Annotated in this window: 94 protein-coding genes and 1 pseudogene (1 of these 95 cut by a window edge); 53 read left to right on the top strand and 42 right to left on the bottom strand. The window is 64.6% G+C overall.

What is annotated here, in order from left to right; all coding sequences use genetic code 11:
• Window positions 1-198: 198 nt before the first annotated feature.
• The 7 genes and pseudogenes from IVB26_RS02025 (at window position 199) to IVB26_RS02000 (ending at window position 6480) form a co-directional block, all read left to right on the top strand.
• Window positions 199-1074 (top strand): branched-chain amino acid ABC transporter permease, encoded by an 876-nt coding sequence (locus tag IVB26_RS02025; RefSeq protein ID WP_246921345.1) that lies wholly within the window; start codon window positions 199-201, stop codon window positions 1072-1074.
• A complete protein-coding gene (locus IVB26_RS02020; protein WP_247970390.1) occupies window positions 1071-2069 on the top strand; it encodes a branched-chain amino acid ABC transporter permease in 999 nt (332 codons plus the stop codon). Before IVB26_RS02025 ends, IVB26_RS02020 begins: the two co-directional genes overlap by 4 nt.
• A complete protein-coding gene (locus IVB26_RS02015; protein ID WP_247970389.1) occupies window positions 2066-2809 on the top strand; it encodes an ABC transporter ATP-binding protein in 744 nt (247 codons plus the stop codon). Before IVB26_RS02020 ends, IVB26_RS02015 begins: the two co-directional genes overlap by 4 nt.
• Before the next feature lie 11 nt (window positions 2810-2820).
• Window positions 2821-3558 (top strand): ABC transporter ATP-binding protein, encoded by a 738-nt coding sequence (locus tag IVB26_RS02010; protein WP_247970388.1) that lies wholly within the window; start codon window positions 2821-2823, stop codon window positions 3556-3558.
• Window positions 3555-3859 (top strand): annotated as a pseudogene (locus IVB26_RS43110) (Gfo/Idh/MocA family protein); the annotation flags it as partial. The gene IVB26_RS02010 and the pseudogene IVB26_RS43110, both read left to right, overlap by 4 nt.
• A gap of 45 nt (window positions 3860-3904) precedes the next feature.
• Window positions 3905-4612: a Gfo/Idh/MocA family protein gene (locus IVB26_RS02005; protein ID WP_458309383.1), complete on the top strand. Its 708-nt coding sequence runs from the start codon at window positions 3905-3907 to the stop codon at window positions 4610-4612.
• Window positions 4609-6480: a bifunctional sugar phosphate isomerase/epimerase/4-hydroxyphenylpyruvate dioxygenase family protein gene (locus IVB26_RS02000; RefSeq protein ID WP_247970387.1), complete on the top strand. Its 1872-nt coding sequence runs from the start codon at window positions 4609-4611 to the stop codon at window positions 6478-6480. Before IVB26_RS02005 ends, IVB26_RS02000 begins: the two co-directional genes overlap by 4 nt.
• Before the next feature lie 329 nt (window positions 6481-6809).
• Here the strand turns inward: IVB26_RS02000 and IVB26_RS01995 are convergent, their stop codons facing one another.
• Entirely contained in the window at window positions 6810-7982 is a 1173-nt protein-coding gene (locus IVB26_RS01995) for an ABC transporter substrate-binding protein (RefSeq protein ID WP_247970386.1), read from the bottom strand.
• 298 nt (window positions 7983-8280) lie between these two features.
• On the opposite strand from IVB26_RS01995, the gene IVB26_RS01990 reads away from it, so the two are divergent.
• On the top strand, window positions 8281-9543 hold the full coding sequence (locus IVB26_RS01990; RefSeq protein WP_247970385.1) for an NAD(P)/FAD-dependent oxidoreductase: 1263 nt from the start codon (window positions 8281-8283) through the stop codon (window positions 9541-9543).
• A gap of 163 nt (window positions 9544-9706) precedes the next feature.
• Here IVB26_RS01990 and IVB26_RS01985 read toward each other — a convergent pair whose 3' ends face one another.
• Window positions 9707-10918, bottom strand: coding sequence for an ABC transporter substrate-binding protein (locus IVB26_RS01985; protein ID WP_247970384.1), 1212 nt, complete (start codon window positions 10916-10918; stop codon window positions 9707-9709).
• Between the two features lie 38 nt (window positions 10919-10956).
• On the bottom strand, window positions 10957-12177 hold the full coding sequence (locus IVB26_RS01980) for a cytochrome P450 (protein ID WP_247970383.1): 1221 nt from the start codon (window positions 12175-12177) through the stop codon (window positions 10957-10959).
• A gap of 83 nt (window positions 12178-12260) precedes the next feature.
• Here IVB26_RS01980 and IVB26_RS01975 point away from each other — a divergent pair, with 83 nt between their 5' ends.
• Window positions 12261-12767: a MarR family winged helix-turn-helix transcriptional regulator gene (locus IVB26_RS01975; RefSeq protein ID WP_247970382.1), complete on the top strand. Its 507-nt coding sequence runs from the start codon at window positions 12261-12263 to the stop codon at window positions 12765-12767.
• A gap of 351 nt (window positions 12768-13118) precedes the next feature.
• Here the strand turns inward: IVB26_RS01975 and IVB26_RS01970 are convergent, their stop codons facing one another.
• The gene (locus tag IVB26_RS01970) at window positions 13119-14972 is read right to left on the bottom strand and encodes a feruloyl-CoA synthase (RefSeq protein WP_247970381.1); all 1854 of its coding nucleotides are present in this window, start codon (window positions 14970-14972) and stop codon (window positions 13119-13121) included.
• Between the two features lie 151 nt (window positions 14973-15123).
• Between IVB26_RS01970 and IVB26_RS01965 the strand changes: the two genes are divergently transcribed.
• On the top strand, window positions 15124-15630 hold the full coding sequence (locus tag IVB26_RS01965) for a MarR family winged helix-turn-helix transcriptional regulator (protein ID WP_247970380.1): 507 nt from the start codon (window positions 15124-15126) through the stop codon (window positions 15628-15630).
• Window positions 15631-15824: 194 nt separating this feature from the next.
• Complete coding sequence (atzF, locus tag IVB26_RS01960; RefSeq protein WP_247970379.1) at window positions 15825-17633, top strand: allophanate hydrolase; 1809 nt, start codon at window positions 15825-15827, stop codon at window positions 17631-17633.
• Window positions 17634-17744: 111 nt separating this feature from the next.
• Here the strand turns inward: atzF and IVB26_RS01955 are convergent, their stop codons facing one another.
• The 10 genes from IVB26_RS01955 to ugpB all read right to left on the bottom strand — a co-directional run bounded on the left by IVB26_RS01955 (window position 17745) and on the right by ugpB (window position 29268).
• Window positions 17745-18467: a GntR family transcriptional regulator gene (locus IVB26_RS01955; RefSeq protein ID WP_247970378.1), complete on the bottom strand. Its 723-nt coding sequence runs from the start codon at window positions 18465-18467 to the stop codon at window positions 17745-17747.
• The gene (gene hpxZ / locus IVB26_RS01950; RefSeq protein ID WP_247970377.1) at window positions 18464-18859 is read right to left on the bottom strand and encodes an oxalurate catabolism protein HpxZ; all 396 of its coding nucleotides are present in this window, start codon (window positions 18857-18859) and stop codon (window positions 18464-18466) included. The genes IVB26_RS01955 and hpxZ overlap by 4 nt, the downstream gene beginning before the upstream one ends.
• A 12-nt stretch (window positions 18860-18871) precedes the next feature.
• Window positions 18872-20263: an AtzE family amidohydrolase gene (locus tag IVB26_RS01945; RefSeq protein ID WP_247970376.1), complete on the bottom strand. Its 1392-nt coding sequence runs from the start codon at window positions 20261-20263 to the stop codon at window positions 18872-18874.
• Between the two features lie 7 nt (window positions 20264-20270).
• Complete coding sequence (locus IVB26_RS01940) at window positions 20271-20450, bottom strand: DUF4089 domain-containing protein (protein WP_246925989.1); 180 nt, start codon at window positions 20448-20450, stop codon at window positions 20271-20273.
• An 18-nt stretch (window positions 20451-20468) separates the two neighbouring features.
• Window positions 20469-22196, bottom strand: coding sequence for a dipeptide ABC transporter ATP-binding protein (locus IVB26_RS01935; RefSeq protein WP_247970375.1), 1728 nt, complete (start codon window positions 22194-22196; stop codon window positions 20469-20471).
• 322 nt (window positions 22197-22518) lie between these two features.
• Window positions 22519-23418 (bottom strand): ABC transporter permease, encoded by a 900-nt coding sequence (locus IVB26_RS01930; RefSeq protein WP_247970374.1) that lies wholly within the window; start codon window positions 23416-23418, stop codon window positions 22519-22521.
• A 212-nt stretch (window positions 23419-23630) separates the two neighbouring features.
• Window positions 23631-24644 (bottom strand): ABC transporter permease, encoded by a 1014-nt coding sequence (locus IVB26_RS01925; RefSeq protein WP_247970373.1) that lies wholly within the window; start codon window positions 24642-24644, stop codon window positions 23631-23633.
• Window positions 24645-24790: 146 nt separating this feature from the next.
• Window positions 24791-26413, bottom strand: coding sequence for an ABC transporter substrate-binding protein (locus tag IVB26_RS01920; RefSeq protein ID WP_247970372.1), 1623 nt, complete (start codon window positions 26411-26413; stop codon window positions 24791-24793).
• A 368-nt stretch (window positions 26414-26781) separates the two neighbouring features.
• Window positions 26782-27741: an aminoglycoside phosphotransferase family protein gene (locus tag IVB26_RS01915; RefSeq protein ID WP_247970371.1), complete on the bottom strand. Its 960-nt coding sequence runs from the start codon at window positions 27739-27741 to the stop codon at window positions 26782-26784.
• Between the two features lie 222 nt (window positions 27742-27963).
• Window positions 27964-29268, bottom strand: a complete 1305-nt coding sequence (gene ugpB, locus IVB26_RS01910) for a sn-glycerol-3-phosphate ABC transporter substrate-binding protein UgpB (protein ID WP_247973390.1) — start codon at window positions 29266-29268, stop codon at window positions 27964-27966.
• A gap of 222 nt (window positions 29269-29490) precedes the next feature.
• Here ugpB and IVB26_RS01905 point away from each other — a divergent pair, with 222 nt between their 5' ends.
• From IVB26_RS01905 to IVB26_RS01860, 10 genes are all read left to right on the top strand, one after another.
• Window positions 29491-30501 carry a TRAP transporter substrate-binding protein gene (locus IVB26_RS01905; protein ID WP_247970370.1) on the top strand — a complete coding sequence of 337 codons (1011 nt, stop codon included), beginning with the start codon at window positions 29491-29493 and terminating at the stop codon, window positions 30499-30501.
• Between the two features lie 6 nt (window positions 30502-30507).
• The gene (locus tag IVB26_RS01900; RefSeq protein WP_247970369.1) at window positions 30508-32586 is read left to right on the top strand and encodes a sensor histidine kinase; all 2079 of its coding nucleotides are present in this window, start codon (window positions 30508-30510) and stop codon (window positions 32584-32586) included.
• Window positions 32556-34301, top strand: a complete 1746-nt coding sequence (locus tag IVB26_RS01895; RefSeq protein ID WP_247970368.1) for an ATP-binding response regulator — start codon at window positions 32556-32558, stop codon at window positions 34299-34301. The genes IVB26_RS01900 and IVB26_RS01895 overlap by 31 nt, the downstream gene beginning before the upstream one ends.
• 10 nt (window positions 34302-34311) lie before the next feature.
• A complete protein-coding gene (locus tag IVB26_RS01890; RefSeq protein WP_247970367.1) occupies window positions 34312-35049 on the top strand; it encodes a response regulator in 738 nt (245 codons plus the stop codon).
• A 406-nt stretch (window positions 35050-35455) separates the two neighbouring features.
• Entirely contained in the window at window positions 35456-36067 is a 612-nt protein-coding gene (locus IVB26_RS01885) for a sigma-70 family RNA polymerase sigma factor (protein ID WP_246925770.1), read from the top strand.
• 483 nt (window positions 36068-36550) lie between these two features.
• A complete protein-coding gene (locus IVB26_RS01880; protein WP_247970366.1) occupies window positions 36551-37249 on the top strand; it encodes a cytochrome c biogenesis CcdA family protein in 699 nt (232 codons plus the stop codon).
• Window positions 37250-37279: 30 nt separating this feature from the next.
• On the top strand, window positions 37280-37843 hold the full coding sequence (locus IVB26_RS01875; RefSeq protein WP_247970365.1) for a thioredoxin family protein: 564 nt from the start codon (window positions 37280-37282) through the stop codon (window positions 37841-37843).
• A gap of 102 nt (window positions 37844-37945) precedes the next feature.
• Complete coding sequence (locus IVB26_RS01870; protein WP_247970364.1) at window positions 37946-38920, top strand: hypothetical protein; 975 nt, start codon at window positions 37946-37948, stop codon at window positions 38918-38920.
• 365 nt (window positions 38921-39285) lie between these two features.
• Window positions 39286-39879, top strand: a complete 594-nt coding sequence (locus IVB26_RS01865) for a L,D-transpeptidase (protein WP_247970363.1) — start codon at window positions 39286-39288, stop codon at window positions 39877-39879.
• Window positions 39880-39934: 55 nt separating this feature from the next.
• On the top strand, window positions 39935-40972 hold the full coding sequence (locus tag IVB26_RS01860) for an amino acid ABC transporter substrate-binding protein (protein WP_246925781.1): 1038 nt from the start codon (window positions 39935-39937) through the stop codon (window positions 40970-40972).
• A 289-nt stretch (window positions 40973-41261) separates the two neighbouring features.
• Here the strand turns inward: IVB26_RS01860 and IVB26_RS01855 are convergent, their stop codons facing one another.
• Window positions 41262-42401: an acyl-CoA dehydrogenase family protein gene (locus IVB26_RS01855; protein ID WP_247970362.1), complete on the bottom strand. Its 1140-nt coding sequence runs from the start codon at window positions 42399-42401 to the stop codon at window positions 41262-41264.
• A gap of 154 nt (window positions 42402-42555) precedes the next feature.
• A complete protein-coding gene (locus tag IVB26_RS01850) occupies window positions 42556-43770 on the bottom strand; it encodes an acyl-CoA dehydrogenase family protein (RefSeq protein ID WP_247970361.1) in 1215 nt (404 codons plus the stop codon).
• A 138-nt stretch (window positions 43771-43908) separates the two neighbouring features.
• Between IVB26_RS01850 and IVB26_RS01845 the strand changes: the two genes are divergently transcribed.
• Together IVB26_RS01845 and IVB26_RS01840 are read left to right on the top strand one after the other, a co-directional pair.
• Entirely contained in the window at window positions 43909-44454 is a 546-nt protein-coding gene (locus IVB26_RS01845) for a carboxymuconolactone decarboxylase family protein (RefSeq protein ID WP_247970360.1), read from the top strand.
• Between the two features lie 89 nt (window positions 44455-44543).
• Complete coding sequence (locus IVB26_RS01840) at window positions 44544-45038, top strand: VOC family protein (RefSeq protein WP_247970359.1); 495 nt, start codon at window positions 44544-44546, stop codon at window positions 45036-45038.
• A gap of 230 nt (window positions 45039-45268) precedes the next feature.
• Here IVB26_RS01840 and IVB26_RS01835 read toward each other — a convergent pair whose 3' ends face one another.
• On the bottom strand, window positions 45269-46498 hold the full coding sequence (locus IVB26_RS01835) for an MFS transporter (protein WP_247970358.1): 1230 nt from the start codon (window positions 46496-46498) through the stop codon (window positions 45269-45271).
• A 138-nt stretch (window positions 46499-46636) separates the two neighbouring features.
• Entirely contained in the window at window positions 46637-47884 is a 1248-nt protein-coding gene (locus IVB26_RS01830) for an MFS transporter (protein WP_247970357.1), read from the bottom strand.
• Between the two features lie 210 nt (window positions 47885-48094).
• On the opposite strand from IVB26_RS01830, the gene IVB26_RS01825 reads away from it, so the two are divergent.
• Complete coding sequence (locus IVB26_RS01825; RefSeq protein ID WP_247970356.1) at window positions 48095-50164, top strand: prolyl oligopeptidase family serine peptidase; 2070 nt, start codon at window positions 48095-48097, stop codon at window positions 50162-50164.
• Between the two features lie 179 nt (window positions 50165-50343).
• Here the strand turns inward: IVB26_RS01825 and IVB26_RS01820 are convergent, their stop codons facing one another.
• Window positions 50344-51015: a DUF938 domain-containing protein gene (locus IVB26_RS01820; RefSeq protein ID WP_247970355.1), complete on the bottom strand. Its 672-nt coding sequence runs from the start codon at window positions 51013-51015 to the stop codon at window positions 50344-50346.
• Between the two features lie 258 nt (window positions 51016-51273).
• Between IVB26_RS01820 and soxX the strand changes: the two genes are divergently transcribed.
• From soxX to IVB26_RS01765, 11 genes are all read left to right on the top strand, one after another.
• Complete coding sequence (gene soxX, locus IVB26_RS01815; protein ID WP_247973389.1) at window positions 51274-51618, top strand: sulfur oxidation c-type cytochrome SoxX; 345 nt, start codon at window positions 51274-51276, stop codon at window positions 51616-51618.
• Between the two features lie 25 nt (window positions 51619-51643).
• Window positions 51644-52135, top strand: a complete 492-nt coding sequence (gene soxY, locus IVB26_RS01810; protein WP_246929213.1) for a thiosulfate oxidation carrier protein SoxY — start codon at window positions 51644-51646, stop codon at window positions 52133-52135.
• A 17-nt stretch (window positions 52136-52152) separates the two neighbouring features.
• Complete coding sequence (gene soxZ, locus IVB26_RS01805) at window positions 52153-52464, top strand: thiosulfate oxidation carrier complex protein SoxZ (protein WP_247970354.1); 312 nt, start codon at window positions 52153-52155, stop codon at window positions 52462-52464.
• Window positions 52464-53327: a sulfur oxidation c-type cytochrome SoxA gene (gene soxA, locus IVB26_RS01800; RefSeq protein ID WP_247970353.1), complete on the top strand. Its 864-nt coding sequence runs from the start codon at window positions 52464-52466 to the stop codon at window positions 53325-53327. Before soxZ ends, soxA begins: the two co-directional genes overlap by 1 nt.
• On the top strand, window positions 53324-53629 hold the full coding sequence (locus IVB26_RS01795) for a hypothetical protein (RefSeq protein ID WP_246929216.1): 306 nt from the start codon (window positions 53324-53326) through the stop codon (window positions 53627-53629). Before soxA ends, IVB26_RS01795 begins: the two co-directional genes overlap by 4 nt.
• A gap of 54 nt (window positions 53630-53683) precedes the next feature.
• Window positions 53684-55435: a thiosulfohydrolase SoxB gene (soxB, locus tag IVB26_RS01790; protein ID WP_247970352.1), complete on the top strand. Its 1752-nt coding sequence runs from the start codon at window positions 53684-53686 to the stop codon at window positions 55433-55435.
• The gene (locus IVB26_RS01785) at window positions 55432-55887 is read left to right on the top strand and encodes a DsrE family protein (RefSeq protein WP_247970351.1); all 456 of its coding nucleotides are present in this window, start codon (window positions 55432-55434) and stop codon (window positions 55885-55887) included. The genes soxB and IVB26_RS01785 overlap by 4 nt, the downstream gene beginning before the upstream one ends.
• A 325-nt stretch (window positions 55888-56212) precedes the next feature.
• Complete coding sequence (locus IVB26_RS01780) at window positions 56213-57250, top strand: MBL fold metallo-hydrolase (protein ID WP_247970350.1); 1038 nt, start codon at window positions 56213-56215, stop codon at window positions 57248-57250.
• Window positions 57251-57349: 99 nt separating this feature from the next.
• Entirely contained in the window at window positions 57350-57517 is a 168-nt protein-coding gene (locus IVB26_RS01775) for a hypothetical protein (protein WP_247970349.1), read from the top strand.
• Window positions 57518-57838: 321 nt separating this feature from the next.
• Entirely contained in the window at window positions 57839-59053 is a 1215-nt protein-coding gene (locus IVB26_RS01770) for an MFS transporter (RefSeq protein ID WP_247970348.1), read from the top strand.
• Window positions 59054-59295: 242 nt separating this feature from the next.
• Window positions 59296-61011 carry an N-acyl-D-amino-acid deacylase family protein gene (locus tag IVB26_RS01765; protein WP_247970347.1) on the top strand — a complete coding sequence of 572 codons (1716 nt, stop codon included), beginning with the start codon at window positions 59296-59298 and terminating at the stop codon, window positions 61009-61011.
• 133 nt (window positions 61012-61144) lie between these two features.
• Here IVB26_RS01765 and IVB26_RS01760 read toward each other — a convergent pair whose 3' ends face one another.
• Window positions 61145-62482: an MFS transporter gene (locus IVB26_RS01760; protein ID WP_247970346.1), complete on the bottom strand. Its 1338-nt coding sequence runs from the start codon at window positions 62480-62482 to the stop codon at window positions 61145-61147.
• Between the two features lie 152 nt (window positions 62483-62634).
• Here IVB26_RS01760 and IVB26_RS01755 point away from each other — a divergent pair, with 152 nt between their 5' ends.
• From IVB26_RS01755 to IVB26_RS01740, 4 genes are all read left to right on the top strand, one after another.
• Window positions 62635-63288, top strand: coding sequence for an ABC transporter ATP-binding protein (locus IVB26_RS01755; RefSeq protein WP_247970345.1), 654 nt, complete (start codon window positions 62635-62637; stop codon window positions 63286-63288).
• Window positions 63285-65747, top strand: a complete 2463-nt coding sequence (locus IVB26_RS01750) for an ABC transporter permease (RefSeq protein WP_247970344.1) — start codon at window positions 63285-63287, stop codon at window positions 65745-65747. Before IVB26_RS01755 ends, IVB26_RS01750 begins: the two co-directional genes overlap by 4 nt.
• Window positions 65737-66819 (top strand): lipocalin-like domain-containing protein, encoded by a 1083-nt coding sequence (locus IVB26_RS01745; protein WP_247970343.1) that lies wholly within the window; start codon window positions 65737-65739, stop codon window positions 66817-66819. The genes IVB26_RS01750 and IVB26_RS01745 overlap by 11 nt, the downstream gene beginning before the upstream one ends.
• Window positions 66820-66906: 87 nt before the next feature.
• On the top strand, window positions 66907-67293 hold the full coding sequence (locus IVB26_RS01740) for an MAPEG family protein (protein ID WP_247970342.1): 387 nt from the start codon (window positions 66907-66909) through the stop codon (window positions 67291-67293).
• 223 nt (window positions 67294-67516) lie between these two features.
• Here IVB26_RS01740 and IVB26_RS01735 read toward each other — a convergent pair whose 3' ends face one another.
• From IVB26_RS01735 to IVB26_RS01725, 3 genes are all read right to left on the bottom strand, one after another.
• A complete protein-coding gene (locus IVB26_RS01735) occupies window positions 67517-68710 on the bottom strand; it encodes an ABC transporter substrate-binding protein (RefSeq protein ID WP_247970341.1) in 1194 nt (397 codons plus the stop codon).
• Between the two features lie 290 nt (window positions 68711-69000).
• A complete protein-coding gene (locus IVB26_RS01730; RefSeq protein WP_247970340.1) occupies window positions 69001-72168 on the bottom strand; it encodes an efflux RND transporter permease subunit in 3168 nt (1055 codons plus the stop codon).
• Window positions 72165-73370, bottom strand: a complete 1206-nt coding sequence (locus IVB26_RS01725; RefSeq protein WP_247970339.1) for an efflux RND transporter periplasmic adaptor subunit — start codon at window positions 73368-73370, stop codon at window positions 72165-72167. The genes IVB26_RS01730 and IVB26_RS01725 overlap by 4 nt, the downstream gene beginning before the upstream one ends.
• A 434-nt stretch (window positions 73371-73804) precedes the next feature.
• Between IVB26_RS01725 and IVB26_RS01720 the strand changes: the two genes are divergently transcribed.
• From IVB26_RS01720 to IVB26_RS01690, 7 genes are all read left to right on the top strand, one after another.
• Window positions 73805-74959 (top strand): iron-containing alcohol dehydrogenase, encoded by a 1155-nt coding sequence (locus IVB26_RS01720; RefSeq protein ID WP_247970338.1) that lies wholly within the window; start codon window positions 73805-73807, stop codon window positions 74957-74959.
• 18 nt (window positions 74960-74977) lie between these two features.
• Complete coding sequence (locus tag IVB26_RS01715; protein ID WP_247970337.1) at window positions 74978-76528, top strand: AMP-binding protein; 1551 nt, start codon at window positions 74978-74980, stop codon at window positions 76526-76528.
• A gap of 400 nt (window positions 76529-76928) precedes the next feature.
• Entirely contained in the window at window positions 76929-78527 is a 1599-nt protein-coding gene (locus IVB26_RS01710) for an ABC transporter substrate-binding protein (RefSeq protein WP_247970336.1), read from the top strand.
• A gap of 40 nt (window positions 78528-78567) precedes the next feature.
• A complete protein-coding gene (locus IVB26_RS01705) occupies window positions 78568-79515 on the top strand; it encodes an ABC transporter permease (RefSeq protein WP_247324463.1) in 948 nt (315 codons plus the stop codon).
• Window positions 79516-79524: 9 nt separating this feature from the next.
• The gene (locus tag IVB26_RS01700; protein WP_247970335.1) at window positions 79525-80418 is read left to right on the top strand and encodes an ABC transporter permease; all 894 of its coding nucleotides are present in this window, start codon (window positions 79525-79527) and stop codon (window positions 80416-80418) included.
• Window positions 80418-81425 carry an ABC transporter ATP-binding protein gene (locus IVB26_RS01695; RefSeq protein WP_247973388.1) on the top strand — a complete coding sequence of 336 codons (1008 nt, stop codon included), beginning with the start codon at window positions 80418-80420 and terminating at the stop codon, window positions 81423-81425. The genes IVB26_RS01700 and IVB26_RS01695 overlap by 1 nt, the downstream gene beginning before the upstream one ends.
• Window positions 81422-82417: an ABC transporter ATP-binding protein gene (locus tag IVB26_RS01690; protein WP_247970334.1), complete on the top strand. Its 996-nt coding sequence runs from the start codon at window positions 81422-81424 to the stop codon at window positions 82415-82417. Before IVB26_RS01695 ends, IVB26_RS01690 begins: the two co-directional genes overlap by 4 nt.
• Before the next feature lie 94 nt (window positions 82418-82511).
• On the opposite strand, the gene IVB26_RS01685 is transcribed toward IVB26_RS01690, so the two are convergent.
• The 8 genes from IVB26_RS01685 to IVB26_RS01650 all read right to left on the bottom strand — a co-directional run bounded on the left by IVB26_RS01685 (window position 82512) and on the right by IVB26_RS01650 (window position 92448).
• Entirely contained in the window at window positions 82512-83306 is a 795-nt protein-coding gene (locus IVB26_RS01685) for a hypothetical protein (RefSeq protein WP_247970333.1), read from the bottom strand.
• 228 nt (window positions 83307-83534) lie between these two features.
• Window positions 83535-85535 (bottom strand): acetyl-CoA carboxylase biotin carboxylase subunit, encoded by a 2001-nt coding sequence (locus IVB26_RS01680; RefSeq protein WP_247970332.1) that lies wholly within the window; start codon window positions 85533-85535, stop codon window positions 83535-83537.
• Window positions 85532-87148: an acyl-CoA carboxylase subunit beta gene (locus IVB26_RS01675; protein ID WP_247970331.1), complete on the bottom strand. Its 1617-nt coding sequence runs from the start codon at window positions 87146-87148 to the stop codon at window positions 85532-85534. The genes IVB26_RS01680 and IVB26_RS01675 overlap by 4 nt, the downstream gene beginning before the upstream one ends.
• A 141-nt stretch (window positions 87149-87289) precedes the next feature.
• The gene (locus IVB26_RS01670) at window positions 87290-88156 is read right to left on the bottom strand and encodes a beta-keto acid cleavage family enzyme (protein WP_247970330.1); all 867 of its coding nucleotides are present in this window, start codon (window positions 88154-88156) and stop codon (window positions 87290-87292) included.
• Window positions 88157-88349: 193 nt separating this feature from the next.
• On the bottom strand, window positions 88350-89150 hold the full coding sequence (locus tag IVB26_RS01665) for an AraC family transcriptional regulator (protein ID WP_247970329.1): 801 nt from the start codon (window positions 89148-89150) through the stop codon (window positions 88350-88352).
• A gap of 214 nt (window positions 89151-89364) precedes the next feature.
• Complete coding sequence (locus IVB26_RS01660; RefSeq protein WP_247970328.1) at window positions 89365-90018, bottom strand: glutathione S-transferase family protein; 654 nt, start codon at window positions 90016-90018, stop codon at window positions 89365-89367.
• Window positions 90015-91181, bottom strand: a complete 1167-nt coding sequence (locus tag IVB26_RS01655; RefSeq protein ID WP_247970327.1) for an acyl-CoA dehydrogenase family protein — start codon at window positions 91179-91181, stop codon at window positions 90015-90017. Before IVB26_RS01655 ends, IVB26_RS01660 begins: the two co-directional genes overlap by 4 nt.
• A gap of 130 nt (window positions 91182-91311) precedes the next feature.
• Window positions 91312-92448, bottom strand: coding sequence for an acyl-CoA dehydrogenase family protein (locus IVB26_RS01650; RefSeq protein WP_247970326.1), 1137 nt, complete (start codon window positions 92446-92448; stop codon window positions 91312-91314).
• A 234-nt stretch (window positions 92449-92682) separates the two neighbouring features.
• Here IVB26_RS01650 and IVB26_RS01645 point away from each other — a divergent pair, with 234 nt between their 5' ends.
• The gene (locus IVB26_RS01645; RefSeq protein WP_247970325.1) at window positions 92683-94233 is read left to right on the top strand and encodes an acyl-CoA synthetase; all 1551 of its coding nucleotides are present in this window, start codon (window positions 92683-92685) and stop codon (window positions 94231-94233) included.
• 75 nt (window positions 94234-94308) lie between these two features.
• Window positions 94309-95532: an ABC transporter substrate-binding protein gene (locus IVB26_RS01640; RefSeq protein ID WP_247970324.1), complete on the top strand. Its 1224-nt coding sequence runs from the start codon at window positions 94309-94311 to the stop codon at window positions 95530-95532.
• A 69-nt stretch (window positions 95533-95601) separates the two neighbouring features.
• On the opposite strand, the gene IVB26_RS01635 is transcribed toward IVB26_RS01640, so the two are convergent.
• Together IVB26_RS01635 and IVB26_RS01630 are read right to left on the bottom strand one after the other, a co-directional pair.
• Window positions 95602-97113: a glycosyltransferase family 2 protein gene (locus IVB26_RS01635; protein WP_247970323.1), complete on the bottom strand. Its 1512-nt coding sequence runs from the start codon at window positions 97111-97113 to the stop codon at window positions 95602-95604.
• 52 nt (window positions 97114-97165) lie between these two features.
• Window positions 97166-97936: a helix-turn-helix transcriptional regulator gene (locus IVB26_RS01630; protein ID WP_247970322.1), complete on the bottom strand. Its 771-nt coding sequence runs from the start codon at window positions 97934-97936 to the stop codon at window positions 97166-97168.
• A gap of 186 nt (window positions 97937-98122) precedes the next feature.
• On the opposite strand from IVB26_RS01630, the gene IVB26_RS01625 reads away from it, so the two are divergent.
• The 3 genes from IVB26_RS01625 to IVB26_RS01615 all read left to right on the top strand — a co-directional run bounded on the left by IVB26_RS01625 (window position 98123) and on the right by IVB26_RS01615 (window position 102277).
• Window positions 98123-100414 carry a marine proteobacterial sortase target protein gene (locus IVB26_RS01625; protein WP_247970321.1) on the top strand — a complete coding sequence of 764 codons (2292 nt, stop codon included), beginning with the start codon at window positions 98123-98125 and terminating at the stop codon, window positions 100412-100414.
• A gap of 138 nt (window positions 100415-100552) precedes the next feature.
• Complete coding sequence (locus tag IVB26_RS01620) at window positions 100553-101122, top strand: class GN sortase (protein ID WP_247970320.1); 570 nt, start codon at window positions 100553-100555, stop codon at window positions 101120-101122.
• Window positions 101123-101284: 162 nt separating this feature from the next.
• Entirely contained in the window at window positions 101285-102277 is a 993-nt protein-coding gene (locus IVB26_RS01615; RefSeq protein ID WP_247970319.1) for a glycosyltransferase family 2 protein, read from the top strand.
• An 11-nt stretch (window positions 102278-102288) separates the two neighbouring features.
• Here the strand turns inward: IVB26_RS01615 and IVB26_RS01610 are convergent, their stop codons facing one another.
• Together IVB26_RS01610 and IVB26_RS01605 are read right to left on the bottom strand one after the other, a co-directional pair.
• Window positions 102289-103389 (bottom strand): DUF7024 domain-containing protein, encoded by a 1101-nt coding sequence (locus tag IVB26_RS01610; protein WP_247970318.1) that lies wholly within the window; start codon window positions 103387-103389, stop codon window positions 102289-102291.
• A complete protein-coding gene (locus tag IVB26_RS01605; protein WP_247970317.1) occupies window positions 103314-103934 on the bottom strand; it encodes a glycosyltransferase family 2 protein in 621 nt (206 codons plus the stop codon). Before IVB26_RS01605 ends, IVB26_RS01610 begins: the two co-directional genes overlap by 76 nt.
• 210 nt (window positions 103935-104144) lie before the next feature.
• Here IVB26_RS01605 and IVB26_RS01600 point away from each other — a divergent pair, with 210 nt between their 5' ends.
• Both IVB26_RS01600 and IVB26_RS01595 read left to right on the top strand, forming a co-directional pair.
• Window positions 104145-106364, top strand: coding sequence for an acetate--CoA ligase family protein (locus IVB26_RS01600; protein WP_247970316.1), 2220 nt, complete (start codon window positions 104145-104147; stop codon window positions 106362-106364).
• Window positions 106365-106511: 147 nt separating this feature from the next.
• Window positions 106512-107345 carry an MlaD family protein gene (locus tag IVB26_RS01595; protein WP_247970315.1) on the top strand — a complete coding sequence of 278 codons (834 nt, stop codon included), beginning with the start codon at window positions 106512-106514 and terminating at the stop codon, window positions 107343-107345.
• A gap of 37 nt (window positions 107346-107382) precedes the next feature.
• Here the strand turns inward: IVB26_RS01595 and IVB26_RS01590 are convergent, their stop codons facing one another.
• The 7 genes from IVB26_RS01590 to urtC form a co-directional block, all read right to left on the bottom strand.
• Window positions 107383-110472, bottom strand: a complete 3090-nt coding sequence (locus tag IVB26_RS01590; RefSeq protein ID WP_247970314.1) for an autotransporter outer membrane beta-barrel domain-containing protein — start codon at window positions 110470-110472, stop codon at window positions 107383-107385.
• 228 nt (window positions 110473-110700) lie between these two features.
• On the bottom strand, window positions 110701-111741 hold the full coding sequence (locus IVB26_RS01585) for an aliphatic amidase (protein WP_247970313.1): 1041 nt from the start codon (window positions 111739-111741) through the stop codon (window positions 110701-110703).
• A 44-nt stretch (window positions 111742-111785) separates the two neighbouring features.
• Window positions 111786-112163 (bottom strand): FmdB family zinc ribbon protein, encoded by a 378-nt coding sequence (locus IVB26_RS01580; protein ID WP_247970312.1) that lies wholly within the window; start codon window positions 112161-112163, stop codon window positions 111786-111788.
• Between the two features lie 92 nt (window positions 112164-112255).
• Window positions 112256-113485, bottom strand: a complete 1230-nt coding sequence (fmdA, locus tag IVB26_RS01575; protein ID WP_028155258.1) for a formamidase — start codon at window positions 113483-113485, stop codon at window positions 112256-112258.
• Between the two features lie 27 nt (window positions 113486-113512).
• Window positions 113513-114202 (bottom strand): urea ABC transporter ATP-binding subunit UrtE, encoded by a 690-nt coding sequence (urtE, locus tag IVB26_RS01570; RefSeq protein ID WP_247970311.1) that lies wholly within the window; start codon window positions 114200-114202, stop codon window positions 113513-113515.
• Between the two features lie 224 nt (window positions 114203-114426).
• Entirely contained in the window at window positions 114427-115182 is a 756-nt protein-coding gene (gene urtD / locus IVB26_RS01565) for an urea ABC transporter ATP-binding protein UrtD (RefSeq protein ID WP_247970310.1), read from the bottom strand.
• A gap of 10 nt (window positions 115183-115192) precedes the next feature.
• Window positions 115193-115343: the end of an urea ABC transporter permease subunit UrtC gene (gene urtC, locus IVB26_RS01560; RefSeq protein ID WP_247970309.1), read on the bottom strand. It continues 986 nt past the right edge of the window; the window shows 151 of its 1137 coding nt (coding positions 987-1137); the start codon falls outside the window, past its right edge — the gene reads right to left on this strand; its stop codon occupies window positions 115193-115195.

Below are 115343 nucleotides of genomic sequence, written 5' to 3'. Positions count from 1 at the left end.
CCTTCGAGACGCCCGCCGTTGGCGGGCCCTCAGGATGAGGATCGGGTGCTCGGCACTAGCTAGCGACGATGGTGCTTAGCCTCATCCTGAGGAGACCGCGAAGCGGTCGTCTCGAAGGACGAGGCGCGCGCTCAGGTCGCGCGAAGTGCCATATGCGTTGCCCCGCCGCGTGCGGGGCCAGGGAAGATAGAGGGGAAAATGTCCAACCTGTTCGATCTTCTGGTTGCGGGACTTGCCACCGGCGCGATCTATGCGCTGGTCGCGGTCGGCTTCACGCTGCTGTGGCAGACTTCGCAGACCATCAATTTTGCGCAAGGCGAGTTCGTGATGCTGCCGGCGTTCCTGATGCTGGCGGCGATGCATGCCGGCGCGCCGTTCTGGCTCGCGATCATCCTCGGCATCCTCTTGTCGATGATCCTGCTCGGCCTCGCCTTCAAGCTGCTGTTGGTCGATCCGATGATGCGCCACGGCGTGCTGCCGCTCGCGATTGCGACCATGGCGCTGGCGATCGGCCTCAAGGAAGCGGTCAAGCAGTTCTTCAGCGCCGAGGCCTCGCCATTCCCGTCGGTCCTGCCGACCGGTGACATCTCCATCCTCGGCCACGCGGTGTCGCTGCAAAGCATCGGCGTTCTGGTCGTCGCCATCCTCGCCGTGCTCGGTCTGACCACGCTGCTCAACCGCACCTCGCTCGGCCACCAGATGCAGGCGGCGGCGCAGAACCCGACGGTGGCGCGCATCATCGGCGTGCCCGTCGAGCGCATGATCCTGCTGACGTTCCTGATCAACGCCTTCCTTGTCGCGCTGGCTTCGCTTCTGATCACGCCGATCTACCTTGCAAAGTTCTCGTCCGGCGAGGTGCTGGGCCAGGCGGCCTTCATCGCCGCGATCGTCGGCGGCTTCAACCAGGTGCGCGGCGCGATCGCGGGCGGCCTGTTGATCGGCGTGCTCGACAATCTCGCGGCCGCCTATGTCTCGACGCAGTACCGCGCCGCCGTGCCGATGATCTTCCTGATCGCCGTCATCCTGTTCCGGCCGCAGGGCTTGCTCGGCCGCGCCGAGGAGCGCACGGTATGAGCGGCTTCGCCAAACCCCTGAAGATCGCGCTCGGCCTCGCCGTCATTGCCGCGCTGATCATCGTCCCCATGAACTTCAACCGCTATGGTCTGTTCATCCTGAGCCAATGGGCAGTGATGAGCATCGCCGCGATGGGGCTCAACCTCACGCTTGGCTATGCCGGCCAGGTCTCGCTGGCCCAAGGCGCGTTCGTCGGCATCGGCGCCTATGCGTCCGCCATCATGACCACGCATGGCTGGCCGTTGCCGGCGGCGATCGTGGTCGCGATCGCCTTGAGCTTCGCGGTCGGCTGGGTGCTCGGCTATCCCGCGCTGCGCGTGCAGCACCATTATCTCGCCTTCGTCACGCTGGCCTTCTCCACCCTCGCCTTCCTCGTGTTCCGCAACGAGAGCTGGCTGACCGGCGGCATCTACGGCATCTCCAACATCCCACGCCCGCACATCTTCGGCCTCGCGACCAACAAGCCCCTGCCATTCTATTATGTCTGCCTCGGCTCGCTCGCGATCGTGTCGCTGGCGGTGTGGTGGCTGATCCGTTCGCCCTGGGGCCGCGCCTTCATGGCGCTGCGCGAGAACCCGCTGCGCGCGCAATCGCTCGGCATCGACACCCGCCGCTACACGCTGATGGCGTTCGCGATCGGCTCGGCGCTCGGCGGCGTCGCCGGCGCGCTCTATGCGCCGCTGACGCAATATATCGATCCGGTGCCGTTCAACCTGTCGCTCTCGCTCGACCTCCTGATGATGGTGATCGTCGGCGGCGCCGGCTTCTATTTCGGTCCGTTCCTGGGGGCAATGATCGCGGTGCTGCTGCCGGAATGGCTGCGCTTCACCGAGGGCTATTATCTGATGCTCTATGCTGTGGCGGTGATGCTGCTGCTGATCTGGTCGCCGACCGGCATTCTGGGAATCCTCGACCGTTATCTTGCCGAACGCCGCACCAAGGCAGCGTCCGCGCTGCGCGCCGTCGCAAAATCCCGCCTGGAGACGGCGCAATGAGTGCGGTTCTCGAAGTCACCGGCATCAAGAAGAACTTTGGCGGCATCAGCGCCGTCGACGGCGTTTCCTTAGACGTGCGCGAGGGCGAGATCCTCGGCCTGATCGGGCCGAACGGCTGCGGCAAGTCGACCCTGTTCAACTGCATCCTCGGCCAGCTCACGCCGACGGGCGGTGAGGTCAAGCTCGACGGCAAGCTTGTCACCGGCCTGCGTCCCGCCGAGCTCAACAAGCTCGGGGTCAGCCGCACGTTCCAGCTCCTTCAGGTCTTCCCAAAACTCTCGGTGCGAGAGAATTTGATCCTCGCCGGACAGGAGCATCAGGGCAACATGGCCTCGCGTCTGGTCGGCCGCTCCGATGCCGGACTGACGGAGGCCGCCAACCAGATGATCGGCTTCTTCAAGCTCGACCATCTCGCCGACGAGCCGGCGGGCGGGCTCTCCTACGGCCAGCAGAAGCTGCTCGACGCCGCCATGGCCTTCATGGGCGGACCGCGGCTGGTGCTGCTCGACGAGCCCGCGGGCGGCGTCAACCCGTCGATGCTGGCGGATCTGAAGGAGCGCCTGGTCGCGATCAACCGCGAGAAGAACGCCACCTTCGTCGTGATCGAGCACAACATGGAGTTCGTGATGTCGCTGTGCTCACGCGTGATGGTGATGGCGGAAGGCAAGGTGCTGGCGATGGGACGGCCGGACGAGGTGCGCAAGAACCCCGCCGTGATCGAAGCCTATCTCGGACATTAGGAGAGCGAACCATGAGCGACCCGATCCTCTCGGTTCATAATCTCGTCGGCGGCTACGGCAAGATGACCATCCTGAACGGCACGAATTTCTCGGTGCCGCAGGCGACCATCACCACCATCATCGGCCCGAACGGCGCCGGCAAGTCCACCGTGTTCAAGGCGATCTTCGGCCTGTTGAAGCTGCGCGAGGGCAAGATCAGCTTTGCCGGCCAGGACGTCACCAATTTGAGCCAGCGCGCCTTGCTCAATGCCGGCATCTGCTACGTGCCGCAGGGCCGCAACATCTTTCCCGAACTGTCCGTGCGCCACAATATCGAGCTCGGCGGCGTCGCCGCCGGGAAGGGTCTCGACCTGCCCACACGGATCGAAGCCGCGCTCGACCTTTTCCCGGCTCTGCGGCGGAAGTCGATGCAGCAGGCTTCCACGCTCTCGGGCGGCGAGCAGAAGCAGCTCGAGATCGCCCGCTCGCTGCTGCTCGAGCCAAAGCTGGTGCTGATCGACGAACCTTCGATCGGCCTGTCGCCGCTGATGGTGCAGCAGACCTTCGACATCCTCAAAAGCTTGCGCGACCGCGGCGTCACCATCCTGATGATCGAGCAGAACGCGCGGTCGGCGCTGGAGATCTCCGATATCGGCATCGTGCTCGAGCTCGGCCAGACCCGCATGGTCGACGACGCCAAGCGCATCCTGAACGATCCGCGCATCGGGCAATTGTTCCTGGGCGGCGCCATGGAGGAGAGCGCGGCATGAGCGCGAAAATGCGCATCGCCGTTGCCGGCGCCGGCCTGATCGGCCGCCGCCACATTGAATTGATCGAGTCCTCCAAGGATTGCGTGCTCGCCGGCATCGCCGATCCCTCGCCAGCCGCGAAGGATTATGCACAGGCGCGTGGCGTGCATTGCTATGCAGACCACCGCGCCTTGCTGGCGCAGGAGAAGCCTGACGGCCTGATCATCGCCTGCCCAACACGCTGCACCTGCCGATGGCGCTCGATTGCACTGAGGCCGGCGTGCCGGCCCTGATCGAGAAGCCGGTGACCGAGACGGTTGCCACGGCGCAGCGCCTGTGCGCGGCCGTGAAACGTACCGGCGTGCCGATGCTGGTCGGCCACCACCGGCGACACAATCCCATCATCAAGGCCGCACGCGAGACCGTGGCGGGCGGCAAGCTCGGCCAGCTCACCGCCGTGGTGGGACTCTGGTTGCTGAAGAAGCCCGACGACTATTTCGAAGTCGCATGGCGGCGCGAGCAAGGCGGCGGGCCGCTGCTGATCAATCTCATCCACGACATCGACAATCTTCGCTTCGTTTGCGGCGAGATCGTCGAAGTTCAAGCGCTGACCTCGAACAAGATGCGCGGCTTCGCGGTTGAGGACACGGCCGCCCTCCTTCTTCGTTTTGCCAATGGCGCACTCGGAACCGTGACGGTGTCGGATGCGACGCCGGCGCCGTGGAGCTGGGAGCTGACCGCCGGCGAGAACGCGGTCTATCCCAGGCAGGACCAGCCTTGCTACGTCTTCGCCGGAACGGGCGGCTCTCTCTCGGTCCCGACCATGGAGCTGTGGTCCTATCGACAACATCCCGGCTGGCATGCGCCACTGGTTCGCGAGCCCGTCGCACTCTCGGCTTACGATCCGCTCGTCGAACAGCTCCGGCATTTTCTCGCCGTGATCGCGGGCCGCGAGCAGCCGCTGATCTCCGTCGAGGACGCGATGGCCACGCTCGCTGTGGTCGAGGCCGTCAGCGAGGCTGCGCGCACGGGCCAAAAAGTATCGCCGGGCCGGATCATGGAGCAAGCTGCATGAACAACCGTTCAATCGCCACCGTCTCCCTCTCAGGCGCGCTCGACGAAAAGCTCCGCGCCATCGCGGCCGCGGGCTTCGACGCGGTCGAGATCTTCGAAAACGATCTGCTGTCGTTTGGCGCTGGCCCACGCGAGGTGGCGCAGCTGTGCAAGGACCTCAATCTCGAGATCTGCGCGTTCCAGCCGTTCCGCGATTTCGAGGGCATGCCCGAACCGCAGCGCTCGCGCAATTTCTCCCGCGCGGAGCGGAAGTTCGATCTGATGCAGGAGCTCGGCACCGACCTCCTGCTGATCTGTTCCAACGTCTCGCCCGCCTCGCTCGGCGGCATCGACCGCGCCGCCGACGATTTTCGCGAGCTGGGCGAACGCGCGGCCAAGCGCTCCTTGCGCGTCGGCTACGAGGCGCTGGCCTGGGGACGCCATGTCAACGACTATCGCGATGCCTGGGAGATCGTGAGGCGCGCCGATCATCCCGCAATCGGAATCATCCTCGACAGCTTTCACGCGCTGGCACCGGGCTTTCCGACCCGCGCGATGGCCTCGATCCCCGGCGACAAGATCTTTCTGGTACAGCTCGCGGACGCGCCGAAGCTCGAGCTCGACATCCTGTCCTGGAGCCGGCACTTCCGTTCGTTTCCCGGCCAGGGCGATCTGCCGGTCGGCGAGTTCATGGCGGCGATCGCGGCGACCGGCTATGCCGGGCCGCTGTCGCTGGAGATCTTTAACGACCAGTTCCGCGCCGGCTCGGCCGCGCAGACGGCCATCGACGGCCTGCGCTCGCTGATCCTGCTGGAGGACCAGCTCGCACCGGACTGGCCGAGGCTCGTCCGCGAGCCGCTGGCACCGAAGGCGAAGAGCCGCGGCACCGGGTTCATCGAGTTTGCCGTCAACGAGACCAAGGCCGGCGAGCTCGCCCACCTGTTCTCGCAGCTCGGCTTCCGCAAGACCGGCGCGCATCGCAGCAAGGCGGTGGAGCGCTGGTCGCAGGGCAAGGTCGAGCTCGTCGTCAATAGCGAGACCGACGGCTTCGCCCATTCCCACTATGTCACGCACGGCCCCGGTGTCTGCGCGATTGCGCTCGATGTCGACAATGCCGGCCTTGCCATGCAGCGTGCCGAGACGCTGAAGGCGCGCACCTTCTACCAGCCGGTCGGGCCCGGCGAGCTCGAAATCCCGGCGATCCACGGCGTCGGCGGCAGCCTGCTCTATTTCCTCGATCAGGCCGGCAAGAACTGGGACACGGATTTCGAGCCTGTCGCGAGCGATGCGGGCGCGGACGCGCTGCTCGCCGTCGATCACATCGCGCAGTCGATGCCCTATGACGAGATGCTGTCCTGGCTGCTGTTCTACACGGGCATCCTCGACCTGACGCGGCTGCCGCAGATGGAGATCGCCGACCCCAGAGGTCTGGTGCAGAGCCAGGCCATCATCAACGCCGACCAGAGCCTGCGCTTCGTGCTCAACGGCTCCTCCGCCAACCGCACCCTGCCGGCGCGCTTCATCTCGGAGTTTTTTGGCTCAGGCGTGCAGCACGTCGCATTCTCGTGCCGCGATATCTTTGCGACGGTCGCAGACATGCGCCAGCGCGGCGCGGATTTCCTGGACATCCCTGATAATTATTACGACGACATCGAAGCCAAATACGACCTCGCGCCCGAGCTGATGGCGCAGTTGCGCGCCAATCACATCCTCTACGACCGCGAGGGCGACGGCGAGTTCTTCCAGGTCTACACCCACATCTTCGACGAGCGGTTCTTTTTCGAGATCGTCGAGCGGAGGGACTATCGGGGCTTTGGTGCCGCTAATGCCGGGATCAGGCTGGCGGCGCAGGCTCGAGAGGTGCGGCCTGCGAGCATGCCAAGGGTGTAGGACACTTACCCTCTCCTCTTGTGGAAAGGGCCTCTCCGCGAGTCCGGAATCGTCGGGTGGGCAAAGGCGCTCTTGCGCCGTGCCCACCATTCCTCCGTGACGGATACATCGTGGGCACGCTTCGCTTTGCCCACCCTACGATACTCTCTCAACACGTCATTGCGAGGAGCCCTTGCGACGAAGCAATCCAGAATCCCTCAACGGAAAGACTCTGGATTGCTTCGCTGCGCTCGCAATGACGGTGTGGGAAGATTGGGGACTCCAACCCTCACCGTCCCTGCGAAGAGTCTCCCTCTTCCCGCAAGCGGGGAGAGGGAGAAGCAAGATCCTCACTTCATCTTGCACTTGTCGTGGAAGCGATCCTGGTCGTTCTCGACGATGGTCGCGACCGTCTTGAGCGCGAGCTGGCCTTCGGCGTCCTTGACGACGTCCTGCAGATAGAAGCTCTGCACCGGGATGTGGTTGTTGCCGTATTTGAACGCGCCGCGCAGCGACTTGAAGTTGGCCTTCTCCATCTCGGCCTTCATCGCGTCCTTCTTGCTGGTGTCGCCCTTCACCGCGACCACCGCGCTGTTGATGAGCTGGGCCGCGTCGTAAGATTGTGCGCCGTAATAGGTCGGACGCAGACCGGTGTACTTCTTGCGGTAGTCGGCGACGAAGCGCTTGTTCTGCTCGTTGGGGAGGTCGTTGACCCATTCCTGCGCGCCGGGAACCCCGAGCGCGTTCTCCTTCTGCAGCGGCAGCGACAGCTCGTCGACGGTGAACGCGGTGTAGAGCGGCATCGTGCTCTTCAGGCCGGCCTGCGCATATTGGTTGAGGAATTGCACGCCGGCGGCGCCGGGATAGAACACGAAGATCGACTCGGCGCCCGAGGCGCGCGCCTTGGAGAGTTCGGCCGAGAAATCGAGCTGGCTCGGCCAGACCGTGTATTCCTCACCCTTGACCTCACCCTTGAAGGTGTTCTTCACGCCCGCGAGCATGTCCTTGCCGGCGGCGTAGTTCGGGCCGATCAGGAAGACGCTCTTGACGCCCTTCTGGTTCATGTAGAGGCCCATCGCCTGCGGCGTCTGGTCGTTCTGCCAGGAGGTCGAGAATACGTAAGGCGAGCAGAGCTCGCCGGCGAGCTGCGAGGGACCGGCATTGGCCGAGATCAGGAAGGTCTGCGAGTCGACAGCCGTCTTCAGCGAGGCCAGCAGCACGTTCGACCAGATGTAGCCGACGATGAAATCGACCTTGTCCGACTGCACCAGCTTCTCGGTCTTCTGCTTGCCGACATCGGGCTTCTGCCCGTCATCCTCGTAGATGACCTCGACCGGCTTGCCGTCCATCTTGCGGCCCATGTGGTCCAGCGCGAGCTCGAAGGAGTTGCGCATGTCGTTGCCGATCACGGCGGTCGGGCCGCTGAAGGTCGAGACGAAGCCGATCTTGATGGTGTCGCCGGCGGATGCCTGATTTGCCAGCACCAGCGCCGCTGCGCCCGCCAGCCAGAATGCCGTCCTCATAACCACTCCCCTCCTTATTATTGAGCCCGCAAGCGGGGTGATCGCCGCCCCGGGTCGTTTCTATTGAACGCAAAATCCATCGAGCCGCCAATGGCTCAGCGCCTGCCCTGCACCATATTTCGCCCCAATCGGGGATGGCAAGAAATATAATTCTACTTAGTTCGACCAAGGCTGCGGCGCTTTTTCGCGCCGGATCGATACATCGGGCCTATCTGGCGATTGATGACGGCTATTGGACCGCCGCACCCAATCCGCACTTAAATGAGCAGGGAAGAGCAGCGAGATTCGAGGGTACATCATGACCACGACACCGCATCGCGTCGTCATCGTCGGGGCCGGCTTCGGCGGGCTGGAGGCGACCTACCGGTTGGCAGGCATCCCGGTCGAGATCACGCTGATCGACCGCCGCAACCATCATCTGTTTCAGCCGCTGCTGTATCAGGTCGCGACCGCCTCGCTCGCGACCAGCGAGATCGCCTGGCCGATCCGCCATCTCATGCGCGACAGGCCGGAGGTGACGACGCTGTTCGCGACTGTCAGCGGGGTCGATGCGGCAAGGCGCTGCGTGCTGATCGACGACGGCAGCGAGGTGCCTTACGACACGCTGGTGCTGGCGACCGGCGCGCGTCACGCCTATTTCGGCCACGACGAATGGGAGCAATGGGCGCCCGGCCTGAAGACGCTGGAGGACGGCACCACCTTGCGCCGGCACATCCTGGTGGCATTCGAGCGCGCCGAGCGCGAGACCGATCCGGGAAAGCGCGCGGCACGGCTGACCTTCGTCATCGTCGGTGCCGGCCCCACCGGCGTCGAGCTCGCCGGCACCATCGCGGAGATGGCGCACCACACCCTGCCCGGCGATTTCCGCAACATCGACACGACCAAGGCGCGCGTCGTGCTGATCGAGGCGGGGCCGCGCGTGCTCGCGGGCTTTGCCGATGATCTCTCGGCCTATGCGCAGGCCTCGCTGGAGAAGATCGGCGTCGAGGTCGTGCTCGGGCAGGCCGTGACCGAGATCAACCGCGAGGGTGTGGTGTTCGGCGGCAGACTGCTCGAGGCAAAAACACGGATCTGGGCCGCCGGCGTGCGCGCCTCGCCAGCCGCCGAGTGGCTGGGCGCACCTAGCGATCGCGCCGGCCGCGTGCAGGTCGAGGCCGACCTGACCATTCCGGGCCATCCCGAGATCTTCGCGATCGGCGATACCGTGAGCATCAACGCCTGGGACGGCAAGCCGGTGCCGGGCATCGCGCCGGCCGCCAAGCAGCAGGGCCGCCATGTCGCCGAGACCATCAAGGCCCGCCTGCGCGGTGCTGCGAGCGGCCCATTCCGCTACAAGCATGCCGGCAGCCTCGCCCAGATCGGCAAGCGGCTCGCCGTCATCGACTTTGGCCGCTTCAAGCTGCGCGGAACGATCGCGTGGTGGATCTGGGGCATCGCCCATATCTACTTCCTGATCGGCCTCCGCCACCGCCTCAGCGTTGCGCTCAGCTGGCTCTGGATCTACGCCCGGGATCAGCGGGCGGCACGGCTGATCACGCAGGGGTCAAGCAAGGTGGTGTAGTTTTTTTCCCTTCTCCCCTAGTGGGAGAAGGTGGCGCGAAGCGCCGGATGAGGGGTTCTCTCGGCTCGCAAGATTGTCCGTGAGGAGAGAACCCCTCACCCGGCTTCGCTTTGCGAAGCCACCCTCTCCCACAAGGGGAGAGGGTTCAGCGGCGCTCGCTGCCCTACTTCACCAGCTCGCAGCCGCCTTCCGCCAGCGGGCGGAAGGCCTGCTCCGCGGGAATGGTCGAGACCAGCTTGTAATAATCGTACGGGTATTTCGACTCTTCCGGCTTCTTCACCTCGAACAGGTACATCGGATGCACGACGCGGCCGTCCTGGCGGATGGTGGTGTCGCCGAACAGTTTGTCCTTGCCTCTGAACTTCTTCATCTCGGGCACGGCGTCCTTGGCATTGTCGCTGCCGGTGGCGGCAACCGCGTTGAGATAAGCGAGCGTCGAGGCATAGACACCGGCCTGGTTGCCGCTCGGCATCTTGCCGTTCATGCCCGGACGAGCGGCGAACCGCTTGGCAAAGGCGCGGGTGTCGTCGTTCATGTCCCAGTAGAAGGCCTCCATGAGCTGGAGGCCCTGCGCGACCTTGATGCCCATGCCGTGGATGTCGTTGATGAAGAGCAGGAAGGCGACGAGCCTCTGCCCGCTCTGCTGGATGCCGAACTCGGCGGCCTGCTTCACGGCGTTGATGGTGTCTCCGCCGGCATTGGCAAGGCCGATCACCTGCGCTTTCGAACCCTGCGCCTGCAACAGGAAAGAGGCGAAGTCGGAGGTGCCGAGTGGATGCTTGGAGGAGCCCAGCACCTTGCCGCCGTGTCCTTCGATGTATTTCTGCGCCTCCGCCTCGATGCCCTTGCCGAGCGCATAGTCGACCGTGAGGAAATACCAGTCCTTGCCGCCGCGCGACATCATCGCGGCTGCCGTGGTGTTGCCGGTCGCCCAGGCGTCGTTGACCCACTGGATGGTGTTGGGCGAGCAGGCCTTGCCGGTGAGATCGGAGCTCGCGGTCGAGGAGGCCAGAAAGGTCATGCGGCTGTCGCGCAGCAGCGAGTTGATGGACAGACCGACCGCCGAATTCGGCACGTCGACGATGGCATCGACGCCCTCGACATCAAGCCATTTGCGCGCGATGGCATTGCCGACATCGGCCTTGTTCTGATGGTCGGCATAGACGATCTCGACCTTGATGTTCTTGCCGCCGCCGTTGAAGTCCTCCGCCGCCATGCGCGCGGCTTCCACCGAGCCCATGCCGTTGGTGTCCTGGAAGATGCCGGAGATGTCGTTGAGCACGCCGACGCGCACGACATTGTCCGAGATCTCCGCGCTTGCCGCGCCGGACACCAGGCTTGCGGCCAGCGCAAGCGTCCACCTCAAGTTCCTCATCGTTCCCTCCCTGTCTATTGTTTTTGCTTCCGGTCGCGTCAGGCCGGCGTGATCGTGACCGGCAGACTGTCGAGCCCACGCAGCGTGTTGTTGAAGCGGCGCTTCGGCTCGCCGGTGAGCTCGATCGTCGCAATGCGGCGCGCCAGCGCCGACAGCACCGTCTCACCCTCGAGCCGCGCCATGAGCTGCCCGACGCACATGTGAATGCCGGAGCCGTAGCCGACATGACCGGAGGTGCGGCGAGTGATGTCGTAACGATCAGGCTCGTCCCACCGGCGCGGATCGCGATTGGCGGCGGCGAGGAACATCAGCACCTTCTCGCCCTCGCCGATGGTCGCGCCGGAGAGCTCGACATCACGTGTCGTGGTGCGGAAGAACGTCTGAACCGGGCTCTCGAATCGCACCGCCTCCTCGAAAGCGTTGCGCGCCAATGTGAGATCAGCACGCAGGCGCTGCCATTGCTCCGGGAAGCGCGCGAGGCAATAAACTGCGGCGCCAATACCATTGACGGTGGTGTCGAGGCCGGCCGAGAGCAGCGAGCGAACCAGCAGCGGAGCTTCAGTTGCCGTAATCGCGCCCTCGTCGACGTGGGCGTGAATGCAGGCGCCGATGCCGCCGGGCGCGAGATTCTCCCGCTGACACTGTGCGGTGACGTAAGCCTGGTGCGGCGTCGAACGCGCGATCGCCTCCTGGCGCAACTCGTTCGGCGGGCCGAAGGCGTTGAACACAACGCTGGCATAGGGAATGAGATGTTCGCGGCCCTCCGGCCTCAGGCCGAGCGCATCCGGAAAGATCGAAAGCGGATAGGCCTCCGCCAGATCCGTGATCGCGTCAAAGCTGCCCTTCTCCAGCAATTCGTCGACCCGCTGCTCGGCCGCTGCGGCAAAGCGCTCGCGCAGCCCCTTCATCACGGTGGGCGACAGCACCTTTGACAACACGGCGCGGGTGCGGGTGTGCGCCGGGGGATCGGCTTCGAGGATCAGGCTCGGCGGCCGCCACGGCGTCTCCTTCTTGAAGTCGGAGAGGCCGACGCCGCGGCTGGAGCAGAAGGTCGCGGGATCGTTCAGCACCGCATGGACCTCGGCATAGCGCGCCACGCCATAGACGTTCCACTTGTCGAGATAGACGACCGGACCGGCCTCCCGCAGCCGCTGATGCGTGGGATAAGGGTCGGCAAAAAACTTCATGTCGAAGGGATCGACGTCGAGATGAGGAACGGCCGCGGAGCCCGTCGCTGCCGGGGAGCCGGATGCGGTCATGGAAGACCTCCCTCATTTTGATCTTGTGAAAGGGCGGCGCATGCCCTTAGGTCTTTCGGCCCGCCGAGAGATAGAATCCCGATATGCCTGCGCCCTCGACCAGAGCCCGCCAAAAACCTGCGCTTAACGAGGCGGGACCGACGCTCGACCTCGACCGTTACGTCCCGGCGTTCGTCACCTTCATCGCCAACAAGCTCTCGAACAGCGCGACCGCGTTCTATCAGCGGCAGTTCGGCGTCAACGTCACGGAATGGCGCATCATGTCGCTGCTGGCGATCGAGCCCGGCATTCCGGCCTCGCGCATCTGCCACGTCATCGGCTTCGACAAGGGGCCGGTGAGCCGGATGCTGGCAGGCCTCGAGAAGCGCGGGCTGATCTCGATCCGCACCGACCCCAACGATGGCCGCACCCATTCGATCTCGCTGACGGCGAAGGGCCGCGCCACCCATGACAAGGTGATCGTTGCAGCACTCGAGCGCGAGCGGCGGCTGTTGTCCTGCCTCAGCAAGGACGAGCGCGAGGTACTGATCGACCTGCTGCGCCGGCTGCATGAAAATCTCGGCGCGGTCACCGGCGGCACCGAGGCCTGACGGGTCGCGCCTCAGGCGCCGCCTTCCGTCACATCCGGGCACGCGCCGGCATTTGCCGACGGCACCAGTTCTGCCCCGCATTTGTTTCCTCCAGAAAAGACGCAGCGGTTTGCCCGCCGTCATCCTTGTCTGGAACGGTTCGCACAAATTAGTTGCTTAAGCAACAAAAGAATCGACAAGATAATGCGGCAGGGTTGCTGGCGTAATGGGCGAGCTACTCGCCCCATCCTCCGTCATTGCGAGGAGCGCAGCGACGAAGCAATCCAGAGTCCTTCCGCGGAGACAGCCTGGATTGCTTCGTCGCAAGAGCTCCTCGCAATGACGACGTGGAAAGAGCGCGCCTAAACCGACTTATACCCAGCCAATCCACTCACCCGACGCATCGTCGTTCAACCGTGCCACAGCATCGGCGCGCCGCGTCAGCACGGCGCGCTGGTTGATGTAGCCCTTGTCGGTGATCTCGCCGCCATCGACCGACGGCGGCTCGGCGAGAAGCAGCGCGCGGGTGGCGTGGCCGGAGGAGTTGGGGCCTTGCTGCCTGAGTTTCGCCAGGCCCTGCGCGATTGCGGTCCTGACCTTGTCATGCGCGAGCACCTCGTTCACGCCTGCCGTCTCGGGCAGGCCGGCGTGGACGCGGCAGGCGACAATATTGGGAAACACTAGAAAGCGCGTCTCGTCGCCGCCCTGACCTGACACGACGATGTCCTGCGCCAGCGGCGAGAGCGCCGCAATGCCGGCGACGCGCAGCGTGCCGACGCTGACCCAGGTGCCGGAATTGAGCTTGAAGTCTTCCGCGACACGGCCGTCGAAGAACAGGCCGCGCTCGGGCCTGCCGGTATCGGCAAGCTTGACGGCATCGCCGATCAGATAAAAGCCCTCTTCATCAAAAGCCTGCTTCGTCAGCTCCGGCGCCTTCCAATAGCCGGGCGTGACGTTGGGGCCGCGCACCCGCACCTCCAGCTTGTCGCCGGAGGTGACGAGTTTCAGCTCGGTGCCGGGAATGGGCACACCGATATTGCCGGAGCGTTCGGCGAGGAAATGGCAGTCGGTCGCGAGCGGCGAGGTTTCGGTCGAGCCCCAGGCCGAGACCATCGGCAGCGCGTGACCGACGGTTTTGATCGAGAGCTCCTCGAGCGCATCCCATAGATTTTGCGGCAGCGCCGCGCCGGCATAGAAGGCGAATTTCACCTCGTTGAAGAAGCGGCGGCACAGTTCCTCGTCGCCGCGCAGCGCCGCAATCAGCATGTCGAAGCCGCGCGGCACGTTGAAATACACCGTCGGCATCACGCTTTTCAGATTGGCCAGCGAGGTCGCAAAGAGACCGGGCGCAGGCTTGCCGCCGTCGATATAGAGCGAGCCGCCGTTGCGCAGCACGAGATTGAAATTGTGATTGGCACCGAAGGTGTGGCTCCAGGGTAACCAGTCGAGGATGATGAGATCCTCGCGCTTCTGCTCGAGAAAGATCCAGGTCTGCGCCTTGGCCTGCTGGCTCGAGGTCAGCATGCGCTGGGTGTTGATGACGGCCTTGGGCGTGCCGGTCGAGCCTGACGTGAACAGGAATTTCGCGATTGTGTCCGGCGTCACCGCGGCGAACGCCGTCGCAACGTCGGGGCTCTCCGGTGTTGCCGCAACAGTGCGGAAGGCGAGCGCACCGGCGTCATCAACATGGCCGCTGATGATCCGCGCCCGGTGCAGCGGCGCGATGGCCTCCAGCGCCGCCGCGAAGGGTTTTATCGCAGAGACGTAGATCGCGCCCGGCTCCAGCAGCGTGACCATGCTCTTGAGCTTCTCGAAATCCCTGGACATCAGCGAATAGGCCGGCGAAATCGCGGCCGAGGGCACGCCGACATGCTGGGCAGCAAGCGCCAGCAGCGCGTGATCGACGCTGTTGTCCGAGAGGATCGCGAGCGGGCGCTCTGCGCTGAGGCCTTGCGCCAAAATCCAGGACGCCGCCGCCCGCACCTGGCGAAGAGCCTGGGCATAGGTGACGGTGGTCCAGGGCGCATCGACATTGCCGCGCTCGGCAAGGAAGATCGCATCCGGCGTTTGCCGCGCCCATTGCTCCAGCCAGTCGCCGACGCAACGCGCGCCATCGCGCAACGGATCGGGCGAGCGCAGCACGATGCTGCCGTCGGCGCGATGCTCTGCGACGGTCCGCGGGCTTGCGAACAGGCCTGCAAGGTCACCGCGTGGGGCGACTGTCATGTGTTTCCTCCTCCGCCCGGATACGGGGATCGGCCGCAGCCTCATTCCGGGTTGCTTTGGCCATAATGTTGGGCATGACAATTGTTGTCGTCAACAACAATCTTTCGCTTGGCTTGCCGAGGCGCTAAGGTTGCGCGGCAGGAGACCTGACGTGACAGCCAGTGCAGCCCGGGCCGACACCCGCCCCTCCCCACGCAAGCGCGCCGGCAATGGCGCGGCGCCTCGCGATATCGCCGACGATGTCGGCCTCGACGCCCTGGTCGGGCACGCCGGCTATGCGGTGCGGCGCTTCCAGATCTGGATCTTCCAGGACTTCATCAGAACGCTCGGCGATGTCGACATCCGGCCGACGCAATATTCGGTGCTGACGGTGATCGGGGGCAATCCGGGCCTGTCGCAGATGGCCGTGGCCAAGCGCCTCGGCATCGAGCGCGCCCGGCTGGTGCATCTGCTCGACAGCCTTGAACAGCGCAAGCTGGTCAAGCGGGTCAAGTCGAAGGCGGACCGGCGCTCGCATGCGCTGCATCTCACCGCGCAGGGCGAGACGGCGCTGGCGAAGTTCAAGCGGCTCGCGGCCGAGCACGAGCGGAACGTCGAGGCGAAGATCGGCAAGGAAAACCGGGCCCACCTGCTTCGGATCCTCGCCGGCTTCACCTGATCCCGACTGCCCATGATTTGGGCAGATGCCCGTCACAGGGCGCTGCTGCGACCGTCCGACCGCCTGTCGAAACATCCCCCAAGCCACTGATCACACGATAATATCCGGAGCAATCGGGCTGCCCGGATATTGTACACAATGGCACATCGCTTGCTTCGCTCCGGCCGAGGACGAATAGCCGGAGTTTTGTCGCCATGGGGGCTGAGCAGCCTGAAACGATCGCCGCGATTGTGGCCGCGCATCGCGCGGGCACGCTGACGCCGGCAGAGACGGCCGCGCGGACCTATCAGCGCATCCGCGACCACAACGATCCCGCCATCTTCATCAGCCTGCGCGACGAGAAGGACGCCATCGCGGAGGCCGAGAAGCTTGCTGCTCGGAAGGACGCAGCCAACCTGTCGCTTTTTGGCGTGCCGGTCGCGGTGAAGGACAATATCGACGCGCTGGGATTTCCGACCACCGCGGCCTGCCCGGCCTTTTCCACCACGCCGGCACACGATTCGACCGCGGTGGCGCGCCTGCGTGCCGCCGGCGCCATCATCATCGGCAAGACCAATCTCGACCAGTTCGCAACCGGCCTCGTCGGCGTGCGCTCGCCCTACGGCATTCCCAAGAATTCGATCCGCGACGATCTCATTCCCGGCGGATCGAGCTCGGGCTCGGCAGTCGCCGTCGGCGCCGGCCTCGTGCCGCTGTCGCTGGGCACCGACACCGCCGGCTCGGGCCGCGTGCCGGCGATGCTCAACAACATCGTCGGGCTGAAGCCGAGCCTCGGCATGATCTCGAATGCCGGGCTCGTGCCGGCCTGCCGCACGCTCGATTGCATCTCGGTGTTCGCACTGACGGTGGACGATGCCGCGCTCGCTCTGTCCGTGATGGCGGGGCCGGACCCAGCCGATCCGTTCTCGCGCGACCGGCCGCTGGGTGCGCTCACGCCGTTTCCGGCAGGCCTGCGCCTCGGCGTGCCCCGCAACGGACAGCTGATCTTCTTCGGCGACAAAGCATCCGATGCTGCCTACGGCGATGCGCTGAAGCGCTGGACCGCGCGTGGCGCCACACTGGTCGAGTTCGACCTCGAGCCGTTCTACGAGACGGCGCGGCTGCTCTACGAGGGCCCGTGGGTCGCCGAGCGCTATCTCGTGATCAAGGATCTGCTGGCGTCCGCGCCTGATGCGATCCACCCCGTGACGCGCGAGATCACCGCGGCGGGCGCGCGGCTGACGGCGGGCGAGACCTTTTCGGCGCTCTACCGCCTGCAGGGCCTGCGCAAGATCGCCGAGCGCACCTTTGCCAATATCGACGCGCTGGTGCTGCCGACGGCGCCGACGGCCTATACGACCGCGCAGGTGCTCGCCAATCCGATCGAGCTCAACAGCCGCCTCGGCACCTACACCAACTTCGTCAATCTGCTCGACCTCTGCGGCCTCGCCGTCCCGGCGTCGATGCGTGCCGACGGCATTCCGTTCGGCATCACGCTGCTCGCGCCTGCCGGACGCGATGCGATGCTGGCCAGCATCGGCCGTGTCTTCCATGCCGATACGAACTTGAGCCTCGGCGCAAAGAGCGGGGCGCAAGCTCCGCTCGCACCGCTGCCGGCAAGCAGCGGCGACGAGATCCCGATCGCCGTGGTCGGCGCGCATCTGTCCGGCATGGTGCTGAACGGCGAGTTGACGGCGCTGAACGGCCATCTGGTCGAGGCAACCAGGACGGCGCCGGACTACAAGCTCTACGCGCTCAAGACCACGCCGCCAAAGCCCGGCATGCTGCGCGTGGAAGCCGGCAAGGGCGCGTCGATCGAGCTGGAGATCTGGTCGCTGTCGTCGTCCGCCTTCGGCAGGTTCGTCAACGCGATTCCCGCGCCGATGGCGATCGGCACGGTGCGGCTTGCGGATGGCCGCAGCGTGAAGGGGTTTCTGGTCGAGCCGGAAGTGCTGGGTGATGCGCGGGATATTACCGCGTATGGGGGATGGCGCGCTTATATGAAGGAAGCCGCCACAGCGTAGCTGCCGTAGGGTGGACAAAGCGAAGCGTGCCCACGACCTCGTCCTTCATGAGAAGATCGTGGGCACGGCGCTTTGCGCCTTTGCCCACCCTACGGCACCGCGGGTGCCGCCCTACACCGACACCGCGTAAATCTCGTACTCTCCGCGCACCAGCTCGATATGCGCGCGCATCGCCGCAGCGGCGCCCTGCTTGTCGCCGCGCATGATGGCGACGACGACGCGGTCGTGCTCGGCTTGCGATTTGGCGAGACGTCCGAGGTTGCGGAACTGGGCGCGGCGGAACGGCTGCACGCGCACGCGCGTCGCCAGCGTGATCTCGGCGATGTAGCCGTTCTGCGAGCCGGCATAGATCGCGTTGTGGAAGCGCTCGTTGACCTCGTGAAAGCGATCGGGATTGCCGGTGTAGCTCAAGACCCGCAACTCCTCGTGGATGGCCTCCAAACCGTGGCGCTCGGCCGCGGACATGCGCTCGGCGGCAAGGCCGGCGCACAGTGCCTCGAGCTCGGCCATCGCCTCGAACATGCTCTTGAGACGCTCGATCGAGGGCTGCGCCACCACCGCGCCGCGATGGGCGCGCGCTTCGACGAGGCCGCTCGCCACGAGTTGACGCAGCGCCTCGCGCACCGGCGTCCGCGAAACGCTGAAACGGCGCGCGATGTCGGTCTCGTCAAGCGGCGCGCCGGGGGCCAGGGCGCCGCGCACGATCTCGTCCGCGAGCTGGAGGCGCAGCTCTTCGGCGCGCGTGACCTTCTGTACTGATGCCGAAGGACGATCGACGCGCGGCACCACCGGCTCGGCCGGCGGTGTCCCTTGCGGAAACTCGTCGAGCGTCATGCGGTCTCTTTCGGCTCGTCGATGATGCTGACATGGGCAGCGACGACGCGCCAGCCTTCGGGGAAGCGAATCCAGGTCTGCATCTGCCGGCCGACCTTGCCGGGCGCCGTGTCGCGATGGAACAGGGTGGAGGCAACGGCCGTGTCGCGGCCATAGCTGGTGATAACCGTCTTTGCGGTGCGGCGGTTCAGGCCGACCGGCGAGCGGCCGGCGCGAAAGCCGCTTATCGCCTCGTAGCCATAGAGGTTCTCGCCGATGCCGTAGCGCAGCGTGCGGGGATCGTTGCGGAAGAGCTCACCGAGCACGGCGACGTCATTGCTGACGAGGGCCTGCTCGTAACGATCGAACGCGGCTTTGACTTCCGCGATGACGTCGGGGAGATCGATCTCCATTTCAGAATCCTCTCAAAGTCCCCTTGGAGCAGGCGCGGCGGCGACGCCCATCTTTTCCAAGGCGTAGGCGACACGAAGCGCGATGTCCTCGCGCCAAGGCGCGGCGATGATCTGCACGCCGATCGGCAGCGGCTCGAGCGGCACCGGCACCGCGACCACCGGCAGGCCGATGAAGGAGATCGGCTGGGTGTGGACGCCGATATTGGCGCGCACCGGCAGCTCGACGCCGTCGAGATTGAAGTTCACCTGTCCGAGCTTTGGCGCGGTGCAGGGCGTTGCCGGCGCCAGCAGCACGTCGACCGATCTAAAGATCTCGGCAAGCTGCGCGCGGTACCAGCGGCGGAATTTTTGCGCGCGGTCGACCATGGGCGCGGGTACCATCGCGCCTGCGATCAGCCGGTCGCGCACCGCCGGATCGAAATCGTTCGGACGCTTGCGCAGGCGATCGAGGTGGAGCGAAGCGCCTTCGGTGGTGGTGATGACATAGGCCGCCGCGCGGGCTCGCGCGGCTTCTGGGATGTCCACGACTTGCGTCGCACCAAGCGCCTTGGCAACGCGGCCGACGGCCTCGACCGCTTCCGGGAACACGTTCTTCTGGAAATACCCGCCGGCGATGGCGATGCGCAGGTCCGAGACCGGATTGGCGATCAGCGGCAGCGTCGGCTCCAGTCCGCGCGCCGTGCAGGCGCTGTCCTCCGCGTCAGGACCCTGCATCACGTCATAGGCGAGCGCGAGATCGGTGACGGACCGTGCGAACGGGCCGAGATGATCGAGGCTCGCGACGAACGGGAACGAGCGCGCCCGCGAGAGCCGGCCATAGGTCGGCTTCAGGCCAAAGATGCCGCAGAAGGAGGACGGCACGCGGATCGAGCCGTTGGTGTCCGAGCCCAGCGCGATCGGCACCAGCGCGCCTCCGACGGCGCTGCCCGAACCACCGGACGAGCCGCCGGTCATGCGCGTCGTATCGTGCGGATTGCGCGAGGGACCGTCATGGACGTTCTCGCCGGTGAAGTCATAGGCGTATTCGCCCATGTTGAGCGCACCGACCAGCACGGCGCCGGCGGCTTCCATCCGCTCGATCAGCATGGCGTCACGTTTGGCCGGTGCGAGGTCGCGGTTGATCTTCGATCCCGCGCGCGTCGGCAGCCCCGCGACGTCGAACAGGTTCTTCACCGCGAAGGGCACGCCGGCGAGCGGGCCGACGGTCTTGCCGGCGGCGATGTCGGCATCGATCGCGCGCGCCTTCGTACGCGCGCGATCGGCGGTGACGTCGGTGAAGGAATTGAGGACGGTGTCGTGCTGCTTGATGCGCGCGAGTGCGGCTTCGGTGGCATCGAGCGCGGACATTTTGCCGCCTGCGACCGCGCTTGCGATCTCGGAGGCCGTTTCTGGCTTGGCGGTCATGGCAGCGTCAGACCGTGAAGATCGGTGCCGGCTCGGTCTCGTCCGGCAGCGCGAATTCGTCGACAAGGCGGGAGAGGCGCAGCGACACTTCGAGGTTCGCACGCACCGCGGGCCTCCAGGCCTCCTCGACCGGCAGCGCCAGTGCTTTCGATACGGCGTCGATATAGTCGTCCAGGGGTTCGGCCATCACTCTCTCAAGCTGATCTCAGTGCACCGGTAACGGCGGATGCGGGATCGCCGTCAGCAGTTCCTTGGTGTAGTCGTCCTTGGGATCGCCGAGCACCTGCTCGGAAGAGCCTTCCTCGACGATCCGTCCCGTCCGCATCACAATGACACGATCGCACAACAAGCGCACCACATTCAAATCATGCGAGACGAACAGATAGCTCATGCCTAGCCGCTGCTTCAGGTCCTGAAGCAGGTTGAGCACCACGGCCTGCACCGAGACGTCCAGCGCCGCCGTCGGCTCGTCCAGGATAACGAGCTTTGGATGCAGCGCGATCGCACGGGCAATGCCGACGCGGGCCTTCTGGCCGCCGGACAATTGATGCGGGAAGCGGTCGAGCAGGTTGTGCGGCAGTCCGACCATGCTCGCGAGTTCCTCGCAGCGAGCCCGCAGCGCGTCGCGTCCTCTGATATCCCCCAGCTGCATGATGGGGTCCACGATGGCGCGCGCGGCGGTGAAGCGCGGATTCAGGCTGTCGGTCGGATCCTGGAACACCATCTGAATGCGGCTGCGCTGCGGCAGGCGGGCGAAGGCGGCAGGCTGGATGCCGGAGATGTCCTCGCCCTCGAACTGGATCAGGCCCGAGGTCTGGTCCAGGAGCCGCATCACCATCATCGACGTCGTCGATTTGCCGCACCCGGACTCGCCGACGAGGCCGACGCTCTCGCCGTGACCGACCGCGAAGCTGATGCCATCGACGGCGCGGAACACGTCCGGCTCCACCGGCGGCTTGCGGCCGAACAGTTTCCCGAGCACGGCGGTCGCGCCCTGGCGGGGGTATTCTTTCACGAGCTTGTCGACGAGCAGGAGGGGCTTCTGACTCTCTGTACTTGCTGCGGCGGCCGGGGTTGACTCGGCTGGCGCCGCGGGCGCTGCCCCCTCTTCCTCCGGCAGCAAGTCTCGCAAGCTCACACCAAGCCGCGGCGTCGCGCGCATCAGCTTCCTGGTGTAGGGGTGCTGCGGGTTGGCGAAGATGTCGGCGGCCTTCGCGGTCTCGACCACGCGGCCCTTCTCCATCACCACGACGCGATCGCAATAGGCCGCCGCGAGGCCGAGGTCGTGGGTGATCAGGATGGTCGACATCGCCTTGCGCTTGGTCAGCTCGACGATCAGATCCATCACCGCCTTCTGCGTGGTGACGTCGAGGCCGGTGGTCGGCTCGTCGGCGATCAAGAGCTGCGGATTGCAGGCGAGCGCGAGCGCGATGACGACGCGCTGGCACATGCCGCCCGACAGCTCGAACGGATAGGCGTGATAGCGCTCGCGCGGGCGGGCGATCTTGACCTGCTCCAGCGCCTCGATCGCCTTCTCGCCGTGATCTCTGACCTGGGCCTGCTGCACATGGGTGCGCAGCACGTCCTCGATCTGGTCGCCGACCTTGCGGATCGGATTCAGCGCGGCGCGCGGGTTCTGGAAGATCATCGAGACTTCGCGGCCGCGCAGGTCGCGCATCTGGTCCTCGGTCGCGGCCTTGACGTCGATGCCGGAGAACATCACCGAGCCCTCGGCGATCCGCCCGGCGCGGTCGAGGATGCGCATCACCGCATAGGACGTCACCGACTTGCCCGAGCCGGACTCGCCGACGATGGCCAGCGTCTCGCCCTTGGCGGCGGAAATGTTCACGTGCTGCACGGCTTTGACGATGCCGCGGCGGGTGGTGAATTCGACCGTGAGGTCCTGAACGTCGAGCAGCGGCTGGGCGGTCATGCGGGCCTTCCGATCAAAAAACGCGAAAACAACCCCATGCACAGTAGAATGGCGTTGGAATCGTTGGGGAATTTCCGACGGATTTTTGCGTGTGAGGGACGCGCCGCACTCGCGTTCCCTCCCCCCTTGTGGGGGAGGGGCAGGGAGTGGGGTGCCCCACGGGGACTCCCTCGGCATGCGAGCACCGCGGCATCCGCATCAGCAACAGCTTTTGCTGGGCTACCCCCCTCCCCGACCCTCCCCCACAAGGGGGGAGGGAGCGAGACAGACGTGCCCTCCTCACTTCCAAGTGCTGCGCTCATGCACCCGAACCCGACCACCATCACGTCCTCCGCTGGGGATCGACGATGTCGCGCAGGCCGTCGCCGAGGAGGTTGAAGCAGAACACCGCGATCATCAGAGCAAGGCCCGGGAAGAGCGCGATCCACCATTCGCCCGACACCATGAAGCCCGCGCCTTCGGCGACCATGATGCCCCATTCGGCGGTGGGCGGGCGGACGCCGAGGCCGATGAAGGACAGGCCGGCGGCATTCAAAATGGCGTAGCCCATGGTCAGCGACATCTGCACGATCATGATCGGCATGATGTTGGGCAGGATGTGCACCAGCAGGATGCGGAATTCGCCGTTGCCGGACAGGCGCGCGGCCTGCACGAAGCCGGCGTTGCGGCGGACATTGGCTTCGGCACGCGCGACGCGGGCATAGAGCGGGAAGTTCACGATGGCGGTGGCCAGAATGATGTTCTGCACGGTGTTGCCGAGCGCGGCGACGATGCCCATCGCCAGCACGAACAGCGGAAAGGCCATGATGGTGTCGGCGATGCGGCCGACGATGCGGTCGGTCCAGCCGCCGAAATAGCCGGCGGCAATGCCGGCGAGGCCGCCCATCAGGAACACCAGCGCGACGGAGGCGACCGCGATGAACGTATCGAGCCGGGTCGCGACGATGACGCGGCTGAAAATGTCGCGCCCGAGCTGGTCGGTGCCGAACCAGTGCGCCGCCGACGGCGGCTTCAGCGATGCGGCGGTGTCGGACGCCAGCGGATCATACGGCACTACGTAAGGACCGAAGATCGCGGCGATGAGGATCAGGATCAGCAGCGCGAAGGCGAAGCCCGTGACCTTGTTCTCGCCGAGAACGTAGCGGGTCTGTTCGAGGATCGCTGATAGCCCCGAGGTTCGCGCGGGGCCGACGGGTTCAACAGCAGGCGCAACGGAGCTCATGACTTCACTCCCAAGCGTTGGGATGACCGGACGAGCCTCGAGCTCGCTTTACCTCTCCCGCTTGCGGGAGAGGTCGCGCCGAAGGCGCGGGTGAGGGCTGTCTCCTCTTGGGGGTTCTCGATTGCGGAAACACCCTCTCCCCAGCCCTCCCCCGCAAGCGGGGGAGGGAGCGCACCGTCCGCCCAGCTCGCACCAGATGCGTTCATCATGCGCTAGCCCTCCAACCGGACGCGCGGATCGATCACGCCATAAAGAATGTCGATGATCAGATTGAGCAGCACGTACATGACCGCCATGGTCAGCACGAAACCCTGCACCGGCGCGAAGTCCGACGAGATCAGCGCCTCGACCGCGTAGGAGCCGATGCCGGGCCAGGCGAACACTTTTTCGACCAGCACGTTGGCGCCGAGCAGGAACGAGAACACCATGCTGAGCGTGGTGATGACGGGCAGCATGGCATTGCGGAAGGCGTAGGTGACGATGACGGTTGCCGGCGACAGGCCGCTGGCGCGCGCGGTGCGGACGAATTCGGACGCCAGCACCGCGAGCATCGAGGCACGGGTCATGCGCGCGATCGGCGCCAGCGAGAAGATCGCGAGCGTCGTTGCCGGCAGGATCAACTGGCTCAGCGCCGAACGAAACGCCTCGAGGTCGCGCGCGATCAGCGTGTCGATCAGATAGAAGCCGGTTACCGTCGGCGGCGCGCTGTAGAACACGTCGAGACGGCCGAGCGGCGCCGGCGACCAGCCGAGCCGGAAGTAGAAGACATAGACCAGCACGAGGCCGGTGAAGAACACCGGCAGCGACACGCCGGCTGTCGTCGTGATGCGACAGAGATGGTCGATCCATGATCCCGGCCGCGTCGCCGCGAGCACACCGAGCGGAATCGCGATCGCGACGGAGACGATGAGGCCGAGCAGCGTCAACTCGGCCGAGGCCGGCAGGCGGTTGCGGATCTCGGCCGCCACCGGCTGACCCGTGGTGAGCGAATTGCCGAAATCGCCATGGGCGAGGTCATTGGTGTAGCGGAAGAACTGCTCGATCAGCGGCTTGTCGAGGCCGAGTTTCTTGCGGATCTGCTCGACGGCTTCCTTCGTGGCGGCGGGACCGGCGAAGTATGCGGCGGGATCACCGGGCAGCGCGCGCGTCAGCAGGAAGGTGACGATGACGACCCCGATCAGCGAGGGGACAGCGAACATCAGGCGCTTGCCGATCATTGCTAACATGCGACCAACCTCCCGTCCTGTGTCGGCCACGCGAATGGCGAATAGCGAATGGCGAATAGATGGACGCCAAAATGCTTGATCACTATTCGCCACTCCCTATTCGCCATTCGCCGAGCCCGCTACTCGCCATTCACCATTCGCTTCCCTCACCCCTTCGCCATCGCGCGATAGTCGAGCCTGCGGTGGAACCAGTACTGGTAGCCGCTGATGTTCTTCTGCATCGCGACGTTGACGAAGGGCTGGTACAGCGGGATGCGCGGGATGTCGGTGAAGGCGAGATCGACGAAGCCCTTCACGTCGGCATCGTAGGCCGCCTTGTCGCCGGTCGCAGCGGCCGTGCGCGCGCCGTCGATCAGTCTGTCCATCTCCGCCGACTTGTAGCTCATGGTGTTGAAGACGGAATTGTTGCCGTGATAGCACCAGTAGAAGAAATATTCGGGATAATCGAGCCAGCCCGAGAACACGTTGGTGAAGAGCGGCATCTCCTTCTTGTTCAATTCGGTGCGCCAGTTGGCGCCCGGCACCTTGTTGATGGTGGTCTTGATGCCGATCTGCGCGAGGCTCTCCTGCACCAGCACGCAGAGCGGCTCGTTGACGCCAGCGAAATTCAGATCGAACGAGATCGTGGTCTCGAAACCGTTGGCGTAGCCGGCCTCGCTAAGCAGCGCCTTCGCCTTCTCCATGTCGGTGTTGTATTTGTGCGGCTGCGGCCAGGCGATCTCGGTCGGCTTGTCTTTCGCCGCACCGAACATCGGGTTGGCGAGGCCAAACATCACCGCGTCCATGATCTTCTGATAGGGCAGCGCGTAGGCGACCGCCTGACGGACCTTGGGATTGTCGAAGGGCGGCTTGGTGACGTTCATGCCGATATACTGGATGCCGTTGGAAAACGGCAGCGACACCACGTTGAGCTTGCCGTTCGCCTTCATCTCCTGGAAGTCCTTGTTCGGCAGCTCGTAGGAGATGTCGGCATCGCCGCGCTCCAGCAGCGCCCGGCGGTTGCCGGCCTGCGGCACCATGCGCCAGATCACGCGCTTGATCTTCGGCAAGGGGCCACAGGCCCAATCCTCGTTGCGCTCCATGATGACTTCGGTGCCGGCGGTCCATTTCGTCACCTTGTAGGCGCCGGAGCCCGCGGTCTGCTGCTTGGTGAATTCGAGGCCCCAGGGATCCTTCTCGCTGGCGTTCTTCTTCACCAGCTCGGAGTTGACGATGCAGGGCACGATGACGGCGAGATCGGGGATCGTCAGCCTGTCCTTTTTCAGGAAGTCGACGCGCACGGTGTAGTCGTCGATCACGACGAACTGCTCGGGTTTTGTGAGAGAGCCCGCGCTCATCTGGAAGGTCGGAAAGCCGCCGACGCTGACGGCGCGGTCGAGCGACCACTTCACGTCCTTGGCGGTAACGGGGGTGCCGTCGTGGAATTTGGCGTTCTTGCGCAGCCTGAAGGTGACCGACATGTCGTCGATCCTAAAATCCTCGGCGAGCTCGCCCTTGAACTTGTCGCGGTCGTAATAGGGCACGCCCCCGGGGCCGCTCTTCATCTCGTGGCTGATCAGGCGGTCGTAGCAATTCCAGGACACCTCATAGCCGGGCACGTTGGTGCCGATGCCGTGGATGTCGAGATTGTTCGGGCCGCCTTCCGAGACGATCAGCAGCGTCTCCGAACGGGCGTCGGCATAGGCGGTGGAGATGACCTGTAGCATCGCCGGAAGCGCCGCTCCGGCGGCCAATCCGGATACGGACTTGAGGAAATCGCGGCGCTTCATGAAATGGCTCCAACACAACGTTTTTGGTTGGAACCGGATTCGCAAGGTTTGTGCCAAGGCTTAACGGGCGTTTACGATCGATTTAAGCTATTGAAACAATGCGAGAATGTAGATTTTGGCACGCGCGCGGGGCCTTTGCTTCGACCGCCGGCATTGCATACAAAGATACGGATTTGCTTATTTATTGGGCGTCAACGAACGATCGCCCCGCCTCGTAAGCAATGTTGTCATTCCGGGGCGATGCGCAGCATCGAGCCCGGAATCCATCGGGAGGCAGCGCATGCGGGACAAGGGATTCTCAGGTGCGCAATGCGCACCATAGCTCGCCGCTGCGCGGCGCCCCGGAATGTCGGGAAGGTGTGGAGCGATCAGCTAGCCCAGATCAGCTCCTGCAGCTCCACCAAGTCATTCGCCTTCTCCTGCCAGCCTTCAATGCAGATGTGCGCGTTGAGGTCGCTGGCGCGGTGCAGCAGCATCAAGGCCATCAGGCGGCGCTTGAGCGCGTAGTCCGGCTTGGCATAGCCGAAGCCTTCGAGCAGGTGCTTCACCCGGCCCGGCCGGCCCGCCGCCATGAACGCGCTGGGGCCGAGCAGGTCGTAATCGCGCCACCCCGCCAGCACGTCGCCGAAGTCGAATAGCCCGGCGAGCGACCATTGGCCATCTTCGCAGGCGAGCAGAAAATTCTCCGGAATGTATTCGCCGATCAGGATCACTGGCGGCGCGTCCATGGGGATGAGCTTTTCCGCGTCGCGCAGGAGATCGTCGAGGCCGGCGAGAAACTTTGGCGCAAGGCCAAGGCGCGTGTGCCGTGCGCGGCAGCCCTGCATCTGCTGGCGCATGAAATCGACCCAGCGCGGCTCGATATGCGCAAGCGGTCCGAGCGCGGCGCGCTGCACGGAGGCAATGGTCTCGCCGATCTGGCGCAGCACGCGCTCCTTCTGATCTTCCGGCAATGACGCCCACACCTCCGAGCCGAGCGTGCCGGCAAGGCGGGTGATCACGAGATAGGGCCAACCATCGCGCACGCCTTCAGCGACGATCTCGGGGATCGGCAGATCGAGATGGCCTTTCAGTTGCGCCAGCGAGCCGCGCTCGGAGACGAATTGGGCCGCGAGCTGCGGCGGGAAGATTTTCAGGATCAGCTTGTCGCCGAGCCCGACGACGAGATTGGTGCCGGTCGCGAACACATGCGGCGAGCCGACATCGAGACCGTGGCCGCGCGCGATATCGAGCGCGATCGGCAGCCAGCGCGGCGCATCGGAGCGGAAGGCGCGGAAGCTTTGGGCGTCGGTGAGGTGAGGGAGTTGTTGCGATGGCTGGATGGTCATTCGCACTCGCTCGCGCGAGGCGGCCCTGTTTGATTCAGTGCGAGCCCAGGAAATGGTGCACCTCTCCCGCTTGCGGAAGAGGTCGCGCCGAAGGCGCGGGTGAGGGTTTTCTCCTCTGGGGGATTGTCCCGTTGCGAAGACACCCTCTCCCCAACCCTCCCCAGCAAGCGGGAGAGGGAGCACATCTCGCTTGCGGCTGCAGCTAGGCACATGCGCAACAGGCTACCGCTCCGGGCTTGCGCGTTCGAATTGGCGGAGGATCTTGTTGCCGCGCTCGACGGCGGAATCGAGCGCGGCCTGCGCGCTCTTGTGGCCGGCGAAGGCCTGCTCCAGCTCGTCCTCGATCGCGCCGCGGATCAGGACGAACGAGCCGAGCCGGACGCCCTTCGAATTCTCCGTCGGCGGATGCAGCGTGATCTCCTCGAACGAGATCGCCGAGCCCGGATTGCGCTCGTAAAAACCTTGCGACCGCGTCAGCTCGAAAGCAGCACGGGTCACAGGCAGATAGCCGGTGTTCTGATGCCAGGCGGCCTGCACGCCGGGCTGCGACAGATAGGCGAAGAACCGCGCCACGCCCTTGTATTCCTCGCGCGGCCGGTCGCGCAGCACCCACAGCGTGGCGCCGCCGATGATCGAATTCTGCGGCGCGCCTTTCATGTCGGGCCAGTACGGCATCATGCCGTAGCCGATATCGAACTTCGAATTCGCTCTTATGTCGGCGCGCGTGGCCGAGGAGCCGATGAAGATGCCGCACTCGCCCTTCTGGAAGCGTGGCTCGGCCGATTGGCCGCGGCCGCTATAATCGAACAGCTTGGTCTTCTGCCACTCGCTGAGCGCTGCGATGTGATGCACGAGCGACGGATTGTTGATGGTCAATTCCGCATCCAACCCGGCAAAACCGTTCGCGCGGCTCGCCAGCGGCAGATCGTGGTAAGCGGAGAAATTCTCGACATGGATCCAGGACGGCCATGACGTGGTGAAACCGCAAGGAGCGCCGCGGTCGCGCAGCCGCTTTGCAGCCAGCCCCAATTCCGGCCAGGTCTTCGGCGGCGTCTCCGGGTCGAGGCCCGCGTCGCGGAACATGGTCTTGTTGTAGTACAGGATCGGCGTCGAGGAATTGAACGGGAACGACAGCAGATTGCCGGCCGCGTCGGTGTAATAGCCGGAGACCGCGGGCAGGTAATCGGCCAGCGAGAACGGCTCGCCCTGGTCCCGCATCAGGCTGAACACGGGATAGATCGCGCCCTTGGCCGCGGTCATGGTGGCGGTGGCGACCTCGTTGACCTGGACGATCGCGGGCTGGCTGCGCGAGCGGAAGGCGAAGATCGCGGCAGTCACCGTCTCGGTGTAATTGCCCTTGTAAGCAGGCACGATGCGGTATTCGGACTGCGAGGCGTTGAAGTCCGAGGCCAGTTTCTCGAGCTGCCGCCCGAGTTCGCCGGACATGGCGTGCCACCAGGCGATGTCGGTGGCGGCACGCACGGGAGCAGCCAACGAGAGAACCGCAAAGGCGGCGACGAGCTGCAAAAGGCGCGATGCTGAAGTCACGATGTCTCTTCCCGTGCGGCGCGACAAACGGCGGACGACCTTGCTTACGGCGCGGCATATTTGGTTTCAACCCGGAATGCGCGCCGGCCGCGATGCACAATCGCTGCCTCGGCCCCAGCGGGATGGCCTTCCCCCGACCATCTGCTAGATTGCATTGAACCTTTTGCTCCCGCCATAGACTCCACCACTGAGGGGTTGAGTGTGCCAGTGCTGAGCCGTGCCGAACTCTCGCGGACCGGGTTGATCTTCGTCGCGCTTCTGCTCGCCGCAGCCTCGCTAGGCTTGCGCGCGACGGGCGCCGTTGCGCGCGAATTTCGCGCCGCCGACACCCAGACCGAGGATTACCCGACCGTCCAGGCGCTGCGCTATATGGGCGCCCTGATTGCCGAACGCAGCGGCGGCCGCCACGAGATCAAGGTGTTCCACTCCCGCCAGCTCGGCGAGGAAAAGGAGACCATCGAGCAGACCCGGGCCGGCGCGATCGACCTCAACCGGACCAACGTGGCGCTGATCGGCAATTTCGTTCCGGCGATGAACGTGCTCGCCATGCCGTTCCTGTTCCGGTCCATCGAGCACATGCAGAAGGTGCTGGACGGGCCGATCGGCAGCGAGATCCTCGACAGTTTCGAGCCCTACGGGTTCGTCGGGCTCGCTTTTTACGATTCCGGCGCGCGGTCGATCTACAACGGTGTCCGCCCGGTGAGGAATATCGCGGACCTCAAGGGATTGAGGATCCGGGTGCAGCAGTCGGAGTTGATGAGCCAGATGATCCGCTCGCTCGGCGCCGAGCCGGTCGAAATGCCCTATGGGCAGGTGCTCACCGGGCTCGCCAACCATCTGATCGACGGCGCCGAGAACAACTGGCCATCTTTCGTGACGACGGACCATTACAAGCATGCCGGCTACCTTGCTCTCACCGAGCACACGATGAGTCCCGAAGTGCTGATGATCTCGCTGAAGGCCTGGCAGAGCCTGTCGCCGGACGACCAGAAGATCTTCCGGGAGGCCGCGCAGCGCTCCAGCCGGTTCATGCGCGAGAAATGGCGTGACCTGGAGGAGCAGTCGCAGCGCAAGGCGCAGGAAGCGGGCGTCACCATTGTCACGGATATCGACCGCAAGCCGTTCGAGGACGCCATGGCCGCGATCTACGCCAAGGCGGGGCGTGATCCCGCCGCGGCCGCGCTGATCGAACGCATTCGCAAGGTGGAGTGAGCCGCGTTGGCTGCACTTGGACATCACGAGCACGTGGACAGGCCGTCCGGCCCGATCGGGCGGCTGCGCGCGCGGCTGGTCGGCGTGCTGCGGGCGGTGCCGATCCGCTGGCGCATCCTGTCGATCGCGGCACTGAATTCCGCCGTGGTGGTGGTGCTGGTGGCGATGATCTGGAACGGCGCGCAGGTGCTGGGCTCGGCCTGGGACGACGTGCGCCAGGTGCGCGAGTCCGAGCGCATCCTGGCGCTGCTCGAAAGCGAGACCGGACGGCTGCACAATCTGATCCACCGCTACATCAACCAGCCGAGCCCGGACCTGTTCGCCGAGATCCTGCTGCTGCGCGAGGCGGTGCTGGGCACGCTGTCCAACCGCGCCGCCAAGGACCCGATGCTGTCGGGCTCGGTCGAGGAGCTGGAGCGCACCACCGACCGTTTCCTCAACGGCTTCGGCGAGCTGCGCAGCGTCCAGGCCACCATCGCCAAGACCTATGAGGAGCAGGTGCAGGGCCCGGCCAGGGACATGGCGGGCCTCTACTCCATCATCGAAGGCGCCACCGGCCATCGCGACGCGCTGATCTGGCCTTCGCTCGGAAAATCCCGCGAGGCCTTCACCGCGATGCTGGTGGCGGCCAATTCCTATTATCTGTCGCTGTCATCGGGCGCGGCCGACGACGCGCGGCGCAACACCGAGACGATCGAGAAGACCATCCCCGTGATGATCGATCTCGCCGACAACGACCTGCAGAAGATGGCCTTGCGGCGGCTCGGAGCCCGCACCGCCGCGCTGCGCGAAGGCTTTGCCAAGCTTTCCGAGCAGCTTGCGAGCCGCACCGAGCTGCTCCGCAACACCATCGACGCCAGCCAGGCCGAGGCGATCGGCGCCATCGACGACCTCTCCACCAAGATGCGCCGGCGCGAGCAGAGGGCGCAGGAGACCTTCGACCGCACGCTGGCCGCCATTTCCAGGCGGGTGCTGTCGATCGCTGTGGTCTTCCTCGGCATCATCCTCACCGCCGGCGTGATGATCGCGCTGTCGATCCGCCTGCCGCTGCAGCAGATCATGGCCGCGATGCGCGCGATCACGCTCGGCGACCTCGACCGCGAGGTGCAAGGCACCAAGGCACGTGACGAGGTCGGAGCCATGGCGCGCGCGGTCGAGGTGTTCCGAGAGAACGCGATCGCCAAGCGCCAGACCGAGGACGAACTGCGCGCGTCCAAGGAGAAGGCCGAGAGCGCGCTGCTCGAGCTCAATGCCGCGCAGCAGAATCTGATCGACGCCGAACGGCTGGCGGCGCTCGGCGGCCTCGTTGCCGGCGTCGCGCACGAGGTCAACAACCCGATCGGCATCAGCCTGACCGTTGCCTCCAGCTTCGCCCGCCGAACCGAAATCTTCGGAGCCCAGCTCAAGGGCGAGGGCGGCCTGCGCCGCTCACAGCTGGAGGAGTTCGTGCAGTCCTCGCGCGACGCCTCCCAGCAGCTCGTCGCCAATCTCCAGCGCGCCGGCGAGTTGATCCAGTCGTTCAAGCAGGTCGCGGTCGACCGCTCCCATGCCGAGCGGCGGCAATTCTCGCTCAGCGAGGCCACCGACCAGATCATTGCGAGCCTGCGCCCGGTGCTGAAGCGCTCGCCGACCACGCTCCAGGTCGACGTGCCCGAGGGGCTGCTGCTCGACGGCTATCCGGGGTCCTATGGCCAGATCCTGACCAACCTGTTCCTCAACGCCGCCAACCACGCCTTCGCCGACGGGCGCGCCGGCACGATCACGATCTCGGCGCGGCCGCGCGGGGCCGACGACATCGAGCTCATCTTCACCGACGACGGGGCCGGCATGACCCCCGACGTGCAGCGCCAGGCCTTTGACCCTTTCTTTACCACCCGGCGCAATGAAGGCGGCACGGGACTTGGCCTGCATATCGTCTATAACCTCGTCACCCAGCAGCTCGGCGGGCGGATGATGCTGGAATCCAAGCTGGGACAAGGCACCACTTTTCGCATTATCATGCCCCGGGTCGCCAAGGGCGGCGCGCAAAGCACAGAAAGTGACGGGACTTCTCAATGGCCGAACAGGACGATGTCCTCCACCTGATCGACGATACCGGTACCGCGTCGGAGGATAGCAACGCCCGGAAATGGAAGATCGCCGTCATCGACGACGATCCGGCCGTGCATGACGGCACCCGTTTCGCGCTGTCCGACTACAGCCTCAACGGCCAGGGCCTCGAGATCCTCTCGGCCTATTCCGCGGCGGAAGGCCGCACGCTGATGGCCGAGCACGGCGACATTGCCGCCGTGCTGCTCGACGTCATCATGGAGACCGACGTCGCCGGCCTCGAGCTGGTCGAGTTCATCCGCAACGAGATCCGGAACGAGACCGTGCGCATCATCCTGCGCACCGGACAGCCCGGCCAGGCGCCGGAGCGGCGCGTGATCGTGCAGTACGACATCAACGACTACAAGGCCAAGACCGAGCTGACCGCCGACAAGCTGTTCACCTCGCTGACCGCGGCGCTGCGCTCCTATCAGCAGCTCGAGCGCATGGTGCAGACGCGGCGCGGGCTCGAGATCATCATCGACGCGGCTTCCACGCTGTACGACTTCAAGTCGATGCAGCGGCTCGCCGAGGGCGTGCTGACCCAGCTTGCCTCGCTGCTCAACGTCGACTGCGCCGGTATACTGGTCTTGCGCGACAATGGCGGCATCGACCCCGAGCTCTCGGTGCTCGCCGGCAGCGGCTGCTACAGCCGCTTCATCGGCACCACCACGTCGAAGGCGCTCGATCCCGATCTGCGCTCGATGGTGGAGGCCGCGTTCCAGCGCCGCAAGAACGAATTCGCCGACCATCGCAGCGTGATCTATCTGCGCACCGGAAGCGGCCGTGAGGTGGTGGTGCTGCTGCAGGCCGAGCGCGAGCTGTCCGAGACTGACCGCTCGCTGGTCGAGATCTTCTCCTCCAGGCTCTCGATCGCGTTCGACAACGTCATCCTCTACCAGCAGCTCCAGGACGCCAACACGCAGCTGGAGGACCGCGTCGCTCAGCGCACTCGCGCCCTGATGCAGGCCAACCGCCGCCTCTCGGCGCAATGGCTGCGGCTGCAGCGCGCCAACGGCTTCAAGAACGAGATTTTGGGCACCGTCGCCCACGATCTGAAGAACCCGCTCGGCGTCATCCTCGGCCGCACCGAGATGCTGAAGGAGCTGATCTCGACCGGCGCATCGGAAAGCGGCGTCGTCGCCCAGGTCGACCACATCCGCGACGCCACCAAGCGGCTGACCACGATGGTCGACCATCTGATCTCGGACGCGATGGCCGATGCTTTCGACATCACCATCCGCCGCGAACCGGTCGACGTCGCAGCCCTGGTCAAGGAGGTCGCCGAGGCCAACCAGCCGCTCGCCGTCAACAAGCAGCAGGCGATCAGCGTCGCCGCGCCGGCCAACATCGTCACCATGTGCGACACCGACCGCATCCGCGAGGCGATCGACAATCTCATCAGCAACGCCATCAAATATTCACCGATCGGCGGGAAGATCGACGTCGCCGTCAGCCACGAGGGCGGCGACACCGTCGTCCGCGTCAGCGACGAGGGCGCCGGCCTGTCCCCGGAGGATCTCGGCCGCCTGTTCGGCCGGTTCCAGCGGCTGTCGGCAAAACCGACCGCCGGCGAGAGCTCGACGGGACTTGGCCTGTCCATCGTCAAGCGTATCGTCGACATGCATGGCGGCGAGGTGACCGCCGACAGCGGCGGGCCCGGCAAGGGCTCGACCTTCACCATCACCCTCCCCGCGACCGAATTGCCGTGATCCAGAGACCATGACCCAAAGCCCGCACATCATGATCGTCGACGATGAAGCCCCGGCCCGGGAGATGGTCGGCGATTATCTCAAGATGCACGGCTTCACCGTGACGCTGTGCGACGGCGGCAAGTCGTTGCGGACCGCGATCGACGGCAGCATGCCCGACCTCGTCGTGCTCGACCTCAACATGCCCGAGGAGGACGGCCTCTCGATCATCCGTGACCTCAAGAGCCGCATCAACGTGCCCGTCATCATGCTGACGGCGACCGCGAGCCCGATCGATCGCGTCGTGGGGCTCGAGCTCGGCGCCGACGACTACGTGGCAAAGCCCTGCGAGCTGCGCGAGCTGATGGCGCGCATCCGCTCGGTGCTGCGACGGAGCGTGCCGGCCAAGGCAGCAGCGCCTGATGCGGCGGCGGCGAAATCCGACAAGGACCAGCTCGTGCGGTTCGGCACCAAATGGCTCGATCTCGAAGCCCAGGCCCTGCGCGACGACGAAGGCAACGAGCATCCGCTGACGGCATCCGAGTTCGGTCTGCTCAAGGTGTTCGCGGCCAATCCGAAGCGCGTGCTGTCGCGGGAGCGCCTGTTGGAATTGGCCAATGCGCGCGACGCCGAAGCCTTCGACCGCGCCGTCGATCTGCGCATCATGCGCATCCGTCGCAAGATCGAGCCCGATCCGGCAAAGCCCGCCGTGATCCGCACCATCCGCGGCGGCGGCTATCTGTTCTCGCCGGCGGGCGAGAAAGCGTAGGACTAGCCACAGGCGAAGTGCCGTAGGGTGGGCAAAGCGGAGCGTGCCCACCAACCTCTCCATATTTGCGAAGGATCGTGGCCACGGCGCTTCGCGCCTTTGCCCACCCTACGAGATCGTTCGTCCTGGCTACGCGAGCTCCCGGCGACGATGGGTGCGGCGCGACCAAACGCAAGGCGCGCAAATTCGTTCCTGCGTTGCCAAGACGCCGCCCCCGTATTTTCCGTACATTGAAATTCCACGACTTTTTGCTCCGAATGTTTCGTCGCCCCGGGTCGGACGAAACAATTTGGCGGCGCACGAAACCATTTTCCCCTTTTCGTGCAGACGTCCCGAAACGTTGGCTCATTAACACTTTGGTCCAAGGAAACGCCGCTCGGTTGCGGCGCTACGGGGAGCCAAGTCAATGCGGAACGTCATCGCCATCAACGCCCAGGCCAGCCAGAGCATCATCGCCGCTCAGGCGACTTCGGACGACATGCTTCTCGAAAGCATTGCCGGCGGCAACCGGACGTCGATGCATATCCTTTATTGCCGGCATAATGTGCGGGTGTACCGCTTCATCCTGCGCATCGTGCGTGACGCCACCGCGGCGGAAGACCTCGTCAGCCAAGTGTTTTTGGACGTGTGGCGGACCGCCGGCCAGTTCCAGGGCCGCTCGCAGGTTTCCACCTGGCTGCTCTCGATCGCCCGCTTCAAGGCCCTGACCGCGATGCGCCAGCGGCGCTTCGAGGACATCGACCAGGAAGACGTGCGCCAGATTCCCGATGATGCGGAGACGCCCGAGACCTCGCTCGACCGCAGCGACACCAGCGCCATCCTGCGCGCCTGCGTGCAGAAGCTGTCGCCCGCGCATCGCGAGATCATCAATCTCGTCTACTACCACGAGAAGTCGGTGGAGGAGGTCGGGCAGATCATCGGCATCCCCCAGAGCACCGTGAAGACGCGAATGTTCTATGCCCGCAAGCAGCTGGCCGAATTGCTTAAGGGCTGTGGCGTCGAGCGCTTCGCCGCCTGATCTAACGATTTCAAAGGGATAGGGCCCGATGTCGGGCCCTCCCTGGGGACACGGAAGTGTTACCGCCGACGAAACAATTGAAACAAAGCACAACATCAGGCGGAAAAACTTCCCCCCTATAAAGTGGACATACGGTTTAGTTAAACCTCCCAAGAACTCCAGCGACCCGGACGGGATGCCCCCCTCCGGGTCGTTTTGTGTTTGGGCTGAGCGGTTGCCGCGGGCTCCCTGCCTCTCCCGCTTGCGGGAGAGGCCGACGCACTCGCAGAGTGCGGCGGGTGAGGTTCTTTCCTCTGGGGGATTGCCCCGTCGCGGAGATACCCTCTCCCCGGCCCTCCCCCGCAAGCGGGGGAGGGAGCGCACTTCCCGCTCCGCTCGCAGCGGCGTCCCGCAGAACCAGCCTCCGTCACGAAGGCGTGACGCTGCGTAACGCGCGCTGCATCCATTCCGAACTGCCCTCGTGACCTCCTTCACGAGTGCGCCATGCTCGAACTGTTCTTCGCTCTCCTCGCCGGCATTCTTACCATCGCCGCGCCCTGCACGCTGCCGATGCTGCCGATCCTGCTTGGCGCCTCGATCGGGCGCGTGGGGCATCTGCGCCCTGCGATGATCGCGCTCGGCTTCGTCATCTCGTTCTCGGCGACCGCGCTGCTGCTCGGAGCGATCACGCAGCTGTTCGATTTCGATCCGAACGTGCTGCGCGAGGCGGCCTCGATCCTGTTGCTCGGCTTCGGCCTGTTGATGCTGTGGCCGGCGCCGTTCGAATGGCTGTCGATCCGGCTCAATGGCTGGCTCGATCTCGGCAATGCCAGCGCCGCGCAGCGCGAGGGCGCGCTCGGCGGGCTGATCCTCGGCACCACGCTCGGCCTGGTCTGGACGCCCTGTGCCGGCCCGGTGCTCGGCTCAATCCTGACGCTGGTTGCGACCTCGAAGAACCTGACCTGGGCCGGCACGCTGCTGCTCGCCTACGCCATCGGCGCGGCGATCCCGATGCTGCTCATCGCCTATGGCGGACAGGCCGCGACCACGCGCGTGCGCAGCCTTTCGCGGATCTCGCCGCGCCTGCAGCAGGGTTTTGGCATCGTCGTGATCGGCTTCGCCCTCGCCGCCTATTTCCAATACGACACGCTGATCGTGGCGTGGCTCACCGGCTTCTACCCCACCGGCCAGATCGGCCTCTAACCACCAAACATTCACCCGGAGGACGCTTCCATGACCGTCAAACTGCTCACTGTGGGCGCCGCGCTGATCGGCATGGCCGTGACCGGCGCCGTCATCCCTGGCATTTGCGGCGAGGCCGTGCGCGCGACGCCTGTCGTCGCCGCCGCCGCGAGCCAGCAGGCCGCGCCTGATTTCACCGGCATCAACACTTGGTTCAACTCCAAGCCGCTCAGCCTCGCCGACCTCCGCGGCAAGGTCGTGCTGGTCGACTTCTGGACCTATGGCTGCGTCAACTGCGTCAATACGCTGCCGCATGTCACCGAGCTCTACGCCAAGTACAGGGACAAGGGCCTCGTCGTGGTCGGCGTGCACACGCCGGAATTCCCGTTCGAGCGCTCGGCCTCCAACGTGCAGGCCGCGCTGAAGCGTCACGGCATCACCTATCCGGTGGCACAGGACAACGATTCCAAGACCTGGAACGCCTACCGCAACCAGTATTGGCCGGCGCAATACATCATCGACCAGACCGGCAAGATCGTGTTCCAGCACGCCGGCGAAGGGGCTTACGACGATATCGACCGCACCGTGGCAAAACTGCTGAACGCCAGCAGCTGACGCCGCACCGGCATCGCGCGGCAGATTTCAGGTCTCGTCCTTGTTGCTTGACTCCACGGACCCGTCCGTGGAGTTTCGCGGCATCGAAATCAGCCGCCCGCAATGGACGACGCGACCACCAGCACCGACATTCGCCTCCGTGAAGGTTCCTCGATCGCGCAGCGGCTGATCGTGGCCGCCTGCGCGGCCGCGGTTGCACTGTGCTTCACGCCGGGGCTGTTCACGCGTGACACCCTGGAAATCGTCATCTCGGTGGTGGCACTGCTCGTGGGGGCAGGATTCGTCATCGGCATCATGGTGGCGCCGGCGGTGGTGTGGATCATCACACCGAACGAGATCCTGATCGGGCGGCAAAGTCCATTCGGGAAGCTTCGTACGCGGATCGTCGCGAAAGACGACATCACGGCGTTGCAGGTTCCCGGCAGCAAGAGGGTGAAGACGCGCTTTCAGCTCGTCTTCACGCTGGCCTCGGGGGAGCGCCTGACCTCGCCGCCGATCTCCGATGTCACCCATGTTCGCGACACCGTGGCCCGGATCGCGGCGCAGTTCGACGTCCCCAATGTCGAGGATCCCGCCAATCCGCTCGATGCCAGCAATCCCGAGATGCATCTCGGCGAACCGCTCGAGCCGTTTCCCGCGCGGGACATTAGGATCGTGTCGCTGATCGCCATCGCGTTGTCCGCCCTGCCCTACGCCTACAAGCTCTGGCGTGGGTTATCGCCCAGCCATGTCGACATCCTGCTGCTGCCGCTCGGCGTGATCGCCGCATTCGCCGTGCATCGTTATGCCAACCTCGTCACTGGCGCCTTCTGGATCATCCGCGAGAGCGATATCCGTGTCGAACGCCTGTGGGGCGACGGCAGCCTGCGCACCGACCACATCGCAGGGCCCGACGTGAAGACGATCACGGTCGAGCGTCGCGGCCGGTCCGAGGACGAGCACTGCATTGTCGTGATCCGATTGCACTCCGGGCGGAGGTTTCGCAGCCCGCGCATCGGCTCAAGGCTCGAGGCGCGCGCGGTGGGGACGGAGATCGTGCGGCGGCTGGGGATCGCAGCGGAGAGCAACAAGATCTGACTGGCTTCCATTGCCAGTTGTCGAGGTTGATCTCACCGCGAGTTCGGTCTGAGCCTCTCCCGCTTGCGGGAGACGTCGCCCGCGCAGCGGCGGGTGAGGGTTCTATCCTCTGGGGGAGTATCCCATCGCGGAGACACCCTCTCCCCGACCCTCCCCCGCAGGCGGGGGAGGGAGCGCAGTACCGCCTTGGCTCAGCCCTATGCTTTTCGCGCCATCCCCTGTTTGTGGCATTGCCCCGCTCCGTCAAAAAACCATAGGCATTCTCGTGACATATCAGGGCGGCGCGCCATCAACTTGCCATGAACCTGCCCCTCAGGTTTGATGCTTCTGAATGATTTGCGCTGTGGCAGCGGGGAGAGCTTGAGATGACGGATTTTCGTCGCCTGACCGGGATGTTCATGGCTGCGGTGGGGCTCATTCTGTCCGTCCCGCAAGCCTCTGCCCAGCAGCCAGACCGCGGCGACGAGCCGGGCCTGGTCGCCGACGAGGCTTACCAGCTCGAGCCGGAATGGCAGAAGCAGGTCGTCTATTTCCGTACCACTGAACCGCCGGGCACGATCATCGTCTCGACCGCCGAGCGGCACCTCTATCTGGTGCAGCCCGGCGGGCGCGCGATCCGCTACGGCATCGGCGTCGGCCGCGACGGCTTCCAGTGGCAGGGGCTGGTGACCATCACCAACAAGAAGGAATGGCCGGATTGGACGCCGCCGCCGGAGATGATCCAGCGCCAGCCCTATCTGCCGCGCTTCATGGCCGGCGGCCCCGGAAATCCGTTAGGGGCCCGCGCCATGTATTTGGGCACCACGGTCTACCGCATCCACGGCACCAACCGTCCCGACACGATCGGCACCAAGGTGTCCTCAGGCTGCTTCCGCCTCGTCAACAACGACGTCGCCGATCTCTACGACCGCGTCCCTGTTGGCACCAAGGTGGTCATCCGGCAGAAGCCTGAACTCTAAATATCCCCCTTCTTCGTCCCCACTCCTTTTCCCGATTTTTCGAGAGAGCAACATGATGCGCAGTTTTCGAGGCGGCCTGCTGATCGGGCTCGCGGTCGCCGTGCTGGTCGCCGTTCTGGCCATCATCTACGAATTCTACGACACCCGTACGCTGAAGCGCACCGTGCGCCGCGGCGAGGTGCTGTGCGGCGTCAACAAGGGCCTGCCGGGCTTCTCGTACTCCGAGGACAACAAGAACTGGAACGGCTTCGACGTCGATTTCTGCCGCGCGGTGGCCGCGGCGATCTTCAACGACCCGGGCAAGGCGAAGTTCATCCCGCTCGATGCCAGCGAGCGCTTCAAGGAATTGCAGAGCCGCAAGGTGGACATCCTCTCGCGCAACTCGACCTGGAGCATGGCGCGCGAACTCGACTACGACCTCTATTTCCCCGCGGTCGCCTATTACGACGGCGCTGGCTTCATGTTGCCGCGTTCGCGCAACAAGGAGACCTCGCTGGACCTGACCGGCAGCAAGGTCTGCGTGCAGGCCGGCACCACGACCGCGCTCAACGTCGCCGACTACTTCCGCGCCAACAACATGAAGTATGACGAGGTGAAGTTCGAAAACCTCAACGACGTCGTGAAGGCCTACGACACCGGCAAGTGCGACACGCTCTCCGCCGACGTCTCGCAGCTCTACGCGCTGCGGATAAACCTGTCGAAGCCCGGCGACAACATGATCCTGCCGGACATGATCTCCAAGGAGCCGCTCGCCCCCGTGGTGCGCCAGCGCGACGATGACTGGATGATGATCGTGAAGTGGACGCTGTACGCGATGATCAACGCCGAAGAGCTCGGCGTCACATCGGAGAACATCGACGAGGCCCTGAAGTCGAAGAAGCCCGAAGTGATGCGCCTCGTCGGCACCGAAGGCAACTACGGCGAGCAGCTCGGCCTCACCAAGGACTGGGCCGCCCGCATCATCCGTCACGTCGGCAATTACGGCGAGATGTACGAGCGCAACATCGGCGAGAAGTCGAAGCTGAAGATCCCGCGCGGCATGAACCAGCTGTGGAACGCGGGTGGCGTGCAATATGCACCGCCGATGAGGTAGGACGGTCTCTCGGCCGTCATTGCGAGCGTAGCGAAGCAATCCAGAACCCCTCCGCGGTGATAGTCTGGATTGCTTCGTCGCAAGTGCTCCTCGCAATGACGAACTTTGGGGCAGGCGCCTTCCACATTCTCAACTGTCATCGCCCGGCTTGACCGGGCGATCCAGTACGCCGCGACCCATCGGCTCAACGGCTGCTGTCTCTGGAATACTGGGTCGCCCGGTCAAGCCGGGCGACGACACCGAGGGTGTGGTGCGCTCCTCGCGCCTCTTCTCAGTCCCGTAGTCCCGATCAATACCCCCGCGCCCGCGCCAGCTGCTCGGTGTGGTAGTTGGCGTCGCCGAACAATTCCTCGCACACCCGTGCGCGCTTCATGAAGAAGCCGATGTCGAACTGGTCGGTCATGCCCATGCCGCCATGCATCTGCACGCCCTCCTGCACCGCGCGCGTCGCGGTGGTGCCGGCGCGGGCTTTTGCCACGGCGACGGCTGACGCGGCCTTGGCGACGTCCGTATCCAGTGCCTGAAGTGCTTTCATGGCGGCGGCGCGGGTGATCTCGATGTCGACATAGAGCTCGGCGGCGCGGTGCTGCAGCGCCTGGAACTCGCCGATCAGCTTGCCGAACTGCTTTCTGTTCTTGAGGTACTCGACGGTGCGGCCGAAGACTTCTTCGCTAAGGCCGACCATTTCAGCGGCGACCGCGCCGCGGCCGATGTCGAGCACGCCGTCGAGCAACGCGGCACCCTGATCGACTTCGCCGAGCACGCTGTCGGCATTGACTTCGACATTGGCGAGTTCGATCCGCGCCGCATTGTGCGCGTCGACCATGATGGTGCGTTCGATCGCGACGCCCTTGGCCTTGGGGTTGACCAGGAACAGCGTCAGGCCGTCACGCTCTCCCGCGGAGCCTGCGGTGCGCGCGGCAACGATCAGGAGATCGGCGACGTGGCCGTCGACCACCAGCGCCTTGGCGCCCGAGAGTTTGAAGCCGTTGCCGGCACGCACGGCCTGCAAGCTGGTCTGGAGCGGGCGATGTTTTGCGCCCTCGTCGATCGCCAGCGTCGCCAGCAGCGAGCCGCTCGCGATCTTCGGCAGATAGTCCGACTTCTGCGCGGCATTGCCGCCGCGGTTCAGCGCGGAAGCCGCGACCACTGAGGTGGCGAGGAAAGGCGACGGCATCAAAGTGCGGCCGATCTCCTCCATCACGATTCCGGCCTCGACATAGCCGAGACCGGAGCCACCGAACTCCTCCGGCACGAGCAGGCCGGCAAAGCCCATCTCGGCGAAGGAATGCCAAAACTCCTTGGAGAAGCCGGTGGGGTCTTTGCTGTCGCGCAAATGGCGCAGGTGCGACACCGGTGCCTTGTCGCTGATCAGCCCGCGCGCGCTATCGCGGAGCATCGATTGTTCTTCGGTGAGGACGAGGGCCATGTGTGTGTTTCCGATTCGAAATCTATGTTGTCTCGTCATTCCGGGATGGCCCGAAGGGCCAGGCCCGGAATCCATCAAGCCGCATGAATGCCGTGAGATGGATTCCGGGCTCGCGCGTTGCGCGCCCCGGAATGACAGGTGGAGGGTGCGCGGTTCACGCCCCCGGCAGATCCAGGATGCGCTTGGCGACGATGCCGAGCATCACCTCCGTCGTGCCGCCCTCGATCGAATTCGCCTTGGTGCGCAGCCAGGCGCGCGGGCGGGCGCCCTGCTTGGAGCGCTCGCTCTCCCATTCCAGCGCATCGACGCCGCCGGCCGACATCAGGATCTCGTAGCGGCGCTTGTTGAGCTCGGTGCCGTAATATTTCATCGCCGAGGAGAACGCCGGATGCGCCTGCCCGGCCTTGGCGAGATCGACCGCGCGCTCGGCGCAGGCCGCGAGCGCGGCCTCATCGACGTCGAAGCTGGCGATCTTGCCGCGCAGCATCGCGTCGTCGAGCTTGCCTTGCGCATCGGCGCCGACGGAGTCCGCCGCGATCTGGCCGAGCGGACGGCCGACGCCGCGCTCGCCCATGCCTGAAATCATCGCACGCTCGTGCTGGAGCAGATATTTCGCGACGTCCCAGCCGCGATTGACGGTGCCGACGACATGCGATTTCGGCACGCGGACGCCGTCGAAGAAGGTCTCGCAGAATGGCGAATAGCCGGAGATCAGGAGGATCGGCTTGGTCGTCACGCCCTTCGAGGTCATGTCGAACAGGATGAAGCTGATGCCGTCGTGCTTCTTGGCGGCGGGATCGGTGCGCACCAGGCAGAAGATCCAGTCGGCGTAATTGGCGTAGGACGTCCAGATCTTCGAACCCGTGATGACGAAATCGTCGCCATCGCTCTCGGCGCGGGTCTGGAGCGAGGCGAGATCGGAGCCGGCATTCGGCTCGGAATAGCCCTGGCACCAGCGGATCTCGCCCGCGGCGATCTTCGGCAGATGTTCTTTCTTCTGGGTCTCGTTGCCGTATTTCAGCAGCGCCGGCCCGAGCATCCAGATGCCGAAGCTCGACAGCGGCGGGCGAGCACCCATCTTCGCCATCTCGGCGCGCAGCACCTTGTGCTCGGCCGCGCTCAATCCGCCGCCGCCATATTCCTTCGGCCAATCAGGCACGGTCCAGCCCTTGTCGCGCATGCGCTCGAACCAGATGCGCTGCGGCTCGGACGAGAATTTGGCGTTGCGCCCTCCCCAGAACACGTCGGTGTCAGAGGTTGCGGGCTTGCGCATCTCGGGCGGGCAATTGGCTTCCAGCCAGGCACGCGTCTCGTTGCGGAATTGCTCGAGATCGGCGGTTTCAGTGTCGCTGGTTTTGGATTCAGACATTGGTCGTTTCCATCAATCAAAATCGGCTTGTTGGGCGCGACTCTGGGCCATTGCACCGCGGAATTCAACCACTTCCGCGAGCCCGCATTCGGTTATAGTCGGCACCATGGCGAGCTTGAAAACAAAGAGGAAACAACCATGCGCCTGAAACTTCTTTCGCCTGGCGAAATGAGCGAGAGCCAGCGCCAGACCTATGACGAGTCGATCGCCGGCAAGCGCGGCAAGCCGCCGGCGCCGATGATGGCCTGGCTCAACAGTCCGGAGATGGCGCGCCACGCCACGCGGCTCGGCGAGGTCATGCGCTACGACACGATATTCCCGGCGAAGCTTTCGGAGATCGCGATCCTGGTGACGGCGCGGCACTGGACCGCGCATTACGAATGGTACGCGCACAAGCGCCTCGCGCTTGCCGGCGGCATGGACCTGAAAATCATCGACGCGATCCGCGACCGCCGCACGCCAGAGTTCGACGATCCCAAGGGCAAGATGATCTACGATCTCGCAAAATCGCTGCATGAGGGCCACGGCGTCGAGAAGGGCCTCTACGACGAGGCCGTGAAGCTGCTTGGCGAGCGCGGCGTGGTCGAGGTGATCGGGCTGTGCGGCTATTACACGATGGTATCGATGACGCTGAACACCTTCGAGTTCGAGCTGCCCGAGGGCGAGGAGAAGGAACTGGCCTAGTTTCCCGTTCGGAAACGCTGGGTTTCGGGATCGGCCGTAGCACCGTCTCCGGGTGCACCTTATCTGCATGACATCAACGGAGCAGCCACATGTCGCAGAACCAAGCCGTCGCCGCCGGCACCCGGATCGGCCACGTCCACCTCAAGGTCGCCGATCTCGATCGCGCGCTCGGCTTTTATTGCGGCGTGCTCGGCTTCGAGCTGATGCAGAAGATGGGCTCGGGTGCGGCCTTCATCTCGGCCGGCGGCTATCATCATCACATCGGGCTCAACACCTGGGAAAGCAAGGGCGGCTCACCGCCGCCGCCGGGCACCACTGGGCTTTATCACACGGCGATCCTCTATCCGACCAGGCCAGCGCTGGCGGATGCGCTGCACCGGGTGCTCACGGCCGGCATTGCGCTGGATGGCGCCAGCGATCACGGTGTCAGCGAGGCGCTATACTTGCGCGATCCGGATCAGAATGGCGTGGAGCTGTATTGGGACAAGCCGCGGGAGCAATGGCCGTTCGGGCCGGATGGCAAGCTGGCGATGTTCACCAAGCGGCTGGATGTGGAGGCGTTGCTGAAGCAGCGTGAGGGGTAAACTCCGATCTCTCCCCTCGTCATTGCGAGCGCAGCGAAGCAATCCAGACTCTTTCCGTGGAGGCAGCCTGGATTGCTTCGTCGCAAGGGCTCCTCGCAATGACGGAGTTTGTGGAGGCGGTCCCGCGCCTTCGCACAGGTGCCGTAGGCTGGTCAAAGCGTAGCGTGCCCACGAACTCCTGCTGACTCATCGAGAAATCGTGGGCACGGCGCTTCGCGCCTTTGCCCACCCTACGAGACCTTTTTCCCGCGCACCATGATCAGCGCCGCCGCCATCACTTCCAGCGCGATGCAGAGATAGAACGGCAGCAAATAGCCGCCGGACCAATCGCGCAAGGCCCCGACGACACCGGGGCCGAAGGCGTAGGTGACCTGGTTGATCGCGGTGTTGAGGCTGATCAGCACGCCGAACGAGGCGCTGTCGAACTCCTGCTGCACGATCAGCGACGGCAGCGTGATGAGATTGCCGACCGAGAAGCCGAACACCGCGCAGGCCGCGATCAGCACATAGTCGTTGTGCAGATTGATGACGACGAGAAGCGCCGCCGCCTGGCTGAGGAACGACAGCGCGGATGCCAGCCGCTGGTTGAGGCGGTCGATCACCAGCGAGAACAGCACGCGGCCGACCACCGCCATCGCGGTCAGCACCGCGACCGCAACCGCGGCGCGCTCGCGGCCGATCACGGGATCGAGGAACGAGATCAGGTGCACGATGAAGCCGACCTGCGCGAACAGCACCAGCGCAAAGGCAATCGTCACCGTGAGGAAGCCGACATCGCGCAGCGCCCAGGCGCGGATCTGCGTCGATGATTGCGGCGTCGCTTTCGCGGACGCCTTCCAGCCGTGCAGATCGGGCGGCCGGCCGACGAGAAGCAGGATCACCGGCAGCAGCAGCACCAGCATGGCGCCGGCGGCGGCATACATCGCGCCGGCGAAGCCGATATGGGCGATCAGCGTGACCAGCAGCGGCACGCCGACGATGCCGCCGAAACTCGCACCGTTGAGCGCCAGGCTGATCGCCATGCCGCGCTTGTGGTCGAACCACAGGCTGATCGTGTTGGTGATCATGGCGAGGCTGGTGCCGGCCCAGCCGAAGGCGAGCACGGCATTGGCGAGATAAAGCTGCCAGGGCTCGCGCACCGCGCCGATCGCGACCGCCGCGGCCGCCATCGCCAGCGTGCCGGCGATCAGGCAGAGCCGCGGACCATAGTTGCGGACGGCCTCGCCGACGAACACGACGAGCAGCGCGCCGAACAGATAGAAGAATGTGGTCCCTGCGGAGATCAGCGAGGCCGGCCAGCCCCGCGCGCGCTGGAGCTCGGCGACATAGACGCTCTGGCCGTAGAAACCGAGCCCCCAGCCGAAGGTCGCAAGCAGGAAGCAGACCGCGACGATGCGCCAGCCTTCGTAGCGGAGGGAGGATTCGTCGATCGGAGCCGCGTGGTGGGGGTTGTCGAGCATTTGCGCCTCTCCTTCGCATCCCCCGCGAGCGCCTCGCTGTACGCTCGTGTCCATGACGAGCATCATGTAACGACACCGGCCTCGAAAATCACTTCGACAGCGATCGAAGCATCAACGTTGCTGACAGCCTCCTGCCAGTCAGATGGCGTCCGGGAACTCGCCCATCGCCGCCTCCAGCCGCGCCTTGCGGCGGCGGGCCCAGGAGACCAGCGAGAGCACGGCAAGGCCCAGCACGACCGGCGGGAACACCACGAGGTTCACCGCCGACCAGCCGTAATTGGCGAGCAGCTGGCCCGAGGAGAACGAGCCGATCGCCATCATGCCGAACACCAGGAAATCGTTGAAGGCCTGAACCTTGTTGCGCTCCTGCGGCCGGTGCGTCTCCAGCACCAGCGCGGACGCGCCGATGAAGGAGAAATTCCAGCCGACACCGAGCACGACCAGTGTGGCCCAGAAATGCATCGCGGTGAGCCCGGAGAGGCCGATGCCAGCGGCCCCGGCTTCCAGCAGCAGGCCGGCCGCCACGATCTTCGGCGCACCGAAGCGTGCGATCAGCGCGCCCGTGAAGAAGCTCGGCCCGTACATCGCGACGATGTGCCATTGAATGCCGAAATTGGAATCGGAAACGGACAGACCGCACATCTTCATGGCGAGCGGCGCCGAGGTCATCACCAGATTCATCATGGGATAGGAGATGATGCCGCACAGCGCCGCGGCGATGAAGCGCGGCTGCGTCACGATGGTGAGCAAGGGACGTCCGCCATGCAGATCGGCCGGCGCGGGCTTCGGCATATCGACGCCGGCAACGATGCCCATGGCGACCAGCGCCACTGCGGCCTGGACCAGGAAGCTGAAGGCGAACAGATAGGGCTGCCAGACGTCCATGGTCCATTGCACGAGCTGCGGACCGAGCACGCCGGCGAACACGCCGCCCGCCATCACCCAGGACACTGCCTTGGGCCGGTAGGCCGCGCTGGCGCCGTCGGCGGCGGCAAAGCGATAGGACTGCGCCACGGAGCCGTAGAGGCCGCCGAGGAAGGTCGCGATGCAGAACAGCACGAACGAGCCGTGCAGGATCGCGAACGAGCCGAGTACGCCGGTGAGGACACCGCAGCCGGTGCCGATGACGAAAGCCCAGCGGCGGCCGTAGCGACGCGAGATCGCACCGGTCGGCAGCGTGCCGGCAGCAAGCCCGACGACGTACATCGACAGCGGCACCGTCGCGAGCGACATGTCGGGCGCGAGCGTCGCGCCGACGATCGAGCCGGTGGCGAAAATCACCGCCGAGTTGGCGCCGGTCAGCGCCTGCGCCGCAGCAAGGCGCACCACATTGGCACGCGCGCGGGCGTCGTCGGCGATCTCATGGGCTGAAGTCACGTCAAGCATGGGATTTTCCGCCCCCAAGGGACTTTCAAGGGGCTCACAAGGGCTTTGTTGATTCCCGGCACTATGGAGGGGTGCGGGAGGGCGGGCAACCGGCGCAAACGGGCGCAGGCCATGCCTCTGACGCAATCGAACGGATGATAGCGGGCCGCGCCCTTGACGGCTTGCGCTCGATCAAATTCTATCCGCCGCGATTTTTCGGGAGTTTCGTTCATGACCGTCGACGACAGGCCCACGCTCAGCGCTCCCGACGACGATCCCTGGCTGTGGCTGGAGGAGATCGAGGGCAAGCAGGCGCTGGATTTCGTCGAGCGGCAGAATCAACTGACGCTGCAAGCGTTCGGCGGGAAAGCCTTCGAGCACGACCGCGACCTCCTAGCTGCGATCTACGACCGCCCGGACAACATTCCCTATGTCAGCCGGCGCGGCACCGATCTGCATAATCTCTGGAAGGATGCCACCAACCCGCGCGGCCTGTGGCGGCGGACGACGCTGACGGAGTTTCGCAAAGCCAGCCCAGCGTGGGAGACCATGCTGGATATCGACAAGCTCGCAGCGAGCGAAGGCGAGGACTGGCTGCTCAGCGGGATCGCCACGATGCCGGGAAGCTCACGCGCCATGCTGAGCCTGTCGCGCGGCGGTAGCGATGCCGTGACGTTGCGCGAATTCGACATGGATACGAAGAGCTTCGTGACAAACGGTTTTGCGCTGCCCGAGGCGAAGGGCGGCGCGGACTGGATCGATGCCGATACGCTGCTGCTGTCCAGCGCCCATGGCGAGGGCATGGCGACGAACTCGGGATATGCGCGGACCGTGCGGCTTTGGCGACGCGGCCAATCCATTGAACAAGCGGTCGTGCTGTTCGAAGCTTCCGTGAACGACATGGCCGCGTACGGCCATATCGACCGCATGACGCCAAATCGCACCATCTGGTTCGGCCGGATGCTGGACTTCTTCAATTACAGTGTCGCGATCGGAGACCAGACGGGCCCCGTCTCGAAGATTGACCTCCCCACCGCCATCGAGCTGCAAGCCCATGGCGACTGGCTCGCGATCAAGCCGCGCGAGGATTGGTCCGTGGCCGGACAGGTGCATAAGGCCGACACCGTGCTCGGCATCCTGCTCTCGGACTTGCTGGCGGGCCGCCGCGAATTCGCCGTGCTGTTCGAGCCGGCGCCTCGTCGGGCAGTTCAAGGATTTTTCTGGGTCGCCGGCAAGCTCGTGCTGTCGATCCTCGACGAACTCAGGCCGCGCTTCGAGGTCTGCACGCCATCTGCTGCGGGCTGGAGCCGCGCAACGCTTTCCGGCCTGCCTGAGATCGGCGTCGTCGACGTCTGGCCGCTCGATCGTCATCCGTCTGAGAGCAATGGCGACCTGCTCGCCAATGTGCAGGACCCGCTCACGCCGCCGTCGATGCGGCTGCTCGAACGCGGCGTCGCAAGCCCGGTCGTGCTGAAGCAGGCACCGAAGACGTTCACCGCCGACGGCCTGGTGGTGACGCAGCACGAGGCGATCTCGATCGACGGCGAGCGCATTCCCTATGTCCAGACCGGTCCGGCAAACGAGACCGGCGATGCGCCGGTATATATGAGCGCCTATGGCGGCTTCGCTCTTGCGGTGAAGCCGTATTACAATTCCTCGCTGGGCAAGCTCTGGCTGGAGCGCGGCGGCACCACGGTGCAGGCGAATTTACGCGGCGGCGGCGAGTTCGGCACGCGCTGGCACGACGCCGGACGTCTCGCCGGCAAAAAGCTCTCGCATGATGACTTCGCCGCGGTCGCGGCCGATCTCGTGCGCCGCGGCGTGACGAGCGCCAAGCGCATCGCCGCGCAGGGCGGATCGAACGGTGGCATCCTCATCACCAACATGCTGGTGCGCTACCCCGAGCGCTTCGGCGCGCTGTTCTGCACCATCCCGCTGATCGACATGCGCCGCTACACCAAGCTGCTGGCGGGCGCGAGCTGGATCGCCGAGTATGGCGACCCCGACAAGCCCGATGAATGGGAGTGGCTGAAGACCTATTCGGCCTATCACAATGTGAGGGATGGCCAGACCTATCCGCCGATCCTGATTGCCACCACGCGGCGCGATGACCGCGTCCATCCCGGCCACGCGCGCAAGATGGCGGCCAAGCTGCAGGCGATGGGCTACGAGGCCTGGTTCTACGAGCCGGCCGCCGGCGGTCACGGCTACGGCAAGGACAACAAGGAGCGCGCCGGCTTCGAGGTGCTCGGCTTCCGGTTTTTGAAGGAGAAGATCGGGTGGAAGGACGGACAGGGCTGAGGCGTATTGACTAAAGGTGCCGGCCACGGGCTGTTCTTACCTCTCCCGCTTGCGGGAGAGGTCGACGTGCGAAGCACGGCGGGTGAGGGCTTTCTCCTCTTGGGGATTGTCCCGTTGTGGAAACACCCTCTCCCCCGCCCTCCCCCGCAGGCGGGGGAGGGAGCGGACCTCCCGCGTAACTACCTCGCGAACACTAGCGTCAGATTGTTCGCGGGCATGTCGATCGTATCGACCAACCGAAGACCCGCAACCTTCGCCAGCGCCTCGACGTCGCCGATATCGCGCACGCCCCAGTCGGGGTTGCCTTCACGCAAGGAGGTGTCGAACACCGCATTGCTGAGCGCGGTGTGCTTGCCGTCGCGCTTGAAGGGCCCGTAGAGGAACAGCTTGCCGTCGGCGCGCAAGTATCGGCCGGCACCGGCGAACAGACCCTCGGCCACGGCCCAGGGCGCGATGTGAATGACGTTGGCGCAGAACACGGCTGCAAGACTCGTCGGCCCCTGCCCGCCTTTCATCTCCGGACACCAGTCGGGATCGGTGAGGTCGATCCGCAGGGGCGAGCGGATGTTTGGCAGGCCAGCGTGCATGCGCCAGGCCTCGATGCTCCTGAGGTGGCGTTGATTGAGGTCGCTCGGCCACCAGATCAGCGAGGGCGTGTGGCGGGCGAAATGGACCACGTGCTGGCCGGTTCCGCTGCCCAGCTCGACCACGTTGCCGGTCAGCCCAGTGAGGTGCTTTTCCAGTGCCGCCCAGAGCGGCGCGTGATTGCGATGGAAGGCCGGCGCATCAAGCCGCCCGTCCGGCTCGATCCGTCCGCCGTCCCTGCCAAATTCGACGACATATTCAGCCAAGTGAGGTCCCCTTGAAAAAACGAGAACACGATGAAAACGGATAAGCGCCCAAACGCCCTGGAAATAGCGGCCCGCGCCATTGCCCTTAAAGCCTGGGCCGAATCCGCCGGACAAATAGTCCGTTTAGTTGCAATGCGGAAGATATTAACTCCATTTTGCCGCGTGCATAGTCTTGATTGTCAGGCGATGCCCTTTGTGCTTTGGAACGCTCCTATTTCCGCGATCGCGACCATCGCCACAACGACTCGGAATGACGCCTTGACCGCCTTGTCCCGGATACCCGTCCTGCTTCTCCTGATGGCCATCGTCGCCAGCCCGGCGCGGGCACAATCCGCCGTCGCCGATGGCCAAAAGCTTGCTTTCGACCGCGGCAAGGGCAATTGCCTGACCTGCCACGTCATCAAAGGCGGCGACCTGCCGGGAACGATCGGGCCGGAACTGAAGGACATCAAGTCCAAGTACCCCGATCGCAATGAGCTCACTGCGATCATCTTCGACGAGACCAAGCGCAATCCGCAGACCATGATGCCGCCGTTCGGCCGGAACCGGATTTTGACCGAACAGGAGATCAGCGCGATCGTTGATTTCCTGCAGACCCTGTAACGGCCGGCACGCCAGGAGATCTCAGATGACCACGACCACCGGCCCCCTTGCGACAAGGCGCCTGATCCTGCAGGGCGCGGCCTCGGTCGCGCTGATCGGCCTTGGCAACCTGCCGTTCGCGGCCAGCCCAGCGCGCGCGGCGGCCAACGACAAATATCCGGAAGAGGCCTTCAAGCAGAAGAGCGAGGCCGACGCGATCAAGGCGCTCTATGGCAAGACTGCCGAGCCTTCCGACAAGGTCAAGCTGGATGCGCCGGAGATTGCCGAGAACGGCGGCGTCGTGCCGGTCTCGGTGACGACGACGCTCGACAAGGTGACCTCGATCTCGTTCCTCGTGGCCGAGAACCCGTTCGCGCTCGCGGCGTCCTACAAGATCGCCGACGGCACCATTCCGGGCGTCGCCAACCGGCTGAAGATGGCCAAGACCACTAAATTGGTCGCCATCGTCGAAGCCGACGGCAAGCTCTACAGCGCGACCAAGGAAGTGAAGGTTACCGTCGGCGGCTGCGGCGGCTAACGGCGAGGGAGGAACAGATGGCATCCAGCATTCGCGTCCGCGCCAACGCCAACGGCGACATCACCGAGGTGCAGGCGCTGATCCAGCACCCCATGGATACCGGCCTGGTCAAGGATTCCAAGGGCGAGCTGATCCCGGCGCATTTCATCCAGGAGCTGAAATTCGAATGTAACGGCAAGGACGTCTTCGTCGCCAATTGGGGCACCGCGGTCTCCAAGGACCCTTACGTCAAGTTCAGCTTCAAGGGCGCCAAGAAGGGCGACGAGCTCAAGATCTCCTGGACCGACAACAAGGGTGCGTCGGATACCACCATCGCAAAGATCGCGTGATGAAGGCCCGCTTCTCCCTCCTGCTCGGCTCGATGAGCGCCGCACTCGTCGCATTCGCCCTCACCTCTGCGCACGTCGTCGCAGCCGACAAGGTCGATCCTGTCGCCGACGCCAAGGCATTCCAGAACTTCTTCTTCCAGAAGTTTCCGGACGTGAAGCACGAGGACTTCGTCAACGGTCCCTATTCCATGAATGAGGACATGAAGCGGCAATGGCAGGAGAAGGAAGAATTCCCGCCTTACGAGTTCGCGCTCGATGCCGGCAAGGAAATGTTTGCGACCCCGTTCAAGAACGGCAAGACCTATGCCGACTGCTTCCCGAACGGCGGCATCGGCATCCGCCAGAACTATCCCTATTTCGACGAGAAGGAAGGCAAGGTCGTCACGCTGGAGCTCGCGCTCAACCGCTGCCGCGAGGCCAATGGCGAGGCGCCCTATTCCTACGTCAAGGACGAGATGGCCTCGCTCACCGCCTACATGGCGTTCACCTCGCGCGGCAAGCCGATGGACATCAAAATTCCCGATGATCCGCGTGCACTCGCGGCGTTCGAAAACGGCAAGCGCTATTTCTACACAAGGCGCGGCCAGATGAACTTCTCCTGCGCCGGCTGTCATGTGCAAAGCCCGGGCGAGCGCATCCGCGCCGAAACCCTGGCGCCGGCGCTCGGTATCCTGAACGCGATGCCGATCTACCGCTCCGAATGGAGCGGCATGGGCACGACCAGCCGCCGCTTCGTCACCTGCAACAGCCAGACCCGCGCGGTTCCGCTGGAGCCGCAGGCGGACGAGTATCGCGACGTCGAATATTTCCTGTCCTACGTTGCCAACGGCCTACCGATCTCAGGCCCGGGAGCGCGGCCATGAAGCGGACACTTCCTCTCGCCATGCTGCTCGCACTCGGCCTCGCCTCAGCGGCGCGCGCAGCAAATGAAGCGGACTACAAGGCGGCCTTTGCCGCCGCGGAAGCCGCGGCCAAGGAGGCGGCCAGCCTGCGTCACCAATGGACCACCACCGTCTCCACGCTGGCAACGGCCAAGAAGGCGGCGGATGGCGGCGATTTCGACCGCGCCACTGCCGCAGCCAAGGAGGCCGAGGCGCTGGCGAAGGCGTCGATCTTCCAGGCGACGTCTGAAAAAGAAGCCTGGAAGGCGATGGAAATCCGCTAGACTGTTCCCCGATGGAATAATTTTGCGATCATGAGAGGGCGCGGAGAATCTGGGATGGCTATCCGCCGCCGCGATTTCCTGAAGTCTGCAGGCCTTGCCGCTGCATCGCTCAGCCTGCCGCGGCTTGCGCGAGGCACTGAAGCCGCGAGCATTTACGACCTCGAGCGGTTCGGCAACGCGCGTATCCTGCACATCACCGACACCCATGCGCAGCTCAACCCGATCTATTTCCGCGAGCCCAGCATCAACATCGGCATCGGCGAGATGGCCGGACGACCGCCGCACCTGGTCGGCCGCGCCTTCCTCGAACGTTTCGGTATCCGCTCCGACAGCGCCGATGCCTATGCCTTCACCTGCGTCGAGTTCGAAAAGTCCGCAGGCCGCTTCGGCAAGCTCGGAGGCTTTGCCCATCTGAAGACGCTGGTCGACCGTTTGCGAGCCGATGTCGGCGAGAAACGTTCGCTGCTCCTCGACGGTGGCGATCTTTGGCAGGGCACCGGGCTTGCCCATGTCATGCAGGGCCGCGACATGGTCGAGGTCGCCAACCTGCTCGGCATCGAGGCGATGACCGGGCATTGGGAGTTCACCTATGGCGAGCAGACGCTGCGCGACAATCTCGAGCGCTTCAAGGGCGAGTTCCTGGCGCAGAACGTTTTCCTGACCGAGGAAGCCGCGTTCAACGATGCCCCAGCATTCGACAAGGCCACGGGGCGCGTGTTCAAGCCCTCAATGATCAAGGAGATCGGCGGCCATCGGGTCGCGATCATCGGCCAGGCCTTCCCTTACGTGCCGATCGCGCATCCCAAGCGGTTCACGCCGGACTGGACTTTCGGCATCCGCGAGGAGGAGTTGCAGAAGCATGTCGATGCCTTGCGCGGCACCGACAAGGTCGATGCGGTCATCCTGCTGTCGCACAACGGCATGGATGTCGACCTCAAGCTCGCAAGCCGCGTCACCGGCATCGACGTCATTCTCGGCGGTCATACCCACGACGCCGTGCCGCAGCCGATTCCGGTGAAGAACGCCGGCGGGACCACGCTCGTCACCAATGCCGGCTCCAACGGAAAATTCCTTGCCGTGCTCGATCTCGCGATCGACAAGGGCAAGGTCAGCGACGTTCATTATCATCTGCTGCCTGTTTATTCCGAGCTGCTGAAACCCGACCCTGCAATGGCCGAGCTGATCGGCCGGCTGCGCGCGCCGCATGTGACCGACTGGTCGGCGAAGATCGCAACGCCCGACCGCTTGCTGTATCGCCGCGACAATTTCTCCGGGCCCGTCGACGAGCTGATCTGCACCGCGCTTCGCACCGAGCTCAATGCCCAGATCGCGCTGTCGCCGGGCTTCCGCTGGGGCGTCACCGCGCTGTCCGGCCAGGCGCTGACCATGGAGGATCTGCTCGCGGAAACCGCGATCACCTATCCCGAAACCTATGTGCAGGAGATGACGGGAGCCCAGATCAAGGACGTACTGGAAGACATCTGCGACAACCTCTTCAACCCCGATCCCTATTACCAGCAGGGCGGCGACATGGTGCGCGCCGGCGGGCTCAGCTACACCTGCACACCGACGGCTGCGATCGGCAGCCGCATCTCGGAGCTGAAGCTCAATAGCGGCAAGGCGCTCAGCGCCAGCCACCGCTACAAGGTCGCAGGCTGGGCTTCGATCAACGGCCAGCAAGGCGCGCCGGTGTGGGACGTCGTCGGCAAATATCTGCGCTCGGGCCGGATGTTTCAGGAGCGGCTCGGCTCCGGCGTCACGCTGAAGGGCGTCGACGACAATCCAGGCATTGCGGGACAAGGATGAGGCGGGCGCAAGTTCTCAGCGCGATGCTGCTGACGCTGCTCATCTGGCCGGCGATGCCGGCTGATGCGCAGCAGGTGCCGCTCCAGGACAAGCCTTTCGGCGAGCACAAGATCGTGCTGCAACTCTCCGACGGCGATGCCAGGAAGCAGGCGCTGGTGCTGAGCGTCGCCAACAACCTTCTGAAGGCCTACGCCCCCGACAAGATCGCGATCGAAGTGGTGGCGTTCGGTCCCGGCATCGACTTGCTGCTGTCAGGCAGCGAGCGTCGCAAGCAGGTCGAAAGCCTGATCGCACAGGGCGTGCGTTTCGACATCTGCCTCAACACGGTGGATACGATCGAGCGCGAAACGGGCAAGCGGCCGGAGTTCATCCAGGCCGCAACACCGGTGCAGGTGGGCGTCGGGCAGATCCTGTTCCTGGCGGAGAACGGCTACACGGTGGTGCGGCCGTAGGCCCACGCTCTGCTGTCGTCCAGGCGCAGGCCGGGACGAATTTGTGAATCGACTGTCGCCTAACATTCTCTGTCATTCCCCGCGAAGGCGGGGAATACAGTACGCCGCGGTGCCTCCGTTCACCTCGACGCCTCTGGAATACTGGATCGCCCGCCTTCGCGGGCGATGACAATGGTGGGTGGGATGACCAGCGGCCAAACCGCCCCCACCCTCCACGTGAATAAAAATCTTCCAAATTTCTATCCGCATCCAGTGAATTACTTCTCTTTCCGGCTCGCAACGTAGTAGAATCCTCGACATCGGTTCCACCGCCGGATTTCCTGCCATGATCTTCCGCCAGCTCTTCGACAGCGTTTCAGGCACCTACAGCTACGTCCTTGCCAGCCGCCCCGGCGGTGAGGCGCTGATTCTCGATCCCGTGCTGGAGAAGGTCGACCGCTACTGCCAATTGCTGCGCGAGCTCGACCTCAAGCTGGTCAAGGCGGTCGACACCCATCTGCATGCCGACCACGTCACCGGCCTCGGTGAGCTGCGCGACCGCACCCATTGCATGACCGTGATGGGCGACCAGACCAAGGCCGACGTGGTGGCGATGCGGGTCGCGGACGGCGACAAGGTGACGATCGAGGGACTGTCGCTCGACGTGATGTACACGCCCGGTCACACCGACGATTCCTACTCCTATCTGATGGGCGATCGCGTCTTCACCGGCGACACGCTGCTGATCCGGGGCACCGGCCGCACCGACTTCCAGAACGGCTCTTCGCGCGCACAATATGAGTCGATCTTCAACCGGCTGCTGAAGTTGCCGGACGAGACGATGGTATTCCCCGCGCACGACTACAAGGGCGATACCGTCTCCACCATCGGCGAGGAGAAGCGCTACAATCCGCGGCTTCAGGTCCGCTCGGTCGACGAATATATCGAGCTGATGGCGAACCTGAAGCTACCCAATCCGAAGATGATGGACGTGGCGGTGCCCGCCAACATGCATGTCGGCCTGCATCAGGAAGAGCTGGAGAAGGAGGGACGCGCGCTCAGCGCGGCGGAGGCGATCCGCAGCCTCGGCCGGCCCGACATCCTGCTGGTCGATCTGCGCGAGAGCAGCGAGCGCCTCAAGCACGGCATGCTCGAAGGTGCGCTGCATACGCCCTATCCGTCAGTCGAGGAGAGCCTCAAGCCCGGCGGCATGCTGCGCGAGGTCGCCGCTGCGACAGGCCGCCGCGTCGTGTTCTTCTGCGCCTTCGGCGAGCGCTCGGCGATGGCGGTGGCCGCCGCCAAGGAGGCCGGCCTTTCCAACACGGCGCACATCGCCGGCGGCCTGGATGCCTGGAAGAAGGCGGGCGGGCCGCTCGTGCATTGACAGGCTTGGCCATCGCCACGCGCGGTCCTTGCGCTAGGTCAGGGACCGCTCATATTTCCAGGGTAGGATCGGGTGCAGCATCACCATCCGGGACCAGCCATGATCAAGATCTGCAAACCGGGCGAGCCGCCCAAGACCGCCGAGAAGAAGCCGGCTGACAACAAAGCGAAGCTACCCCCGCCGCCTCTCGATGACGACGACTACGAGGACGGCGACATCGCAACGCCCAAACGCGACCGCTACGGTGTGGATGACGAACCGTTGTGAGGCAGTGCTCTCACCACACGAACAGCGCGTTCCCTCCCCCCTTGCTGGGGAGGGCTAGGGAGAGGGGTGCCACACGGCGCACTCTTTCGGGAGCACGAAGACAATCTCCGCGTCGACGACGGATAGAGTCTTTGCTGGGGACCCCTCTCCCCCGCCCTCCCCAGCAAGGGGGGAGGGACCGCAGTGTGCCTCGCTGAACCAGTGAGCGAGCATCGAGGCCGCAGTCCCCGCCCGCGCTACCTGCCATGCGCCTGCGTTCATGGACAAATAACCGCTCTCCCCGATAGTTTCCGCGCTTCCAGGGAGTGAAACGGAACTGCAATGGTCGACGTTCTCGCCGCACCGCAGCAAGGCAAGGCGGACAGCGCGCTACGCACGCTGACGGGAATCTCGATCGCGCATTGGGTCAGCCATTTCCATCTGCTGGTGCTGCCGATGCTGTTCCCGTTCCTCAAGAGCCAGCTCGGCGTCGGCTATATCGAGCTCGGCTTCGCGCTCACCGTGTTTGCGGTGGTGTCGGGATTGACCCAGGCGCCGACCGGCTATCTCGTCGACCATTTTGGCGCGCGGCGAATTCTGCTGGCCGGGCTCACGCTCGGCGGGTTCGCGCTGATCCTGCTTGGCCTGCACCTCAGCTACGCCTCCCTGATCGCCTGCGCCGTGCTGCTGGGCCTCGCCAACAGCGTCTATCATCCCGCCGACTATGCGATCCTGGCCGAGCACATGGACGAGGCGCGGATGGGCCGCGCCTTCTCGATCCACACATTTGCCGGCTTTCTCGGCGGCGCCGTGGCGCCGGCGATCGTCGCTGCGCTCGTCACCTTGTCCGGCGGCGTCGGCGCGCTGATCGCATCCGGCGTGATCGGCATTCTGGTGGCGCTGCTGCTGCTCGTCATGAACATTCCCGACGCTGGCGCCAGCAAGACGCGGCAGCAGGGCGGCGCGACCGCACCGAAGCAGGCCGTCATCACGCCGGCGCTGATCGTGCTGACGGCGCTGTTCATGCTGCTCAGCCTGTCGGTCGCGGGGATCAACAATTTCGGCGTCGTCGCGCTGATGAGCGGCTATGGGACGTCCTACTCGGCAGCCAACGTCATGCTGACGGCATTCCTCGGCGCCAGCGCCGCCGGCGTGCTGGCTGGCGGTTTCCTCGCCGACCATACCGAACGCCACGGCTATGTCGCCGCGGCCTGCTTTGCCGTGAACGCGGCGATTGTGCTGCTGATCGCGCTCGTGACGCTGCCGGGCTGGGCGCTGACGGCCGGGATGACGCTCGCAGGATTCCTCTCCGGCGTGATTGCACCCTCGCGCGACATGCTGGTGCGCAACGCCGCGCCCGCGGGCGCAGCCGGCCGCGCCTTCGGCATCGTCTCAACCGGCTTCAATCTCGGCGGCATCGTCTCACCGCTGCTGTTCGGGTGGATCATGGACCAACACGCCCCGCACTGGGTGTTCGGCGCGTCCGTGATCTTCATGGTCGCCACCGTGGTGCTGTCGCCGTTCACGGAGAGGAAGCGGGAAGCTTCTGCAAATTGAGCGGTTGGTCTCGCCACGAATTCAACTGTCGTCCCTGCCTAGTGCGCAATTGCGCACGGGGCGCAGGGACCCATAACCTCACGGAGGAGTCGTAGCGCGAAGCTGGTCACTCCGGGTCTTCGCAAAACATCTCCCTGTGGTTATCGCGACGAGCGCAAGCGCTCGCGCGGAGGCCCCGGATCGGCGCTTCGCTTGTCCGGGACGACGAGAAACAACAAAACAACAAACCGGGAAGAAACACGATGAGCACCCCTGATCTCGTCATCCGCGGCGGCACTGTCGCGGATGGAAGCGGCGGCGAGCTGTTCGAGGCCGATGTTGCCATCACCGGCGGCAAGATCAGCGAGGTCGGCAAGATCTCCGCGAAGGGCCGCGAAGAGATCGACTCGCGCGGCAAGCTCGTGACGCCGGGCTTCGTCGACGTGCACACCCATTACGACGGCCAGGTCACCTGGAGCCAGGACATCACGCCGTCCTCGCAAAACGGCGTCACCACCGCGATCATGGGTAATTGCGGCGTCGGCTTCGCGCCGTGCAAGCCCATCGACCACACCCGCCTGATCCAGCTGATGGAAGGTGTCGAGGACATTCCCGAGCCGGTGCTGAGCGCCGGCATCCCCTGGGCCTGGGAGAGCTTTCCGGACTACATGGACTGGCTGGCCAAACGCGATTTCGACATCGATGTCGGCGCGCAGCTGCCGCATGCAGCGCTGCGCGTCTACGTCATGGGCGAGCGCGGCGCGCGGCGCGATCCCTCGACCGCAGAAGACAATGCGGCGATGGCGAAGCTCGCGGGCGAAGCTGTGCGTTCCGGCGCGCTCGGCTTCTCGACCTCGCGCACGCTCAATCACCGCACCTCGACCGGCGACTTCACGCCGACGCTGAAGGCCGGCGAGGACGAGCTCACCGCAATTGCCGGCGCGATGCATGCTGAGGGCCGCAGCGTGCTGCAATTCGTGCTGGATCTCTCCACCCTCCACGAAGATTTGCCGATGATGCTGCGGGTCGCCGACACGACGAAATGCCCGATCTCGTTCTCGATCACCCAGAACGACAAGGCACCAAACCGCTGGCGCCAGACGCTGGACGAGATCAACGCGGCGGCCAGGCGCGGCCTCTCCATCACCGCGCAGATCGCGGCGCGCCCGGTCGGCCTGCTGCTCGGGCTCGAGCTCTCGCGCAATCCGTTCCAGACCCATCCGAGCTACAAGGCGATCGCCCATCTGCCGCTTGGGGAGAGGCTGGCGCGGCTGCACCAGCCGGAGGTGCGCAAAGCCATCCTGAGCGAGACGGCGACCGCGACCGACGATCCGCTGTTCTTCCGGCCCAACTACGACAAGATGTTCCTGCTCGGCGATCCCCCCGATTACGAGCAGCCGCCGGAGAACGCGCTGGGGCCCCAGGCGCGCAAGCAGGGCCGTCAGCCGGAAGAGTTCGCCTACGACGCGATGCTGTCGGACGGGGGCCGCGGCATGCTCTACGTGCCCTTCCTCAATTATTCCGACGGCAATTTGGACGCGACGCGCGAGATGCTGATCGACCCGCAATCGGTGCCGGGTCTGTCCGACGGCGGCGCGCATTGCGGCATCATCTGCGATGCGAGCTTCCCGACCTACCTGCTGACGCACTGGACGCGTGACCGCAAGCGCGGCGAGAAGCTCACGATCCCGTTCGTGGTCGCAGCGCAGTCACGCAAGACCGCACTCTCGGTCGGCCTCACCGACCGAGGACTCATTGCTCCGGGCTACAAGGCCGACATCAACGTGGTCGACTATGACCGTCTGCACCTGCACCCGCCGAAGGTGCATTACGATCTTCCGGTCGGCGGACGGCGGCTGTTGCAGGACGTGGACGGTTATGAGGCCACCATCGTGTCGGGCGTGGTGACGCGGCGGCATGGGGCGGCGACGGGACGGCGGCCGGGCAAGCTGATTCGGGGCGCGCAGGGGATGAATTAGGCGCGGCGTGAGGCGCGAAGGCTGCGCCTCATTCTCGGTGTCATCCCTTGTGGCTATGGGTCCCGGATCGGCGCTCCGCTTCGCTGCGCTTGTCCGGGACGACAATTATGAGTGGAGTGGCCGACAGCCCCCCTCACGTCGGCGACACCGCGCCCTTCAGCGCAGCCGCCTGCGCGGCGGCACCGCGCGTCAGCCTGGCCTTTTCCGTGTTGGGCCAAAGCAAGAGCAGGCCGAGCAGTCCGGAGCCGACCATGATCGCGGCATTGATGGTGAAGCCAGTCATGTAGCCGTCGACCGTGCTGCCGGCGCGCTGGATCATCGCCCCCATCACAGCCGGCGCGATGATGCCGGCGAGCGTGTAGAGCGCACCGTAGATCGCGAGGATGGCGCCGCGTTGCGAGGTCGGCGTGAACTCGCCGAGCATGGGCGGGCAGACGACGTAGATCGCCCCGCACAGGCCCGATCCGACCACGAGCAGCGCGATCTGCAGGCCGGCGCCCTGCGCGTGCGGCATCGTTGCCAGGATCAGCCCGCCGATCACCAGCGGCACCGAGCCGAGAACGCCGCGAGCCGCGCGGGTGTTGTAGCCGCGCGCCATCATCACCTGCGAGATCCACCCCGTGAGAATGACGATAGTAGCGCCGAACACCCAGGGCAGGATGGAGATGAAGCCGGCCTGGCTCTGCGAGAATCCGAGCCCCTTGACGATGAAGGGCGTGAACCAGGTCAGGCCGAGTGACAGCGCCCAATAGGCGCCGAAGGTCGCCGCGACGCAGCCGATGAAGGTGCGCGAGGTGAGCAGCTGCAAGTAAGGGATCTTCTGCTCGGTCGCGGCGAGGACCTGCGTGTCCTCCAGCGGCCCTTCCTTGCCGAGCGCGAGCCAGGCACAAACCCAGATTAGGCCGACGACGCCGAGCGCGCCGAAGGCATAGTGCCAGGAATGATTGACGATGATCCAGTTCAGCGCAGGCACGGCGAGGATCACGCCGAAGGCCGAGCCCTGCGAGAGGATCGCGGTCGGCAGCGTGCGCTTCTCGTCGGGGAACCATTTGTAGATGGCGTGCGCGGCGACCGAGAAAGCCGGACCTTCGCCGGCACCAAGCACGATGCGGCAGATCAGGAGCGTGGTGAAGGACACGGTGCCGACCATCGGAAACTGCGCCAGCGCCCAGATCACCGCGAGCACCAGCAGCACCCAGCGCGTCGGCACCTTATTGACGATGAAGCCGACCACGATGGCGGCGATCGAGAACAGGAAGAAGAACGAGGAACCGAGCAGGCCGAACTGCTCCGGGGTGAGCTGCAGATCGGTCATGATCGGCACGCCGGCGAGACCCACGACGATCTTGTCGGCGAAGTTCACAAGCATGAAGAGGAAGAGGAGAAAGGTGATGGTCCAGGCGCCCTTTGGCGTCGCGCTTGACACCCTCGCCGACTCGGCCGCCGCCTCTGGCGTTCCCTGAGCGCTCATGAATCTCCCCGTCCTTGTCTTTCGGTCTTTTGGCACTTTTCTGATTTGGCCGTCTTGGAAGCTAACAACGGCTTCAAGACCAACGCAACCAGCATTTCCCCGGCAGGTGTGCTACGCAGCAATTCCGCTAATTCCGTCCGGCGTCGTTCATCGTGCTGAGCATCCGAAACCTTTCCAAGACCTTCTCCTCGGCCGGCGAACCGGTCCATGTGCTGCGCGGCGTCGATCTCGACCTCAGGGACGGCGAACGCATCGCGCTGACCGGCGAATCCGGCAGCGGCAAGAGCACGCTGCTGCATCTGATCGCGGGGCTGGATGCCGCCGATAGCGGCACGATTCGGCTGGCGGATATCGAGATCACCAAACTGTCCGATGCGGGGCGCGCCAGCCTGCGGCGCGACCGGATCGGCCTGGTTTTTCAGCAATTCAACCTGATCCCGAGCCTGTCGGTCGCGGACAATCTGGCCTTTCAGGCGCGGATCGCAGACCGTCATGATGTGGCCTGGACGAAAGAGCTGGTCGAACGGCTCGGGCTCGGGGCTCTTCTGAAGCGCTATCCCGAGCAATTATCGGGCGGGCAGCAGCAACGCGTCGCGATCGGCCGTGCCCTGGCGACGAAGCCGTCGCTGCTGCTGGCCGACGAGCCGACCGGCAATCTGGACGAAGCCACCGCCGAGAACGTGCTGGCGCTGACGCGCGATCTCGTCGCGCGCACCGGCTGCGGTTTCCTGATGGTGACGCACAGCCTGCATCTGGCCGCGACGCTCGACCGCCATCTGACCCTGCATGCGGGACGGATCGCATGAGGCGCGCGCTGTGGATCCTCGCCGTGCTGCTCAGCCATTGGCGGCGTCACAAGATGCAGTTCGCGACGCTTCTGGTCGGGCTGATCGCGGCGACCGCGCTGTGGAGCGGCGTGCAGGCCATCAACCAGCAGGCCCGCAACGCCTATGACCGCGCCGCGGCGACATTCGGCGGCGCCCGCACGGCGATGCTGGTTGCGCCTGCCAGTGCGACCTTTCCCCAGGAGTTGTTCGTAAAACTCCGCCGCGCGGGCTGGCCGGTGTCGCCGGCGCTGGAGGGCCGGGTCCAGATCAACGGACGTTCGGTGCGCCTGCTCGGGATCGAGCCGGTGACGCTGCCGATCGACGTCGGCAACGCACCGCGCCTTGGTGCTGCAGATTTGAGCAGTTTTGTTGCTCCGCCGGGCCGGACATTGGTGGCGCGGGACACGCTGAGCGATCTGCAGGAGCAGGAGGGCGCAGCGCCTCCGACCAGCGACGGCGCAACATTGCCGCCCCTGCGCGTACTGCCGCAGCTCGTGCCCGACGTGCTCGTGGTCGATATCGGCGTGGCACAGCGTCTGCTGAACAAGCCGGACCAGGTGTCGCGGCTTCTGCTCGGCAAGCCGAAGAGCAAGCCCGCGCCGCTGGCAAGCGTCGTCGGCGACCAGCTGCAGCTGATCGAACCGACCGCGGAGACCGAGCTGGAGCGCCTCACCGACAGCTTCCATCTCAACCTCACGGCGTTCGGCCTGTTGTCGTTCTTCGTCGGCCTGTTCATCGTCAACTCGGCCGTCGGACTCGCCTTCGAGCAGCGGCTGCCGATGCTGCGAACCTTGCGCGCCTGCGGGGCCTCGGCGCGGCTGGTCAACACAGTCTTGGTAATCGAGCTCGTGGCGCTGGCCCTCGTCGCCGGGCTGATCGGGCTCGTCTGCGGCTATTTCATCGCCGCCGCGCTGCTGCCCGACGTCGCGGCGTCGCTGCGCGGGCTCTATGGCGCGCAGATTCCGGGGCAGCTCAGCTTGCGGCCCGAATGGTGGCTCGCCGGCATCGGCATCAGCATTGCGGGCGCGCTTGTTGCGGCGGCAACGAGCTTGGTCAAGGCAATCAGGATTCCGGTGCTGGCGACGGCGCAGCCGCGCGCCTGGCAGCAGCGGCAGCGCCGCTGGCTGATCCTGCAGAGCCTGGCCGCCTGCGCCGTGTTCGCGGTCGCACTGCTGTTGCTTCGTTATGGCGAATCGCTGATCGCGGGCTTTGGCCTGCTGGCGGCGCTGATGCTCGGTGCGGCCCTGATCCTGCCGGCATTGCTCGAACTGCTCCTGCTCGCAGGTCAGCGCGCCGCGCGCAAGCCGCTCGCGCTGTGGTTCTGGGCGGACAGCCGACAGCAGCTCTCCGGGCTGTCACTCGCGCTGATGGCGCTGCTGCTCGCCCTCGCCGTCAATGTCGGCGTGTCAACCATGGTCGAGACCTTCAGCCGCACCTTCATCGGCTGGCTGAACGGACGGCTCGCAGCCGACGTCTACATCAGCGCTTCCGACAATGCGCAGGCCCTCGCCATTCGAAACTGGCTGCGCGAACGCAGCGACGTGCAGGCGATCCTGTCGGGTGGCCGCGCCGAGGCGCTGGTTCAAGGGCAGCCGGTGGAACTGCTCGGCCTGCCCGACCACACGCTCTATCGCGAGCGCTGGCCGCTGCTGGACGCCGCGCCGCGTGCCTGGACCCGGCTCATGCCGGGCAATGCCGCCTTCATCAGCGAGCAATTGAGCCGCCGCCTCAACGTCGGGATCGGCGACGTCGTCGAGGTGCCGGCGCCGGGCGGGACGTGGGAGCTCGATATCGTCGGCGTCTATGCCGATTACGGCAATCCCAAGGGGCAACTCGCCGTCAACGTCGCGGCGCTGATGCGGCAGTTTCCGCAGACGCCGCAGACGCGGATCGGCCTGATCGTCGCCAGGGAAAATATCCCCGGCCTGATCGCGGCCCTGCAAAAACAGTTTGCACTCGGCGATCGCAGTGTCGCGGATCAGGCGACGGTGAAGGCGGAATCGATCCGCATCTTCAACCGCACCTTTGCGGTGACATCCGCGCTGAACGCGTTCACCCTCGGCGTCGCCGGGATCGCGCTGTTCACCAGCCTGTTGACGCTGGCGAATTCCCGCCTGCCGCAACTTGCACCGCTGTGGGCGATCGGCATCACCCGGCCGCGCCTGGCCGCGATCGAATTGACCAAGACGCTGTCGGTGGCGCTGTTCACCGCGCTGCTCGCCGTGCCGCTTGGGCTGCTGGTGGCGTGGTGCCTGATCGCGATCGTCAACGTGAAGGCGTTCGGCTGGCGGCTGCCGTTCCACGTGTTCCCGCTGCAACTGGTCGAGTTGGTCGCGGTGGCGCTGTTTGCGTCGCTGCTTGCGGCTCTGTTGCCGGTGGCACGGCTGGCGCGGATGCAACCGACAAATCTCGTCAAGGTGTTCGCCAATGAGCGCTGACCTGATCTCGCGCCGCGCCTTCACCGGCGGCATCGCCGCGCTGGCGCTCGCCCGCCGCGCCGGTGCGCAGGGCTATGCCGGGCTCGGTGAGACAGCGGATGGCTTTGCCAAGGTCACGCCGGGAAAGCTGTTCGCCTTTCCGGCCGATCACGGGCCGCATCCGGAGTTTCGAATCGAGTGGTGGTATCTCACGGCAAATCTCGTCGACGGCAGCGACGCGGTTTGCGGCCTGCAATGGACGCTGTTCCGACAGGCGGCGCAGCCGGGCCCGCAGGGCGAAGGCTGGGCCAATCAGCAGGTGTGGATGGCCCACGCCGCGGTGACGCGCGCCGATACCCACCGCTTCAACGAAGTCTTTTCACGCGGTGGCATCGGGCAGGCCGGCGTCTCCGCAACACCGTTTGCGGCCTGGATCGACGACTGGGAGATGAAGGGTCTCGATCGCGCCGACGATCGCACTTTGGCGCCTCTCACGCTGAAGGCAGCCAGCACCGATTTCAGCTACGCTCTGACGCTAGAGGCCGATCGCGCCGTGGTGCTGCAAGGCGATGGCGGCTATAGCCGCAAGTCGGAGCGCGGCCAGGCGTCCTACTATTACAGTCAGCCGTTCTACCGCGCCCGCGGCACGCTCACCATCGACGACAAGCCGGTCGACGTCTCGGGCCAGGCCTGGATGGACCGCGAATGGAGCAGCCAGCCGCTCGATGCCGACCAGACCGGCTGGGACTGGCTGTCGCTGCATCTGTCATCCGGCGACAAGCTGATGCTGTACCGGCTACGGCAGAAGGACGGCAGGGATTATCCGTTCGGCAACTGGATCACCGCGGCCGGCGAGACGCAGATGATTGCGGGTGGCGACATCCAGATGAGTCCGAAAGCGACCGCGGACGTCGCGGGACGCAAGCTGCCGGTGGAATGGCAGATCGCGATTCCCTCGCGATCGTTCTCGATTGCTTGCAAGCCGCTCAATCCCAGGGCCTGGATGGGGACCGGCTTCTCCTACTGGGAAGGACCGATCAGCTTTGCCGGCACGCATGACGGCGTTGGCTATCTCGAGCTGACCGGGTATTGAAGCGACCTGCTTAGATTCTCGTTTTGACGCGTTTTCTTGACGCGAACCGGGATCCACTTCGCTCGAAAACGCCTTGGGGAAACTGCCATGTATCACCTCACCGCCCTCGTCACGCTGCTGGCGATCGCATTTTATTTCTTCACCAGCATCAACGTCTCGCGGTCGCGCAGCAAGACCGGCGTCAAAGTGCCCGCGATGTCGGGCCATCCGGATTTCGAACGCGCCTTCCGCATCCAGATGAACACGCTGGAATGGATGCCGATCTTTCTGCCGGCGCTCTGGCTGTTCGCGGTCTATATCAGCGATAGCATCGCGGCAGGAATCGGCGCGATCTGGATCATCGGCCGCATTGTCTACTTCATCGGCTATTCGAAGGCGGCCGCAAAGCGTGGCCCGGGCTTCATGATCCAGGGCATCGCCGCGATTGCTCTGTGGACGGGAGCGTTAGGCGCGGTGGTGCTGCGGCTGGTGTAAGAGAAGGTCGCGCTCCAAACTCAGCCGTCGTCCCGGACAAGCGCAGCGAAGCGGAGCGCTGATCCGGGACCCATAACCACAGGAAGAGGTTGTAGCGCGAGCAGGCAACTCCGAGTCCCCATAACCATATCTGCCTGTGGTTATGGGTCCCGGATCGGCGCGCGCTTGAGGCGCGCTTGTCCGGGACGACAGCGAGTGTGTGGGGCCGAGCTTCCTCTTCCCGCTACTTCGTCAGCGGGCAGCCACTTTCCTTTGCGGCGAAGAAGGCCTTGTCGCCGGGGACGGTGGCGAGCAGCTTGTAATAGTCCCAGGGCTTCTTCGATTCCGACGGCTTCTTGACCTCGAACAGATACATGTCGTGGACCATGCGGCCGTTCTCGAGCACCTTGCCGCCTTGGGCGAAATCGTCGTCGACCGGCAGCTCCTTCAGCTTCTTGGCGACCGCATCCGGATCCTTGGTGCCGGCAGCCTTGACTGCCTTGAGATAGCTCAGCGTCGCCGAATAGGTGCCGGCATGGATCATGTTCGGCATCCGGCCGGTCCGCTTGAGGAAGCGTTCGCCGAGATTGCGCGACTTGTCGTTGACGTCCCAGTAGTAGCCCTCGGTCAGCACCAGGCCTTGCGCGGCCTGGAGGCCGAGGCCGTTCACTTCCGCAAGCGTCATCAGGAGGCCGGCGAGCTTCTGGCCACTGGCGACGATGCCGAACTCGGAGGCCTGCTTGATCGAGTTGGTGGTGTCGAGGCCGGCATTGGCGAGCCCGACGATCTTGGCCTTGGAGCTCTGCGCCTGCAGCAGGAAGGACGAGAAGTCCGAGGAGTTGAGCGGCACGCGCACCGAGCCGACCACCTTGCCGCCATTGGCGGTGACGATCTCGCTGGTGTCCTTCTCCAGCGCGTAGCCGAAGGCGTAGTCCGCAGTGAGGAAGAACCAGGTGTCGCCGCCGGCCTTGGTCAGCGCGCCGCCGGTGCCGACGCCGAGCGCGCGGGTGTCGTAGGCCCAGTGGAAGCCGTAGGGCTGGCAGGCATCGCCAGTGAGACGCGAGGTCGCGGCGCCGACGACGATGTCGATCTTCTTCTTTTCCTTGGAGAGCTCGTGGATCGCGAGCGCGACCGAGGAGGTCGTCAGCTCCGTGATCATGTCGACGTTCTCGACGTCGTACCAGCGCCGCGCGATCGAGGTCGCGAGGTCGGGCTTGTTCTGGTGATCGGCGGTGACGAGTTCGACCTTCTGGCCCAGCACCTCGCCGCCAAAGTCCTCGATCGCCATCTTGGCCGCCTCGACCGACCATTTGCCGCCGTAATCGGCATAGACGCCGGACTGGTCGTTGAGGATGCCGATCTTGACGCCTTGCGCGGACGCCGGCGCCGCCAGCACCAAAGCAGAGGTTGCGACGGCGGCCAAAAGTGCTGATTTCATACGTTATCTCCCAGCAGTTTTCTGTTTTGAAATCGCGCGGATAGTAGTGAAGAACCCCGCCCCTGCCCATCCATTTCACGTTGGTCGTTAGTATGGGATTTTGCGCGCCAAATAGCCGCTGTCGTCCCGGACGAGCGAAGCGAAGATCCGGGACCCATAACCACAGGGAGACGTTTGGCGAAGACGCGGGGTTACCGGTGTCGCGCCAAACTACTCCCTGTGGTTATGGATCCCCGCCTTCGCGGGGATGACAGCGGAGGGTATGGAGGAGCATGGCTGTAGAGGCAGCGTCAGGCAGCCACCTCCGGCTTCTTCCCCTCGTTCCGTCCCTCCGCCAGGTTCCGCACCACCACGTAGAAGATCGGCGTGAACAACAGGCCGAACAGGGTGACGCCGATCATGCCGAAGAAGACGGCGACGCCGACCGCCTGCCGCATCTCCGAGCCGGAGCCGGTCGAGATCACCAGCGGCAGCACGCCGAGGATGAAGGCGAAGGAGGTCATCAGGATCGGCCGCAGCCGCAGGCGGCAGGCCTCGATCACAGCCTCCAGTCGCGGTCTGCCTTCGTTCTCGATGTCGCGCGCGAACTCGACGATCAAAATCGCGTTCTTGGCCGCCAGCCCCACCAGCACGACGAAACCGATTTGCGTGAGGATGTTGACGTCCTGACCCATGATGCGCACGCCGATGGTGGCGGCAAGCAGGCACATCGGCACGATCAGGATCACCGCGAACGGCAGGGTCCAGCTGCCATATTGCGCGGCCAGCACGAGGTAGACGAACAGCACGCAAATCGGGAACACGTAGAGGCCGGCATTGCCGCCGGTGACCTGCTGATAGGACAGATCCGTCCATTCAAAGGTGAAGCCGCTCGGCAAGGTATCATCCGCCAGCTTCTTGATGGTGTCGAGCGCTGTGGTCGAGCTGGTGCCCGGCGACGGCTCACCCTGAAGCTCGGACGCGGCATAGAGATTGTAGCGCGCGACGCGATCGGGACCGGAAACATCCTTGAACTCGACCACGCTGCCGAGCATCACCATGTCGCCGGAGGCGTTGCGCGTGCGTAGGCGCGCGAGATCGCTGGGCTCTTTCCGGAACGGGAAGTCAGCCTGCGCGGTGACGTGATAGGTGCGGCCGAACAGGTTGAAGTCGTTGACATAGGTCGATCCGAAATAGCTCTGGATCGTATCGTTGATGTTCGAGATGGGCACGCCGAGCTTCTGCGCCTTGGTGCGGTCGATGTCGACGAAGAGCTGCGGCGTGTTGGCGGTGAACGGCGAGAACACCGAGGGGCCGAGCAGCAAGGGCGATTTGCGTGCCGCGGCGACAAGCTCGTCGGTGGCCGCAGCGAGCAGCTCAGCCCCGCGGCCCTGGCGGTCCTGGATGCGGATCGCGAAGCCGCCGCCTGTGCCGATGCCGGGCACGGCGGGCGGCGGAATTACGATGATGAAGGCGCCCTGGATAGCGGACAGGCGCTTGCGCAGCTCGCCCGTGATGGCGTTGGCCGTGAGTCCTTTCTTGATCCGCGCCTCCGGTTCGTCGAACACCGGGAATAGCGCTGCCGCGTTGCCCGCCTGCGTGCGCGTCGCGCCGGAAAAGCCGGCAAAGGCGGCGACGCGGATAATACCTGGCGTATCCAGCGCGATCCGCTCGATCTCGCGCACGACCTCGGTGGTGCGCGCCAGCGAGGCGGCACCGGGCAATTGCACGGAAACGATGACGTAGCCACGGTCCTGCGCCGGGATGAAGCCCTGCGGCGTCGTCACGATCAGCCAGCCGGCGCTGCCGATCAGCACGACGTAGATCAGGAGCATCATTACCGAGTGCCGGATCACGAAATCGGCGAGGCCGGCATAGCCATGCGCCAGCCGGTCGAACACGCGGTTGAAGATCCCGGTGAAGGCACCCCACGCCCGCGCGATGACATTCCATGCGGCCGGCGGACGTTTCTCCTCGTGCGGCGTGAGAATCTGCGAGGCCAGCGCCGGCGACAGCGTCAGCGAGCAGAAGCACGAGATCGCGGTCGCGACCGCAATGGTCACGGCAAACTGCTGGAAGAACTGCCCGGAAATGCCGCCGATGAACGCCGTCGGGACGAACACCGCGCATAGCACCAGCGCGATCGAGACCAGCGCGCCGCCGACCTCCTCCATGGTCTTGAGCGCGGCGTCGCGCCGGCTCATCCCGTGCTCGAGATGCCGCTCGACATTCTCGACCACCACGATCGCGTCGTCCACCACGATGCCGACGGCGAGCACCAGGCCGAACAAAGTGAGATTGTTGATCGAGAAGCCCAGCGCCGCCATCACCGCGAAGGTGCCGACCAGCGACACCGGAATCGCGATGATCGGGATGATCGCAGGCCGCCATCCCTGCAGGAACACCAGCACCACGACGACCACGAGCAGCATGGCCTCGTAGATGGTCTTGATCAGCTCGTGGACGGACTGCGCGATGAACTCGGTCGGGTTGTAGCCGATATTGTAGTCGAGACCTTTCGGGAAGCTCTCCTTGAGCTTCGTCATGGTGTCGGTAATGTTCTTTGCCGTGGCGAGGGCGTTCGATCCCGGCCGCTGCGTCACCAGCATGGCGACCGCCGATTTGCGCAGCAGGAAGCTGTTGGTGGAGTACGCCAGCGCCCCGAGCTCGATACGGGCAACGTCGCGTAACCGCACCACGCGGCCGTCGGAGCCGGCCTTGATCAGGATGTCCTCGAACTGCTTCTGGTCCTTCAGGCGGCCCGTGAAGGTGAGGTTCGGCTGGAAGGCGCGGTCGGCGATCGGCGGCTCGGCAATCTGGCCGCCGGCGATCTGCACGTTCTGGGCGCGGATCGCCGCCAGCACCTCGGCCGAGGTCAGGCCGAGATTGGCGATGCGGTCAGGATCGAGCCACAACCTCATTGAGTAATCGCGCGCGCCAAAGATCTGGATGTCGCCGACGCCGTCGAGGCGCAGCAATTGGTCGCGGACCTGGAGCAGTGCGTAATTGGAGATGTAGAGCTGGTCGAACGTGTCGTCGGGCGACAGCATGAACACGACCATCAGGATGTCGGGCGAGTTCTTGCGCGTGGTGACGCCGTTGCGCTGGACTTCCTCCGGCAGGCGCGGCTGCGCGATCGCGACGCGGTTCTGCACCAGCACCTGGGCCTTGTCGAGATCGGTGCCGAGCTTGAAGGTGACGGTGATGGTGAGCTGGCCGTTCGAGGTCGCCTGGCTGTAGAGATACAGCATGTCCTCGACGCCGTTGATCTCCTGCTCGATGGGAGCTGCCACCGTGTCGGACACGGTCTGCGCGGAGGCGCCTGGATATTGCGTGGTGACGACCACGGTCGGCGGCACCACTTGCGGATATTCGGACACCGGCAGCGTGGTGTAGGCGAGCGCGCCGACGATCAGGAGCACGATCGACAGCACCATCGCCAGGATGGGCTGGTTGATGGAGAGACGGCCGAGATTCATGACTTGCCACCGGCTGGGGCTTGCGCGGTCTGCGGGGCGACCTTGGCACCGACACGGGCACGCTGGATGCCGTTGACGATGACGCGGTCCTCCGCCTTCAACCCTTCGCGGATCACGCGTAGGCCGTCATCCAGCGGCCCGAGCACGACGGGACGCGCCTCAACCGTATCGTCGGGTTTGACCACGAACACGATCTTGCGGGACTGGTCGGTCGCGACAGCCGCATCCGGAATCAGCAGAGCTTCGTAGGGCGCACTGCCGATCAGACGCACGCGGCCGAACTGGCCGGGCAGGATCGACAGATCGGTGTTCTTGACGACGGCGCGGCTGCGCAGCGTGCCGGTGGAGACGTCGAGACGGTTGTCGAGAAAGTTGATGGTGCCTTCATGCGACGGCTTGGTCTCGCCGGCGAGCGTCACCTGCACCGGGTTCGCCGTATCGCGCGAGCTCGGGCGCCGGCCTTCGAACCAGAGCTTGCTGTATTTGATGAAGGTCGCCTCATCCATGTCGAAATAGACGTAGATCGGGTCGAGCGTGACGATCGAGGTCAGCAGGGTCGAAGAGCCGTTGTCGCTGCCCTGCACGAGATTGCCGGGGCTGACGAGATGGCGGCTGACGCGGCCCGTCAACGGCGCCGTTACATGCGTGAATTCAATGTTGAGCTTGGCGGCCTTGAGCGCGCCTTCGGCCTGCACCTCGGCGGCGTGCGCGGCCTGCAAGGCCTGACGACGCTGATCGACGACCTGCTCGGAGACTGCGCTGGTCTGCACCAGGCTGAGACCGCGATCGAGCTCGCGCTTGGCGAGCTCCACCTTGGCGCGGGCATCCGACAGCTGTCCCTCCGCCTGCGTGGCCACCGCTTCGAACGGACGCGGGTCGATCACGTAAAGCAGATCGCCCTGACGCACGATGGCGCCGTCCTGGAATTCGACGGAGTTGACGAAGCCGCCGACGCGCGGGCGGACCTGCACCTCCTCCACCGCTTCGAAGCGGCCGGTGAACTCGTCCCAATCGGTGACGGTGCGCTTGGCCGGCTGGGCGACCGTCACGGGCGCCGGCGGCGGGGCGGCTGCCTGCGAGGCTGGCTGTCCGCAACCGGTGAGCGCGAATGCAGCAGTGAGAAGCCCGGCGATGGCGCCGTGCCGCAACTGAACGAAATCGTGCTTTTTGACAAGTCGCTCGCTTCCGTCCGGTCCACTCATCCCAGGTCCTCGCATAAAAACCGCGGAAAATTCAGCCCAAGTACCCACACGCGGGGTTAGCAGCATGGGTGGCAATGATGAATTCTTCAAGACCTATGCACGCGTAGTGCTCGGACAGATGCCCTGACCGGATGGCGGGTTGACAGGCGCACGCGAGCGGTCGTGAAGGCGCGGCGCACTCCACCCTCCCCTGGAGGGGGAGGGTCGGCTCACATGGAGCGCAAGCGGAATGTGAGATGGGGTGGGGTGACGGTCTCTCCACGTTGGGGCAGTGCCCGTGAGGAGAGATCACCCCACCCCGCTCGCGCTTCGCGCGATCGACCTCCCCTCCAGGGGAGGGTAAGAACGGCCAGCGTCTTCGCGCATGACGGGCGCGGCGGCCTCGGCTAGACTTCTCCTTACAAAACAAGACGAATTGTCCGGGGAGGGCAGGCGTGCACCAGGGACGTGTCGTTTTCGGCGCGATCGAGGAGGTCGTGTTCGGTCATCCGGCCGCCGGCGCCATCGTCGCGCAGATGGACCGGCTGGGAGCAAATCGTGCCTTCCTGATGGTTTCGGGCACGCTCAGCCGGCAGACCGACGAAATCGAGAAGATCAAGCAGGCTTTGGGCTCCCGCTGCGCCGGCTTGTTCGACGCCATGCCCGCGCATACGCCGCGCGAGGCGGTGATCGCCGCCACCCGTGCGGCACGCGAAGCCAGTGCCGACCTGATCGTCACCGTGGGCGGCGGCTCGATCACCGACGGCGCCAAGGCGGTGCAGCTTTGCCTCGCCAACGGCATCACCGATATCGACGGCATCGATCGCATCCGCGTCCACAAGGGCGTCGCGCCCGAGATGACCGCGCCGACGGTGCGGCAGATCAGCGTTCCGACCACGATCGCCGGCGGCGATTTCAGCGCGATCGCCGGCGTCACCGACCGAGCCACGCATGTGAAGCAGATGCTGCGGCATCCGCTCGCGGTGCCGCGCGCGACCATCCTCGATCCTGCCATCACTGTACACACGCCGGAATGGCTGTTCCTGTCGACCGGCATCCGCGCCGTCGATCATTGCGTCGAAGCGATCTGCTCGCGCGAGACGCATCCTTATGCCGATGCGCAAGCGGTGAAGGGCCTCGCCATGCTCGCCGACGCGCTGCCGCGGGTGAAAGCCGATCCGTCCGATCTCGACGCGCGGATGGACGCGCAGATCGGCACCTGGCTGTCGATGGGCGCGCTCGCCGCCGGCGTGCCGATGGGCGCGAGCCACGGCATTGGCTACGTGCTGGGCGCGGCCTTTGACGTGCCGCACGGCTACACCTCCTGCATCATGCTGCCGGCGGTAATGCGCTGGAATGCGCGCGACAATGCCGAGCGCCAGATGATCGTCGCGGCCGCGATGGGTTTCCCCGGCCACAACGCCGCCGACGTGCTCGATGCCTTCATCCGCTCGCTCGGCATGCCACGCAGCCTCGCGGATGTGCGTGTGGCGCCCGCGCATTTCGACGCCATCGCCGAACAGGCGATGCGCACGAACTGGATTCCGCGCAACCCGCGCAAGATCGAGAGTCCTGCCGACGTTCGCGAAATCCTGCTTCTAGCCGCATGATCCAAAGCCGGAGGATAGATGTACCCAGGTCAGCACGCCCGCCTACGCCCGCTGCAGCCCGCCTTCATCATGGCGGCCACGGGCGAGGCCGTCACCTATCGCGAGCTCGATGCGCGCAGCAACCGGCTGGCCCATCTGTTCCGCAAGCACGGCTTGAGACGGCTCGACCACTATTCGATCTTCATGGAGAACAATTCGCGCTATCTTGAGGCCTGCGGCGCCGGCGAACGCTCCGGTCTCTACTACACCTGCATCAACTCCTTCCTGACACCGGGCGAGCTGGCCTATCTGCTCGTCAACAGCCAGTCCCAGATTCTGGTCACGTCGGTGGCGAAACTCGACATCGCGCGCGAGGCGATCCAGGCCTGCCCCGATATCAAGCTCTGCATCGTCGCCGACGGCCCGGGCGAGAGCGATCGCATCGTCGGTCTTGCGGACGTGACCGCGGATATGCCGACGACACCGATCGCGGATGAATGCCTCGGCACGGCCATGCTCTATTCATCGGGCACCACCGGACGGCCGAAGGGCATCCTGCGGCCGCTGCCGGAGGAGCCGCCGAAGCACAATCTGCCGCTGTTCGATTTCCTGACCAAGCTCTGGCACTACCGTGAGGGTATGGTCTATCTCTCGCCGGCCCCGCTCTATCATTCCGCGCCGCAAGCTGCCGTGAACCTCACGATCCGCATGGGCGGCACCGTCATCATCATGGAGAGTTTTGATCCCGAGCGTTACCTCGAGCTGGTCCAGCACTGGGGCATCACCCACACCCAGCTGGTGCCGACGATGTTCTCGCGCATGCTGAAGCTGCCGGCGGAGGTCCGAAAGCGCTACGACCTGTCCTCGCTGGAGATCGCGATCCACGCCGCCGCGCCCTGCCCGGCCCTGGTCAAGGACGACATGATCAAATGGTGGGGGCCGATCATCCACGAATATTACGGCGCGACGGAGGGCCTAGGCTTCACCGCCTGCAACAGCGAGGAATGGCTCGCCCATCGCGGCACCGTCGGCAAAGTGCTGCTTGGCGACCTCCACATTCTCGACGAGAACATGCGGGCATGCCCGACCGGCACGCCGGGTCAGGTCTGGTTCAAGACGGGATCGCCGTTCGAATATTTCAACGACCTTGAGAAGACCAAGGAAGCGCGTTCGGCCGACGGCAGCATGAGCACGGTCGGCGATGTCGGCTATGTCGACGCCGACCGCTTCCTGTACCTGACCGACCGCGCGACCTTCATGATCATCTCCGGCGGGGTGAACATCTATCCGCAGGAATGCGAAAATCTCCTGATCACCCATCCGAAGGTCGCCGATGCCGCAGTGTTCGGCGTGCCCAATCCCGATCTCGGCGAAGAGGTGAAGGCGGTGGTGCAGCCGATGCCGGGTGTGGTGCCCGGCGAGGCGCTCGCCGAAGAGCTGATCGCGTTCTGCGCAAAATCGCTGTCGCGGCAGAAGGTGCCGCGCTCGGTCGATTTCGAGAAGGAATTGCCGCGGTTGCCGACCGGGAAGCTGTACAAGCGGCTGCTGCGGGATCGGTATTGGGGGAACAAAGCGTCACGGATCGTGTGAGGGGGCACTGAGCTTGAGCGTGAGATGCGCAAGACGTAACCAGATGAAAGGTGTCGTCCCCGGCGCGACGAAGTCGCGAACCCGGGATCCATAACCACGGGGAGTGGTTATGGAGCGAGCGCATAGCTCCGAGTCTTCGCCAACTTCTCCCTGTGGTTATGGATCCCGGAGCTGCGCTTCGCTTGTCCGGGACCACGGCCGAGTGCTGGAGAAGCAGCGTGACGCTTCAGTTCCGCATCTCTTCGCACCTGCACTCGCATATTGCGAGACCATGAAACCCTGCGGCCTTGGGTCATCCGAATTGTCGAGGCGGCATGCGGCCTTACGGGTTGCCTCCCTCAACTTGCGTGCTATCGTCTGACAAACAGGCCGCAAAGGCCGGTGTCCAGGGAGGATGAGCATGCGGAGCGTGTGGGCGCTCGCCGCGATGGCGACGCTATCTGTGCTGACGGCCTCAACCGCCACGCTCGCAGGCGAGCCCAAGCAGGGCGGGACCTTGCGGATGTATCACCGCGACAGTCCGGCCAACGCATCCATTCTCGAAGGCGCGACCTATTCGGTCAACGTGCCGTTCATGGGGGTTTTCAATAATCTCGTCATTTATGACCAGCATATCGCGCAGAACAGTCCCGATACGCTCCGGCCCGAGCTCGCCGAAAGCTGGTCCTGGAGCAGCGACAACAAGAAGCTGACGTTCAAGCTGCGCCAGGGCGTCAAATGGCACGACGGCAAGCCGTTCACATCGGCCGACGTCAAGTGCAGCTTCGATCTGCTGATGGGCAAATCGCAGCAGAAGCTGCGGCAGAATCCACGCAAGGCCTGGTACAGCGAAGTCAACGAGATCACGACGAACGGCGATTTCGAGGTCTCCTTCGACCTGAAACGGCCACAGCCCTCGCTGCTGGCGATGCTCGCGTCCGGCTATACGCCGGTCTATCCCTGCCACGTCTCGCCGGCGGACATGCGCACCCATCCGATCGGGACCGGACCGTTCAAGTTCGTCGAGTTCAAGGCCAATGAATCGATCAAGCTGACGCGAAATCCCGACTATTGGAAGAAGGGCCTGCCCCATCTCGACGGCATCGAGTACACGATCATCCCGAACCGCTCGACGGCGATTCTCGCTTTCGTCGCCGGCAAGTTCGACATGACCTTCCCAACGCACATCACGATCCCGCTCCTGAAGGACATCAAGTCGCAGGCGCCGAACGCGGTCTGCGCGGTCGAACCGACCAACGTTTCGACCAACATCATCGTCAATTCGACCTCCGCGCCGTTCGACAATGTCGATATTCGCCGGGCGGTGGCGCTTGCACTCGACCGCAAGGCCTTCGTCGACATCCTGTTCGAAGGTCAGGCCGACATCGGCGGCACCATGCTGCCGCCGCCTCAAGGCATCTGGGGCATGCCCAAGGACAAGCTGGAGACCATTCCGGGCTACGGCCGGAACGTGAATGCGAACCGGGAGGAAGCGAAGAAGCTGATGCAGAAGGCGGGCTACGGTCCCGACAAGCATCTCGCGGTGAAGGTCTCGACGCGCAATATCGCGGAATATCGCGATCCCGCCGTGATCCTGATCGACCAGCTCAAGAGCATCTATATCGACGGCGAGCTCGACGTCGTGGAAACCGCGAACTGGTTCCCGAAGGTCGCGCGCAAGGACTACATGCTCGGCCTCAATCTGACCGGCAATTCGGTCGACGATCCCGACCAGTCCTTCTACGAAAACTATTCTTGCGGCTCGGAACGGAATTACACCAATTACTGCAACAAGGAGATCGAGAAGCTGTTCGACGTACAGTCGCAGGAGACCGACGTCAGCAAGCGCAAGCCGCTGGTCTGGGATATCGACAAGAAGCTGCAGGAGGATGTCGCCCGTCCGATCATCTTTCACGCGCGGGCGGGCACGTGCTGGCAGCCCTACGTCAAGGGCATCACGATCATGTCGAACAGCTCCTATAACGGCTTTCGCTACGAGGATGTGTGGCTCGACAAGTAGCGCCTCAGGCTGAAGACTAGCGGCTCGCGGAGGGCGAAGGATGTTTGCCTATCTGGTGCGACGCCTGTTCCTGATGCTCGTGACCCTGTTCGGGATCTCGATCGTCATCTTCCTCCTGCTGCGTATCGTGCCCGGCAATATCGTCGACATCCTGTTCGCCGCCGCCGGCTATGTCGATCCCGCCGACAAGGCCAATCTGGAGAAGGAGCTCGGGATCGACCAGCCGCTGATCGTGCAATATTGGCACTGGATCAGCGGCTTCCTGCGCGGTGATTTCGGCTACTCCTACGTCTCCGAGAAGCCGGCGCTGCAGGAGATATTGCCGCGGATCCCGATCACGGCGCGGCTCGCCGGCCTGGCGCTGTTGTTCTCGGCCTCGATCGGCATTCCCCTCGGCGTCATCAGCGCCGTGAAGCAGGGCACACGGCTCGACTACGCGCTCCGCGTCGTCAGCCTCAGCGGCTTGTCGCTGCCTTCGTTCTGGCTGGGCCTTTTGATCCTCACCGCGTCGGTGGCGATGTTCGGCCAGATGCCGATCTTCAATCCCAATCCGCAGACCTGGCTCGAGGCGTTCGCAACCTACGCCGTGCCGGCGGCAGCGGTCGGCTTCCGCAGCGCGGCGCTGACCATGCGCATCACCCGCTCCTCGATGCTGGAAGTGCTGCGGCAGGACTACATCCGCACGGCGCGTGCCAAGGGTGCCTCCGACACCGCGGTGAACTATCACCACGCGCTGAAGAACGCGATCCTGCCCGTCATCACCGTGATCGGCATCGAGGCGGCGTTCCTGATCGGCGGCCTGATCGTCACCGAAACCGTGTTCAACATCCCCGGCGTCGCCCGCTTCCTGGTCGAGGCGATCCGCTGGCGCGACTATCCGATCGTGCAGAATCTCGTGATGCTGATCGCCGTCGTGGTGGTGAGCGCGAATTTCATCGTCGACATGCTGTACGCGGTGTTCGACCCGCGTATCAGGTACACGGACTAGGAGACCAGCTTGGCCGCGATCGACTACGATCTCGAACTACGGCGGGCCGGCGCGCATGCGACCGGCGGCTGGCGACGCGTGCTGTTTTTGGCGCAGCGGCACGTGCTCGGCGCGGCCGGGCTCGCCATCATGACTGTGTTCGTGCTCACCGCGATCTTTGCCGACTTCATCGCGCGCTATGATCCGCTGACGGTCGATTCCGCGCGCGCGCTGGCCCGGCCGAGCCTGGCGCACTGGATGGGAACCGACTCGTTCGGCCGCGACGTGTTCAGCCGCATCATCCACGGCGCGCGCATTTCGCTGGCCGTCGGCATCGGCTCGACCGCGCTCGGGGGCGCCATCGGCGTCATCGTCGGGCTGACATCAGGCTATCTGTCCGGCTGGGTCGACCTCATATTCCAGCGCGTTTCCGACGTTCTTCAGGCGCTGCCGCTGCTGGTCCTCGCCTTGATCATGACGGCAGCTCTCGGCCCGTCCCTGCCGAACGTCATCATCGCCATCGCCATTCCGTTGATCCCGACCGTGTCGCGCGTCACCCGTGCCAACACCCTGGCGCTGCGCGAGCAGCCCTTCGTTGAAGCCGCCAAGTCGATCGGCATGAGCGAGGTCCGCATTGCGCTCCGCCATGTGCTTCCGAACACGCTGGCGCCGCTGATCGTGCTCGCAACCGCCCAGCTCGGCTCGACCATCCTCACCGAAGCCTCGCTCTCCTTCCTCGGCCTCGGCATACCCGAGCCTTATCCGTCATGGGGCCGCATGCTCTCGGAGTCCGCCGCCGAATATGTGCGCACCGCGCCCTGGCTCGTGATCTTCCCGGGCATCGCCATCAGCCTCGCCGTGTTCGGCGCCAATCTGTTCGGTGACGCCCTGCGCGACATCCTGGACCCGAGGCAACGCGGATGATGGCGGACAAATCCGATCTCGTGCTCGAGGTGAAGAACCTGAAGACGGTGTTCTTCACCAATTCCGGCCTGTTCAAGGCGGTGGACGATCTCTCGTTCAGCGTGAAGCGCGGCGAGACGCTGGCGATTGTCGGCGAATCCGGCTGCGGCAAGAGCGTCACCGCGCTCTCGCTGATGCGGCTCGTGCCGGATCCGCCCGGCCGCATCGTCGGCGGCTCCGTCACGCTGGAAGGCACCGATCTGCTGGCGCTGGACGAAGCGGAGATGCGCGCTGTCAGGGGCAACCACATCTCCATGATCTTCCAGGAGCCGATGACATCGCTCAATCCGGTGATGCGGATCGGCGACCAGATCGTCGAGGCCGTGCGGTTGCACCGGAATATCTCGGCCAAAGAGGCCCGGAATATCGCCGTCGAGATGCTCCGCCTGGTGCGTATCCCGGAGCCGGCGCGGCGTGCGGGCGAGTATCCGCACCAGCTGTCCGGCGGCATGCGCCAGCGCGCGATGATCGCCATGGCGCTGGCCTGCCGGCCGGCGCTGCTGATTGCGGACGAGCCGACCACCGCACTCGACGTCACCATCCAGGCGCAGATCCTGGCGCTGATCCTCGACCTGCAGAAGGAGCTCGGCACCGGACTCGTGCTGATCACGCATGATCTCGGCGTCGTCGCGCAGACGGCGCAGCGCGTGATCGTGATGTATGCGGGGCGGAAGGTCGAGGAGGCCAGCGTCGAGGCGCTGTTCGCCTCGCCAAAGCATCCCTACACGCGGGGGCTGATGGCCTCGATCCCGGCCGTGCCCGCCTCCGGCGTTCCCGCGCAGGCGCGACTGAACGAAATTCCCGGCACCGTGCCGTCGCTGGTCCGGTTGCCGAAGGGGTGCGCCTTCGCGCCGCGCTGCAAGCTAGCGATCAAACGCTGCGAGGCCGAATACCCGCCGCTTGCGGATTGGGGCGGCGGCCATCTCGCCGCCTGCTGGCGCGCGGAAGAAGTTGCGGAGGTAGCATGACCAAGGCACTGCTCGAGGTCACCGATCTCAGGAAGCATTACCCGGTGCGCGCCGGCGTGCTGCGGCGACAGGTTGGCACCGTGCACTCGGTCGACGGCGTCTCGTTCTCCCTTGGTGCCGGCGAGACGCTTGGGCTCGTCGGCGAGTCCGGCTGCGGCAAGTCGACGGTGGCGCGCAGCGTGCTGAGGCTGGTGGAGCCGACCTCGGGCCAGATTCGCCTCGATGGTGAGGACATCACCCATTTGTCCAAGTCGGCACTGCGCCCTCACCGCCGCTCCATGCAGATCGTGTTTCAGGACCCGTTTGCCTCGCTCAATCCACGCATGACCGCGGGCGACATCGTCGGCGAGCCGCTCGCCGTGCACGGGCTCGCCACCGGCAAGGCGCTGGATGCTCGGGTCGCAAGGCTGTTCGAGCAGGTGGGCTTGCGGCCCGACCAGATGGGCAATTTCCCGCATCAATTCTCCGGCGGCCAGCGTCAACGTATCTGCATTGCGCGGGCGCTGGCGCTGGAGCCGCGCCTGATCATTTGCGACGAGCCGGTCTCCGCGCTCGACGTCTCGATCCAGGCGCAGGTGATCAATCTGTTGATCGACCTGCAACGGCAGCACGGCTTCTCCTACCTCTTCATCGCGCACGACCTCGCCGTGGTCGCCCATATCAGCCACCGCGTCGCCGTGATGTATCTCGGCCGCATCGTCGAGATCGCCGGCAAGGACGAGCTGTTCCGCAATCCGCGCCATCCGTACACACAGGCGCTGCTCGCCTCCGTCCCGGTCGCCAATCCGCTGGCGAAGAAGCTTGCGCCATTGGTTGACGGCGACGTGCCAAGCCCGGTCAATCCGCCCTCGGGCTGTGCATTTCACACCCGCTGCCGGTTTGCGATGGAGCGTTGCAAGACGGAGCGGCCGGCGCTGTTGGATGCGGGCGACGGGCATCAGGTGGCGTGCTTGCTCAACGAGGGCACGGGGCGGAATAACGCGATCGCGTAGGGTGGGTTAGCGAAGCGTAACCCACCACCGTCTGTAGCCGCGGAAACAGAAGTGGTGGATTACGCCAGCGGACCGCGCTTCGCGAGGTCGCTGGCTAATCCGCCCTACGATCACGGAGTGTGCTGATCACCGGCCAGGCCGCCAGCGCGGCGGCGAGATGCTTGAGCGTATGGCCCGAGACGATGTGGCCGGTCGCTTCGAAAATGACGGCGTCACCGAGTTCGAAAACCTTGGCCAGCGCATAGAAGAAGATCACGCCGCCGAGCGGCACGCCGAGCACGCCGGAGCGGGGCCGCGTCAACGCCAGGCTCACGGCCAGCGCCATGCCGCCATACTGCACGACCACCCACGGTGTGAGATTCTCGCGCGCCACCCAGGCAGCTAGCAGACCCGCGATCATCATCAGCACCAGCACGGCTTCACCGGCGCGCACGCTGACGCGCTCACTGGCTGCGATACCGAGAAAGCCCGCAAACGCAACCGCCATGCCGAGACGATCGGCGACCAGCCGCTGCGGCACGTCGGGGTCCAGATGATAGAAGCCCGAGCCCAGGCACGTGAGGATCAGCCCCACGAAGAGCCAGCTTGCACCGACGGGCGCATCATGCCGGGCGCGCAGCCGCTCCGAGCCCCAAACACCCATCGCGAGGAAGGCAAGATTGCTCAGCACGTCGCCGGCGTTCGGTATGCCGAGCCAGGCGCGGCCGTCGACGAAATGGGGAATGTGCCAGGCGGCAGCGGGTAGCGGGGGAGCGAAGAGCGCCGCCAGCGCCAGGGCGAGCAGCGCGGCGATCAGATATTTTTCGCGCGTCTGGAGGGGAGGGAACGACGGTCGCGGGGACTCTGAGGGGCGCGTGGCGTCTCGGGCGGAATGTGTTGCGTGCAACATGAAGGCCTCCAAGATGATTGAACTTTGTTCACAATTAGTAGCCGTAAATTGAACGATGTTCAAAGGAAGTTTGAGGCAGCTACGCCTCGACCGAAATGACGTTGAAATCATTCAGTTTTCAGAGGTTGCGCCAAGGCTGGTGTTGTAGGGTGGGCAAAGCGAAGCGTGCCCACCATCCCTATGCCAATCGAAACGATCGATGGGCGGCGCGATGCGCCTTTGCCCACCCTACGATTGCGGAGCTGGCGGCGCCGACTTTGCCCCGATCTCCGCGACGATCCGCCCCGTGGTCACCTGCTCGCCTTCGGCGACGTCGATTGCGGCGATGACGCCGTCGATGCCGGCTTTGTGGACGTGCTCCATCTTCATCGCTTCCAGCGTCAGCACCGGCTGGCCGGCGGTGACGCGATCGCCCGGCTTGACCAGGACGGCGACGACGCGGCCGTTCATGGCGGCGCGCACCTTGCCATCGCCGCCGTTGGCCGTGGCGGCCTTCGGCGCGGCGAGGGTCAGGTCAGTCACCGCGAGCGGGATACCGCGGTGCTGGAGATAGAGCCGATCGCCGTCGCGCAGAAACTTTGCGCTGTCCATCACGCCATCATGGCGGAAGCGGATGGCGTCGGCATCGAGCTGGTCGATCTCAAATCTGTCCTGCCTGCCATCGATGGCGACGGCGTAGCTGCCGTCGCGTTCGCGGGTGACTTCGAGCTCATGCGCGTGGCCTGCGATCTCGACTTTCGCAGGCAAAGGAAACGTCGCCGCGAGGCTCCGGCCCGTCCGCCACGAAGGCGCGCGCGGATTGGTGACGTAGAGCAGCAGGCCAGCCAGCGCCGTATCGAATGCAGCGTCCATAGGGGGCGCCAACAGTTCGTCGCGGTGTGCGCCGATGAAGGCCGTCGTCGCCTCGCCCCCGGCAAAGCCGGAATGACGCAGACACGACAGCAGGAAGGACTGGTTGGTGGTCACGCCGAAAGCGGTGAGCTGCTCCAGGCCGACGATCAGCCGCCCCCTCGCCTCCTCGCGCGTGGCGCCATGGCTGATCACCTTGGCGATCATGGAATCGTAGAACGGCGGGATCTCCGAACCCGATTGCAGCGCGTGCTCGACACGGATGCTTTCAGGCACATGCCAGCGCGCCATGCGGCCCGATTGCGGCATGAAGTCGTGCTCGGCATCTTCCGAGCAGAGCCGCACCTCGATGGCGTGGCCTGAGAACTTGATGTCCTGCTGCTTCACCGGCAGCGCCTCGCCGCGTGCGACGCGCAGCTGCAGCTCGACGAGATCGAGCCCGGTGATCGCCTCGGTCACGGGATGCTCCACCTGGAGCCGCGTGTTCATCTCCATGAAGTAGAACTCGCCGCTCGCATCGAGCAGGAATTCCAGCGTACCGGCGCCCTCGTAGCGCAGCGCCTTGACGGCAGCGACGGCGACCTCGCCCATCCTGGCGCGTAGCTCGGACGTCACGGCCGGCGACGGCGCCTCCTCGATCAGCTTCTGGTGCCGCCGCTGCACCGAGCAATCGCGCTCGCCGAGATGGATGGCATTGCCGTGGCCGTCGCCGAACACCTGAATCTCGATGTGGCGCGGGTTCTGGATGGCGCGTTCGAGGATCACGGTGGGGTCACCGAACGCCGCCTTGGCCTCCGACCTCGCGCTGCGCAGCGCATCCGTGAAGGATGCAGCGTCCGTCACCAGCCGCATGCCACGTCCGCCGCCGCCGGCGACGGCCTTGATCATCACGGGGAAGCCGATCTTCCTGGCCTCGGCCAGCATGACTTCGTCGCCCTGATCGGCGCCCTGATAGCCGGGCACGACGGGAACGCCGGCCTTTTTCATGATCTCCTTGGCGCCGGCCTTGTTGCCCATCGCCTCGATCGCCTGCGGCGACGGGCCGATGAAGACGAGGCCGGCATCTTTGCAGGCTTGCGCGAAGTCTTCGTTCTCGGCGAGGAAGCCGTAGCCGGGATGAACGGCGTCCGCGCCGCTTGCCTTGGCGGCGGCGACGATCGCGGGGATGTTGAGATAGGATTGCGCCGGCAAGGCTTCGCCGATGCGCACGGCCTGATCGGCTTGCTTGACGTGGATAGCGTCGCGATCGGCATCCGAATAGACCGCGACGACGCCGAGGCCGAGCTGTCGCGCACTGCGCATCACGCGGAGCGCGATCTCGCCGCGATTGGCGACCAAAACCTTGAAGAATGGCCGGTGCTGCACTGATCCGTTCCTCATGGGCGGGCCACCGAAAACTGCATGCGCTGGGGCGTGCGCGCATCGCCCTCGCGGCAGATCGCGAGCACTTCGGATAGCACCGCGCGGGTGTCGCGCGGATCGATCACGCCGTCGTCGAGCACGCGCGCACTGGTCGAGAACACGTCCATCTGGCCGTCGAACACGCCGATGATCTGTGCCTTCATGGCATCGAGCTTGTCTTTCTCGATCGGCTTGCCGCGCCGCGCGGCGGCGGCCTCGGTCACGATCGCCATGGTTTCAGCCGCCTGCTCGCCGCCCATGACCGCGGTCTTGGCGTTGGGCCAGGAGAAGCAGAAGCGCGGATGAAAGCCGCGGCCGCACATGCCGTAATTGCCGGCCCCGAAGGAGGCGCCGCAATAGATGGTGATCTGAGGCACGGTGGCCGACGTCACCGCCTGGATCATCTTCGAGCCGTGCTTGATCATGCCGGCTTCTTCGTAGGCTTTGCCGACCATGTAACCTGTGGTGTTGTTGAGATAGAGCAGCGGCGTGCGGGTCTGGCAGCAGGCCTGAATGAAATGCGTCGCCTTGTTGGCGCCGGCGGGATCGAGCGGGCCGTTATTGGTGATGATACCGATCGCCTGCCCCTCGATGCGGGCATGACCGCAGACGGTGGCGGGCCCATAGTTCGGCGCCATCTCGGTGAAATCGGAATCGTCGACGATGCGCGCGATCACTTGGCGCATGTCCACGGTGCGCTTGTGGTCCATCGGCATGATGCCGAGCAGCTCGTCCTGGTCGTAGCGCGGCGGCTCGAATCGCGGAGCCGCCTTGCCTGGACGTTCCCATTCCATTGCCGCCATGATCTCGCGCGCGATGCGAAGCGCATCGCGATCGTCTTCGGCGAGGTAGTCGCCGAGTCCGGACACTTGCGTGTGCATCTCGGCGCCGCCGAGCTCTTCCTCGGTCGCGATCTCGCCGGTCGCGGCCTTCAGCAGCGGCGGCCCCGCAAGGAAAGCACGCGTGCGGCCGCGCACCATGACGATGTAGTCCGACAGGCCGGTCTGATAGGCGCCGCCGGCGGTCGAAGAGCCATGCGTGACGGTGACGACGGGCAGGCCTGCCGCCGAGAGCCGCGCGAGATTGCGAAAGATGTTGCCGCCGCGGACAAAGTCCTCGACGCGGTAGCGCAGCAGATTGGCGCCGGCGCTTTCGACGAGCTGGACATAAGGCAGCTTGTTCTCGAGCGCGAGCTCCTGCACCCGCAGCGTCTTGTCGAGACCGTAAGGCTGCAGCGCACCGGCATCGATGCCGGCGTCGTTGGCGCTGACCATGCAACGGATACCCGAGACGAAACCGATGCCAGCGATGACGCCGCCGCCGGGCACGCTCTTGGCGGCATCGGGCACGTCGAACATGTAACCGGCGAGCGTGGACAGCTCGATGAAAGGCGCGCCGGGATCGAGCACCAGGGCGACGCGCTCGCGCGGCAGCAGCTGCCCGCGCTTGTGGAAACGGTCCTTGGCCGCCGCCGACGCCGCACGCGTGCGCTCTTCCAGCGCGCGCATGCGGTCGATCAGGCCGAGCATGCCGTCACGGTTGGCCTGGTAGGCGGCGCTGCCGGGGGAGATGGTGTTTTCGATGACAGACATAACTCTATCCTATCCGTCATTGCGAGGAGCCCGCGACAAAATTGCGAAGCCATCTTGCGCAGGCGACGAAGCAATCCAGACTGCATCCGTGGAGAGATTCTGGATTGCTTCGCTTCGTCGCAATGACGGGTGTGGTTGCGCTCAGCGATTCGTCCCAAAGATCTTCCTTGCCTCGGCGGGGCTCGCGATCTCGCGGCCGGCGCGGCGGGCACAGGCGGCGATGGCCTCGATCAGCTGGCCGTTCGATGTCACCTTCTTGCCGTCGGCGAGATAGAAGGCGTCTTCGAGACCGGTGCGCAAATGACCGCCGAGCTCGGCGCAGCGCTGGTGCAGCGGCCAGATCTCCTCGCGGCCGATGGCGGTGACCTGGAAATGCGCCTCGGGACGCTTCAGCTTGATCAGGATCGGGAGCAACTCCGGATCCGACGGCATTCCCGAAGCGACGCCCATCACAAAATTATATTCGAGCGGCCCCTTGTACATGCCGACCTGGCGGTACATGCCGACGCAGCGGACGATGCCGACGTCGAAACACTCGAACTCGGGGATGGTGCCAACCTCGTTCATGACGTCGAGATAGTCCTTCACCTTCTCGACCGCGTTGTCGAACATCATCGGCGGCCAGGCCCAGGTATTGTCGGCCTTCACCTTCAGGTAATTCAGCGAGCCGGCGTTGCAGGCGGCGATCTCGGGCTTGGTCTCCCGGATACAATCGAGCGCGCCTGAGTAGTTCGGACCCGAGACGCCCGAGGTATGATTGATGATCACGCCGGGACAGGCTTCGCGAATCGCCTGCTGGATCTCCCGGCTGACATTCACCTCCCAGGACGGCAGGTGCCCCTTGTTCGGCGCCTGCTGGCGCAGATGAATGTGCATGATGGACGCGCCGGCATCGAACGCAGCCTTGGCCTCCCGCGCCATCTCTTCGGGCGTCACGGGCACGTTGTGCTGCTTCGGGTCGGTGAGCACGCCGTTCAGCGCGCAGGTGATGACGGCCTTGTCGCTCATGCCAAAAATGTCTCGCACGTTGAGAATTCAACGATTGCGATCATGTGATGGGTGGCATGCGGCTTCTTGCGCGGAGAAGCTGAAGAAAACAACGAATTGTAGGGTGGGTTAGCCGAAGGCGTAACCACCAACTTCCCTCACCGCGGATGTAGAAGCGGTGGATTACGCCTTTGGCTAATCCACCCTACGAAAGCTACGAAGCCTCCGCGAGCCGCACCGTCTCGGTGCTGCGGTAGATCGCAAGGTCGCGTGAGCCGACGAAGATCGCGCGCGGTTTCAATCCGTAGAAGCGGCGGATCGAGTGGCTGAAATGCGTGGAATCGGGATAGCCGATGTCCTGCGCGAGATGGGCGAGGTTGAGGTCCTGGTTGGCGAAGTGCAGCAAATGGCGCGCACGCTTCCAGGCGCGGAAGGAGCGGAAGGAGATGCCGGTCTCTTCCTTGAACAGATGCAGGAACCGCGACGCCGAGAGCCCTGCTTCCGCCGCGCAGGTGTCGGCCGTCACCGGTTCGCCGGAGAAACGCCCGATGCGGGCGACGGCGCGGGTCACTCGCGGATCGAGCTCGCGGCGCGGCAGCGCCTCGCCAAAGCACATCTCGTCGAATTCAGCGGTGGTGATGTCGCCATAGCGGCGCTGACGCAGCAACGCGTAGGCGGCCAGGATCTTGCGGGCATAGGCGGCCTTGTCCGGACCGCGCAGCCGCTCGGCCAGGACTTCGATCATGCCATCCGGCATGCTTTCCGGCTCCAGCGTCACGCTGATGACGCTGCGATAGTCACTGGCGATGGTGTGCCGCTGGTTCGGCAGGGTCACGATCAGCTCGTCCGACGTGTGGACGTCATCGATCGTCAGGTGCAGGCTGCCCTTCACCGCGACATAGACATGGCAGCACCCGGGGGTCCGCTTGCGAGGGCGGCCGAGCAGGCCGGCATAAAACACCCGCTCCGGCGTGATCAGCATCAGATGGTCGGATTCGCGACCTTTATCTTCCATGGGGATCCTCCTCGCGCGGCTCTCAGGCCGCTGCGGACGGGGGTCACCTTAGCGGAAATTTGGGCGCTGTCACGACGGGATAGCGCTGTCATGAAAACAAGCGCTGTCATTCCGGGAGCGGTCTGCAGGACCGCCCCGGAACCTCGAGACTTCTCGGGGCGCAACGGCGCGCCAGAGTTCGATGCTTTGCATCACCCCGGAATGACGGCCCCCGTTACGCCCTCACGCGCGACGCAACATTCTGCTCGACGCCGGCCTTTTGCTCCGCAGCAACCGCACGCTTGAAGCCGTCGCGCTGCTGCAATCGCGCCCAATAGGCTGCGACATTTGGCCCGAAATCCTTCGCCAGCCCGGTGGTTCCGGCAAGCCGGAGCGCGTAACCGATCACGATATCGGCCGCGGTGAAGCGGCCCGCGCACAATGTATCGGCATTTGCCGTCGCTGCCTCAACGGCGCGCAGCCGCCCCAGGAACCACTTCGCATAGTCGCCCACGACCTTGTTGTCCCGCTGATCCGGCTCGTGCTGGCTGTAGCGGAGCACCAGCGTTTGCGGGAAGGTTAACGTGGCGTCGCTGAAATACATCCAGTTCAGAAAGGCGCCATAAGCGAGGTCCTCGGGGCCGACCATCAAAGGCGTCGGACCATATTTGACGCCGAGATAGTGGCAGATGCCGGAGGACTCCGTCATCTTCGTCTCGCCGTCGACCATGAAGGGAATCGTGCCGAGCGGATTGAGTGCGAGATATTCCTTGGCGAAAACCCGCGGCGGGAACGGCAACATCTTCAGTTCATAGGGCAGCCCCATCTCCTCCAGCATCCAGAGCGGACGGAACGAGCGCGCAGCCTCGCAATGATAGAGCGTGATCATGATGCATTCCCTTTGCTACCCGGCAGCGTGCCCATCATCTTGCACAGGACCATCAGCATGACCTCGTCGGCGCCGCCACCGATTGAGGTCAGGCGGCTGTCGCGATAAGCGCGGCTGACCGGCGTCTCGTTGGTAAAGCCCATTCCGCCCCAATATTGCAAGCAGGCGTCGGTGAGCTCGCGGCCGAGCCGGCCGGCCTTCAGCTTGGCCATGGTCGCGAGCCTCGTCACGTCCTCGCCGGCGACCAGCTGCTCGGCGGCGCGATAGATCAGCGCGCGCAACAGTTCGACCTCGGTCTGCATCTCCGCCAGCTTGAAATGCACGACCTGGTTGTCGAGGATGCTCTGGCCGAAAGCCTTGCGGTTGCGGGTGTATTCGATGGTCTGGTCGATGATGTATTCATGCGCCTTCAGGCAGGCCGCCGCGCCCCAGAGCCGCTCCTCCTGGAACTGGATCATCTGGTAGGTAAAGCCCTTGCCCTCCTCGCCGATCCGGTTGCGCTTGGGCACACGGACATTGTCGAAGAAGATCTGCGCGGTGTCCGAGGAGCGCATGCCCATCTTGTCGAGCTTGCGGGCCACGGTGACGCCCTCGCTCTTCATGGGCACGCAGATCAGCGACTTGTTGCGGTGAACGGGACCCTCACCGGTGTTGGCGAGCAGGCAAATCCAGTCGGCCTGGGTGCCGTTGGTGATCCACATCTTGCCGCCGTTGATGACGTAGTCGTCGCCGTCGGAGCGCGCCTGCGTCTTGATCGAGGCCACGTCGGAGCCTGCGCCCGGCTCGGAGACGCCGATGCAGGCGACGAAATCACCCGAGATCGAGGGCGCCAGAAATTCGCGCCGCACCTCGTCCGCGCCGAACCGCGCCAGCGCCGGTGTCGCCATGTCGGTCTGCACCCCGATCGCCATCGGCACGCCGCCGCAGGTGATGGCGCCCAGCTCCTCCGCCATCATCAGCGCATAGGAATAATCGAGGCCCGAGCCGCCGAACTCGACCGGCTTGTTCAGGCCGAGGAAGCCGAGGCTGCCCATCTTCTTGAACAGCTCGTGCGCCGGGAAGATGTCGGCCTTCTCCCATTCGTCGACATGGGTGTTGATCTCGTTCGCGATGAATTTTTGCAGGGAGCGGCGGATGTCGTCGTGGTCGGCGGTGAACAGCATTCTCTCAGCCTCGTCATTCCGGGACGCGCCTCTTGGCGCGGGCCCGGAATCCATAACCCCGGCTTGTGGTTATGGATTCCGGGCTCGCTCCGCTTCGCTCGCGCCCCGGAATGACGCGAGGAGAGAGCATTCACAATCCCATCTGCCGGCTGGCGAGATCCTTCATGATCTCCTCGGTGCCGCCGCCGATGGCATTGACCTTGACCTCGCGATAGATGCGTTCGGCCTTGATGCCGCGCATGAAGCCGGCGCCGCCGAAGATCTGCACGGCTTCCGAGGCGCAGAACGCCATGGTCTGCGTCGCCTGGTTCTTCATCATGCAGATCTCCGCGACGGGGCTTTCGCCCTGCTCGAGCCGCCAGGCCAGCAGCTCCAGCATCGCCTGGGATGCGGCGACCTTCTGCGCCATGTCGACGATCTTGTGACGGATCACCTGGTGCTGCGCGAGCGGCTTGCCGAAGGTCTTGCGTTCCCTGGCATAGGCGACCGCCTCGTCGAGGCAGACCCGGGCGAAGGCGGTGCAGCTTGCCGCCATGCCCATGCGCTCGCTGTTGAAGTTCTGCATGATGATCTTGAAGCCCTGCCCCTCCTCGCCGATCAGGTTTATGGCCGGCACGCGACACTCGTCGAAATGCAGCGTCGCGGTGTCGGAGGCCCACCAGCCCATCTTCTTCAGCTTGGTGCGCGACAGGCCGGGGGTATCCCCCTCGATCAAGAGCAGGCTGACGCCGCCGGCACCTTCGCCGCCGGTACGCACCGCAACGGTCAGATAGTCGGCGCGCATCCCTGAGGTGATGAAGGTCTTCTCACCGCTCACGACGTAGTGATCGCCATCGCGCCGCGCCCGCGTGCTGAGGTTCGCGACGTCGGAGCCCCCGCCCGGTTCGGTGATCGCGAGCGCCGAGATCTTCTCGCCGCACAGTACCTGCGGCAGCACCCGCGCCTTCACCTCGCGACGGGCCGCGCGCGCGATCGGCGGCGAGCCGATGGTGTGGCTCATCAGGCTGGCGCTGACGCCACCCGCGCCGGCCCGCGCCAGCTCCTGGCTGGCCACGATCTTCATGAACTGATCGGCGGAGACCCCGCCATATTCCTCGGGAAATCCCAGCCCCAACAGGCCGATCTCGGCCGCCTTGCGATAGAGCGTGCGCGGGAATTCGCCGGCCTCGTCCCACTCATGGGCGAACGGGGTGATCTCCTTCTCGACGAAGCGGCGCATCACGTCGCGGAAGGCGTCGTGCTCGGCGGTATAGAACGGGCTCTTCATCGCAGTCTCGCCTCGCGGCCGGATTCGTCTCAGCCACCATGGCCGGAACATTGCTGGTTCACTTGCGCGGAGTGGCTGACCGGTGCGGACGCTTCGCGCAAGGCAGTTACCTAGCAACTCAACGCAAGACGATTTTCCCCGCTCGCAGGCCAACTCTGGCGCAAAAAACGTTGCTGCACAGACTCCGGCTGGCCCCAGGGCCACGCCGGGCATGGTGCGCCGAGGGAGGAATCTTTGGCCGTTCGTTACTACGACTGGATCGTCCATCATGGCCGCCGCACGCCTGACAAGGTCGCGGTGATCGACCTCGCGAGCGAGCGCCGCTTTACCTACGCGCAGCTTGATGCCCGCGTCTCGCGCCTCGCCTCGTTCCTGCGGCACACGCTCAAAGTCTTGCGCGGCGACCGCGTCGCGGTGCTGGCGCTGAATACGACCGATACGCTGGAGGTTCAGTTCGCCTGCGGCCGCCTTGGCGCGATCTTCGTGCCGCTGAACACCCGCCTTACCGTTCCCGAGCTTCAATTCATCACCGCCGATTGCGCGCCGAAGGTGATGATCCATGACACCGATCTCGCCGAGACCGCGCTTGCCGTCGCAAAGCTCTGCGGCGTCGCGACGAGCCTGCTGCTCGGCCCCGGCGGGTCCTATGAGGCCGGCATCGCCGCCGCAAGGCCACTCGATCGCGCCGAGGAAGTTACGCTCGATGATTTCTCGACCATCATGTACACGTCAGGCACGACAGGGCATCCGAAGGGCGCGACCATCACCCATGGCATGACGTTCTGGAATTGCGTCAATCTGGGTGGCCCCGCCTGCAACGGGCCATCCTCGGTGCTGCTGACCGTGCTGCCGCTGTTCCACACCGGCGGGCTCAACTGCTACACCAATCCCGTGCTGCACGCCGGCGGCACCGTGATGATCATGCGCGCCTTCGATCCCGGCACCGCGCTCGGCCTGATCAACGATCCCGGGCAGGGCATCAACGTGTTCTTCGGCGTGCCCGCGATCTACCAGTTCATGGCGCAGCATCCGGCTTTCGCGACGACTGACCTTAGCCGCCTCATCGTCGGCGGCGTCGGGGGCGCGCCGATGCCGGTGCCGCTGCTCAAGGTGTGGGAAGCGCGCGGCGTCGCGCTTCAGCAGGGCTACGGCATGACCGAGACCTCGCCGGCGGTGCTCGTGCTCGACCGTGAGGATGCGGCGCGGAAAGCCGGCTCCGCCGGCAAGCCGGTGCTGCACACCGAGGTGCGCATCGTCCGCCCCGACGGCAGCGATGCCGATGTCGGCGAACTCGGCGAGCTCTGGGTCAAGGGCCCCAACATCACGCCGGGCTATTGGAACAGGCCGGAGGCGAACAAGACCTCCTTCACCGACGGTTGGCTGCACACGGGCGATGCGACCCGCGTCGACGAGGACGGCTTCTACTACATCGTCGATCGCTGGAAGGACATGTACATCTCCGGCGGCGAGAACGTCTATCCGGCCGAGGTCGAGAACGTGCTGCATCAACTCGATGCCATCGCCGAAGCCGCCGTGATCGGCATCCCGGATCCGCAATGGGGCGAGGTGGGCCTTGCCATCGTCGCGGTCAAGCACGGCCACAAGCTGACGGACGCCGATGTCTTTGCACATTGCGCAGCCAATCTGGCGCGCTTCAAATGCCCGCGCCAAATCCGCTTCATCGACGCGCTCCCGCGAAACGCGACCGGCAAGATCCACAAGCCGACATTGCGCAAGGAATTCTCGGTGGCCTCCGAGGTCGACAAGGAAGCCGCCAACGCCTGATCAAAGCGCCCCTTGAGTGGCGCTTTTCTTTTTGAAGTGCCTGCCCCATCCCACGAGAAACCCCAAGGAATTTCCATGAAGAACAAGAAGCTCGTCCTGCTCGCCGCGGCAACGGCCCTGACATTGCTCTCGGTTCAAGGCGCCTCCGCGCAGAAAAAATACGACACCGGCGCCAGCGATACCGAGATCAGGATCGGCAATGTCGAGGCCTATTCCGGTCCCGCCTCAGCCTACGGCATCATCGGCAAAACCGAGGAAGCCTATTTCAAGATGATCAACGATCAGGGCGGCATCAACGGCCGCAAGATCAACTGGATCTCCTATGACGACGGCTACTCGCCGCCCAAGACCGTGGAGCAGGTCCGCAAGCTGATCGAGAGCGACGAGGTGTTCCTGGTCTTCAACGCGCTGGGCACGCCGACCCAGACCGCCGTGCAGAAATATCACAATTCCAAGAAGGTGCCGCAGCTCTTCCTCGCCACCGGCGCCAGCAAATGGAACGACCCCAAAGGCTTTCCCTGGACCATGGGCTTCCAGCCCAGCTACCGGGTCGAGGCGCGGATCTTCGCCAAGTACATCTTGCAGGCCAAGCCCGACGCCAAGGTCGCGATCTTCTATGCCAATGACGATTTCGGCAAGGACTACGTCGCCGGCATCAAGGAGATCTTCGGCGACAAGGCGTCCTCGCTGATCGTGGCGGAGGAGAGCTACGAGACCACCGAGCCGTCGATCGATTCCCACATCGTCAAGCTGAAGGGCACCGGCGCCAACGTCTTCGTCAACATCTCGACACCGAAATTCGCAGCCCAAGCGATCAAGAAAATCGCCGAGCTCGAGTGGAAGCCGATGCATGTCATGACCGACGTGTCGATCTCGATCGGCGCGGTGATGAAGCCCGCCGGGCTCGATGCTTCGGAAGGCGTGCTGTCGGCGACCTATCTGAAGGACGCGTCCGATCCGCAATGGAAGGACGACGAAGGCATGAAGAAGTTTCTCGCCTTCATCGACAAATACATGCCGGGCGCCAATGTCTCCGACACCAACCTCGTCTACGGCTATGCCGCCGCGCAGACGCTGGTTCAAACCTTGAAGCAATGTGGCGACGACCTGACACGGGACAACGTGATGAAGCAGGCCGCCAGCCTGAAGGACTTTACGCCCGATACGCTGATCCCCGGCATCAAGATCAACACCGGCGCCAACGACTTCGCGCCGATCGAGCAGCTCAAGATGATCCGTTTCAAGGCCGGCCAGTGGGAACTGTTCGGTGACATCATCAGCGCGGAAACCGGAGGCTAGCGCCACCCCGCAATATGCGATTGGCGGCGCTCATCGCCGCCAATCGCTTTGCAGCGAGCCAACACGCCCTCAAGGGGTCGCGACGGCCGATTGTGAATGTCTCGCATGGGGCGGTTCGCATTCTTGTTCCAACGCGATGGATGCGACCGACAGGCCCAGATATCGCGCATCGTCGCGGCCCCTGAACGCGGGGCATATCCATGCAAGCGTCGCCACGCCCGATCGTGGCAGATCGATATCCAGCGTGTAGCTGTCACGGCCGATCGTGATCGCTGCCGGATCGACGCGTCTGCCGTCGAGATAGAAATAGGTCCCGATGCGCTCGAGCGGCGCACGGAGCGCGGGACTTCGGATGTAGACCCTGTTGTGGCCGGGGTGCCCCTTGATGCGAACCGCCGCCTGCGGCTCGCTCCAGCGGAAGGTGTACCCGGCCGACGCCTCCACCGCGTGGAAACCGGCTTGGGCAAGAACATGCTCGTCGGGGAGGCCGGCGACGGACCTGTGGTCCCATCCACCGCGATGAATGCAATCGAGTCTCTGGAGCCGGATCAGCGAGGCGATGTATCGCCTCATCCATCGCGCGATTGCGTCACTCGATCCAGCGAATGTCAAAACAGTCAGTACGCCACGCGCCCAGGCTGCCTCCAGCCGAGCGGAGCTGCGCGCGGGTAAATCGCCGAGAATCGCAGGCGCCGACCATCGGCAGAAGAAACGTAACTTCTCACCGGGCCGCGTCCAGCCCCGCCCCGAAAGGCTGTAGCGCACCAGCGCGTTCAATGCATGGCGGGCGAGCAAAGGATCGCGATCACTCCGCTTGCTCCATTCGAAGGGAACTTCGAGCAGCTCGCTGCCGGGATCGCGGCGTGCCTCGCCGAGATAGCGGATCTCGCCCTGAACGAAATCGAGCGTGAACGTCTTCAGCTCGCCGATCTCGCCGACGTAATAGTGATGGAAGCGCGCCTCTTCCAGATAACCAATGGCATAGCCTTTTGCGTGATATGTCGCAGCCAGCACCCATTCAGCGAAATGGCCGAGCTCCTCTCGCAGGCCTCCGCATTCCCAATAGGCGTCACGCCGCGTCACGAAGCACTGATCGAGCACTTTACGCCAGGGATGCTGCTTCATGCCGAAGTCGATGTCGGCCTGGTACATCGCAGCCTCTGCCACGGACAATCGATTGTGGCAGATCGGGACCGAATGGCAGGAAAAGCCGGCCCAGTCGGGATGAGCCTCGATGGCGCGGATGCACAGCTCGATCACGCCCGGCTCGGGCCAGCAATGCGACTCCGTGAAGAACAGATGGCTACCGCGGGCTTTGGTTGCGCCGAACGCGCACAGCCCGATGTCGTGTTCGGAGTCTGTGAACTCGAGACGGGCCTCGTCACCAGCCAGCGCCTTCAGCTCCTCGCGCGCCTTAAAATCGGGCGGCACGACCAGGATGATTTCGTAGAGGGATTTGTCCGCGGTCTGCGATGTCCAGCCCAGCCAGGACTGCTCCCATTGCCCGCGGTGATATTCGAGCGGGATGATGATGGAGAACAGCGGAGATCCGCCGCCGTGTCGTCCGGGCCCGTCCTGCATGGTCTATCCTTATAGACACATGCCAGGGCGGTGCAGGACTATTTCTTGCGGACTATAGCGTCAAAAACAGCGCGAACGACTCCTCTACCGTGCGTCGCAGATGCTTTCGATACAAGGCATGGTTGGCATCGTCGGACCCAACCCGTCCCAAGGAGGGCTTCTGCAGGTTTTTCAGCGGCACGTAGGCGATCGGCGCCGCGATCGGCGTCAGCTGCGAGCCAGGGCCTGCGCGGAGCGTCGAGATGATGCCGTACATCTCGCCGGCGACCGTCGGCCGCGACACCGTGATCACGCGATGCTGGCCATGCTTGATGATGACGAGGTAGATGAAGCCGGATTGATGGGGAACGGCGACCTCGCCGGTATGCTCGTAGGCGGCATCGGTTCGATCACCCTCGCGGAAGACCAGCGAAGAGATTTTCGGCTCCCAGACGATCTCGGTGCGATAGGCGAAGATCGCATCCTTGTCGCCGAACGACGGCCGCAGAGTGATGTAGACGTCCTCAAGCCAGCTCACCGCACGGTGCGCATAGGAGCCGAGGCTGTCGGGCGCGACATCGTTTGCGGCCGGCGACGTCACCATGACGACGCTTTTGCGCAAGGAGACGCCCAACGCCTGCTCCAGCCGGACCGTCGTCGCCAACGTGAACGGCCTGCGGCCGCCTAGCACCTTCTCCAGCGTCGACAGGCTGAGCTTGGCCTGCTCGGCCAGCGCCTGCCGGGAGATCCGGCGTCGGGCGAGCTCCTCGCGAATGGTCTCGGCAATCTCGCGGCTCTGCTCGTCCGAAAGCTGCTTATCGTTGGATTTATCCTGCATCTGCATCGCTAACCCTGCTCCAGCACCGCCATCCTAGCAGGGCGGACAAATCAGCACAAAACCGCACATGACCGCCCAGCGGCGGCGTGCCCGGGCCGGCCGCGGCGGAACATTACCGATCATTCTGCTCGCGAAATCGGCCCTCCCGGCAAATCCTCAGAGCCAGCAAACGTCCTTTCGGGAGCAGGCCAAATGGACACCTACGACGCGGCTGACAACGACGAGCACCCCATGTTGAACCGGCTGATCAAGCTCGGATTGCTTCTTCTCGCGCAGGGCATCGCGGTGATGCTGATGGCCTTCGTGGCCCTGCTCGTCAGCTTCGGGACGAGTTGGTCGGCAACGACCGAGCAGGCCGGCCTGCTCCAGCCCGGCGATGCACGGTCCGGTACGCTGCTTCTGAAGGACGACGGCGCCACCACGGAAGCGATCCGCCTCGGCATCGACGTCGACATCACGGTATCGGGCCCAACGCTGCGCGCGCGGGTCACCCAAATCTTCCGCAACCCGACCAAGGACTGGGTCGAGGCAACCTATGTCTATCCGCTCCCGAGCGGCGGCGCCGTCGATACGCTGAAGATGGTGGTAGGCGACCGCGTCATCGTCGGAGACATCAAGGAGCGGCAGCAGGCCCGCGTGATCTACGAAGAGGCACGCCGCGCCGGTCAGAAGGCCGCGCTCACCGAGCAGGAACGGCCGAACATCTTCACCAACTCGGTTGCCAATATCGGTCCCGGCGAAACCGTGCTCGTGCAGATCGAATATCAGGAGCCCGTGCATCAATCAGGCAACGAATATTCGCTCCGCCTGCCACTGGTGGTCGGACCGCGCTACAATCCTGCGCCCATCGTCCAGAGCGTCGACTTCCGCAACGACGGCTCGGGCTGGGACGCGACCACGTCGGACCCGGTACCGGACCGCGACCGTATCTCACCGCCTGTGCTGGATCCCGCCAAGAATGCACCGGTCAATCCGACCACCATCACGGTGCGCCTGAAGGCCGGCTTCGCGCTTGGCGCGGTCAGGAGTCACCACCACAACGTCAAGATCGAGAGCCCGGACAAGACGGCACGCATCATCACGCTCGCCGATGGCGCTGTTCCCGCCGACCGCGACTTCGAGCTGACCTGGAAGCCCGCCGCCGAGAAGGTGCCGACGGTCGGCCTGTTCCGCGAACATATCGGCGATGCCGATTACCTGCTCGCCTTCATCACCCCGCCCAGCGTCGAGCAGTCGACACAAAAGCCACTGCCGCGTGAGGTCGTGTTCGTGATCGACAATTCGGGGTCGATGGGCGGCACGTCGATTGTTCAGGCCAAGGCGAGTCTCACTTACGCGCTCTCCCGGCTCCAGCCGACCGACCGTTTCAACGTCATCCGCTTTGACGATACCATGGACGTGCTGTTTCCGGCTTCCGTGCCGGCAGACACTGCGCATGTCGGCGAGGCGACCTCGTTCGTGAGCGCGTTGCAGGCGCGCGGCGGCACCGAGATGGTGCCGGCGATGCGCGCCGCCCTGGCCGACAAGCTCGGCGACACCGGCATGGTTCGCCAGGTCGTCTTCCTGACCGACGGTGCAATCGGCAACGAACAGCAATTGTTCGAAACGATCACGGCAATGCGCGGCCGCTCGCGCGTCTTCATGGTCGGCATCGGGTCGGCGCCCAACACCTATCTGATGACGCGCGCCGCCGAGCTCGGTCGTGGGGCCTTCACCCATATCGGGTCCGTCGAGCAGGTGGAGGAGCGCATGCGCGGCTTGTTCGCCAAGCTCGAAAATCCAGCCGTGACCGGCCTCATCGCGAAATTCTCTGAAGCCAAGGCCGACATCACCCCGGCGATCATCCCGGACGTCTATCGCGACGAGCCGCTGGTGCTTGCGGCAAAGCTCGACAAGCTCGCGGGCTCGCTCGAGATCAGGGGGCGCGTCGGCGACCGCCCATGGTCGGTGACGCTGCCGCTGCAAAATGCCGCCGAAGGCAACGGCCTGTCGAAACTCTGGGCCAAGCGCAAGATCGGTGACGCCGAGGTGGCGCGCGCCATGCGGGAACTCGCGCCCGAGCAGGCCGACAAGGCGATCCTGGCGCTGGCGCTCGACCATCAGATCGTCACGCGTCTGACCAGCCTCGTCGCCGTCGACAAGACGCCGAGCCGCCCCGAAGGCGCACCGCTCAAGCTCAGCGAATTGCCGATCAACCTGCCCGCGGGCTGGGATTTCGAGAAAGTGTTTGGCGAACGGTCGCCGATCCCGGCGCAATTGCGTGAACGCCATGCCGATGCGCGCACCTCACCAGCCGCGCGGCGTCCGACACCTGCGGCGCCTGATGCGATCCGTCTGCCCAAGACGGCAACCTCAGCCGAGCTGAAAATGATCGCAGGTCTGATCCTGATCGTGCTCGCCCTGATCCTGTTCGTGTTCAACCGGCGTCGACCCTTGCTCACCGACGCCGCTTTGAGAGAGGAGTCCCCCGAACTCCTCTGTTAGCGCGCGCGGCTGCCCGTCCCACACCAACGGCCGCGCGCGCCTTTTTCTTCCCGTCATTGCGAGCGCAGCGAAGCAATCCAGGCTGCCTCAACGGAAAGACTCTGGATTGCTTCGCTCGCAATGACGCGTGTAGAGACAATGCCCCGCCTCTTATCCCCGCTGGTTCTGGCACTGATCGGCCTCATCCTGTTCGGCGACGGCGCCTATGTCCATGCCAAGGCCTGGCTCGCGCAGGTGCTGCTGGAGCGCGCCTTCGACAGAAGCTTGGCAACGGGCGAGGTGATCAAGCCGTGGTCATGGGCCGACACCTGGCCGGTCGCGCGGATCGAGGTGAAGCGGATCGGCGCCAGCGCGATCGTGCTGGAAAGCGCGAGCGGGCAGGCGCTGGCCTTTGGACCCGGTCACATCCACCAAACGGTTGATGCCGGCGAGCGCGGTGTTGCAGTATATGCCGGCCATCGCGACACACATTTCCGTTTCTTGCGGAATGTTGCCGTTGGTGACGCGATCGATGTCACACGCCGTGACGGCAAACACTTTCGCTATCGCGCGGATTCATCCGCCGTGGTCCGCTTCGATGCATCGGGCATCGATCCCGCGGCGCAGGATGTCGAACTCGTGCTCACGACCTGCTGGCCGTTCGACGCCGTCACGTCCGGCCCGGAGCGATACGTCCTGCATGCCACCCTGATCGAAACAGGTGAATAGCGGTTCGCAATCAGCCCATCCCGGATTGATCGAAGCCTCTGAAACCGCGCCGGACAGGCCGCGCCATCGCGTTTGACGGGACCGTGAACTGGCGCTGCAGGCGGGAGACCTATAGAATGGCCCATTGATTTTTGTACGTTGTGATTTGTGAAAGAACGATGGATGGACGACGAGTTCAGGCAGCGCCTCGAACAACGATTGGAGCAGCTCGAAAATCGCCTCGCGCTGCTGGAAAGGAATCAGGATCTCATCGCCGCCGGACAAAGGCGATCCTCGCTGCGGAGCCTCTGGCGGCGCCCGCCGATGTGGACCTTCGAGCAATATCCGCCGCGCCTGCTCAATTTGAGGGCTTTCCCGCCGGCCCCCTCCACCCACGAGAACGCACCGCGGATCGCGATCGTCACGCCGAGCTACAACCAGGCCGAGTATCTTGGCGCCACGATCGAGAGCATCGTCGGCCAGAACTATCCGAACCTGCATTATCACGTGCAGGACGGCGCCTCGATCGACGGTACGGTCGATCTCCTGAAGAGCCGCGGTGGGAGCTTCAGCTGGAAGAGCGAACCTGACGGCGGGCAATCGAACGCCATCAATCTCGGCTTTGCCGGCATCGACAGCGAGATCATGGCCTATCTCAACAGCGACGACATGCTGCTGCCGGGGACGCTGGCCTATGTCGCCAACTACTTCACGTCGCATCCGCATGTCGACATCGTGTATGGCCATCGCGTCTTCGTCGACCGGGAGGGGCTCGAGGTCGGCCGTGCCGTTCTGCCGCCCCATGACGGGCACGCACTGCAATTTGCCGACTATATCCCGCAGGAGACGATGTTCTGGCGCAGGCGCGTGTGGGACAGGATCGGGCCGATCGACGAAAGCTTTCATTACGCGATGGATTGGGACTTCATCCTGCGAGCGCAGGCCGCGGAGTTCAAGTTCGTCCGCCTGCCGCGATTTCTCGCCTGCTTCCGAATCCATGACGCCCAGAAGACGGCATCAACCTATGCAATCGGCGTCCGGGAGATGGGCATCTTGCGGCGCCGCGTTCTCGGCTTCGATCCGACTCAGATGCAGATCCGTCGTGCCATCGCTCCCTATCTCGCGAGGCAGGTCATCTTTCACTACGCCCACAAGCTGAGGCTGCTGCGGTACTAGGCGTGCGGCGATCAGCGGTCTCGTGACGCATGGACATCGTCATCGAGCCATACCCGCTCAAGGCCGATGCCGAGGGGACGCGCATCGGAGCTCAATCCCAGATCAGCGGGCGAGCGTGGATCGGATAGCGCCAGGCTAATGGTCAGCATCCCGTCGGCGGCAACCGCGGCGGGATCGAGCATCAACCTGCGCAAGCCCGCGAACGCCCCTCTCGAAAACGTCAATTCCTGCTGCGCGCCGTTACCGAAGCGGCAAACCGCACGCAGTTGCGGATTTCCGTCAGCCACGAAGGCCCGGCACGCCAGAACGAGCTCGACCGGCCGTGACGGAATGGGGCGAACCTCGAAGCGGAGCACGCAATTCCTGGCGACGGACCAGGTGCCCCATTGCTCCGGCTCGCTCCATCCCTCGGCCAACGCGGCGACGCCCGCCCCGCCACGTCCGAACTCGAGCTCCTCTCCGCCGAGGACCGGCGCAGACACGGCAGCGTCCAGAGCGGCTGGATCGAACGGCGCCTGGTCCGGCACGAACTGCGCGATCACGCGCACTGCATCCGCGATCGAATTGAGCCCGAGCGCAGAACCATCCAGCTCATAGAGCACGCGGTTCTGTCCGATGACGGAAACACCCTCTCTAGGTGGCGGCCGATCCGCGAGACGAGCGGGAATGATAATGTCGGCGAGGTCGAATCCGTGCGTGCGGGCGAGCTCGCCGATAGTCTGCACGGTCCGGTCATACAAAGCGGGACGGTTGTTGATATCGGTCGCGAGGGCTTGTGCCAGCGCCTTGAAGTCGAGCCGCACGTGATCGTCATCCGGCAGCAGCAATCGTTTCAGGACGAGCATGTCCTTGGCGATGAAAAGCTGGAGGGCGTTGAGATCAGGGAGCCGGGGGTCATCGTCAATGGGTCCGAAATCGCGCGCTCCTCGCGACGTTTCGAGCAGATCGGTGGTCTCGAAGAACAGCGCGTGACCGGTGCTGTGCTGCGAGAATCCGGCCATGCTCAGCGGCCGCGACAGCCGGACGAAACTGTCGGTCAGCGCAGCATTGGCGATACCGGATGCCACGTCGGGCGATAGGCCGATGAAGTAGCGGCCACCGACCGCACGCATCCGGTCGATGACGCTGGGCGGACGAACGAATTGTAAATCATCGGCAGGTTCGCATAGTGCGCCTGGAAGCCGAAGATGCGCGCCAATTCGTCCCGCGACGAGACGCGCTTTGCCGACGAGGTCAGGTCGATCTCGGCGAGCAGCCGATTGCGGAAAGCCGGATGGTAGTAGTCCGGCCAGTAATAGCTGTAGGCGCGCCAGCTCAGGAGATCGATCTTTCGGCCGCAGAGCAGATCCGACGCCGTGGCACATGCATAGGGCATCAACCCGTCGTCATCGCCGAGGAAGGCGATGTACTCGCCAGAGGCATGGCCGAGCGCTGCCTCCCAATTGTCGGTCATGGTCAGGACGGTTTCGCTGGCAAAATGCTTGAAGCGCTCGTCCTGGAGGTCTGCGACCATCTTCGCGATCTCGGGATTGCCGCCATTGTTCTGAACCACGAACTCGCAGTCCGCGTGCGCAGGCTGGCACGCCATGGTCGCGAGCGCATGGCGAAGCGTGTCGGGACGATCGAGAGTCGGCACCACGATGGACAGAAGCGGCATGATCACCGTTTGAGAGAATGAGCGTCACGGTTCCTAGCACCTTGCCGGATCGTTCGCACTTTCGCCAAAAGTCTCGTGATGCTAGCCTTATCGTCAGGCCCTGTCGTCAAGACTTGCCCATTCCGTCTCGCGGCATGGAATCCGCCAGGATCAGTCCCTGAAGCCGGCGCAACAGCGCGTTGCAACAAGAACAAGAAGTGAGGGAAGCGCATGGAAGCTCAAGTGCCTGCCGCATCGGTTTCGCAACGTCCATGGTCTCCGACGCCCGATGCCAGCGATATCGTCAAGGGCATCCACGCCATGCTGCACCCGCTCAACATCGTGCTGGTGGGCGCGACCGACAAGCCCGGCAATTATGCCGAACGCATCTGGAATAATCTGATCAAGTACGGTTACGAGGGCGGCCTCTATCCGGTCAATGCCAAGCGTGAAGCCATATGGGGCGTCCCCTGCTACAAGGACTTTGCGAGCCTCCCGGAGAAGCCCGATCACGTTCTGGTGCTGGTGCCGGCGCGCTTTGCCGTCCAGGTGATCCGCGATGCCGCTGCGGCCGGTGCGCGCTCGGCCACCATCGTCACTTCGGGCTTCAGCGAGCTGCAGGATGAGGAAAGCCAGAGGCTCGCCGCCGAGTTACAGGCCGCCATACGCGAGACCGGGCTTGCCGTCACCGGCCCGAATTGCCTCGGCAACTTAAGCGCCGGCGAAAAGCTCTTCACCAACATCGACGACCGCATCGTCACCATGGAGCAAGGCGCGGTGGCAATCGCCGGACAGTCCGGCGCCATCGTCATGGCGATCCGCCAGGCGCTGGAAGATCGGGGTGTCGGTGTCGGCTACATGGTGACGACCGGAAACGAGGCCGGACTCGAGACGCCAGACCTGATGCGCTATTTCGCCGAGGACCCGAGCATCAAGGTGATCGTGGTTTATCTCGAAGGCGTGCGCAACACCAAGGCGTTTCGCGATGCCTGCAAAGCGGCGCGCGCCGCGAGCAAACCCGTGATCGCATTCAAGCTCGGCGCGTCCGAGGGCGGTCGCGCGGCGGCGATGGCGCATACCGGCGCGCTCGCGGGCTCGATCGAGACGTTCGACGCCATCGCGACGCGCGAAGGCGTGATCCGCGTAGGCGGCCTCGACGAACTGATCGAAACCACTGAATGCTTCGTGCACGCGGCCGTGCCCAAGGGCGATCGGCTCGCCGCCGTCACGCTGTCCGGCGGCAAGCGCGGCATGCTGCTTGACGCCTTCTACAAGGAAGGCCTGAACTTCGCGCCGCTCAGCCCGCATGTGAAGTCGGAGCTGGCCATAATGCTCGGACCGGGCTCGATCGTCGGCAATCCGCTCGACGCCGGCTTTGCCGCCGTGGTCGATCCCTCCGTCTACATGAAGTCGATCAAGCTGATGATCGACGATCCCGATATCGACATCGTTATCATCGACGCCGAGCTGCCCAAGGCGCCGCATGAGCTGCGCGAGCGCAATTTGCGCATCGTCAACGAGATGGCGAGCAAGGCCGCAAAGCCGGTGATCTATATCAGCGCGATGTCGATCGGCTTCACCGAATTCACCAAGACCTTGCGCAAATCGCTGCCGCATCTCGCGGTCATGCAGGGCATGGACCGGGCGGTGACCGCGATCAGGTCGCTGCTCGACTATGCGAAGCTGCGGAAAGAAGTGCCCGACGTCGTCGCGAGCTCGAAACCTGCCGCGCGCGCCGTGCTGGAGAAAGCGCTGAAATCGGCAAGTGGCGCCGCGCTCGACGAGGTCGCCTCGAAGAAGCTTCTGAAGGCCTATGGCATTCCGGTCTCGAAGGAGGCGATCGCACAGACCGCGGCGGAAGCCGCCAAGATCGCCAGGCAGATCGGCTTTCCGGTCGTGGCAAAGCTCGTCAGCGCCGAGATCCTGCACAAATCCGATATCGGCGGCGTGGTGCTGAACCTCAACAGTGCCGCCGAGGTGAAGAAGGCGTTCGGCGACATCACGGCACGGGTGGCGAAGCTGAAAGGCAAGCCGAAGCTCGATGGCATCCTGATCGCGCAACAGGTCAAGGCCGAGCTCGAGCTCGTGGTCGGCGCCTCGCTCGATGCCGAGATGGGCCCGGTCGTGCTGTTCGGCACCGGCGGCATCGACATCGAACTGATGAAGGACGTCGCGCTCGCCGGCGCGCCGCTGGACGAGGCCGAGGCCCGGCTCTTGATCGGCCGCACCAAGGCCGGGATCAAGCTGCGCGGCTATCGCGGCAAGCCGGCCTTGCACGAGGCCTCCGCGGTGAAAGCGCTGGTCGGCCTGTCCAATTTGATCGCGGATGCCGGCGACCGGATCGCCTCGATCGACATCAATCCGTTCCTGATCAACACCAGGACGGGCGTAGCCGTCGATGCCCTGATCGTGCTGAACAACACCGCGGCAAAACGCGCCGCGGCTCATTGAGGCCGTAGGGTGGATTAGCGCCAGCGTAATCCACCAACTTGCACGGCTAGTGAGGCGAAAACGGCGGGTTACGCTTCGCTAACCCGCCCTACGTACCATTATGGCCTCCTTCCAACTTCCCTGCTTTGGCCGTAAAACCTCCCCCACATGGCACGCGCGAGCAATCTGGTGATCGGAACGGCGACGCTGGCGGTGATCGCCGTGGCGTTCGGCGGCCTGCTCGGCGTGCAGAAATGGCGCACCATCCAGAGCCGCAGCCAGTTGCGCGTGGTATTCGAGGGCGGGTCCGCCAGCGGACTGCGTCGCGGCGGGCCGGTCAATTTCGACGGCGTCCCGGCGGGCCAGATCCTGTCGATCAAGCTGGACAATCCCCGCAGGATCGTGGCGCTGGTGATGCTCGACAACACCGCGCCGATCCGCAAGGACACCGTGGCGGGCATCGAGTTCCAGGGCCTCACCGGCGTTGCCGCGATCTCGCTGATCGGGGGCGCACCCTCGGCGCCACCGGTGCCGCTGGACTCGGACGGCGTCCCCGTGCTGACCGCCGATCTCAGCGACGCCGAATCCATCGTCGACACCCTGCACAGCGTCGACCGCACGATCGTCAGCAACGCCCCCGCGATCAAGGAGGGCCTGCGCACGTTCGAAGACTACACCGCTGACCTCCGCAGCAAGGGAGGCGAGATCGATTCCGTCATGGCCAAGGTCGACAGCGCCTTCGCGGGCTTCGACAAGGCGGTCACGAAGATCGAGGGCGTCGTGCCCGGGTTCGTCGGCGGCAAGGCCGACGAGCTGTACGAGAAGATCAAGGGACTGCACGAGCTTGCCGATACCATGAAGAAGAAGTCGACGGGCTATCTCGAAGACATCCGTCGCTCGCTGCTCGACGTCAGCGAAGCCGCCAACAAGATGAGTGGGACGCCAGTAGCACCCACCGCCGCCCCGCGCCCACCGCGAAAGCCCGAGCAGAAGAAGCGGTGACCCTCTCCCCGATCCTCCTCAAGGGAGGTGACACACCTCACCACGCGTAGCGCACGACGCCCTTGCCGGCGGTGGAGCGCGTGACGTTCGAGAACTCCCCCTCGAAGGTCGCCGACGCAGACCAGCCATTCATCCAGTTCATCTGCACTGATGCCGTGGTCAGAGCAGAATCGCGCGCCAGAGCTGCGCCGTTCACGACGAAAGCCGATCCCGGCAACGTCTGGAACACCGCTGCGGCGGTACGGTCCGGATTGTAATCATGCGCCCAGGCGAGGCGGCCGCGCAGGGTCACCAGGCCGCCGGCCGCGGCAAACGACCGGTCCGCGCGCAGGCCGAGTTCGGTGCGGGTGCTGGTCACGTCCTTGGCGGCATAGTTGAGCGCGAAGACGTTGCTGCCCACCACGGCCGACTCGGCATAGGAGGGAAGGCTGAACAGAGTGGCCTGAAGTGCTGCATAGGGCGTGACGCCGGCCCACTGCATGGCATAGCGATAACCGCCCTCGATGCGGCCCGAGAGGGCGTTGGTGTTGAACCGCGCGCGCAACTGGTCGTAACCAGCAGCCGTCACGACGCGGTTGGTCGTGACGTCCTGCCAGCCATAGGCGAGCGCCGCCGTGATGTAGGCCGGTCCGGCCGTATGACGCACGAAGGCGCCGGCCTGGAACAGATCTGAGCGACCCCAACCGAGTCCGTTGACGTTGAATCCAGTCCCGCCGCCTGCGAAGGCGAAGCCTGCAACTGTCGACGGCGAGAAGCGGTAATCGAGGCCCACGGCAGTGCCATAGACGCTGCTGGTCGTGTTGTTCGAGCCGAGGCCGGCATTGCCGTCGGTGGTCTGCGAGCCGCCGTAGCCGGCCGCCCACACGTCCCAGCGCTGCTCGAACGTCGCGATCGGTGCCTTGCGGTAGATCGAGGCAAAGGCGTCGCGCGCGTTCTTGTCATGAGCGCCCCTGCTGGTCGCAGCATAGGCATTCGCGCTCGTGTCGTCGGCATAAGGCATCGCACCCGACGCGCCGCTGCGCCCCGAACCGAACACGTCGGTTAACAGGCTCATGAACAGGTTCATCGCATTGAACGTCGTCTGCTGCGATCCCGTCCCCGGCTCGCCGGAGGCCTGCGTCAGGCCCTGCGGCGTGAGATCGGCGAGCGCGACAGGCAGACTGCCGGTGGTGTTAAAGATGCGCGTCAGGACGTTGGCGACGTTCTGCTGATTGATATTGAGGCCGCCGCCATAGCCCAATGCGAGGTCGAGGAAGACGTTGTTGGGATCGTAGCTGAGCGTCGCATGCAGGTTCGGCGACAGACCCGTGACAACCGGATTGAAGGTGTCGGGCAACGTGTTCGCGGTCAGGATCGTGTAATGCTTTGCGATCGTACCGATCGGAACGACCGCGACGGTCGCGCCACTGAGCGTGGAGGTCCCGGTCACGACCGCGATGCCGTTGTTCGCCCCCGACACCTGCACCATGTAAGTTGACCCGCCGGTGAAGCTGAGATCGCCATTGACGTTGAGCGTGCCGGTCGGAAGCCCTGGCGCCAGAGTGCCGCCATTGACGTTGATGGTGTTGACGTTGCCAACGCCGCCGAAGGTGCCGCCCGTGGCGACGCTGACATTGCCGTTGATGGCGCCGGCCAGCAGAAGCGTGCCGCCGAGCACGTTCCAGTCCTGATTGCCGGTACCGGTCACCGTCCAGGTCGAGTTGTCGACCTTGTTGAAGGTCGAAAAACCGTCGTACTGGAGGCCGATGCCGATCAGGTCGAGATTGAAAATATCCTTGCCGGTGCCGCCGAGCTGGAACGTGTCGGTTCCGGACGCGAGCACCTGACCGTTGATCACGCTGCCAGGTCCGAGGGTGAGCGTGTTGTTGCCGCAGCCGCAGAAGTCGATTGCAACGGCGCCGGATGCACTGGCGTCGATGGTGCCGGAGTTGAAGACGCTGCCGCTGTTACTCACGATGATGCCGGTGCCGTTGGCGCCGACAGTGATGCTGCCGGTGTTGACGATCTGGTTGGTCGTCGAGGACGCGCTGGCGTCCACGCCGACACCAAACGCGCCGACAGTGATCGTGCCGCTGTTGGTGACGATGTTGGAATCGCCGAACACGATGATGCCTTCGACACCATCGGCACCCGCGATGCGCCCAGTGTTTGTGATCGTGGAGGACGAGCCGTCATAGGCGATACCGGCCCCGCCCAGGCCTACATTGATCGTGCCGCTTTGGCTGATCGTGGCCCGGTCGCCCTGCATCGAAATGCCGGCCGATCCGCTTCCGCCCACGTTGATCGTGCCGCCATTGGTGACTTTCGAGTCGTGGCCCTGCACGGCAATGCCGACAGCAAAGTCGCCGGCTGTGATCGTGCCAAGATTGCTGGCGGTCTGGAAGTCACCTAGCAGGAAGATTCCGGCAGCGTTTTCTCCCACCGTGATCGTGCCGGTGGCGGCGTTGGTGACCGTGTTGTTGTCGCTGAACGCCAGAATGCCACCGGAGAATCCGGCGGAATCACCGACTGTGATCGCACCTGCATTGGTTACGGTCACGCTGCCTAACGCGAAGATGCCGCTGGCACCGTCGCCTCCTGTGATCGTGCCCGTCGCGGTGTTGGCGATCGTGTTGTTCTGGCCGGCGAAGACGCCTACGCCCGAGGCGCCGACTAACAGCGCGCCGCTGTTGGTGACGGTATTGTTGTCGCTGATCGCGATCGCGGCTCCACTGTCGCCCGTCGTGATCGTTCCGGCATTGGAGATGACGTTCTGACTGATCGCCTGGATGCCGAGGCCGTTGCCGAGCACCGTGATGGTGCTGTTGTTGACGACGGTGTTGGAATTTCCAACGGCAATGCCGGTGAGGCCCGAACCTGCCGACACGGTCCCGTTGTTGGTGACGCTGTTGGAATCGTTGACACCGATCGAGACGGCGCCATTGTCGTTCACGATCGCGCCGGGCAGCACGTTCAAATTGAGGCTATCGACACCCGCTCCGGCCTGAAAGCCGTCAGTGTCGGTGCCCGTACACGTGACAGTCTGGCCACTCGTGGCTGGATCGGGCGTACAGGCCGCATCGGCCGGCGACGCGTGCAGGGTGAGCCCTAAAAGGAGCGAGGCCGTGCTGACGGACAATGCGGCCACGCGCCGCCGATCCCGCCACGTCGATAGCCCCTCGCCCCTCACGTCGCGCTCCCCCAAGCCAGTTCCAAGGGGAACTTAGGCCATGAGAGGGTTCCGTAGAACTACGGCTCGGCCGAAATGCGCCCGTTTGACCAGCAACCAGGGCAGAATCCGGCGGTTATGTTGCAACCGTGCCACGGTTTCCAGGGCCGAATTCCCATTCCGCGCATCAAGAGGATCGCTAGAAGCTCAATAATTGGAAGGAGCCGAGCCATTCGGGATGCCGTCGATCGGGCACTCCTCAGTTCCCGGCGTCGAGCGGGTCATAGCCTCGACCATGTCGCGAGTGCCTTCGGGATCGGCGATCCAGTTCTTGTAGAAATCATACGGGCAGGCCGCGACGCCGCGCGGGCTCTCGCCGGAATTGATCATGCCGGTGTAGCCGCGGTGGACCAGCTTGTAGAGATGGTTCTGCGACTGGCCGTTGCGGCGCGCATCGCGGATCAGGTGCTTCGACAGCTGCGCGTATTGGATGCCATAATCCTCCTCGCCGCACTCACCGAGCGTGCGGCCGTCGAATCCGATAATCGCGGAGTGACCGAAATAGGAATAGACGCCATCGAAACCGGCGGCATTGGCGACCGCGACATAGACGTTGTTGGCCCACGCCATGGCCTTGGAGATCAGGACCTGCTGCTCCTTGGCCGGGTACATGTAACCCTGGCAGCGCACGATCAGCTCGGCGCCCTTCATTGCGCAGTCACGCCAGATCTCCGGAAAATTGCCGTCGTCGCAAATGATCAGGCTGACCTTCATGCCCTTCGGGCCGTCGGAGACATAGGTGCAATTGCCGGGATACCAGCCCTCGATCGGCACCCACGGCATGATCTTGCGGTACTTCTGGACGATCTCGCCCTTGTCGTTCATCAGGATCAGGGTGTTGTAGGGCGCCTTGTGAGGGTGCTCCTCATGGCGCTCGCCGGTCAGCGAGAACACGCCCCACACCTTCGCCTTGCGACAGGCCTCGGCGAAAATGGCAGTCTCTTCACCGGGCACTGAGCATGCCGTCTCGTACATCTCCTTGGAGTCGTACATGATGCCCTGGGTGGAATATTCGGGGAAGATCACCAGATCCATGCCGGGCAGTCCGGCCTTCATGCCCACCAGCATGTCGGCGATCTTGCGGGCGTTGTCGAGCACCTCGGCCTTGGTATGCAGGCGGGGCATCTTGTAGTTGACGACCGCGACGCCGACCGTGTCGTTGCTGCTGGAAATGTCGCCGTGAAGCATTTTGAGCGCTCCTGTCTTTTGTTTGTTTGAGGTTTTCGCGCGCGTTAGTGGCTGATCATCCAGGGCCGCGCGGTGGGGAAGCCCTTGGCCCCGCTCCTGGACTTGGTCATCAGCCGGGCGGGCTTCTTCCTGTCAGTGGAGTTCTTGTCCTTCACCGTCTTGCCCGTGGAGCAGCAGCCACAGCCCGGACCGTGCGAGGCCTTGTATTGCGCCAGCGTCTGCGGCGCGTGCGAGCTGCGCTCGTTGACGGCGTGCGCCTTGCGCTTGTCCGCCGGCATACAGAAGAAATTCGGTGCGGTCAGGATCACCCGCGGCGCCATGGTCTCGCAATGCGGGCAGCTTTGCGGATCGTCGCATTCTGCCATCGGGCGCAAGTCCTTGAAGGGACCGCAGTCGTCGCAGAGATATTCATAGACCGGCATCGCATCATCCCCACGCTATTGCCTTTTGATCACTCCTCGCTGCGGATGCGGGGCGGCAAAGACGCGCCGTCCCGCATCCCGTCGCGCAGGGACTATTTGTCTGGCGAGATCGGCATCTGGATATCGCCGGTGATATGCTTGATCGGTCCTGCCGCCGACGGCATCACGTCGAAGTCGAAGATCTCCGTCGGCAGCCACAGCGTGGCGCAGGCGTTGGGCACGTCGACCACACCGGAGATGTGGCCCTGGCACGGCGCGGTGCCGAGGATCGAATAGGCCTGCGCGCCCGAATAGCCGAACTTCTTCAGATACTCGATGGCATTGAGGCAGGCCTGCCGATAGGCGATGTGGACGTCGAGATAGTGCTGCTTGCCGGCCTCGTCGACCGAGATGCCTTCGAAGATGAGATAGTCCTTGTAATTCGGCGTGATCGGCGACGGCTTGAAGATCGGATTCTTGATGCCGTATTTGGCCATGCCGTCCTTGATCACCTCGACCTTCAGATGCAGCCAGCCGGCCATCTCGATCGCGCCGCAGAAGGTGATCTCGCCGTCGCCCTGGCTGAAGTGCAGGTCGCCCATCGACAGACCCGCGCCCGGCACATAGACCGGGAAATAGATCTTCGAGCCGCGCGAGAGATCCTTGATGTCGCAATTGCCGCCATGCTCGCGCGGCGGAACGGTGCGCGCACCTTCGGCGCCGATCTTAGCCTTGACGTCACCCTTGGCGCGGCCGCCATGCGCGGTCGGCGCGAACGGCGGATTGGCCAAACCAGGCACGCGCGTCGGGTTGGTCGAGATCAGCTCGGCCTCGCGCTTGTTCCAGGTCTCCAGCATCTTGGGATCGGGCAGACAGCCGATCAGGCCGGGATGGATCAGGCCGGCGAAGTTCACGCCGGGCACGTGGCGCGACGAAGTGTAGAGGCCCTTGATGTCCCAAATCGACTTCTGCGCCAGCGGGAAATGGTCCGTGAGGAAGCCGCCGCCGTTCTGCTTCGAGAAGAAGCCATTGAAGCCCCACAGGCTCTCTTTCATCGGGCCGACGTCGAGCAGATCGACCACCAGGAGATCACCGGGCTCGGCGCCCTTGACGCCGATCGGGCCGGACAGGAAGTGTACGATCGACAGGTCGATGTCGCGCACGTCATCGGCGGAATCGTTGTTCTTGATGAAGCCGCCGGTCCAGTCATAGGTCTCGATGATGAAATCGTCGCCGGGATTGACCCACGCCACGATCGGGATGTCGGGGTGCCAGCGGTTGTGCACCATGTCATTATCGTAAGCCGACTTGGTGAGATCGACCTTGATCAGTGTCTCTGGCATGGAGATGCTCCCCTTTTACACGGTTGGTTAGACGGACAGATATTTCGAGACCTGCGCGGCATCGACGGCGTCGCGCGGATCGTCACGCACGATCTCGCCGTTCTCGATCACCAGCACGCGGTCGGCGATATCGAGCGCGAAGCTCAGGACCTGCTCGGACACAACAATCGAGAGCCCCTTCTCGTCGCGGATGCGCTTCAGGGTGCGCGCCATTTCCTTGATAATGGAAGGCTGGATGCCTTCGGTCGGCTCGTCCAGCAGCAAGACCTTGGGTTTGGTTGCGAGCGCACGGGCGATGGCGAGCTGCTGCTGCTGACCACCGGAGAGATTGCCGCCGCGACGGCCTTTCATCTCGAGCAGGACCGGGAACAATTCGTAGATGTCGCCGGGCACCTCGGACCCGCCGGATACGACGAGCCCGGTCTCGATGTTCTCCTTCACCGTCATGGTGGAGAAGATCATGCGCCCCTGCGGCACGTAGGCGAGGCCCTTGGCGACGCGCTCAAAACTCTTGAGGCTGCCGAGCTCGGCACCGTCCATGGATACCGAGCCGCTCTTCGCGGGCAAAATGCCCATCAGCGACTTCATCAGCGTGGTCTTGCCCATGCCGTTGCGGCCCATGATCGCCACGATCTCGTTGGGCGCGACCTTGACATTGAGCCCGTGCAGCACCTCGCTCTGGCCGTAGGCGACGTGGAGATCTGAGATTGCCAGCATCGATGCGCTCCTAGGCTCGGTGTGTCTTCTTCCTTCTCCCCTTGTGGGAAAAGGTGGCGCGGACGAAGTCCGCGACGGATGAGGGGTATGCATCAGCGGATACGGGAGGCAGCTTGATGCGCGGACAGATACCCCTCACCCGGATCGCTTGCGCGATCCGACCTCTCCCACAAGGGGAGAGGTGCACCGTCAATGCCGACGCGGACTGGCTGACTTTCACCATCTCAATGCCCCAAGTACACTTCGACGACCTTGGGGTCGTTCTTCACCTTCTCCATGGTCCCCTCCGAGAGGATCTGGCCCTGATGCAGCACGGTGACCTTGTGGGCGATGTCCTCAACGAACTTCATGTCGTGCTCGATCACCAGCACCGAGCGATTCTTGATGATGCGGTTGAGCAGCTCGGCGGTCTTGGCACGCTCGGAGATGCTCATGCCGGCGACGGGCTCGTCGAGCATGAGGAGGTCCGGATCCTGGATCAGCAGCATGCCGATCTCGAGCCACTGCTTCTGGCCATGGCTGAGCTCGTCGGCGTAGGTGTTGAGCTTGTCCTTGAGGAAGATCATCTCGGCGACCTCCGCAACCCGCTCCTTCACGAGCTGGTCGCGCTGAAAGGTCAGCGAGCCGAACACGGTGCGCCCGCGCGGAAACGAGATCTCGAGATTTTCGAAGACGGTGAGGTCCTCGAACATCGACGGCGTCTGGAATTTGCGTCCGACGCCGGTCTGCACGATCTCGTTCTCCTTCATCTTCGTGAGCTCTTTGCCACGAAACTGAATCGATCCCGAGGTCGCCTTGGTCTTGCCGCAGATCAAATCGAGCACCGTGGTCTTGCCGGCGCCGTTGGGGCCGATGATGACCCGGATTTCGTTCTCCTCGACATAGAAGGAGAGATCGTTGACCGCCTTGAACCCGTCGAACGAGACGGTCAGGCCGGAAACGGCGAGCAGGAATTCCTTGGGCTGATGTCCCACGAGCATGATGATCTCCTCACTCAGCCGGCGCGCCGTCGGCGACCGAATTGCCGTTCCAGTCCGACTTCGCCTTGCGTGCGAACAGCCGATCGATGCGCGGCTGCACGTAGTCAGCCCAGAGCCCGGACAGACCGTTCGGGAAGGCGAGCACGACCGCGATGAACAGC

Origin of the sequence: Bradyrhizobium sp. 195, from assembly GCF_023101665.1 — a bacterium.
Lineage (GTDB): Bacteria > Pseudomonadota > Alphaproteobacteria > Rhizobiales > Xanthobacteraceae > Bradyrhizobium.
Note: the sequence above shows the minus strand (reverse complement) of the source record. Positions and strands in the feature narration are given on the sequence as shown.

Bases quoted from the DNA above. Each gene is read 5' to 3' on its own strand.
- IVB26_RS01825 (WP_247970356.1), top strand. From the start codon at position 48,095: ATGACCGTCGACGACAGGCCCACGCTCAGCGCTCCCGACGACGATCCC.
- IVB26_RS01615 (WP_247970319.1), top strand. From the start codon at position 101,285: ATGGACGACGAGTTCAGGCAGCGCCTCGAACAACGATTGGAGCAGCTC.
- IVB26_RS01780 (WP_247970350.1), top strand. From the start codon at position 56,213: ATGATCTTCCGCCAGCTCTTCGACAGCGTTTCAGGCACCTACAGCTAC.
- IVB26_RS01675 (WP_247970331.1), bottom strand. From the start codon at position 87,148: ATGTCTGTCATCGAAAACACCATCTCCCCCGGCAGCGCCGCCTACCAG.
- IVB26_RS01740 (WP_247970342.1), top strand. From the start codon at position 66,907: ATGTATCACCTCACCGCCCTCGTCACGCTGCTGGCGATCGCATTTTAT.
- soxZ (WP_247970354.1), top strand. From the start codon at position 52,153: ATGGCATCCAGCATTCGCGTCCGCGCCAACGCCAACGGCGACATCACC.
- IVB26_RS01695 (WP_247973388.1), top strand. From the start codon at position 80,418: ATGGCGGACAAATCCGATCTCGTGCTCGAGGTGAAGAACCTGAAGACG.
- IVB26_RS01795 (WP_246929216.1), top strand. From the start codon at position 53,324: ATGAAGCGGACACTTCCTCTCGCCATGCTGCTCGCACTCGGCCTCGCC.
- IVB26_RS01655 (WP_247970327.1), bottom strand. From the start codon at position 91,181: ATGCTGTTCACCGCCGACCACGACGACATCCGCCGCTCCCTGCAAAAA.
- IVB26_RS01985 (WP_247970384.1), bottom strand. From the start codon at position 10,918: ATGAGGAACTTGAGGTGGACGCTTGCGCTGGCCGCAAGCCTGGTGTCC.
- IVB26_RS01580 (WP_247970312.1), bottom strand. From the start codon at position 112,163: ATGCCGGTCTATGAATATCTCTGCGACGACTGCGGTCCCTTCAAGGAC.
- IVB26_RS01715 (WP_247970337.1), top strand. From the start codon at position 74,978: ATGTACCCAGGTCAGCACGCCCGCCTACGCCCGCTGCAGCCCGCCTTC.
- IVB26_RS01890 (WP_247970367.1), top strand. From the start codon at position 34,312: ATGACCCAAAGCCCGCACATCATGATCGTCGACGATGAAGCCCCGGCC.
- IVB26_RS01865 (WP_247970363.1), top strand. From the start codon at position 39,286: ATGACGGATTTTCGTCGCCTGACCGGGATGTTCATGGCTGCGGTGGGG.
- IVB26_RS01685 (WP_247970333.1), bottom strand. From the start codon at position 83,306: ATGTTGCACGCAACACATTCCGCCCGAGACGCCACGCGCCCCTCAGAG.
- IVB26_RS01845 (WP_247970360.1), top strand. From the start codon at position 43,909: ATGCGCCTGAAACTTCTTTCGCCTGGCGAAATGAGCGAGAGCCAGCGC.
- soxB (WP_247970352.1), top strand. From the start codon at position 53,684: ATGGCTATCCGCCGCCGCGATTTCCTGAAGTCTGCAGGCCTTGCCGCT.
- urtD (WP_247970310.1), bottom strand. From the start codon at position 115,182: ATGCTCGTGGGACATCAGCCCAAGGAATTCCTGCTCGCCGTTTCCGGC.
- IVB26_RS01640 (WP_247970324.1), top strand. From the start codon at position 94,309: ATGAAGAACAAGAAGCTCGTCCTGCTCGCCGCGGCAACGGCCCTGACA.
- IVB26_RS01970 (WP_247970381.1), bottom strand. From the start codon at position 14,972: ATGACAGTCGCCCCACGCGGTGACCTTGCAGGCCTGTTCGCAAGCCCG.
- IVB26_RS01835 (WP_247970358.1), bottom strand. From the start codon at position 46,498: ATGCTCGACAACCCCCACCACGCGGCTCCGATCGACGAATCCTCCCTC.
- IVB26_RS01895 (WP_247970368.1), top strand. From the start codon at position 32,556: ATGGCCGAACAGGACGATGTCCTCCACCTGATCGACGATACCGGTACC.
- IVB26_RS01690 (WP_247970334.1), top strand. From the start codon at position 81,422: ATGACCAAGGCACTGCTCGAGGTCACCGATCTCAGGAAGCATTACCCG.
- IVB26_RS01625 (WP_247970321.1), top strand. From the start codon at position 98,123: ATGGACACCTACGACGCGGCTGACAACGACGAGCACCCCATGTTGAAC.
- IVB26_RS01750 (WP_247970344.1), top strand. From the start codon at position 63,285: ATGAGGCGCGCGCTGTGGATCCTCGCCGTGCTGCTCAGCCATTGGCGG.
- fmdA (WP_028155258.1), bottom strand. From the start codon at position 113,485: ATGCCAGAGACACTGATCAAGGTCGATCTCACCAAGTCGGCTTACGAT.
- IVB26_RS01770 (WP_247970348.1), top strand. From the start codon at position 57,839: ATGGTCGACGTTCTCGCCGCACCGCAGCAAGGCAAGGCGGACAGCGCG.
- IVB26_RS01630 (WP_247970322.1), bottom strand. From the start codon at position 97,936: ATGCAGATGCAGGATAAATCCAACGATAAGCAGCTTTCGGACGAGCAG.
- IVB26_RS02000 (WP_247970387.1), top strand. From the start codon at position 4,609: ATGAACAACCGTTCAATCGCCACCGTCTCCCTCTCAGGCGCGCTCGAC.
- IVB26_RS01850 (WP_247970361.1), bottom strand. From the start codon at position 43,770: ATGTCTGAATCCAAAACCAGCGACACTGAAACCGCCGATCTCGAGCAA.
- soxA (WP_247970353.1), top strand. From the start codon at position 52,464: ATGAAGGCCCGCTTCTCCCTCCTGCTCGGCTCGATGAGCGCCGCACTC.
- IVB26_RS01710 (WP_247970336.1), top strand. From the start codon at position 76,929: ATGCGGAGCGTGTGGGCGCTCGCCGCGATGGCGACGCTATCTGTGCTG.
- IVB26_RS01650 (WP_247970326.1), bottom strand. From the start codon at position 92,448: ATGAAGAGCCCGTTCTATACCGCCGAGCACGACGCCTTCCGCGACGTG.
- IVB26_RS01705 (WP_247324463.1), top strand. From the start codon at position 78,568: ATGTTTGCCTATCTGGTGCGACGCCTGTTCCTGATGCTCGTGACCCTG.
- IVB26_RS01595 (WP_247970315.1), top strand. From the start codon at position 106,512: ATGGCACGCGCGAGCAATCTGGTGATCGGAACGGCGACGCTGGCGGTG.
- urtE (WP_247970311.1), bottom strand. From the start codon at position 114,202: ATGCTGGCAATCTCAGATCTCCACGTCGCCTACGGCCAGAGCGAGGTG.
- IVB26_RS01725 (WP_247970339.1), bottom strand. From the start codon at position 73,370: ATGAGTGGACCGGACGGAAGCGAGCGACTTGTCAAAAAGCACGATTTC.
- IVB26_RS01680 (WP_247970332.1), bottom strand. From the start codon at position 85,535: ATGAGGAACGGATCAGTGCAGCACCGGCCATTCTTCAAGGTTTTGGTC.
- IVB26_RS01945 (WP_247970376.1), bottom strand. From the start codon at position 20,263: ATGACCGCCAAGCCAGAAACGGCCTCCGAGATCGCAAGCGCGGTCGCA.
- IVB26_RS02015 (WP_247970389.1), top strand. From the start codon at position 2,066: ATGAGTGCGGTTCTCGAAGTCACCGGCATCAAGAAGAACTTTGGCGGC.
- IVB26_RS01855 (WP_247970362.1), bottom strand. From the start codon at position 42,401: ATGGCCCTCGTCCTCACCGAAGAACAATCGATGCTCCGCGATAGCGCG.
- IVB26_RS01955 (WP_247970378.1), bottom strand. From the start codon at position 18,467: ATGACGCTCGACGAGTTTCCGCAAGGGACACCGCCGGCCGAGCCGGTG.
- IVB26_RS01885 (WP_246925770.1), top strand. From the start codon at position 35,456: ATGCGGAACGTCATCGCCATCAACGCCCAGGCCAGCCAGAGCATCATC.
- IVB26_RS01730 (WP_247970340.1), bottom strand. From the start codon at position 72,168: ATGAATCTCGGCCGTCTCTCCATCAACCAGCCCATCCTGGCGATGGTG.
- IVB26_RS01765 (WP_247970347.1), top strand. From the start codon at position 59,296: ATGAGCACCCCTGATCTCGTCATCCGCGGCGGCACTGTCGCGGATGGA.
- IVB26_RS01620 (WP_247970320.1), top strand. From the start codon at position 100,553: ATGCCCCGCCTCTTATCCCCGCTGGTTCTGGCACTGATCGGCCTCATC.
- IVB26_RS01915 (WP_247970371.1), bottom strand. From the start codon at position 27,741: ATGACCATCCAGCCATCGCAACAACTCCCTCACCTCACCGACGCCCAA.
- IVB26_RS01830 (WP_247970357.1), bottom strand. From the start codon at position 47,884: ATGCTTGACGTGACTTCAGCCCATGAGATCGCCGACGACGCCCGCGCG.
- IVB26_RS01760 (WP_247970346.1), bottom strand. From the start codon at position 62,482: ATGAGCGCTCAGGGAACGCCAGAGGCGGCGGCCGAGTCGGCGAGGGTG.
- soxY (WP_246929213.1), top strand. From the start codon at position 51,644: ATGACCACGACCACCGGCCCCCTTGCGACAAGGCGCCTGATCCTGCAG.
- IVB26_RS01920 (WP_247970372.1), bottom strand. From the start codon at position 26,413: ATGAAGCGCCGCGATTTCCTCAAGTCCGTATCCGGATTGGCCGCCGGA.
- IVB26_RS01670 (WP_247970330.1), bottom strand. From the start codon at position 88,156: ATGAGCGACAAGGCCGTCATCACCTGCGCGCTGAACGGCGTGCTCACC.
- IVB26_RS01860 (WP_246925781.1), top strand. From the start codon at position 39,935: ATGCGCAGTTTTCGAGGCGGCCTGCTGATCGGGCTCGCGGTCGCCGTG.
- IVB26_RS02010 (WP_247970388.1), top strand. From the start codon at position 2,821: ATGAGCGACCCGATCCTCTCGGTTCATAATCTCGTCGGCGGCTACGGC.
- IVB26_RS01600 (WP_247970316.1), top strand. From the start codon at position 104,145: ATGGAAGCTCAAGTGCCTGCCGCATCGGTTTCGCAACGTCCATGGTCT.
- IVB26_RS01990 (WP_247970385.1), top strand. From the start codon at position 8,281: ATGACCACGACACCGCATCGCGTCGTCATCGTCGGGGCCGGCTTCGGC.
- IVB26_RS01605 (WP_247970317.1), bottom strand. From the start codon at position 103,934: ATGCCGCTTCTGTCCATCGTGGTGCCGACTCTCGATCGTCCCGACACG.
- IVB26_RS02025 (WP_246921345.1), top strand. From the start codon at position 199: ATGTCCAACCTGTTCGATCTTCTGGTTGCGGGACTTGCCACCGGCGCG.
- IVB26_RS01925 (WP_247970373.1), bottom strand. From the start codon at position 24,644: ATGTTAGCAATGATCGGCAAGCGCCTGATGTTCGCTGTCCCCTCGCTG.
- IVB26_RS01930 (WP_247970374.1), bottom strand. From the start codon at position 23,418: ATGAGCTCCGTTGCGCCTGCTGTTGAACCCGTCGGCCCCGCGCGAACC.
- IVB26_RS01635 (WP_247970323.1), bottom strand. From the start codon at position 97,113: ATGCAGGACGGGCCCGGACGACACGGCGGCGGATCTCCGCTGTTCTCC.
- IVB26_RS01980 (WP_247970383.1), bottom strand. From the start codon at position 12,177: ATGACCGCATCCGGCTCCCCGGCAGCGACGGGCTCCGCGGCCGTTCCT.
- hpxZ (WP_247970377.1), bottom strand. From the start codon at position 18,859: ATGGAGATCGATCTCCCCGACGTCATCGCGGAAGTCAAAGCCGCGTTC.
- IVB26_RS01870 (WP_247970364.1), top strand. From the start codon at position 37,946: ATGGACGACGCGACCACCAGCACCGACATTCGCCTCCGTGAAGGTTCC.
- IVB26_RS01880 (WP_247970366.1), top strand. From the start codon at position 36,551: ATGCTCGAACTGTTCTTCGCTCTCCTCGCCGGCATTCTTACCATCGCC.
- IVB26_RS01660 (WP_247970328.1), bottom strand. From the start codon at position 90,018: ATGATCACGCTCTATCATTGCGAGGCTGCGCGCTCGTTCCGTCCGCTC.
- IVB26_RS01610 (WP_247970318.1), bottom strand. From the start codon at position 103,389: ATGCGTGCGGTCGGTGGCCGCTACTTCATCGGCCTATCGCCCGACGTG.
- IVB26_RS01935 (WP_247970375.1), bottom strand. From the start codon at position 22,196: ATGACCGCCCAGCCGCTGCTCGACGTTCAGGACCTCACGGTCGAATTC.
- IVB26_RS01775 (WP_247970349.1), top strand. From the start codon at position 57,350: ATGATCAAGATCTGCAAACCGGGCGAGCCGCCCAAGACCGCCGAGAAG.
- atzF (WP_247970379.1), top strand. From the start codon at position 15,825: ATGGGGGCTGAGCAGCCTGAAACGATCGCCGCGATTGTGGCCGCGCAT.
- IVB26_RS01975 (WP_247970382.1), top strand. From the start codon at position 12,261: ATGCCTGCGCCCTCGACCAGAGCCCGCCAAAAACCTGCGCTTAACGAG.
- IVB26_RS01940 (WP_246925989.1), bottom strand. From the start codon at position 20,450: ATGGCCGAACCCCTGGACGACTATATCGACGCCGTATCGAAAGCACTG.
- IVB26_RS01665 (WP_247970329.1), bottom strand. From the start codon at position 89,150: ATGGAAGATAAAGGTCGCGAATCCGACCATCTGATGCTGATCACGCCG.
- IVB26_RS01735 (WP_247970341.1), bottom strand. From the start codon at position 68,710: ATGAAATCAGCACTTTTGGCCGCCGTCGCAACCTCTGCTTTGGTGCTG.
- IVB26_RS01840 (WP_247970359.1), top strand. From the start codon at position 44,544: ATGTCGCAGAACCAAGCCGTCGCCGCCGGCACCCGGATCGGCCACGTC.
- IVB26_RS01745 (WP_247970343.1), top strand. From the start codon at position 65,737: ATGAGCGCTGACCTGATCTCGCGCCGCGCCTTCACCGGCGGCATCGCC.
- IVB26_RS01585 (WP_247970313.1), bottom strand. From the start codon at position 111,741: ATGCTTCACGGCGACATTTCCAGCAGCAACGACACGGTCGGCGTCGCG.
- IVB26_RS02005 (WP_458309383.1), top strand. From the start codon at position 3,905: ATGCTGGTCGGCCACCACCGGCGACACAATCCCATCATCAAGGCCGCA.
- IVB26_RS01785 (WP_247970351.1), top strand. From the start codon at position 55,432: ATGAGGCGGGCGCAAGTTCTCAGCGCGATGCTGCTGACGCTGCTCATC.
- IVB26_RS01875 (WP_247970365.1), top strand. From the start codon at position 37,280: ATGACCGTCAAACTGCTCACTGTGGGCGCCGCGCTGATCGGCATGGCC.
- IVB26_RS02020 (WP_247970390.1), top strand. From the start codon at position 1,071: ATGAGCGGCTTCGCCAAACCCCTGAAGATCGCGCTCGGCCTCGCCGTC.
- IVB26_RS01995 (WP_247970386.1), bottom strand. From the start codon at position 7,982: ATGAGGACGGCATTCTGGCTGGCGGGCGCAGCGGCGCTGGTGCTGGCA.